This window comes from Sphingomonas sp. CFBP 13733 (assembly GCF_014841795.1).
GTDB classification, from domain to species: domain Bacteria; phylum Pseudomonadota; class Alphaproteobacteria; order Sphingomonadales; family Sphingomonadaceae; genus Sphingomonas; species Sphingomonas aerolata.
Map to the genome: position 1 here is coordinate 449,889 of NZ_JACYUP010000003.1, position 110,453 is coordinate 560,341.

116 protein-coding genes, 1 tRNA gene, 1 pseudogene and 1 riboswitch (2 of these 119 cut by a window edge) are annotated in these 110,453 nt (G+C 67.5%); of the genes and pseudogenes, 58 read left to right on the plus strand and 60 right to left on the minus strand.

Annotation, left to right across the window (positions count from 1 at the left end; all coding sequences use genetic code 11):
* Positions 1-1,497, plus strand: partial view of an AsmA family protein gene (locus tag IFT71_RS10690; RefSeq protein ID WP_192140722.1) — the 3' portion only. 627 nt of this gene lie to the left of the window's left edge; 1,497 of the gene's 2,124 nt are visible here — the last part of the coding sequence; the start codon falls outside the window, past its left edge; it ends in the stop codon at positions 1,495-1,497.
* Between the two features lie 189 nt (positions 1,498-1,686).
* Here the strand turns inward: IFT71_RS10690 and IFT71_RS10695 are convergent, their stop codons facing one another.
* Positions 1,687-2,535, minus strand: coding sequence for an inositol monophosphatase family protein (locus IFT71_RS10695; RefSeq protein ID WP_192140724.1), 849 nt, complete (start codon positions 2,533-2,535; stop codon positions 1,687-1,689).
* A gap of 91 nt (positions 2,536-2,626) precedes the next feature.
* On the opposite strand from IFT71_RS10695, the gene IFT71_RS10700 reads away from it, so the two are divergent.
* The 3 genes from IFT71_RS10700 (at position 2,627) to IFT71_RS21710 (ending at position 4,727) form a co-directional block, all read left to right on the plus strand.
* Positions 2,627-3,157, plus strand: coding sequence for a peroxiredoxin (locus IFT71_RS10700; RefSeq protein ID WP_056673387.1), 531 nt, complete (start codon positions 2,627-2,629; stop codon positions 3,155-3,157).
* Positions 3,158-3,252: 95 nt separating this feature from the next.
* Positions 3,253-4,263 (plus strand): GGDEF domain-containing protein, encoded by a 1,011-nt coding sequence (locus IFT71_RS10705; protein ID WP_342212635.1) that lies wholly within the window; start codon positions 3,253-3,255, stop codon positions 4,261-4,263.
* 335 nt (positions 4,264-4,598) lie between these two features.
* Positions 4,599-4,727 (plus strand): hypothetical protein, encoded by a 129-nt coding sequence (locus IFT71_RS21710; RefSeq protein WP_268745752.1) that lies wholly within the window; start codon positions 4,599-4,601, stop codon positions 4,725-4,727.
* A 43-nt stretch (positions 4,728-4,770) separates the two neighbouring features.
* On the opposite strand, the gene IFT71_RS10710 is transcribed toward IFT71_RS21710, so the two are convergent.
* Positions 4,771-5,409, minus strand: coding sequence for a YbhB/YbcL family Raf kinase inhibitor-like protein (locus IFT71_RS10710; RefSeq protein WP_192140728.1), 639 nt, complete (start codon positions 5,407-5,409; stop codon positions 4,771-4,773).
* Positions 5,402-5,953: a hypothetical protein gene (locus tag IFT71_RS10715; RefSeq protein WP_192140730.1), complete on the minus strand. Its 552-nt coding sequence runs from the start codon at positions 5,951-5,953 to the stop codon at positions 5,402-5,404. The genes IFT71_RS10710 and IFT71_RS10715 overlap by 8 nt, the downstream gene beginning before the upstream one ends.
* Positions 5,954-6,121: 168 nt before the next feature.
* On the opposite strand from IFT71_RS10715, the gene IFT71_RS21715 reads away from it, so the two are divergent.
* On the plus strand, positions 6,122-6,247 hold the full coding sequence (locus IFT71_RS21715; protein WP_260171387.1) for a hypothetical protein: 126 nt from the start codon (positions 6,122-6,124) through the stop codon (positions 6,245-6,247).
* 25 nt (positions 6,248-6,272) lie between these two features.
* Positions 6,273-6,578 carry an alkylphosphonate utilization protein gene (locus IFT71_RS10720; protein WP_031439303.1) on the plus strand — a complete coding sequence of 102 codons (306 nt, stop codon included), beginning with the start codon at positions 6,273-6,275 and terminating at the stop codon, positions 6,576-6,578.
* Between the two features lie 53 nt (positions 6,579-6,631).
* Here IFT71_RS10720 and thiC read toward each other — a convergent pair whose 3' ends face one another.
* The 4 genes and pseudogenes from thiC to IFT71_RS21435 form a co-directional block, all read right to left on the minus strand.
* Positions 6,632-8,554 carry a phosphomethylpyrimidine synthase ThiC gene (gene thiC / locus IFT71_RS10725; protein ID WP_192140731.1) on the minus strand — a complete coding sequence of 641 codons (1,923 nt, stop codon included), beginning with the start codon at positions 8,552-8,554 and terminating at the stop codon, positions 6,632-6,634.
* A 39-nt stretch (positions 8,555-8,593) separates the two neighbouring features.
* Positions 8,594-8,701: riboswitch (TPP riboswitch) on the minus strand.
* An 88-nt stretch (positions 8,702-8,789) separates the two neighbouring features.
* Entirely contained in the window at positions 8,790-9,653 is an 864-nt protein-coding gene (locus tag IFT71_RS10730; protein ID WP_234387246.1) for a MipA/OmpV family protein, read from the minus strand.
* A 69-nt stretch (positions 9,654-9,722) separates the two neighbouring features.
* Positions 9,723-10,172: a DUF2141 domain-containing protein gene (locus IFT71_RS21430; RefSeq protein WP_244654865.1), complete on the minus strand. Its 450-nt coding sequence runs from the start codon at positions 10,170-10,172 to the stop codon at positions 9,723-9,725.
* Positions 10,078-10,436: pseudogene (locus IFT71_RS21435) on the minus strand (sterol desaturase family protein); the annotation flags it as partial. The gene IFT71_RS21430 and the pseudogene IFT71_RS21435, both read right to left, overlap by 95 nt.
* Before the next feature lie 418 nt (positions 10,437-10,854).
* Here IFT71_RS21435 and IFT71_RS10740 point away from each other — a divergent pair.
* Positions 10,855-11,274, plus strand: a complete 420-nt coding sequence (locus IFT71_RS10740) for a hypothetical protein (protein WP_192140740.1) — start codon at positions 10,855-10,857, stop codon at positions 11,272-11,274.
* Between the two features lie 172 nt (positions 11,275-11,446).
* Here IFT71_RS10740 and IFT71_RS10745 read toward each other — a convergent pair whose 3' ends face one another.
* Positions 11,447-12,040 carry a GNAT family N-acetyltransferase gene (locus tag IFT71_RS10745; protein ID WP_192140742.1) on the minus strand — a complete coding sequence of 198 codons (594 nt, stop codon included), beginning with the start codon at positions 12,038-12,040 and terminating at the stop codon, positions 11,447-11,449.
* A gap of 233 nt (positions 12,041-12,273) precedes the next feature.
* Between IFT71_RS10745 and crtY the strand changes: the two genes are divergently transcribed.
* From crtY to IFT71_RS10765, 4 genes are all read left to right on the plus strand, one after another.
* The gene (gene crtY / locus IFT71_RS10750) at positions 12,274-13,440 is read left to right on the plus strand and encodes a lycopene beta-cyclase CrtY (protein ID WP_031394043.1); all 1,167 of its coding nucleotides are present in this window, start codon (positions 12,274-12,276) and stop codon (positions 13,438-13,440) included.
* Entirely contained in the window at positions 13,437-14,915 is a 1,479-nt protein-coding gene (locus IFT71_RS10755) for a phytoene desaturase (protein ID WP_031394044.1), read from the plus strand. The genes crtY and IFT71_RS10755 overlap by 4 nt, the downstream gene beginning before the upstream one ends.
* Before the next feature lie 192 nt (positions 14,916-15,107).
* Complete coding sequence (locus IFT71_RS10760; protein ID WP_031394045.1) at positions 15,108-15,689, plus strand: LOG family protein; 582 nt, start codon at positions 15,108-15,110, stop codon at positions 15,687-15,689.
* Positions 15,690-15,837: 148 nt separating this feature from the next.
* Positions 15,838-16,785, plus strand: coding sequence for a phytoene/squalene synthase family protein (locus tag IFT71_RS10765; protein ID WP_192140744.1), 948 nt, complete (start codon positions 15,838-15,840; stop codon positions 16,783-16,785).
* Positions 16,786-16,931: 146 nt separating this feature from the next.
* Here the strand turns inward: IFT71_RS10765 and IFT71_RS10770 are convergent, their stop codons facing one another.
* Entirely contained in the window at positions 16,932-17,162 is a 231-nt protein-coding gene (locus tag IFT71_RS10770; RefSeq protein ID WP_183936180.1) for a hypothetical protein, read from the minus strand.
* A 121-nt stretch (positions 17,163-17,283) separates the two neighbouring features.
* On the opposite strand from IFT71_RS10770, the gene IFT71_RS10775 reads away from it, so the two are divergent.
* Entirely contained in the window at positions 17,284-19,113 is a 1,830-nt protein-coding gene (locus IFT71_RS10775) for an ABCB family ABC transporter ATP-binding protein/permease (RefSeq protein ID WP_192140746.1), read from the plus strand.
* Between the two features lie 143 nt (positions 19,114-19,256).
* On the opposite strand, the gene IFT71_RS10780 is transcribed toward IFT71_RS10775, so the two are convergent.
* Positions 19,257-20,231, minus strand: coding sequence for a hypothetical protein (locus IFT71_RS10780; protein WP_192140748.1), 975 nt, complete (start codon positions 20,229-20,231; stop codon positions 19,257-19,259).
* A 284-nt stretch (positions 20,232-20,515) separates the two neighbouring features.
* On the opposite strand from IFT71_RS10780, the gene recQ reads away from it, so the two are divergent.
* Genes recQ through IFT71_RS10795 form a run of 3 tightly spaced genes read left to right on the plus strand, consistent with a single transcriptional unit; the run spans position 20,516 to position 23,120 of the window.
* A complete protein-coding gene (gene recQ, locus IFT71_RS10785; protein WP_192140750.1) occupies positions 20,516-22,285 on the plus strand; it encodes a DNA helicase RecQ in 1,770 nt (589 codons plus the stop codon).
* The gene (locus IFT71_RS10790; protein ID WP_031394698.1) at positions 22,282-22,710 is read left to right on the plus strand and encodes a TIGR01244 family sulfur transferase; all 429 of its coding nucleotides are present in this window, start codon (positions 22,282-22,284) and stop codon (positions 22,708-22,710) included. The genes recQ and IFT71_RS10790 overlap by 4 nt, the downstream gene beginning before the upstream one ends.
* Positions 22,707-23,120, plus strand: a complete 414-nt coding sequence (locus IFT71_RS10795; protein ID WP_192140752.1) for a hypothetical protein — start codon at positions 22,707-22,709, stop codon at positions 23,118-23,120. Before IFT71_RS10790 ends, IFT71_RS10795 begins: the two co-directional genes overlap by 4 nt.
* 126 nt (positions 23,121-23,246) lie before the next feature.
* Here IFT71_RS10795 and IFT71_RS10800 read toward each other — a convergent pair whose 3' ends face one another.
* From IFT71_RS10800 to IFT71_RS10815, 4 genes are all read right to left on the minus strand, one after another.
* Positions 23,247-24,599, minus strand: a complete 1,353-nt coding sequence (locus IFT71_RS10800; protein ID WP_244648458.1) for an ammonium transporter — start codon at positions 24,597-24,599, stop codon at positions 23,247-23,249.
* A gap of 27 nt (positions 24,600-24,626) precedes the next feature.
* Positions 24,627-24,965: a P-II family nitrogen regulator gene (locus IFT71_RS10805; RefSeq protein ID WP_031439291.1), complete on the minus strand. Its 339-nt coding sequence runs from the start codon at positions 24,963-24,965 to the stop codon at positions 24,627-24,629.
* Positions 24,966-25,147: 182 nt separating this feature from the next.
* Positions 25,148-25,348 (minus strand): putative signal transducing protein, encoded by a 201-nt coding sequence (locus tag IFT71_RS10810; RefSeq protein WP_056406720.1) that lies wholly within the window; start codon positions 25,346-25,348, stop codon positions 25,148-25,150.
* Complete coding sequence (locus tag IFT71_RS10815) at positions 25,345-25,902, minus strand: pyridoxamine 5'-phosphate oxidase family protein (RefSeq protein WP_192140754.1); 558 nt, start codon at positions 25,900-25,902, stop codon at positions 25,345-25,347. Before IFT71_RS10815 ends, IFT71_RS10810 begins: the two co-directional genes overlap by 4 nt.
* A gap of 141 nt (positions 25,903-26,043) precedes the next feature.
* Between IFT71_RS10815 and IFT71_RS10820 the strand changes: the two genes are divergently transcribed.
* The 3 genes from IFT71_RS10820 (at position 26,044) to IFT71_RS10830 (ending at position 29,766) form a co-directional block, all read left to right on the plus strand.
* Complete coding sequence (locus IFT71_RS10820; protein ID WP_192140756.1) at positions 26,044-28,278, plus strand: TonB-dependent siderophore receptor; 2,235 nt, start codon at positions 26,044-26,046, stop codon at positions 28,276-28,278.
* A 119-nt stretch (positions 28,279-28,397) separates the two neighbouring features.
* Positions 28,398-28,670: a CsbD family protein gene (locus IFT71_RS10825; protein WP_031396253.1), complete on the plus strand. Its 273-nt coding sequence runs from the start codon at positions 28,398-28,400 to the stop codon at positions 28,668-28,670.
* Between the two features lie 73 nt (positions 28,671-28,743).
* Positions 28,744-29,766: a beta-propeller fold lactonase family protein gene (locus IFT71_RS10830; RefSeq protein WP_192140758.1), complete on the plus strand. Its 1,023-nt coding sequence runs from the start codon at positions 28,744-28,746 to the stop codon at positions 29,764-29,766.
* A gap of 15 nt (positions 29,767-29,781) precedes the next feature.
* Here the strand turns inward: IFT71_RS10830 and IFT71_RS10835 are convergent, their stop codons facing one another.
* A complete protein-coding gene (locus IFT71_RS10835) occupies positions 29,782-31,179 on the minus strand; it encodes a hypothetical protein (RefSeq protein ID WP_192140760.1) in 1,398 nt (465 codons plus the stop codon).
* Positions 31,180-31,389: 210 nt separating this feature from the next.
* Here IFT71_RS10835 and IFT71_RS10840 point away from each other — a divergent pair, with 210 nt between their 5' ends.
* Positions 31,390-32,316 carry a crotonase/enoyl-CoA hydratase family protein gene (locus tag IFT71_RS10840; protein WP_342212636.1) on the plus strand — a complete coding sequence of 309 codons (927 nt, stop codon included), beginning with the start codon at positions 31,390-31,392 and terminating at the stop codon, positions 32,314-32,316.
* 20 nt (positions 32,317-32,336) lie between these two features.
* On the opposite strand, the gene IFT71_RS10845 is transcribed toward IFT71_RS10840, so the two are convergent.
* Positions 32,337-34,346, minus strand: coding sequence for a putative bifunctional diguanylate cyclase/phosphodiesterase (locus tag IFT71_RS10845; RefSeq protein ID WP_192140762.1), 2,010 nt, complete (start codon positions 34,344-34,346; stop codon positions 32,337-32,339).
* A gap of 120 nt (positions 34,347-34,466) precedes the next feature.
* Between IFT71_RS10845 and IFT71_RS10850 the strand changes: the two genes are divergently transcribed.
* A complete protein-coding gene (locus IFT71_RS10850; protein ID WP_192140765.1) occupies positions 34,467-35,054 on the plus strand; it encodes a septal ring lytic transglycosylase RlpA family protein in 588 nt (195 codons plus the stop codon).
* Here IFT71_RS10850 and IFT71_RS10855 read toward each other — a convergent pair.
* Complete coding sequence (locus IFT71_RS10855) at positions 35,033-35,647, minus strand: class I SAM-dependent methyltransferase (protein WP_192140767.1); 615 nt, start codon at positions 35,645-35,647, stop codon at positions 35,033-35,035. The genes IFT71_RS10850 and IFT71_RS10855 overlap by 22 nt on opposite strands.
* Positions 35,648-35,828: 181 nt before the next feature.
* Here IFT71_RS10855 and IFT71_RS10860 point away from each other — a divergent pair, with 181 nt between their 5' ends.
* Both IFT71_RS10860 and IFT71_RS10865 read left to right on the plus strand, forming a co-directional pair.
* Positions 35,829-36,152 carry an antibiotic biosynthesis monooxygenase gene (locus tag IFT71_RS10860; RefSeq protein WP_031441002.1) on the plus strand — a complete coding sequence of 108 codons (324 nt, stop codon included), beginning with the start codon at positions 35,829-35,831 and terminating at the stop codon, positions 36,150-36,152.
* Complete coding sequence (locus IFT71_RS10865) at positions 36,149-37,471, plus strand: MFS transporter (protein WP_192140769.1); 1,323 nt, start codon at positions 36,149-36,151, stop codon at positions 37,469-37,471. The genes IFT71_RS10860 and IFT71_RS10865 overlap by 4 nt, the downstream gene beginning before the upstream one ends.
* A 27-nt stretch (positions 37,472-37,498) precedes the next feature.
* Here the strand turns inward: IFT71_RS10865 and IFT71_RS10870 are convergent, their stop codons facing one another.
* Positions 37,499-37,783: a hypothetical protein gene (locus IFT71_RS10870; RefSeq protein ID WP_166746529.1), complete on the minus strand. Its 285-nt coding sequence runs from the start codon at positions 37,781-37,783 to the stop codon at positions 37,499-37,501.
* Positions 37,784-38,088: 305 nt separating this feature from the next.
* Positions 38,089-40,362 (minus strand): CDC48 family AAA ATPase, encoded by a 2,274-nt coding sequence (locus IFT71_RS10875; protein WP_031396435.1) that lies wholly within the window; start codon positions 40,360-40,362, stop codon positions 38,089-38,091.
* Between the two features lie 277 nt (positions 40,363-40,639).
* Here IFT71_RS10875 and IFT71_RS10880 point away from each other — a divergent pair, with 277 nt between their 5' ends.
* Positions 40,640-41,524, plus strand: a complete 885-nt coding sequence (locus tag IFT71_RS10880) for a LysR substrate-binding domain-containing protein (RefSeq protein ID WP_192140771.1) — start codon at positions 40,640-40,642, stop codon at positions 41,522-41,524.
* A 181-nt stretch (positions 41,525-41,705) separates the two neighbouring features.
* Here the strand turns inward: IFT71_RS10880 and IFT71_RS10885 are convergent, their stop codons facing one another.
* Positions 41,706-42,161: a peptidylprolyl isomerase gene (locus IFT71_RS10885; RefSeq protein ID WP_031440995.1), complete on the minus strand. Its 456-nt coding sequence runs from the start codon at positions 42,159-42,161 to the stop codon at positions 41,706-41,708.
* A gap of 109 nt (positions 42,162-42,270) precedes the next feature.
* Between IFT71_RS10885 and mgtE the strand changes: the two genes are divergently transcribed.
* Both mgtE and IFT71_RS10895 read left to right on the plus strand, forming a co-directional pair.
* A complete protein-coding gene (mgtE, locus tag IFT71_RS10890) occupies positions 42,271-43,680 on the plus strand; it encodes a magnesium transporter (RefSeq protein ID WP_031440994.1) in 1,410 nt (469 codons plus the stop codon).
* Between the two features lie 43 nt (positions 43,681-43,723).
* Positions 43,724-44,140 (plus strand): DUF1489 family protein, encoded by a 417-nt coding sequence (locus IFT71_RS10895; RefSeq protein WP_031396430.1) that lies wholly within the window; start codon positions 43,724-43,726, stop codon positions 44,138-44,140.
* Between the two features lie 9 nt (positions 44,141-44,149).
* Here IFT71_RS10895 and IFT71_RS10900 read toward each other — a convergent pair whose 3' ends face one another.
* The 6 genes from IFT71_RS10900 to IFT71_RS10925 all read right to left on the minus strand — a co-directional run bounded on the left by IFT71_RS10900 (position 44,150) and on the right by IFT71_RS10925 (position 49,890).
* On the minus strand, positions 44,150-44,842 hold the full coding sequence (locus IFT71_RS10900; protein ID WP_192140773.1) for a GIN domain-containing protein: 693 nt from the start codon (positions 44,840-44,842) through the stop codon (positions 44,150-44,152).
* Between the two features lie 52 nt (positions 44,843-44,894).
* On the minus strand, positions 44,895-45,626 hold the full coding sequence (locus IFT71_RS10905; protein WP_192140775.1) for a head GIN domain-containing protein: 732 nt from the start codon (positions 45,624-45,626) through the stop codon (positions 44,895-44,897).
* Between the two features lie 147 nt (positions 45,627-45,773).
* Positions 45,774-46,307, minus strand: coding sequence for a CarD family transcriptional regulator (locus IFT71_RS10910; protein WP_031393647.1), 534 nt, complete (start codon positions 46,305-46,307; stop codon positions 45,774-45,776).
* A 218-nt stretch (positions 46,308-46,525) separates the two neighbouring features.
* On the minus strand, positions 46,526-46,867 hold the full coding sequence (fdxA, locus tag IFT71_RS10915) for a ferredoxin FdxA (protein ID WP_031393648.1): 342 nt from the start codon (positions 46,865-46,867) through the stop codon (positions 46,526-46,528).
* A gap of 214 nt (positions 46,868-47,081) precedes the next feature.
* A complete protein-coding gene (locus tag IFT71_RS10920; RefSeq protein ID WP_042466606.1) occupies positions 47,082-47,405 on the minus strand; it encodes an RNA-binding S4 domain-containing protein in 324 nt (107 codons plus the stop codon).
* Positions 47,398-49,890, minus strand: coding sequence for a helicase-related protein (locus IFT71_RS10925; RefSeq protein ID WP_192140777.1), 2,493 nt, complete (start codon positions 49,888-49,890; stop codon positions 47,398-47,400). The genes IFT71_RS10920 and IFT71_RS10925 overlap by 8 nt, the downstream gene beginning before the upstream one ends.
* Positions 49,891-50,132: 242 nt before the next feature.
* Between IFT71_RS10925 and IFT71_RS10930 the strand changes: the two genes are divergently transcribed.
* Positions 50,133-51,662: a peptidoglycan DD-metalloendopeptidase family protein gene (locus IFT71_RS10930; protein ID WP_192140779.1), complete on the plus strand. Its 1,530-nt coding sequence runs from the start codon at positions 50,133-50,135 to the stop codon at positions 51,660-51,662.
* A 207-nt stretch (positions 51,663-51,869) separates the two neighbouring features.
* Positions 51,870-52,514: a BLUF domain-containing protein gene (locus IFT71_RS10935; RefSeq protein WP_159511982.1), complete on the plus strand. Its 645-nt coding sequence runs from the start codon at positions 51,870-51,872 to the stop codon at positions 52,512-52,514.
* 43 nt (positions 52,515-52,557) lie between these two features.
* On the opposite strand, the gene IFT71_RS10940 is transcribed toward IFT71_RS10935, so the two are convergent.
* From IFT71_RS10940 to IFT71_RS10960, 5 genes are all read right to left on the minus strand, one after another.
* Positions 52,558-54,249 (minus strand): ATP-binding protein, encoded by a 1,692-nt coding sequence (locus tag IFT71_RS10940; protein WP_192140783.1) that lies wholly within the window; start codon positions 54,247-54,249, stop codon positions 52,558-52,560.
* A gap of 88 nt (positions 54,250-54,337) precedes the next feature.
* On the minus strand, positions 54,338-55,057 hold the full coding sequence (locus IFT71_RS10945; protein WP_052149151.1) for a TIGR02186 family protein: 720 nt from the start codon (positions 55,055-55,057) through the stop codon (positions 54,338-54,340).
* A 38-nt stretch (positions 55,058-55,095) separates the two neighbouring features.
* Entirely contained in the window at positions 55,096-56,010 is a 915-nt protein-coding gene (locus tag IFT71_RS10950) for a sulfite exporter TauE/SafE family protein (protein WP_037529957.1), read from the minus strand.
* Positions 56,011-56,053: 43 nt separating this feature from the next.
* Positions 56,054-57,271 (minus strand): hypothetical protein, encoded by a 1,218-nt coding sequence (locus IFT71_RS21440; protein ID WP_244654867.1) that lies wholly within the window; start codon positions 57,269-57,271, stop codon positions 56,054-56,056.
* Positions 57,237-58,616, minus strand: a complete 1,380-nt coding sequence (locus tag IFT71_RS10960; RefSeq protein WP_192140785.1) for a glycosyl transferase family protein — start codon at positions 58,614-58,616, stop codon at positions 57,237-57,239. Before IFT71_RS10960 ends, IFT71_RS21440 begins: the two co-directional genes overlap by 35 nt.
* Before the next feature lie 304 nt (positions 58,617-58,920).
* Between IFT71_RS10960 and IFT71_RS10965 the strand changes: the two genes are divergently transcribed.
* Together IFT71_RS10965 and IFT71_RS10970 are read left to right on the plus strand one after the other, a co-directional pair.
* On the plus strand, positions 58,921-61,650 hold the full coding sequence (locus IFT71_RS10965) for an ATP-dependent DNA helicase (RefSeq protein ID WP_342212649.1): 2,730 nt from the start codon (positions 58,921-58,923) through the stop codon (positions 61,648-61,650).
* A gap of 10 nt (positions 61,651-61,660) precedes the next feature.
* Positions 61,661-62,200 (plus strand): SixA phosphatase family protein, encoded by a 540-nt coding sequence (locus IFT71_RS10970; protein WP_031396398.1) that lies wholly within the window; start codon positions 61,661-61,663, stop codon positions 62,198-62,200.
* A gap of 18 nt (positions 62,201-62,218) precedes the next feature.
* Here the strand turns inward: IFT71_RS10970 and IFT71_RS10975 are convergent, their stop codons facing one another.
* Together IFT71_RS10975 and IFT71_RS10980 are read right to left on the minus strand one after the other, a co-directional pair.
* Positions 62,219-62,743 (minus strand): YceD family protein, encoded by a 525-nt coding sequence (locus IFT71_RS10975; RefSeq protein ID WP_192140788.1) that lies wholly within the window; start codon positions 62,741-62,743, stop codon positions 62,219-62,221.
* Positions 62,740-63,246: a ubiquinol-cytochrome C chaperone family protein gene (locus tag IFT71_RS10980; RefSeq protein ID WP_031396396.1), complete on the minus strand. Its 507-nt coding sequence runs from the start codon at positions 63,244-63,246 to the stop codon at positions 62,740-62,742. Before IFT71_RS10980 ends, IFT71_RS10975 begins: the two co-directional genes overlap by 4 nt.
* Before the next feature lie 129 nt (positions 63,247-63,375).
* Here IFT71_RS10980 and IFT71_RS10985 point away from each other — a divergent pair, with 129 nt between their 5' ends.
* From IFT71_RS10985 to IFT71_RS11000, 4 genes are all read left to right on the plus strand, one after another.
* Entirely contained in the window at positions 63,376-63,885 is a 510-nt protein-coding gene (locus tag IFT71_RS10985; protein ID WP_031396395.1) for an outer membrane protein assembly factor BamE, read from the plus strand.
* Between the two features lie 83 nt (positions 63,886-63,968).
* Positions 63,969-65,543 (plus strand): lysine--tRNA ligase, encoded by a 1,575-nt coding sequence (locus tag IFT71_RS10990; protein WP_192140790.1) that lies wholly within the window; start codon positions 63,969-63,971, stop codon positions 65,541-65,543.
* Between the two features lie 23 nt (positions 65,544-65,566).
* Positions 65,567-66,571: a histone deacetylase family protein gene (locus IFT71_RS10995; RefSeq protein WP_192140792.1), complete on the plus strand. Its 1,005-nt coding sequence runs from the start codon at positions 65,567-65,569 to the stop codon at positions 66,569-66,571.
* Positions 66,543-67,817 carry an MFS transporter gene (locus IFT71_RS11000; protein ID WP_192140794.1) on the plus strand — a complete coding sequence of 425 codons (1,275 nt, stop codon included), beginning with the start codon at positions 66,543-66,545 and terminating at the stop codon, positions 67,815-67,817. Before IFT71_RS10995 ends, IFT71_RS11000 begins: the two co-directional genes overlap by 29 nt.
* Positions 67,818-67,820: 3 nt before the next feature.
* On the opposite strand, the gene IFT71_RS11005 is transcribed toward IFT71_RS11000, so the two are convergent.
* The 5 genes from IFT71_RS11005 to sucC form a co-directional block, all read right to left on the minus strand.
* Positions 67,821-69,059 (minus strand): dipeptidase, encoded by a 1,239-nt coding sequence (locus IFT71_RS11005; RefSeq protein ID WP_192140796.1) that lies wholly within the window; start codon positions 69,057-69,059, stop codon positions 67,821-67,823.
* A 42-nt stretch (positions 69,060-69,101) separates the two neighbouring features.
* On the minus strand, positions 69,102-69,857 hold the full coding sequence (locus IFT71_RS11010) for an energy transducer TonB (protein WP_192140798.1): 756 nt from the start codon (positions 69,855-69,857) through the stop codon (positions 69,102-69,104).
* A gap of 164 nt (positions 69,858-70,021) precedes the next feature.
* On the minus strand, positions 70,022-70,951 hold the full coding sequence (locus IFT71_RS11015) for an electron transfer flavoprotein subunit alpha/FixB family protein (protein ID WP_031440307.1): 930 nt from the start codon (positions 70,949-70,951) through the stop codon (positions 70,022-70,024).
* Positions 70,948-71,694, minus strand: coding sequence for an electron transfer flavoprotein subunit beta/FixA family protein (locus IFT71_RS11020; protein ID WP_192098083.1), 747 nt, complete (start codon positions 71,692-71,694; stop codon positions 70,948-70,950). Before IFT71_RS11020 ends, IFT71_RS11015 begins: the two co-directional genes overlap by 4 nt.
* 231 nt (positions 71,695-71,925) lie before the next feature.
* Positions 71,926-73,128 carry an ADP-forming succinate--CoA ligase subunit beta gene (gene sucC / locus IFT71_RS11025; RefSeq protein ID WP_031440309.1) on the minus strand — a complete coding sequence of 401 codons (1,203 nt, stop codon included), beginning with the start codon at positions 73,126-73,128 and terminating at the stop codon, positions 71,926-71,928.
* 230 nt (positions 73,129-73,358) lie between these two features.
* On the opposite strand from sucC, the gene IFT71_RS11030 reads away from it, so the two are divergent.
* Positions 73,359-73,700, plus strand: coding sequence for a PilZ domain-containing protein (locus IFT71_RS11030; protein WP_042466950.1), 342 nt, complete (start codon positions 73,359-73,361; stop codon positions 73,698-73,700).
* Between the two features lie 36 nt (positions 73,701-73,736).
* Here the strand turns inward: IFT71_RS11030 and IFT71_RS11035 are convergent, their stop codons facing one another.
* Positions 73,737-74,675 (minus strand): ribose-phosphate pyrophosphokinase, encoded by a 939-nt coding sequence (locus IFT71_RS11035; RefSeq protein ID WP_056673279.1) that lies wholly within the window; start codon positions 74,673-74,675, stop codon positions 73,737-73,739.
* Positions 74,676-74,781: 106 nt separating this feature from the next.
* Between IFT71_RS11035 and gltX the strand changes: the two genes are divergently transcribed.
* The 7 genes from gltX (at position 74,782) to ribH (ending at position 80,601) form a co-directional block, all read left to right on the plus strand.
* Positions 74,782-76,125 (plus strand): glutamate--tRNA ligase, encoded by a 1,344-nt coding sequence (gene gltX / locus IFT71_RS11040; protein ID WP_192140800.1) that lies wholly within the window; start codon positions 74,782-74,784, stop codon positions 76,123-76,125.
* Positions 76,126-76,285: 160 nt separating this feature from the next.
* Positions 76,286-76,951: an energy transducer TonB gene (locus tag IFT71_RS11045; RefSeq protein WP_192098085.1), complete on the plus strand. Its 666-nt coding sequence runs from the start codon at positions 76,286-76,288 to the stop codon at positions 76,949-76,951.
* A gap of 103 nt (positions 76,952-77,054) precedes the next feature.
* Positions 77,055-77,402 (plus strand): hypothetical protein, encoded by a 348-nt coding sequence (locus IFT71_RS11050; protein ID WP_031396092.1) that lies wholly within the window; start codon positions 77,055-77,057, stop codon positions 77,400-77,402.
* 23 nt (positions 77,403-77,425) lie between these two features.
* Positions 77,426-78,385: a bifunctional diaminohydroxyphosphoribosylaminopyrimidine deaminase/5-amino-6-(5-phosphoribosylamino)uracil reductase RibD gene (gene ribD / locus IFT71_RS11055; protein WP_192141254.1), complete on the plus strand. Its 960-nt coding sequence runs from the start codon at positions 77,426-77,428 to the stop codon at positions 78,383-78,385.
* Positions 78,385-79,026, plus strand: coding sequence for a riboflavin synthase (locus IFT71_RS11060; protein WP_192140802.1), 642 nt, complete (start codon positions 78,385-78,387; stop codon positions 79,024-79,026). Before ribD ends, IFT71_RS11060 begins: the two co-directional genes overlap by 1 nt.
* Positions 79,016-80,179, plus strand: coding sequence for a 3,4-dihydroxy-2-butanone-4-phosphate synthase (ribB, locus tag IFT71_RS11065; protein ID WP_031440487.1), 1,164 nt, complete (start codon positions 79,016-79,018; stop codon positions 80,177-80,179). Before IFT71_RS11060 ends, ribB begins: the two co-directional genes overlap by 11 nt.
* Positions 80,179-80,601 carry a 6,7-dimethyl-8-ribityllumazine synthase gene (gene ribH / locus IFT71_RS11070; protein ID WP_031440486.1) on the plus strand — a complete coding sequence of 141 codons (423 nt, stop codon included), beginning with the start codon at positions 80,179-80,181 and terminating at the stop codon, positions 80,599-80,601. The genes ribB and ribH overlap by 1 nt, the downstream gene beginning before the upstream one ends.
* Before the next feature lie 50 nt (positions 80,602-80,651).
* On the opposite strand, the gene IFT71_RS11075 is transcribed toward ribH, so the two are convergent.
* Together IFT71_RS11075 and IFT71_RS11080 are read right to left on the minus strand one after the other, a co-directional pair.
* The gene (locus tag IFT71_RS11075; RefSeq protein WP_244654869.1) at positions 80,652-81,188 is read right to left on the minus strand and encodes a hypothetical protein; all 537 of its coding nucleotides are present in this window, start codon (positions 81,186-81,188) and stop codon (positions 80,652-80,654) included.
* 90 nt (positions 81,189-81,278) lie between these two features.
* A complete protein-coding gene (locus IFT71_RS11080) occupies positions 81,279-82,367 on the minus strand; it encodes an alkene reductase (protein WP_192140804.1) in 1,089 nt (362 codons plus the stop codon).
* A 50-nt stretch (positions 82,368-82,417) separates the two neighbouring features.
* Between IFT71_RS11080 and IFT71_RS11085 the strand changes: the two genes are divergently transcribed.
* From IFT71_RS11085 to IFT71_RS11110, 6 genes are all read left to right on the plus strand, one after another.
* A complete protein-coding gene (locus IFT71_RS11085; protein ID WP_192140806.1) occupies positions 82,418-83,395 on the plus strand; it encodes a DMT family transporter in 978 nt (325 codons plus the stop codon).
* A complete protein-coding gene (locus tag IFT71_RS11090) occupies positions 83,392-84,045 on the plus strand; it encodes a COQ9 family protein (protein ID WP_192140812.1) in 654 nt (217 codons plus the stop codon). Before IFT71_RS11085 ends, IFT71_RS11090 begins: the two co-directional genes overlap by 4 nt.
* A gap of 106 nt (positions 84,046-84,151) precedes the next feature.
* The gene (locus tag IFT71_RS11095) at positions 84,152-84,427 is read left to right on the plus strand and encodes a FeoA family protein (protein WP_031394931.1); all 276 of its coding nucleotides are present in this window, start codon (positions 84,152-84,154) and stop codon (positions 84,425-84,427) included.
* A 13-nt stretch (positions 84,428-84,440) separates the two neighbouring features.
* Entirely contained in the window at positions 84,441-86,303 is a 1,863-nt protein-coding gene (gene feoB, locus IFT71_RS11100) for a ferrous iron transporter B (RefSeq protein ID WP_192140814.1), read from the plus strand.
* Positions 86,304-86,311: 8 nt separating this feature from the next.
* The gene (gene ssb, locus IFT71_RS11105) at positions 86,312-86,902 is read left to right on the plus strand and encodes a single-stranded DNA-binding protein (RefSeq protein WP_056673254.1); all 591 of its coding nucleotides are present in this window, start codon (positions 86,312-86,314) and stop codon (positions 86,900-86,902) included.
* Positions 86,903-87,003: 101 nt separating this feature from the next.
* The gene (locus tag IFT71_RS11110; protein WP_192141257.1) at positions 87,004-88,455 is read left to right on the plus strand and encodes a sensor histidine kinase; all 1,452 of its coding nucleotides are present in this window, start codon (positions 87,004-87,006) and stop codon (positions 88,453-88,455) included.
* 16 nt (positions 88,456-88,471) lie between these two features.
* Here the strand turns inward: IFT71_RS11110 and IFT71_RS11115 are convergent, their stop codons facing one another.
* From IFT71_RS11115 to metX, 3 genes are all read right to left on the minus strand, one after another.
* The gene (locus IFT71_RS11115; protein WP_192098090.1) at positions 88,472-88,867 is read right to left on the minus strand and encodes a response regulator; all 396 of its coding nucleotides are present in this window, start codon (positions 88,865-88,867) and stop codon (positions 88,472-88,474) included.
* 110 nt (positions 88,868-88,977) lie between these two features.
* The gene (metW, locus tag IFT71_RS11120) at positions 88,978-89,598 is read right to left on the minus strand and encodes a methionine biosynthesis protein MetW (RefSeq protein ID WP_192140816.1); all 621 of its coding nucleotides are present in this window, start codon (positions 89,596-89,598) and stop codon (positions 88,978-88,980) included.
* Complete coding sequence (gene metX / locus IFT71_RS11125; protein WP_056673248.1) at positions 89,595-90,734, minus strand: homoserine O-acetyltransferase MetX; 1,140 nt, start codon at positions 90,732-90,734, stop codon at positions 89,595-89,597. The genes metW and metX overlap by 4 nt, the downstream gene beginning before the upstream one ends.
* Before the next feature lie 73 nt (positions 90,735-90,807).
* Here metX and hisC point away from each other — a divergent pair, with 73 nt between their 5' ends.
* Positions 90,808-91,905, plus strand: a complete 1,098-nt coding sequence (gene hisC, locus IFT71_RS11130; protein ID WP_192140818.1) for a histidinol-phosphate transaminase — start codon at positions 90,808-90,810, stop codon at positions 91,903-91,905.
* Positions 91,905-92,813: a prephenate/arogenate dehydrogenase family protein gene (locus IFT71_RS11135; protein ID WP_192140820.1), complete on the plus strand. Its 909-nt coding sequence runs from the start codon at positions 91,905-91,907 to the stop codon at positions 92,811-92,813. The genes hisC and IFT71_RS11135 overlap by 1 nt, the downstream gene beginning before the upstream one ends.
* Before the next feature lie 26 nt (positions 92,814-92,839).
* Here the strand turns inward: IFT71_RS11135 and IFT71_RS11140 are convergent, their stop codons facing one another.
* From IFT71_RS11140 to ftsE, 4 genes are read right to left on the minus strand one after another with little or no spacing between them, the layout of a single operon-like run.
* On the minus strand, positions 92,840-93,526 hold the full coding sequence (locus IFT71_RS11140) for a lysophospholipid acyltransferase family protein (RefSeq protein WP_031393672.1): 687 nt from the start codon (positions 93,524-93,526) through the stop codon (positions 92,840-92,842).
* Positions 93,523-94,059 carry a YdcF family protein gene (locus IFT71_RS11145; protein WP_192140822.1) on the minus strand — a complete coding sequence of 179 codons (537 nt, stop codon included), beginning with the start codon at positions 94,057-94,059 and terminating at the stop codon, positions 93,523-93,525. Before IFT71_RS11145 ends, IFT71_RS11140 begins: the two co-directional genes overlap by 4 nt.
* Positions 94,056-94,934, minus strand: coding sequence for a cell division protein FtsX (locus IFT71_RS11150; protein WP_192140824.1), 879 nt, complete (start codon positions 94,932-94,934; stop codon positions 94,056-94,058). Before IFT71_RS11150 ends, IFT71_RS11145 begins: the two co-directional genes overlap by 4 nt.
* Positions 94,931-95,641, minus strand: a complete 711-nt coding sequence (gene ftsE / locus IFT71_RS11155; RefSeq protein WP_183935982.1) for a cell division ATP-binding protein FtsE — start codon at positions 95,639-95,641, stop codon at positions 94,931-94,933. Before ftsE ends, IFT71_RS11150 begins: the two co-directional genes overlap by 4 nt.
* 198 nt (positions 95,642-95,839) lie before the next feature.
* Between ftsE and IFT71_RS21720 the strand changes: the two genes are divergently transcribed.
* The 3 genes from IFT71_RS21720 to IFT71_RS11170 all read left to right on the plus strand — a co-directional run bounded on the left by IFT71_RS21720 (position 95,840) and on the right by IFT71_RS11170 (position 97,324).
* A complete protein-coding gene (locus IFT71_RS21720) occupies positions 95,840-96,826 on the plus strand; it encodes an MJ0042-type zinc finger domain-containing protein (RefSeq protein WP_192140826.1) in 987 nt (328 codons plus the stop codon).
* A 162-nt stretch (positions 96,827-96,988) separates the two neighbouring features.
* Positions 96,989-97,075, plus strand: a tRNA-Leu gene (locus IFT71_RS11165).
* Positions 97,076-97,168: 93 nt separating this feature from the next.
* Positions 97,169-97,324, plus strand: a complete 156-nt coding sequence (locus IFT71_RS11170) for a hypothetical protein (RefSeq protein ID WP_166746558.1) — start codon at positions 97,169-97,171, stop codon at positions 97,322-97,324.
* On the opposite strand, the gene IFT71_RS11175 is transcribed toward IFT71_RS11170, so the two are convergent.
* Both IFT71_RS11175 and IFT71_RS11180 read right to left on the minus strand, forming a co-directional pair.
* Positions 97,321-98,028, minus strand: coding sequence for a PilZ domain-containing protein (locus IFT71_RS11175; protein ID WP_192140830.1), 708 nt, complete (start codon positions 98,026-98,028; stop codon positions 97,321-97,323). The genes IFT71_RS11170 and IFT71_RS11175 overlap by 4 nt on opposite strands.
* Positions 98,029-98,240: 212 nt before the next feature.
* Complete coding sequence (locus IFT71_RS11180) at positions 98,241-98,708, minus strand: hypothetical protein (protein ID WP_031395526.1); 468 nt, start codon at positions 98,706-98,708, stop codon at positions 98,241-98,243.
* Between the two features lie 325 nt (positions 98,709-99,033).
* On the opposite strand from IFT71_RS11180, the gene IFT71_RS11185 reads away from it, so the two are divergent.
* The 5 genes from IFT71_RS11185 to IFT71_RS11205 all read left to right on the plus strand — a co-directional run bounded on the left by IFT71_RS11185 (position 99,034) and on the right by IFT71_RS11205 (position 104,479).
* Positions 99,034-99,195 (plus strand): hypothetical protein, encoded by a 162-nt coding sequence (locus tag IFT71_RS11185; RefSeq protein ID WP_156360361.1) that lies wholly within the window; start codon positions 99,034-99,036, stop codon positions 99,193-99,195.
* 100 nt (positions 99,196-99,295) lie between these two features.
* Positions 99,296-100,426: a type III polyketide synthase gene (locus IFT71_RS11190; protein ID WP_320481795.1), complete on the plus strand. Its 1,131-nt coding sequence runs from the start codon at positions 99,296-99,298 to the stop codon at positions 100,424-100,426.
* The gene (locus tag IFT71_RS11195; protein WP_192140834.1) at positions 100,420-101,118 is read left to right on the plus strand and encodes a methyltransferase domain-containing protein; all 699 of its coding nucleotides are present in this window, start codon (positions 100,420-100,422) and stop codon (positions 101,116-101,118) included. Before IFT71_RS11190 ends, IFT71_RS11195 begins: the two co-directional genes overlap by 7 nt.
* A complete protein-coding gene (locus tag IFT71_RS11200; RefSeq protein WP_342212637.1) occupies positions 101,115-102,200 on the plus strand; it encodes an NAD(P)/FAD-dependent oxidoreductase in 1,086 nt (361 codons plus the stop codon). The genes IFT71_RS11195 and IFT71_RS11200 overlap by 4 nt, the downstream gene beginning before the upstream one ends.
* A 119-nt stretch (positions 102,201-102,319) precedes the next feature.
* Positions 102,320-104,479, plus strand: coding sequence for a transglycosylase domain-containing protein (locus IFT71_RS11205; protein ID WP_192140836.1), 2,160 nt, complete (start codon positions 102,320-102,322; stop codon positions 104,477-104,479).
* Here IFT71_RS11205 and IFT71_RS11210 read toward each other — a convergent pair.
* From IFT71_RS11210 to IFT71_RS11220, 3 genes are read right to left on the minus strand one after another with little or no spacing between them, the layout of a single operon-like run.
* Positions 104,455-105,129, minus strand: a complete 675-nt coding sequence (locus tag IFT71_RS11210; RefSeq protein ID WP_192140837.1) for a YgjP-like metallopeptidase domain-containing protein — start codon at positions 105,127-105,129, stop codon at positions 104,455-104,457. The genes IFT71_RS11205 and IFT71_RS11210 overlap by 25 nt on opposite strands.
* A 4-nt stretch (positions 105,130-105,133) precedes the next feature.
* Positions 105,134-105,568, minus strand: a complete 435-nt coding sequence (locus IFT71_RS11215; RefSeq protein WP_031395091.1) for a YcgN family cysteine cluster protein — start codon at positions 105,566-105,568, stop codon at positions 105,134-105,136.
* Positions 105,565-106,164, minus strand: coding sequence for an SCO family protein (locus IFT71_RS11220; protein ID WP_192140838.1), 600 nt, complete (start codon positions 106,162-106,164; stop codon positions 105,565-105,567). The genes IFT71_RS11215 and IFT71_RS11220 overlap by 4 nt, the downstream gene beginning before the upstream one ends.
* Positions 106,165-106,238: 74 nt before the next feature.
* On the opposite strand from IFT71_RS11220, the gene IFT71_RS11225 reads away from it, so the two are divergent.
* On the plus strand, positions 106,239-106,895 hold the full coding sequence (locus IFT71_RS11225) for an ankyrin repeat domain-containing protein (RefSeq protein ID WP_244180452.1): 657 nt from the start codon (positions 106,239-106,241) through the stop codon (positions 106,893-106,895).
* Between the two features lie 60 nt (positions 106,896-106,955).
* Here the strand turns inward: IFT71_RS11225 and IFT71_RS11230 are convergent, their stop codons facing one another.
* The 7 genes from IFT71_RS11230 to dnaQ form a co-directional block, all read right to left on the minus strand.
* Positions 106,956-107,453, minus strand: a complete 498-nt coding sequence (locus IFT71_RS11230; protein WP_192140840.1) for an MmcB family DNA repair protein — start codon at positions 107,451-107,453, stop codon at positions 106,956-106,958.
* Positions 107,454-107,570: 117 nt separating this feature from the next.
* Entirely contained in the window at positions 107,571-108,194 is a 624-nt protein-coding gene (locus IFT71_RS11235; RefSeq protein ID WP_244654870.1) for a cell wall hydrolase, read from the minus strand.
* Between the two features lie 189 nt (positions 108,195-108,383).
* Positions 108,384-108,710, minus strand: coding sequence for a DUF1491 family protein (locus IFT71_RS11240; protein ID WP_192140844.1), 327 nt, complete (start codon positions 108,708-108,710; stop codon positions 108,384-108,386).
* Positions 108,711-108,720: 10 nt separating this feature from the next.
* Complete coding sequence (locus IFT71_RS11245) at positions 108,721-109,200, minus strand: PaaI family thioesterase (RefSeq protein ID WP_031395097.1); 480 nt, start codon at positions 109,198-109,200, stop codon at positions 108,721-108,723.
* A complete protein-coding gene (locus IFT71_RS11250) occupies positions 109,190-109,657 on the minus strand; it encodes a PTS sugar transporter subunit IIA (protein ID WP_107931477.1) in 468 nt (155 codons plus the stop codon). The genes IFT71_RS11245 and IFT71_RS11250 overlap by 11 nt, the downstream gene beginning before the upstream one ends.
* 101 nt (positions 109,658-109,758) lie before the next feature.
* The gene (hpf, locus tag IFT71_RS11255; protein ID WP_159512081.1) at positions 109,759-110,355 is read right to left on the minus strand and encodes a ribosome hibernation-promoting factor, HPF/YfiA family; all 597 of its coding nucleotides are present in this window, start codon (positions 110,353-110,355) and stop codon (positions 109,759-109,761) included.
* 49 nt (positions 110,356-110,404) lie between these two features.
* On the minus strand, positions 110,405-110,453 hold the final stretch of the coding sequence (dnaQ, locus tag IFT71_RS11260) for a DNA polymerase III subunit epsilon (RefSeq protein WP_192069677.1). 644 nt of this gene lie beyond the right edge of the window; only the last 49 of its 693 coding nucleotides appear in the window; the start codon falls outside the window, past its right edge — the gene reads right to left on this strand; the stop codon is at positions 110,405-110,407.

Sequence of the window (110,453 nt, forward strand, 5' to 3'; positions counted from 1 at the left end):
CAGCTGCGCGAGACGCCGTTCACGGTGACCGCGCAGCTGCTGTCGCCCGACGCGACCGCCAATCGGGGACAGAACAAGCTGGTCGCGCGGATGCGCGCGGCGGGCAACGTGATCGACGTCGCCGGCACGCTGCCGAGCATAGCGGACGTCGAGAACGTGCCGCTCGCGGTGACCGCGCGCGGCGCCAACCTGTCGACCCTGCTCGGCGTGATCGACGTCGCGATCCCGAACACACGCACCTATCGGCTGCGCGGGCAGCTCGTGAAACAGGGCGAGGGATATCATTTCACGCGGATCACCGGCGTGGCGGGGAAGACCGATCTGGCGGGCAAGCTGACGATCACCAATGGCGAACGCATCCATCTCGATTCGGTGCTGGCGACCAAGAGCCTCGACATCGTCGATGCCGCGCCGTTCATCGGCTACAATCCCGACATCGTCGAAAGCCGCGGCGCGGTGGCGGCCGCCGCTGCGACCGGCGCGGGCGCGCAACGCCTGTTGCCCGATGGGAATTTCCCGGTCGAGACGATGCAGATCTTCGATGCCGACCTGAAATGGACGATCGGCGTGGTCCGGTCGAAGAACATCCCGATCTCGAACGTCGACCTGACGCTCGACCTCGAGCGCGGGCGGCTGGCGCTGTCGCCGCTGACGTTTGCGATGGCGCGCGGCAATGTCGCCTCCGACGCAGTCTTCGACACGCGATCGCGGCCGAGCGCGGTGTCCTACGACATTCGCCTCGCACCGACGCCTATGGGGCGGTTGCTCAAGGGCTATGGGCTTGCCGAGGCGGGGACGACCGGGACGATCAAGGGGCGGATCAAGCTCGACGGGCGCGGCGATTCGATCCATGATTCGCTAGCCTCGTCACGCGGCCGGATCGCGTTCGTGATGCCGTCGGGCGCACTGTCGGTGCGCAACGTCCAGCTCGCCGAGCTCGACATCGGCACGTTCGCGCAGCGGATGTTCCAAGGCAAGCTCGACGAGCCGGTCCAGGTCAATTGCGGCCTGATCGGCTTCACCGTGCGCGGCGGTGTGGCGGCAGCGGACCCGATCCTGATCGACACGAGAAAGAACGTGATCGTCGGGCGCGGCGGGTTCAGCTTCCGCAACGAGGCGGTCGACCTCGCCTTCCGTGCCGATTCGAAGAAGTTCAGCCTGTTTGCGGGCCAGTCGCCGGTCGGGTTTGGCGGGGTGTTCGCGGCACCGAAAATGAGCGTTGTGTCGAAGGACCTGCTCGCCCGCGTCGGCACCGGGCTGGGCCTCGCGCTGGTGGCGACGCCGGTCGCGGGTGTGCTCGCGTTCGTCGATGTCGGCGATGCGAAGGCCACCGCGTGCGGCCCGGTGCTGGCCGGCGCGACCGCCAAGGCGCAGCGGACGACCAAGGGCGAGACGCGCGACGATGTCGGCCGCGGGACGACCGCCAAGGGCGAGGACGGCAAGGCGTCCGAGGCGGAGAAGAAGGGGCAGAAGAAGAAGTTTCTGGGGATCTTCTAAGGCGGCGGCGGCGCTGCAGTTTTTTTTTGCGCCTACAAGCCCATCCCGTCACCCCGGCGAAAGCCGGGGCCCATGGTTTCGGCCAGCGCGGTTAGCGACCGTTCCGTGTCCATGGGTCCCGGCTTTCGCCGGGATGACGGATATCAGATTGGGTGCGAGGCATGACGCCCGTCGGCCACCAAGACGGTATCAATGGTCGTGATCGCCGTGGTTATGCGAACCGCCATCGTCATGCGCATCACCCGCGATCCGGTGCATCGCCTCGAGCACGTCGTCCAGCCGCGCCGGATCGCCGATCGCGAGCACATGACCTTCGCTGTCCGCGGTCAGCGGGTCGCCGTTCCAGTCGCACATCATCCCTCCGGCGCCTTCGACGACCGGGACCAGCGCGGCGAAGTCGTAGAGCTGGAGACCCGATTCGCAGACGACGTCGAGATGCCCGCTCGCGAGCAGCCCGTAATTATAGCAGTCGCCGCCATAGACCGGCCCCTGGCGCGGATTGCCGCCCGAGATAGCCGCGACGAGCGCTAGGTAATGCGGGACGTCAGCCTCGCCGAACAGATGCGGGCTGGTCGTCGCGATCGTCGATCCCGCCAGCTCGCGACAGACCCGGGTGCGCACCGGCACGCCGTTCAGCGTCGTCGGACGCCCCGCGACGCCGACCCAGCGTTCGCGCTGGACCGGCTGGTCGATGATCCCGAGCACCGGCCAGCCATCCTCGACCAGCGCGATCAGCGTGCCGAAGATCGCGCGGCCGACGGTGAAGCTGCGCGTGCCGTCGATCGGGTCGAGCACCCATTTGCGGTTGGTGACGCCGGTCTTCTCGCCAAACTCCTCGCCGACGATACCGTCGCCCGAGCGTTCGGCGTCGAGCAGCCGGCGCATCGCCGATTCGGCCTCGCGGTCGGCGCGGGTGACGGGGGACTGGTCGTCCTTGATCTCGACGCCGTGCTCGTGGCGGAAATAGGGTCGGATGACGTGGCCCGCGGCATCCGCGAGGCGGTGCGCGAGATCGATATCGGCTTGGGTCACTGGCATCTGCCCTGCCTATCGATACGGTACGGCGCGAGCAATGGACGGATGCCGCGAGCGGGCGTACGTCACTGCGATCATACCGGAGTATAGCCCCATGCGCCTTGTCCCGACTCTCGCCGCCCTCCTCCTCGCCACCCCCGCAGTCGCGGCGCTCGCGCCCGGTGCGAAGGCGCCCGACTTCACCACGCGCGGCGCGATCGCCGGCAAGGTGTTCACGGTCCACCTCGCCGAACAGCTGAAGAAGGGCCCCGTCGTGCTCTACTTCTTCCCCGCGGCCTATACCGGCGGCTGCAATGCCGAGGCGCATGCCTTTGCCGAGGCAGTCCCCGCGTTCAAGAAGGCCGGCGCGACGGTGATCGGCATGTCGGCGGACAACGTCGAGACGCTGAGCAAATTCTCGGCGGAGAAATGCGCGGGCAAGTTCGCGGTCGCAAGTGCAGGGCCGAAGGTCGTCGCGGGCTATGACGTCGCGCTCGGCAAGCAAGTGATGGGACGCAATGTCACGAAGCGCACCAGTTACGTGATCGGCCGCGACGGCCGGGTCGCCTTTGTTCACGACGACATGAACCCGGCCGAGCATGTCAGTTCGACGCTGGCCGCAGTTGAGACGCTTAACCGCCGATAGATCCGCAAATCGTCACGCGTTGCTAACCTTTATCGTTCTATTCCGGGGGCGAAACGGGGGCAAATGACATGCGGGACGCGCAGGGCGCACAACAGGTGAGCACGGAGGACCTGTTCGACCAGATCGGCCGATTCCTCCGTAAGCACCGGTTGCGTCCGGATCCGTCGCATTATGCGTTCGCGCATGCCGTGCTGTCGGCGCCGGACGGCCCGCTCGCGGCGCAGGTTGCGCGATTGACCGAGGGCGGCGTCCGGCTGCTGCGCAGGGATATCGAGGCGCTTGGCGGACAGGTTACCGATACGCCCGCGACCGTCGACCCCGACGACCAATGCGATCCCGCGCTGCGCGAGGGTGAGGCGGACCGGCTGGTCGCCGAGACGCAGGAGCATGTCGACGGATTCGCGACGATCATGCACAGCATCCACGCCGAGACCCGCGGCTTCGGCCATGACCTGGCGGAAAGCGCGGCGGCGATCACGACCTCGCCGGGACTGGCCGAGATCGACGAGATCACGCGGATCACGACCGCGATGATCAGCAGGATCCGCGAGTCGGAGGTGCGGCTGGCCAAGGCGAAGCACGAGACCGACGTCCTGCGTGCCAAGCTGATCGAGGCGCGCGACAGCGCACGGCGCGACACGCTGACCGGCCTGCCCAACCGGCGCGCGTTCGACGAGGCGTTCGGCGCACGCGACGCGGACAAGGGCCCCTATTGCCTGGCCGTATGCGACGTCGACCGGTTCAAGCGCGTCAATGACGCGTTCGGCCACGGCGTCGGCGACCGGGTGCTGACCGCGATCGGCCAGATGATCGCGGTCGGGTGCGAGGGGCATCTCGTCGTGCGGCACGGCGGCGAGGAGTTTGCGGTGCTGTTGTGCGGCGTCAGCCTGAGCGACGCCGCGCGCCTGCTCGATTCGGTCCGCGCGATCGTCGCCGCCAAACGCTTCCGCAATCGCGAGACCGATTCGCCGCTGGGCCAGATCACCTTTTCCGCAGGCGTCACCGCGATCCATGCGGACGAAGCCGCCGAGAGCGCGTTCGCCCGTGCCGACCGGCTCCTTTACACCGCCAAGGGCGACGGGCGCGACCGGATCTGCGCCGCCTGATCCGCGCGGCGGTCCGCGGCACCGATCCTTGGCGCCGTTCACCGGATTCGTGTGGCGCAAAATCCCAACCGCTGCGGGGGTGCCACGAAAAACCGCGCTGTTTCAACCGGATACGGAACTGGCACGGGGTGTGCAAAGCAGGGGATATCGGCAGCCGGATGGTCCGGACGCCGCCATCACCGAAGGGAAGCCACCATGTCCTCGATCCATTTCGAATCCGCCAAGCGCATCCTCCTCTCGTTCGCCGGGGCGCTGGTCTTCGCCGGCATCGCGATCAGCGCAGCGACGCCGATCATCCCGATCGCGTGATCCGGCCTGACTGCGGAGACTGCATCATGCTTCATCACCTCCATCGCGGCCAATACCGGCCCGACCGCCTGCGGGACAGCGGCCTGCTCGTCGGCATCGTCGCCTTCTCGACCACGGTCCTGCTGATCGCGACCCACGCCGCAGCATTCGCCTGACCGGCAGCGTGGCGGATCCCTGCCCGCCACGTGCGGGTCGCGGTCAGGCCGGCATGGCCGATGAAGCGGGGCCGACGGGCGCGGCCTCCTCGCGCGAATAGGTCCCGATCAGCAACCCCGCCGCGAGCACATGCCCCGACATCGCCTCGACCAGCGCGGTACGGCCTGGCGACACGCCCGGATCGCCCAGCGCCGCATCGAGCGCGAAAAGCTGGAAGGCGTAACGATGTTCGCCATGCCCGGTCGGCGGATCGGGCGGCAGCCAGCCTTCGCGCAGATAGGAATTGCGCCCGACATCGCCGTCGGGCGTCCCTGCGCCGTCGGCCGTGATCGCACCTTCGGCCAGTCGCAGCCGATCGGCAGCGATATGCCAGACGATCGCGTGAACCAGCGGCTGCGGAGTCGGCGCATCCGCATCCTCGACGATCAGCGCGAGCGCGGCGGTGCCCGCCGGCGGCGCACTCCAGAGCAGCGGCGGCGACACCCCGTCACCATCGGCAGTGAACCGCGGCGGCAACCGCCCCTCATGCGCAAAGGCGGGGCTGGTCAGGTCGAGCGTCGCGAACCCGGTGCCGGCCTGCGCGCCCGACCCGAGAGCGGAGCGGGCGATCACCAGCGCTTCTGCACCAGCGCGCAATCCTTTAAGTGCGTGGCCGAGCCAGGCAGGCATGTGTTCAAGCATCGTTTCCACCCTCCGAAGGACAGGCGCCGGGGCGCAGGACCGGTGCGCCATCGGCATACCAGCGGCTCTGGTCCTGCATCGTGCCGGCATCATGATAACAGGCCTGCGCCGTGCCACCCGCCGGATCGATTGCGACCATCCAGTTGTGATCACCACAATTATGCGCCTCGCACCCCCAGGAGGCGATGCGCCGGCCCCGTTGGAAGATCGGCGTCTGCGGTCCCGAGCGTCCGCGGATCAGCGACCGCAGCCGCGCATCGTCGACCACCGCGAGCAACCCGCCGGCCACCTCGGTGCGATCGAAGAAATCGACGCCATCGACCGCGTCATGCGGATATTTGCCGACATAAGCGGTGAGCGGCGTGGTCTGCGCCTGCCCCGCCACGGGGGTCGGCGTCCGCGTGGCAGGCGGCGTGAAATTGGTGACCGCAGCAGTCTGCTGAGGATCGTCGCCCGCACTGCAGCCTGAAACGGCCATGGCAAGCATTGCCATCCCCGCACGCAGCGACAGGGTAATCGGCGCAGCCCCGGATCCGATATGCATCGCAGCCCCCTCATGCTCTTTTCATCCCAACGCGCCGACCGGGCCGAGGTTGCCCGCGATGCCCGCACTGCCGGGGCGACTCGATGATCCGAATCTACGGGTATGCGCGAGTGCAAGCGTGTATCGTCGCCGTCCCGGGGCGCTCCGTCCCGCCGGAAGGGCAGCATCATGGCCAAGAGCCAGAAGAAATCGAACAAGGAAGTCCGCAAGCCCAAGGCCGAGAAGGAGCCCAAGGCGAACGCGTCGAACCCGACGACCAAGGGCAAGCCCGTCGAGATGACGACGCTCAAGTGATCCGGCACGAAACAGGACGATGACGATGGCGGACGACGATTACGTCTATGACGAGGCCAGCGGCGAATGGGTCGCCGCCGACGCCGCATCCACGACCCGCGCGGCGGACGACGACACGGTCGTGGTCCGCGACTCGGTCGGCAACGTGCTGGCGGACGGCGACCAGGTGACGCTGATCAAGGACCTGACCGTCAAGGGCGCGGGCCAGACGCTCAAGCGCGGCACGCTGATCAAGGCGATCCGCCTGACCGGTGACGCGCAGGAGATCGATTGCCGCTACGAGGGGATCAAGGGTCTGGTGCTGCGCGCGGAATTCGTGCGCAAGCGGTAACGGACGTACCCCTTATCCTCCCCCTGGCGGGGGAGGATAAGGGGTGTGGCGGATCAGACGTCCGCGGGGAGGTAGATCTCGCTGCCCTTCTCGCGGAACCTCTCGCTCATTTTCGCCATGCCCTTTTCCGCGTCGGCATGCGCACCCTTGGCGAAGATCGCGCGGTTGGCGTCGGTCTGATCGACATCGGCCGCTAGGAACGTGTCGGCCGGGCCATTCTGTTTCGCGGCGAAGTCCCTCACCTCCTGCGTGATCTTCATCGAGCAGAATTTGGGACCGCACATCGAACAGAAATGCGCGGTCTTGGCGCCTTCTGCGGGGAGCGTCTGGTCGTGATATTGCTCGGCCGTATCGGGGTCGAGGCTCAGGTTGAACTGGTCGCGCCAGCGGAATTCGAAGCGCGCGCGGCTCAACGCATCGTCGCGCATCTGCGCGGCAGGGTGACCCTTGGCGAGGTCGGCGGCGTGTGCGGCGAGCTTGTAGGTGACGACGCCGACCTTCACGTCGTCGCGGTCGGGCAAGCCCAGATGCTCCTTGGGCGTGACGTAGCAAAGCATCGCGGTGCCGTACCAGCCGATCTGCGCCGCGCCGATGCCGCTGGTGATATGGTCATAACCCGGCGCGATGTCGGTGGTGAGCGGCCCCAAGGTATAGAAGGGCGCCTCGCCGCAGACCTCGAGCTGCTTTTCCATGTTTTCCTTGATCTTGTGCATCGGCACATGGCCGGGGCCCTCGATCATCACCTGAACGTCGCTCTTCCAGGCGCGGTGGGTCAGTTCGCCGAGCGTGTAGAGCTCGCTGAACTGCGCCTCGTCGTTCGCGTCGGCGATGCTGCCGGGGCGCAGCCCGTCGCCGAGCGAATAGGCGATGTCATACGCCTTCATGATCTCGGTGATCTCGTCGAAGCGCTCGTAGAGGAAGCTCTCCTTGTGGTGGCTGAGGCACCATTTCGCCATGATCGAGCCGCCGCGCGAGACGATGCCGGTGACCCGCTTGGCGGTCATCGGGATATAGGCGAGGCGCACGCCGGCGTGGATCGTAAAGTAATCCACGCCCTGCTCCGCCTGTTCGATCAGCGTGTCGCGGAAGATTTCCCAGGTCAGATCCTCGGCGACGCCGCCGACCTTTTCGAGCGCCTGGTAGATCGGCACGGTGCCGATCGGCACGGGGCTGTTGCGCAGGATCCATTCGCGCGTGTCGTGGATGTTGCGGCCGGTGCTGAGGTCCATCACCGTGTCCGCGCCCCAGCGGATCGACCAGACGAGCTTGTCGACCTCGGCGGCGACGTTCGACGCGACTGCGGAGTTGCCGATATTGGCGTTGATCTTGACCAGGAAGTTGCGGCCGATCGCCATCGGCTCGGATTCGGGGTGGTTGACGTTGTTGGGGATGATCGCGCGGCCGCGTGCGACCTCGTCGCGGACGAATTCGGGGGTGACGAAGTCGGGGATCGACGCACCGAAGCTCTCGCCGTCGCGCTTATACTCTTTCAGCATCGCGCGGCCGAGATTCTCCCGCGTCGCGACATATTCCATCTCGGGCGTGATGATGCCACGGCGTGCGTAATGCATTTGGCTGACATTGGCGCCAGCCCTGGCGCGCAACGGGCGCTTGATGCTGCCGGGAAATTGCGGGACGCCGTCCGAGCGGTCGGGGCCGAGCTGGCCATTATCCTCGGGCCGGATCTCGCGCGCGTCGTAGCTCTCGACGTCGCCGCGCGCCTCGATCCACTGGCGGCGGAGTTGCGGCAGGCCGGCGTTGATGTCGATCGTCGCCCTGGGGTCGGTGTACGGACCGCTGGTGTCGTAGACCCGCAAGGGCGGCTCGGAACAGCTCGGGTCGAGCACGATCTCGCGCATCGCGACGCGGACGTCGGGGCTGGAGGGCACCGCGACATGAACCTTCCGCGAGCCGCGTATCGGGCCGGTGGTGACGCCGATATCGGCGGTCGGGATGCGGGGATCGTAATCGGCCATGCGCTTGCTCCTAAAGGTCTCGGAGCAAGGCATGCGGTTCTGTGGCGACCGCTCCCTCCCTCCGCCGGTATCAACCGGATCAGGTTCAGCGGGTCGAAGGCTCCTGCCTTCCTCTCAAGCGCGGATCGGCGCTCCCCCGGGGTAGGGCGAGCATAGGCGCAACAGACGGGGGCGCAAACGAAAAACCCCGCGCGGTCGGGCCGCACGGGGTTTCGGGTCGATCGGCGGGTTGCGATCAGAAGGTGTAGGTCAGGCCCACCGCGCCGAGCCACTGGTCGGCATCGCCGACGTCCGCGACGATCGGGCTGTCCTTGTACTTGCCGAGCATGCGGCCATAGAGCACGCCCGCGCCGACGCCGAACCCACGGCGCAGATCGCCCGACAGGCTCTGCAACGCGAAGGCGGAGACGTTGACCCGGCGGAAACCGCTGTCGTTGATGTCATAGGTGCGCAGACCGCTGTTGATCGTGCCGATCGGCGTGACCGCGGCATAGGTCCGGCCAAAGCCCTTGCCTGCATAATCCGCCGACAGGCCGAAGGCGACCAGGGTGCGGACCGACAGCGGCGTCGTGTAGTTGACCTGTGGGGTGATGACATAGCTGTCGTGCGTGCCCGACACGTCGTGGATATAGGCGACGCGCGCGGTCAGCGTGTCGTAATCGCTGGTGATGACGCCGGTCTTGCCGATGCCGACGAAGCCGCCGACTTCATAGGCCGTGTCGATCTTGCCGAGCGCGCGGACCTGCCGGTTGTCGACCCGGCCCGTGCGATCGGTGCGGACGGCGGCGATAACGCCGACTTCGTAGTTGATCCCGACGGACCCGGTATTGGGGATCAGGTTCACATAGAGCTGCGTACCGCGTGTGAAGAAGTCATGGCCACGGACCGTACCGATCGCGACCGCGCCGGGGGTGAAGCTGTTGCTGTCCGCACCCTCGTAATCGGGAAGCGACGCGACGCCGAGACCGAGCGTGATGCGGTTGTTGTCGGCGGGATCGGTGATTGGCGGGGTCGGATTGGGATCCGTCTGCGCAAGTGCCGGCGTGGCGAGGGCGACTGCCGCGGTTGCGGCAGTCAGAACGAGTGAGAATGCGCGCAAGGACGGGCTCCGGACAAAAAGGTTCCACCGCGCAACGCGGGGCAACCCCATTCGGTCCGTTGCAATCCGTCAGAAGATGTAACGCATCCTGACCTGTTGCATTTCGGCATCACCGGCGAGCATGAACCGTGCCGCGGAAAAGCGCGGCGGTCCGAAGCGTACCGCGGCGTTGTTCGAGAAACCATAGCCCTCGCGCGGGATACCCGCGATCGTGTCGAGCTTGGAGTTGCTGTTCTCGTCATGGATGATCGCCAGCGCATAGCCACGCTGCGGCAGGCCCGGAAAGCTCGTCGTCCGGACCGCGGCGGGCAGGGTCCGGGTCAGTGCCTTGGCATCGTCGACACAGGCGGGGAAATTGTCGGGGTCGGCGGTCAGGCAGATACGGATCAAGCCCTTGGCCGAGCGAAGATTGTCGACCTCGACGTCGAGCCGCGTGACCGGGCTCGCTGCCGCCAGAACGGCCCAGACGGCGGCCGCCGCCAGCACGCGCGGCAGCCTTGGCATGCGAGCTGCCCGCATCGCCGTGCTCCCGGTCGGTGCCGCAGAGCCGATCCCAGAACCGGAAAATGAGCTCATAATTGCACCTGTATCGTTCATGATGTGGCTGATGGTGGCTGGCCGTGATCAGCCATGTCCCCAATGCTCCCCTCCACATGAACCGGGGAAAAACCTCCCGGCCCATCGGATTGGCCCCCTCCATAACGGTCATGACCGTCAGAGCCAAACCGAGCGCACCGCCAGGGTCGGAATCGCAATGACCCGTAGCGGAATTATCACAGCGCCGGGACCGGATCGAACGCCGTTGCCATTCAGACCCTCGGTCGACCACGCCCGGCCGGTGCTCCACCTGTTTGCACTGACTCTAGTCTATCGCCCCCGCAAAATGATCGAAACCGGCGGCATCCGGGTACGCGGCTGCAAAGCACGACGGCCTGTGCGCCTGCAAACCTAACGCCGCCCCATTCTATGTCGGAACACCGGACCCTTATCATATCTTTATCGATTTTACAGAATTCAGCGCCACGAATTCATCTATCGAACTTTATTTGACGCCTCCCAATGTGATATTTTTTTTCAGGTCAACAGATTTGAGACCCTGATAGCAGAACATTGCTCCATTACGACGATATCGCCTGTTTGAAAGTCCGACGCCATGTCAGAGACAGGCCATCTCGATACTATAAATTTAGGAGATGAGTATATGGCAACCATCAACATCATGATTGCTGTGGATGTGGAAACAGCTCAGTCGACGGCCAGTGGCCAGACCATCACCCAAGGTCTGTATATGATCGACACAACGGGCTATGAAGGCACGTCCGAGGGTGGCAACGAGTTGACGACGCCGTGCAACGCCGGTGACGTCTTGGTGTGGACCGTCTATCCCATCAATCCCGCCCATAATATCGCAATCACCGGGTTTACCGGTCAATGCACGCAGAACCCGCCGAATAGTGTATTCCAGAAGCTTGAAAAACAGACGACGCCCGCGGGCGTTATCTATTGGACCTGTGTGATCAACAACGGCACAGCAACGGGGTCCTACCAGTACAGCGTCGTCTTCTCGATGTCGGGCAAGACTTACAGCTATGACCCGTTCATCAAGGTCCCGGCGAACTGATCGCCAGCGCGTAAACATGGGCATGTGCGCTCCCGGCTGATCCGGAAATGAGCGCGCGCCGCACATGGTGCCGGGCAGCAGCGACGACTTGCGGCTGCCCGGTACCGTAAAAACCCGCGCAGTTCCTCGGCCAGCATCGCTCGACCTGTCCGCCGAGCGTCCGGAACCGAGGTCAGGCGCGCCGGTCGAGGATCAGGATCGGCGCGTCACGATAACGACCCTCGATGCGCAGGCGGTAGCCGAGGCGCTCGGCGAGGCGGAGCGAGGGCGCGTTGCGGCGGTCGATGATGCAGGTCGTCGCGGCGATGCGCGGGTCGGCCCAGGCCAGGACCGCCGCCATCGCCTCCGACGCATAACCCTGTCCCTGCGCGTCGCCGGTCAGCGTCCAGCCCATTTCGGGGCCGATCGCACCGGGACCGTCGATCGGCGGCAGGATCGCGCGCCGCGCTTCGATCAGACCCATCTCGCCGATCAGCCGGCCGGTCACAGTCTCGCGCACGATCCAGCTGCCATAGCCGAACACGGTCCACTGCCCGATCGAGCGGAGCAACCGGATCCACACCTCCTCGCGACTACGCGGCGTGCCGCCGATCATCGCATAGACGCGGGCGTCGGCCCACATCGCGGCGCAGTCGTCGAGATCGGCAGGGACATGGCCGCTCAGCGTCAGGCGCGCCGTTGCCAGCGTCGGCGCCTGGGGGTGGCGGGGGTCGGGATCGCCGGCGTGCGGTGCTGGCGAAGCGTCGGTCGGATGTGTGGGGGGCATGGCGGCTCCGGATCTGGCATGGACATAGTGGCGGAGATGGCGGCGGCGCGCCATGCCCGACCTGACGTCCCCCGTCCCTCCGTGTCGGGTGCGCGATGGCAGCGGACGACTGGCGCGCGGCGGATCGCGGCGGTGGCGGAAGAGGCGGCCGGGCCGGCAATGCAGGTTGTCTTCGCGCGCGATTGGGCGGGAAAGGCTGTTTTCGCAGGCGCCGGTTTGCGCTAGTCGGAGCCATGGCATCGACGATCTCCTGCGACGTCGCGATCGTTGGCGCGGGCCTGGCCGGCGGGATGATCGCGCTGGCGCTCAAAGCGAAGCATCCGGCGCTCGACGTGCGGCTGGTCGATGCCGCCCCGACGGTCGGCGGCAATCACCTCTGGTCGTTCTTCGACAGCGACGTCGCGGCGGCGGACCGCTGGATCGTCGCGCCGCTCGTGGTGCATGGCTGGCAGGGCTATGACGTGCGCTTTCCAGGGCATGCGCGGACCATCGACGCGCGTTACAATTCGATCGAGAGCGTCCAGCTCGACCGCGAAGTACGCCGCGTCCTGCCGCCGCACGCGCTGATGCTCGACCGCAAAGTCAGCGGCGCGAGCGCGACCGCGGTGGTGCTGAGCGACGGCGACCGGATCGAAGCGACCGGGGTGATCGACGCGCGCGGGCCGGGCGACCTTACGCTGCTCGATCTGGCGTGGCAGAAATTCCTCGGACGCGAACTGCTGCTCGACGCGATGCACAAGGCGCCGCGGCCGATGGTGATGGATGCGGGCGTCGAACAGCTCGACGGCTATCGTTTCGTCTATTGCCTGCCGTTCAAGGCGCGGCGGATGTTCGTCGAAGACACCTATTACAGCGACACGCCCGATCTCGATCTGCCCGTGCTGCGCGACCGGATCGACGCCTATGTCGCCGAGCGCGGCTGGTCGGTGAAGCGGATCGAACGCGAGGAATCGGGCGTCCTGCCGGTCGCGATGGGCGGCGATTTCGAGGCCTATTGGCGCTCGACCGGGGCGCGTGTCGCCAAGGCGGGGATGCGCGCGGGGATGTTCCACCCGACCACCGGCTATTCGCTGCCCGATGCGGTGCGGACCGCGTCGATGATCGCGGCGCTGGGGGATTTCTCGGGCGCGCGGCTGCACGACGCGACCTATGCGATGGCGCAGGCGACGTGGAAGAGCCGCGGTTTCTACCGGATGCTCGACACGATGCTATTCCGCGCGGCGGAGCCCGAGGAACGCTACCGGATCCTCGAGCGCTTCTATCGCCTCTCCCCTTCGCTGATAGGCCGTTTCTATGCCGGACGTTCGACCATGACCGACAAGGCGCGGATCCTGACCGGCAAGCCCCCCGTCCCCATCGTGCGCGCCGTCCGCGCCATCGCAGGCAGTATGAGATCATGAAGACAGCTATCGTCATCGGCGCAGGGTTTGGCGGGCTGGCGCTCGCGATCCGGCTGCAATCCGCAGGCGTCCAGACGACCATCGTCGAGAGCCGCGACAAGCCGGGCGGGCGTGGCTATTACTGGGAGCGCGACGGCTTCACCTTCGATGCCGGCCCGACCGTCATCACCGATCCCGATTGCCTGCGCGAACTATGGGCGCTGAGCGGGCACGACATGAGCGCGGACGTGACGCTCGACCCGGTGCTGCCCTTCTACCGGCTGAACTGGGCAGACGGGACGAATTTCGATTATACCAACGACGATACGCAGATGCGGGCGGAGATCGAGAAGCTGCACCCGGGCGACTGGGCGGGCTATGAGAAGTTCCTCGCCTATTCCGCCGGCGTGTTTCACGAAGGCTATGAGAAGCTCGGCCATGTCGCGTTTCTCGACTTCGGGTCGATGATCAAGGCGGCGCCGGCACTGGCGAAATACCAGGCCTGGCGCTCGGTCTATTCAATCGTGTCGAGCTTCGTGAAGTCCGAGAAGCTGCGCGAGGCGCTCTCGTTCCACACGCTGCTGGTCGGCGGCAATCCGATGACGACCAGCGCGATCTATGCCCTGATCCACAAGCTGGAGCGCGACGGCGGCGTGTGGTTCGCGCGCGGCGGCACCAACCGGCTGGTCGCGGCGCTGGTGACCCAGTTCGAGCGACTGGGCGGCGTGCTGCGGCTCGACGACCCGGTCACCTCGATCGAGACGCTGGGCGACCGCGCGACCGGGGTCACGACGGCGAGCGGCTGGTCGGGCCAGGCGGATGCGGTGGCGGCGAACAGCGACATCATGCACACCTATCGCGACCTGCTGGCGACGTCGCGCAGCGGACAGCGGACCAAGGCGTCGCTCGAGCGCAAGAAGTACAGCCCGTCGCTGTTCGTCGTGCATTTCGGGATCAAGGGCACGTGGCCCGGCATTCCGCACCACATGATCCTGTTCGGGCCGCGCTATAAGGGGCTGCTGTCGGACATTTACGATCACGGCGTGCTGGCGGAAGATTTCTCGCTTTATCTCCACCACCCGACTGTCACCGACCCCAGCCTGGCGCCGGAGGGGCATTCGACCTTCTACGCGCTCGCGCCGGTGCCGCATCTCGGCAAGTTCCCGGTCGACTGGGACGAGATCGGCCCGATCCTGGAGAAGCGGATCCTTGACGAGATCGGCCGGCGGTTGATCCCGGACATCCACGACCGGATCGTGACCAAGTTCAGCTATGCGCCGAAGGATTTCGCGCAGGATCTGAACGCCCATCTGGGCTCGGCCTTCTCGCTCGAGCCGGTGCTGACGCAGAGCGCCTATTTCCGCGTGCACAACCGCGACGATCATATCCCGAACCTGTACTTCGTCGGCGCAGGGACTCACCCGGGGGCGGGGATTCCCGGCGTCGTCGGGAGTGCGAAGGCGACGGCGCGGTTGATGCTTGAGGGCGAGCAGTAAGGGTTTGTTCACGCGGAGACGCGGAGGCGCGGAGATGGTGCGTCCAGCCTATCGGTCGGAAGACCTCTCGGCTGTACGTCATCATGGTATAAGGTCGCTCCGCGACCCGTGCTGCAACTCCGCGCCTCCGCGTCTCCGCGCGAACCCATTCTTTTCTTGCGGCACCACGCGAGCTTCCCCTAGCGAGGCCACATGAAAAGACTTGCTGTGTATTGCGGGTCGGCGACGCCGGCTGATCCCCTGTATATCGAAGGCGCACGCGCGCTGGGACGGACCTTTGCCGAGCGCGGAATCGGCCTCGTCTATGGCGGTGGCCGCACCGGCCTGATGGGCGCGATCGCCGACGGTGCGCTCGAGGGTGGCGGCGAGGTGATCGGCGTGATTCCGCAGGCGCTGGTCGATGCGGAGGTTGCGCACCGGGGGCTGACCGAGCTCCACGTCGTGCAGGGCATGCACCAGCGCAAGCAGATGTTCACCGACCTGTCGGACGGATTCGTGACGATTCCCGGTGGTACGGGCACGATGGACGAGCTGTGGGAAGCGCTGAGCTGGGCGCAGCTCGGCTATCATGCGGATCCCGTCGGGCTGCTCAACACCGCGGGCTATTACGACCATCTGATCGCGTTCTGGGACAAGATGGGCGAGGTCGGCTTCCTGCGACCGCAGCACCGCGACCTGCTGATCGTCGCGGATACGCTCGACCTGCTGCTCGACCGGATGGCGGAGCATGTGCCGACACAGCCGATCGTCCGGATGAACGCGTCGGATCTGTGACCGTCTTCGCGCCGCATACTATCCTGCTCCACCCCGGCGAAGGCCGGGGCCCAGTTGGGGGACGGGGATTGGCTCGCGCTACGCGTCATTACACTCGCTTTCCCACCTGGGCCCCGGCCTTCGCCGGGGTGGTAGTAAAGGTGGCGGCATGACATTCCCCTCCCCCACCCGCGAAGCGATCGTCGCGACGGCGAAGGAGTCGATCGCGCGCGGATCGAAGAGTTTCGCGGCCGCCAGCCTGTTGTTCGACAAGCCGACGCGCGAACGGGCGTGGCTCCTCTACGCCTGGTGCCGGCGGTGCGACGATATCGCCGACGGACAGGATCACGGGCACGGCATGACCGTCGTCGACGATGCCCCGGCGCGCCTCGTCACGCTGTCGGCGATGACCGAGCAGGCGCTGGCGGGCGAGGTCGTCGGCGAGCCCGCATTCGACGCGCTGCGGATCGTCGCCGCCGAGACGCGGATGCCCAAGCGGTTCGCGCGCGACCTGGTCGAGGGGTTCGCGCTCGATGCACGCGAGTGGCGACCGCGCTCCGAAAACGACCTGTACAAATATTGCTACCATGTCGCGGGCGTCGTCGGCTGCATGATGGCGATCGCGATGGGGGTCGATCCCGATGACGAGGACACACTCGACCGCGCCTGTGACTTGGGAATGGCATTCCAGCTCGCCAACATCATGCGCGATGTCGAGGAGGATGACCGGGTCGGGCGCTGCTACCTGCCCGAGGACTGGCTGGTCGAGATGGACTTTCCGCCCGGCCAGCACATGAAGCCGCCATTCCGCGCGCGCCTCGCGGTGCTCACGAAGCGGATGGCGGACCGCGCGGCGGCGTTCGAGGCGAGCGCACGGGAAGGCACGCCCGCGCTGTCGTTCCGGTCGGCCTGGGCCGTGCTGTCCGCGGCCGGTATCTATGGCGCAATCGGGCGGGCCGTCGCGGCGCGCGGCGAGCATGCCTGGGATCACCGCGTTACGACGTCCGGGGCGCAGAAGCTGGGGTTTATCGCCAGAGCCGCGCGAGAGGCAGCGGCGCCGGAGCGGCTGTATCCACGCACGCCGCGCGATCCGCGGCTGTGGACACGACCGCGGTAGCTTAGTCTTTCACGCCTCACCCCTTATCCGTTCGCCCTGAGCGAAGTCGAAGGGCCTCCGTTCGGGACCTGTGCTTCGACTTCGCTCAGCACGAACGGGGAAGAGAGAGCGAAGGAGACGAACTCAAACCCGCTCGAACCAACATATCAGCCCCGGGGCTTGGCCTTGCCTGCCACGGCGATCTGCGCGCCTGCGGTGCGGCAATTGGCGCCGATCATCGGATAGGGAACGTCGGTGTTCTGCGCGAGCTGATCGGGAAGCGCCGCGCGGCACTGCGCCATGGTTTCGTAGCGCGCCGGCACGACCCGTGCCTCGGTGCAGTTCATATTGCCGTCACTGCAACCCATGATGGCCATGACGTAGAACAGCGGTTCCATTTCATTCTCCAGTGGATCGCCGTGCCCGGCGTTGGACACGGTATGAAAAGCGACGAACTGGCAGGATTGTTCCGCCAACCGCTTTCACCGGGGCTTGACCACGCCTACATCACCACCAGCAATGCCCCCTGATACCTACACCTCCACCCGCGCGGACCAGCCGTTGCTGCCGACGCTCCGTCGCTTTCTGCCATTCCTGTGGCCGGCGGGGCAGCCGAAGCTGAAAGTGCGGATCGTCGTCGCGATGATGCTCGTGATCGCGTCGAAGCTGGTGCAGGTGTTCGGCGCGGCGTTCACGCTGAAATATGCGGTCGACCGGATGGCGGGGAACGACCGCGGCGCGCTGACGCTCGTCGCGCTGCTGGTGGTCGGCTATGCGGCGTCGCGGTTCGGAACGACGCTGTTCGACAATCTGCGCAACGCGGTGTTCGAGCGGGTCGGACAGGACGCGTCGCGGCGGTTGGCCGCGCAGGTGTTTCGCCACCTCCATGCGCTGAGCCTCGATTTCCATCTGTCGCGCCGAACGGGCGCAGTGACCAAGGTCGTCGAACGCGGGACCAAGAGTATCGATACGATGCTCTATTTCCTGCTCTTCAACATTGCGCCCACGCTGTTCGAACTCGTGCTGGTGCTGGGCCTGTTCTGGACCAAGTTCGGCTGGCCGCTGGTCGTCGCGACGGTCGTGATGGTGGTCGGCTATATCGCGTTCACGCGGATGGTCACCGACTGGCGCAACGCGCTGCGCGCACGCATGAATGACCTTGATACCGGTGCGGTCGCGCATGCGGTCGATTCGCTGCTGAACTTCGAGACGGTCAAGTACTTCGGCGCGGAGGAGCGCGAGGCAAAGCGCTATGACAGCGCGATCACTGCCTATTCCGAAGCCGCGGTGAAGAGCGAGAATTCGCTCGCATGGCTGAACCTCGGTCAGGCTCTGATCACCAACCTGATGCTCGCGGGCGGCATGGGCTTCGTCGTGTGGCGGTGGAGCCGGGGCGAGGCGTCGGCGGGCGACGTGGTCTTTGTCTCGACGCTGCTGGCGCAGCTGTTCCGGCCGCTCGACCTGCTCGGCATGGTGTATCGCACGATCCGCCAGGGCGCGCTCGACATGGCGGCGATGTTCGACCTGATCGACACGCCCGCTTCCGTCGTCGACGTGGCCGACGCCCCCGTACTCGCGGTCAGCGCGGGTCATGTCCGGTTCGAGAATGTCTCGTTCGGCTATGACGCGGGCCGGCCGATCCTGCGCGATCTCGAGCTCGACGTGCCCGCGGGATCGACGCTCGCGGTGGTCGGACCGTCAGGCGCGGGCAAGTCGACGCTCGCGCGGCTTCTCTACCGCTTCTACGACCTGACGGGCGGGCGGATCACCGTCGACGGGCAGGACATTGCGCAGGTCCGCCAGGCATCGCTGCGCGCGGCGATCGGGATCGTTCCGCAGGACACGGTGCTGTTCAACGATACGATCGGCTACAATATCGCCTATGGCCGCGAGGGCGCGGAGATGCCCGAGGTCGAGACGGCGGCGAAGGGCGCGGCGATCGCAGGGTTCATCGAACGCCAGCCGCTCGGCTATGCGACGCGCGTCGGCGAGCGTGGTCTGAAGCTGTCGGGCGGCGAGAAGCAGCGCGTGGCGATCGCACGCACGCTGCTGAAGAACCCGCCGATCCTGATCCTCGACGAGGCAACGTCGGCGCTCGACAGCCGCACCGAGGCGGAAATCCTCGACACGCTCGAGGCGATCGAGCGCGGCCGCACCACGATCGTGATCGCGCATCGGCTGTCGACCGTGGTGCATGCCGACCAGATCGTCGTGCTGGAGGCGGGGCGGATCGTCGAGAAGGGTACGCATGCCGAGTTGCTGCGCCGCGAGGGCGTGTATGCGGAGATGTGGAACCGCCAAGCGCAGGAGCGCGCCGGCGATGACGCGGGGGCGCTCGCGGCGGAGTAGGGTCGTCCCACCATCTTCCACCCCGGCGAAGGCCGGGGCCCAGTTGGAGAGGTCGGAGTAACGGGGCGCGGTCTTTCGTTACCGACGCCCCCTAACTGGACCCCGGCCTTCGCCGGGGTGGTGTATTGTGCGCGCCTAGCCAGTTACCCGCACGTGAGCCTTACCTGCTTCTGTGGCCGGTCGAACACGATTTCGGAGCAGCGATCGAGCACGTCCGCGCCGAGCGTCAGGCGGTCGTGTTTGGGGTCGCGCTTGCCCTTGGCGGTGACGACGATCTCGTCGGGGTCGGGTGGTGCGGCGTCGGCTTCCGGAATCGACACGGCATCGCCGACGTCGCTGGCGCGGACGCCGAGCGTCGATAGCATCAGCGGGCCGACCGGGAGCGGGGTCGCGAGTATCATCGTGCGCACCGGCCGCACGATGCCGAAAGCGATTTCGACGGGCTCCAATGTACCGACGAGCGTGCCGCGCTGCGCCTCGGCGATCAGCGACGCGGCGTTGGCGGTGACCGTGGTGCGCGGGTGATAGGGATCGAAGCGGACGCGCACTGGCTGGCCGCCGATCATGATCTGCGCGAATTCGCCCGACAGCCGTCCGAACAGGCCGCCGCCATCGACCATCGGCAGTGCGACCGTCCGTTCGCTCGCGCGCGGCGCGTGGAGGGCGATACGCACGACGGGTTCGGGGAGCGACCCCGGCCCGATGCTGCCATCGCCGACGGTCGCATAGACACGCCCGATCCAGCGACCGTCGGCAGACCCTTTTTTGGGACTGGGAAAGCCGACCCGGCGTTTCACGCGGGTGGCGTCGAACGTCATCGGCCGCACGGTCGTGGCCTGCATCGCGCCCTTTCCGCCCACCGAATAGCCGATTTCCATCATGCCGCCTTTCAACCTAAGCCGGTCGGCGGCGGCGGTGGTCATGAGGACCAGCCCGGGCGCGCCAGGATCGACGCGGAGCGTGACCGGCCTGCCGTCGATCGTCGCGGCGATCATGCCACCGACCGGCACGTCTCGCACCGCCACAGGCTTGTCCGCAGCGAAGCCCGCGCTGCCGATCGGGACGAGCCCGACCAAGACGAGCGCCGTGGCACCGCTCCGCAAACCAAAGCCTTTCATGCCACCTCCACCAATCGATCGCGAGGGGTGTTGCACATCGCTCGACGACCGCAACCGCATTCGCCACGAGTATGAATGTATGCCTCCCCGGCGGAGGCCGGGGTCCAGTTGGGAGACGTTGCTGACAAAGGACGTCCCGTCGTTACGACCACCTTTCCAACTGGGCCCCGGCCTCCGCCGGGGAGGTGCATGCTATCTGGTCGGGATGACAGACCCTGGTGCACCGGCGCGATAAGGCCCGCGCTATCCTCGACATCGCAGCGGGGATCGCTACCTAGACGGCGATGGCACTCGACCCCCTTCCCGATCTCCAGCGCATCTTCGGCTTTCCTGATTTTCGCGGCGTGCAGCGCGATGTCGTCGACCGTGTGCTTGCGGGGCAGCGGACGCTGGCGGTGATGCCGACCGGAGCTGGCAAGTCGCTATGTTACCAGTTGCCGGCGACGATGCTCGAGGGGACGTGCGTGGTCGTGTCGCCGCTGATCGCGCTGATGCACGACCAGCTGCGTGCCGCGACCGCGGTCGGGATCAAGGCGGCGACGCTGACGAGCGTGGATACCAATCGCGAGGAGACGATCGCGCGGTTCCGTGCGGGCGATCTCGATCTGCTGTATGTCGCGCCCGAGCGGGCCTCGAACGAGAGTTTTCGCAATCTGCTGTCGCAGGCGCGGATCAGCCTGTTCGCGATCGACGAGGCGCACTGCGTCAGTGAGTGGGGGCATGACTTCCGCCCCGACTACCGCCTGCTGCGGCCGCTGCTCGACAGCTTTCCCGACGTGCCACGGCTGGCGCTGACCGCGACCGCGGACGCGCATACGCGCGCGGATATCCTCGAACAGCTGGGGATCTCGCGCGAGGGGCTGATCGTGTCGGGGTTCGACCGGCCGAACATCCGCTATGCGATCTCGGCACGCGACAACGTCAACCGGCAGATCGCGGATATTCTCGAGAAGATCCCGGGGCCGGGGATCGTCTATGCGCAGACGCGCGCCGCGACCGAGAAGCTGGCCGAGGCGCTGGGGCGCAGCGGGCGGCCGACGCGCGCCTATCATGCCGGGCTCGATCCGCAGGTGCGCGCGAAGAACCAGGCGGATTTCGTCGCAAGCGAGGACATGGTGATCTGCGCGACGGTCGCGTTCGGGATGGGGATCGACAAGCCCGACGTGCGGTTCGTCGCGCATGCCGGGCTGCCGAAATCGATCGAGGCCTATTATCAGGAAACGGGGCGCGCGGGGCGCGACGGCGATCCGGCGATCGCGCATCTGTTCTGGGGTGCGGAGGATTTCGCGCGCGCCCGCCAGCGGATCGGCGAGGTCGAGCCCGAGCGGCAGGCGGGCGAGCGCCAGCGGCTGACCGCGATGGGCGGGCTGGTCGAGACCGCAGGGTGCCGGCGCCGCATCCTGCTCAAGCATTTCGGCGAGGAGCGACTCGAGGATTGCGGCAATTGCGACAATTGCCTCGGCAATGTCGATGCGGTCGACGCGACCGAGACCGCGCGGAAATTCTTGTCGGCGGTGTTCCGGACGGGGCAGATGTTCGGCGTCGGCTATATCGAGGGTATCCTGACCGGGGTGTCGAGCGAGCGGAGCCTGATGAACGGGCATGAGGCGCTGTCGGTCTACGGGATCGTCGAGGGCGACGAGGTGGCGTTGCTGAAACCGGTCTCGCGCGCGCTGATGTTGAAGGACGCGCTGCGGACGAATCCGCATGGCGGGCTGGAGTTCGGGCCCGCGGCCAAGGCGATCCTGAAAGGCGAGGCGGCGCTGTCGGTGATCGTGCCGCCCAAGCGCGAGCGGCGGCGCAAGGCGGCACCGGGCGCGGTGCCGAACCCGGTCGACGATCCGCTGTTCGAGGCGCTGCGCGTATGCCGCCGCGATCTGGCGAAGGACGCGGGCGTTCCGCCCTATGTGATCTTCCACGATTCGGTGCTGCGTGACATGGCGGCGCAGCGACCCGCATCGCGGGCGGCGCTCGCCGTGCTATCGGGCATTGGCGCGCGCAAGCTCGACGCCTATGGGGATGCCTTTCTGGCAGTTATCCGCGAGTCCGCATGATCCGGCACATCAACGAAAGCATTTCGGTCGCGCCGCAGATCGCGGTCGAGCACGTCGCGGACATCGCCGCGGCGGGGTTCAAGACGATCGTCAACAACCGCCCCGACGACGAGGATGCGGGCCAGCCTTCGGGCGACGCGATCCGTGCGGCGGCCGAGGCGGCAGGCCTGAACTATGTCGCGATCCCGGTGACACATGCGGGCTTTTCGCATCCGCAGATCGACGCGATGACCCAGGCGCTGACCGAGGCGAAAGGCCCCGTCCTCGCCTATTGCCGGTCGGGCACGCGGAGCTGCAATCTGTGGGCGCTCGCCGCGGCAAAGGCGGGGCGCAATCCCAACCTGCTGCTCGCGCAGGCCGAGGACGCAGGCTATGACCTGCGCGGTATCCGCCCGATGCTGGATGCGCTCGCAGGGCCGCGATGATTCCGATCGCGCTCGGCCCCGCGGTGATCGGGGCTGCGGTCGCGGCATTGGTGGCGTCGGTCGGTGGTATCGGCTGGGCAGCGGCCCGGAAACGGCGCGTGATACGGATCGAGACCGCCGAGGAGGCCGCCGAGGCGGCGCAGGCGCAACTGCCGGGCTTTGCCGTCTCGGGCGCGGTGGTCGGCGCCGATGGGCGTGGCGCGCTCGCGGTCGCGGACGATGGCCGTGTCGCCGCGGTCAAGCGTGTCGGCAAGCGGATCGCGGTGTGCGAGGTCACCTGGCGGACGGTGCGCGCGACGCAGGAGGGGATCCTCGTCGAGACCGGCGACCGGACGCTCGGCGCGGTGATGCTCTCGCGGGTCGACGTGCTCGATATCCGGCGGCTGGCTCCCAGGAACATCGGCGTCTAGCGGCCACCCTGCCGGCACCGCGATCGACACGCAAAAAAAGACCCGGTGCGTTGTGCGCACCGGGCCAGGTTGTCCGCAGGAGGAACATCGTGGGTGCGGGCTCGGTCGGCCCGCTACCGAACTGGATCAGTTATAGGCACGCTCGCCATGCTCGCCGATGTCGAGACCCTCGACCTCGACTTCGGGCGAGACGCGCAGGCCGGTGACCGCCTTGGCGATCAGGATCGCGATCACGGTGCCGACCGAGGCCCAGATGATCGTGACGAGAACCGCCTGGATCTGCACCAGCAGCTTGGCACCGATCGCATAGTCGGCGGCACCCGGGCCACCGAGCGACGGCGCATAAACCACCGCAGTGCCGATAGCACCTACCATGCCGCCGATGCCGTGGATGCCGAACGCGTCGAGCGAGTCGTCATATCCGAGCAGCGGCTTGATCTTCGACACCGCCATGAAGCAGATCAACGAGGCGATCGCACCCAGCACGATCGCTCCGAACGGGCCCGAATTGCCCGCCGCCGGCGTCACCGCGACCAGCCCTGCGACGATGCCCGAGCAGAAGCCGAGTGCCGACCCCTTGTGACCCGACAGCCGCTCGGCGAGCATCCAGAACAACGCGGCCGACGCGGTCGCGACGAAGGTGTTGATCATTGCCAGTGCCGCCGACCCGTTCGCCTCGAGCGCGGAGCCGGCATTGAAGCCGAACCAGCCCACCCAGAGCAGCCCGGTGCCGATCCCGGTCATCACCAGCGAATGCGGCGCCATCGGCTCCTTGGGATAGCCGATCCGCTTGCCGAGCATCAGTGCGGCAACCAGCGCGGAAACGCCCGCGTTGATGTGGACGACGGTCCCGCCGGCGAAATCGAGCGCGCCGGCCTTGAAGAAATAGCCCGACGCGGCCCAGACCATGTGCGCGATCGGGAAATAGACGATCGTCAGCCAGACCAGGCCGAACACCATCACCGCGGAGAATTTCATCCGCTCGACGACCGAGCCGAGCACCAGCGCGATCGTGATCGCGGCGAAGGTCATCTGGAAACAGACGAAGACATATTCGGGAATTTCAACGCCCGCGGTGAAGGTCGCCGCCTGCGAGGCCGGGGTGATCCCCTTGAGGAACGCCTTGTCGAGACTGCCGATGAAATTGCTGAGCAGCGGATTCGTCACGTCGGGACCGAAGGCGAGCGTATAGCCCCACATCACCCAGATGAGCATCGCGAGTGCTGCGACCGCGCCGATCTGCGTCATGGTCGAGAGCATGTTCTTCGACCGGGTGAGACCACCGTAGAACAGCGCGAGACCCGGCAGGATCATCATCAGGACGAGGATCGTCGAGGTCATCATCCAGGCGGTATCGCCCTTGTTGACGGTGGCGACGACGGGCGCGGCCGCGGGTGCGGCGACCGTCTGCGCAAAAGCGGGCGCGGCGGCAACCAGCGCGGCACCGAACCCCAGAACCGCCGCGGCGGCTGTCTTCATGTCATGCTTCATCGTGTCCCCCTCCCCTCAGAGCGCCGAGTCGTCGGTTTCGCCGGTGCGGATGCGCACCGCCTGGCTGACGTCGACCACAAAGATCTTGCCATCGCCGATCGCGCCGGTGTTGGCGGATGCCTGGATCGCCTCGACCACGCGGTCCACCAGGCTCGTCGCGCACACGACCTCGACCTTGATCTTGGGCACCATGTTGGTCGTGTATTCGGCACCGCGATAAATCTCGGTCTGACCCTTTTGCCGGCCGAACCCCTTGACCTCGGTGACCGTCATGCCCGCCACGCCGAGCGTGGTGAGCGCTTCGCGCACCTCGTCGAGCTTGAACGGCTTGATGATGGCAATGACGAGTTTCATCGCGCCCCTTCCCCTTGTTACGGCGAACACAACGCAACGACCGTGCCAGTTTACCGGCAGGGTGCGGGACGGGGCGGGGACAGGGTGGAGGACGGGGTGTCGGGCGCGCCGGGCCGCTAGAAACTGTGCAGCGCGCGACGATTGCCTCAAAAACGGGCAGCGCGTCGCCGGACGATTTCCGGTCAGCGGTCGGGAATGATCGCGCGTGCCTCATCGAAATCGTCGGCGTCGACCATCACGCGGACCGGGATCAGCAGATCGCTGCCGTCGCCGATCGCCATGTCGCCGTCGAACACGATCGCGGCAATGCCCTCGCTTTCGAGCCGGCCGGCGATGATCAGCGCCTCGTTGCGGCTGTAGCGGCCAAGCTCGGCGAGACTCATCGGGCTGCACCGGGCGCGATGGTCGGCACCCGCGTCGGCAGACCGTCGATGCTGCGCGGATGCTCGGCCCATTCGGCGAGCCGTTCGGCATCGCTCTGCCCGGCATGATATTTGGACAGTGTCTGGCGTTCGCGATCGAGCGTCATCACGGGCACGCCCCATCCGCAGCTCGTCTGCACCTGATCGACCGCGATCTCGAAGATCTGCCGGGTCCCCGGCAACGGCGTGAACTGCGCATAGAGCGCGTTCCAGCGATCGTCCTGCGGCAGCACCGCGGTGCCGTGCCCATAAATCCGGAAGATGAGCGCGGGGCGGTCGAACGCGCAGAACATGATCGTGATACGTCCGTCGGCGGCGAGATGCGCATTGGTCTCGTTCCCCGAGCCGCCGACGTCGAGATAGGCGACGGTGCCAGCGTCGAGCACGCGGAAGCTGTCCATTCCCTTGGGGCTGAGGTTGATCCGCGCACCCTCGGCCGCGGTCGCGACGAAGAACACGGGCTGGCGTTCGACGAACGCGCGGTGCGCGTCGGTAAGGGCGGGGAAGAAATCCATGTCGCTACCCTAACAGGACCGCCGCTCCGACGCGAACGGTGAACCGCTTTTCCAAGCCACGGAAAGCGCGGTTTGCGAATCGGTCGCAACGCTATTGCAAATCAGTCGCGACAACAGTAGCGAGCCGGAAAGGGGTTTTTCATGTCCGATCGTCGCTTCGCCCGCCTGCTGCTCGCCGGCACCATTCTCACGGCCGCGCTGTCCGCATCACCGGCCTGGGCCGGGTCCGCCCCGGAGGACACGACCCCCAACGCGTCCGTGGCAGCGGCAACAAGCCTCGACGAATCCGACGCGTCCGAGCCGCAGGATCACGGCGTGATCGTCGTGACCGGCGAGAAGGCGACGACGATCGCGTCGTCGGGGACGAAGAGCGCGACGCCGATCGTCGAGACGCCGCAGTCGATCAGCGTGATCAGCGCCGCCGACATTGCCGGGCTGGGGCTGCAGAACCTCAACCAAGCGCTGCGCTTCGTCGCGGGTGTGACCCCCGAGACGCGCGGCGCATCGGCCGAAGTGTACGACCAGTTTAAGCTGCGCGGGTTCGACGCGCCGGTCTATCTCGACGGGCTGCGCCAGTTCGGCAGCGCGACCGGCTATGCGGTGCCGCAGGTCGACGTGTCGCGGCTCGATCGGGTCGAGATTATCAAGGGCCCGGCGTCGGTGCTCTATGGCCAGTCGAGCCCGGGCGGTCTGGTCGCGGAGGTCAGCAAGCTGCCGCTTGATCGCGCAACCTATGGTGCGGTCAGCGGCACCTATGGCACCTACGACCTGTACCGCGTCGACGCTGATATCGGCGGGCGCGCAGGGGACGGCGTGCTGTGGCGCATCTATGGCAGCGCGAATGGCGCCGACGATCAGCAAACGCAGGGTCAGGGCAAGCGCGAACGCCAGACGATCTCCGCCGCGGTGACCGCCGGCGCGGGCAGCAGCACCAGCTTCACGCTGCTCGGCGCCTATTCGCATGATCCCTATAACGGCAATTACGGCGTCTTCCCCGCGCTCGGCACCCTGATCGACAACCCGGCGGGCAAGATCTCGACGAAATTCTACGGCGGCGAGCCGGGGGATTTCTTCAGCCGCGAACAGGCGGCGCTGACCTATATCTTCAACCATGATTTCGGCAGCGGCTGGGCGTTGCGGTCGTCGGGTCGCTATCAATATGTGAAGAGCAATTTGGGGATCGTCTATACCGGCGGGCCGGCGCTCGATCCGTTCGCGACGGCGCCGACCGTCTATGGCCGCTACTCCTATTCGACGCGCGAACAGCTGAACAACTGGACGTTCGACAATCAGCTGACCGGCAAGGTCGTCACGGGACCGCTGACGCACAGCCTGTTGTTCGGCGCCGATCGGCAGGTCGCACATTCGGCCGGGCTCTCGGCCTTTGGCGGCGCGACACCGATCGACGTGTTCAACCCGGTCTACGGGACGATGCCGACACCGCAGTCGCCGTTCGAGGTCGCGGGCTACGCCTTTGACGGCAGCCTGGCCGACGTCGCATCGGCCAATGTCCGCCAGCGCCAGCAGGGGGTCTATGCGCAGGACCAGATCGCGGTCGGCGGGCTGCGCGTGACGCTGAGCGGCCGCCAGGACTGGGCCCGCCAGGAACGCAACGGCAAGGCGCAGAAAGACGAGAAGTTCACCTGGCGCGCGGGTGCGCTGTACCTGCTGCCGTTCGGGCTGGCGCCCTATGCAAGCTACTCGACCTCGTTCCAGCCGGAGAATGCGGAACTGCGCGATGGCAGCCCCCCGAAGCCGTCTCTCGGCAAGCAGATCGAGGCGGGGGTGAAATATCAGCCGACCGGCACGTCGATCCTCGTCACCGCAGCCTGGTTCCGGATCGAGCAGACCAATGTCGTCGTGTCCTATCCCGATTTCACGGCGGAGCAGATCGGCAAGGTCCGGTCGCAGGGTGTCGAGGTCGAGGCGAGCGCGCCGCTGCCCTACGGCTTCAACGCCAAGCTCGCCTATAGCCGCCAGCGCGTGAAGAAGGTCGAGGACGTCGTTGCCGCCAATATCGGCCTGCCGCTCGCGACGGTCGGGCGCGGCGGAATCTCGGCGAACCTCGAATGGGCGCCGACCGAGGGGCCGGCATCGGGCTTTGCGATCGGCGGCGCGGTGCGGCACGTCGACAAGACCTATGCCGATTTCTATTCGGACCGCGTCGCGCGCTATTCACCCGCCTATACGGTGTTCGACGCGCTGCTGCGTTACGATCTGGGCAAGCTCAGCCCACGGCTCGCCAATGTCGATCTCGGCGTCAACGCGACCAACCTGTTCGACAAGAAGTATCTGACGAGCTGCTTCGCCAACTATGCCTGGTGCTGGTACGGCAACCGCCGCACCGTGCAGGCGACGATCGGATATCGCTGGTAACGGGCCGCTCGACCCTGCGCAGGCGGTTTATACGCAGGTCGATGGCACATCTTGGCGTGTCGGCCGTTCAGCGGTCCGAGCGCATTCGTTCCGGATGCCGTCCAGCATAGGAGTTTAGCATGAACACGACGACCTTGAAGGGTGAAGGCCAGGATCTGCTCGGTTCGGTGAAGCAGGCAGCAGGCAATGCGACGGGCGACAGCTCGCTCCAGGCCGGCGGCGTCGCCGACCAGATCGCAGGCACCGCGAACAAGGCGATCGGCACCGCGACCGACACCGTCGCCCCGCTCGCCGACAAGGCGCGTGCGTTTGCCAAGGATCGTCCGTTCGCGACCGCAGCGCTGGTCGGCGTCGTCGGCATCGCGCTGCTCAACACGCTGCGCGGTAAGTGATCGCCTGGGGCCGCGTCCGCGCGGCCCCGCTGGTCGGAGGATCCCGGCGGTGTCGGCACGGGGCGAATGCCCTGTGACCCGACCCGCCGGCCTCTGGATCGGCACCAATCGTGGTGGGCTCCATCCGCTGCGACAGGGCGATGGCTGGTCGACCGGCACGCCCTATCCCGATGCGATCAACGTGTCCTTCGGCGTCCATTCGCCGCGCTATGATCTTCATTATCTCGTCGACGAACGCGATGACGGAGCGATCGGCGTGTATCGCGCCACCGCCGACGGCTGGCGACAGATCGCCCGCGTGGCGGTTGACGGTGACGCGCCGTGTCATCTCGCGCTAAGTCACGACCACAACCTGCTCGCCGTCGCCAATTATGCGAGCGGGAGCGTGTCGGTCCTAGATCTCGACGCCGACGGCCTGCCGAACGCGCCAGCCCATGTCTTTGCGCATAGCGGATCTGGTCCGAACCGCGAGCGTCAGACTAGCCCTCACGCGCATTGGGTCGGGTTCGATGCCGAGGATCGCTGGCTCTATGCAACCGATCTGGGGACCGACGAAATCCGCGCCTTCGCGGTGGCGCCGGCGCCGGGCGGCAACCGTGTCCGGGCGGCCGGAACAGCCTTTCACGCACCAGCGGGATCGGGGCCACGCCATCTGCTGCTGCATCCGCATGTCCAGCGCATGGCATATCTTGCCAACGAACTTGCGAACACGCTGACCGTGCTGGTCGGCGGCGAGGGTCGGTTCTCGGCAGCAAGGACCGTGTCGACGCTACCAGAAGAATATGAGGGTCCGAGCATCGTCGCGCATCTGGCGATCAACGCGGCGGGGGACCGGCTCTATGTCTCCAACCGCGGGCATGACAGCATCGCGGTCTTCGCGCTCGACCCGGATGGTGACCCGCGGCTGATCCAGCATGCACCGGCGGGGGCGGCCTATCCGCGACACTTCGTGCTGTTGGAGGACGAGGGCCTGATGGTCGTCGCGAACGAGAAGGACGAATGCGTGACGCTGCTGCCGATCACCGCGGACGGGCTGCTCGGGCCGCATGTCGCCCGGGTCGCGGTTCCGGGGGCGGCGTTCGTTCTGTCACGCTAGGCTGCACGCCTGCACTCAGCGATAGGCGAGCGTCCAGCCGGGCGGCAGATAGTCGGTCGACATGTAATAATAGAAGAGGCAGCTGCCATCGGCGCGGTAGGTGCCGCCCTTGACGAGGCCGAGTGCGACCTGCCCTTCGAAAACCGGCGCGCCGCTGTCACCCGACTTGCATGTCGGCCCTTCGACCGCGACCCAGGTCGGCAGGCACGCGCCGCCGCACAGATCGCCCGCGGGGGCGAAATCGACCATCGCGACCGGCGCGCAGCTATAGCCGGTGCGCTCGCCGCGGTGACAGACGAAGTCGCCCGCGCGCGTGCTGGTCCGGTTGCGCCATGTCGCGACGGTCCTGAGCCGGGTCTTGGCGGTATCAGCAAAGAAGGCGGGCAGCCGTGGCGCAGTCGCCGGCAGCGCGGGCGCGCGGTTGATCTGGACGTCCTGATACCCCCAGCCCCATTGGCCGATATAGGGCAGCGCGATCGCCCGCCGCTCCGTGCCCGCCGGCGGCCGCCCGACATAATCAAGCGTGTCGGGACAATGCGCGGCGGTGGCGATCGCATCCGCGACGCCATCGGTGACGACGAATCCCGTCGTGCAGATATAGCGCCGGCCGTCGACCGTCCCGACCACCCGCCCCCCGCCCGCGACGTCCGGCATCACGGTCACTGCGTCGGCACGCGGGATCATCGCCACGGGGATCCCGGGCACTGTGGCGCCCGGCGTAGCCGTTACGCTCGTCTGAAGCGCCATCGGCAGCATCGGGCGGTCACTGGCTTCGATCCGCACGGGAACGCCGGTCATATCGGCGAACTTGGCGGTAAGTGCGCCATCCCGGTCGAGTGCAAGGTCCGCGGTCGCGACCATCACGACGAGCGTACCCGTCCGCTGATCCGCACCGATGCCGGGGGGATGCGGAAGCGCAGCGCGGATCGCCGCCTGGAAGGTGCGGATCTGGCCGAGGATCCGGTCGAGCGTCGCCGCCGCGCCGGTCCGGAACACCAGCGGGACGCTCATCCCCCCCGCCTCGACGACGCGGTCCGCGACCGGGTCGGTGCCGGTCAGCAGCACCACGATCCGGTAGGCCGGGTCATGCTCGACCGCGATGCCCGCGAGCCGATCCGCGAATTCGCGGCGCAGCGCGTCGGTGACGGGAATCGTCGCCGCCTGCGCCCGCATGCGGTGGAGCGCGACATCGAGCGGCACGCCGAACCGCCGCGCATATTCCGCCGCGTCCTGCATCGCCGCATCGACGGGGAGCTGGAGCTGGGGGGCGTCGACCGGCGCGATCGGTGACGGGGCGATCGGCAATGGGACGGGCGGCGCGACACCGGTCTGCGCCGCGCCGGATGGTGCCGGGAGCCACAATCCCGCAACCAGCGCTCCGGCCAGCCCAGCCTCTATCCATTTCGCTGTCATGATCGGCAAACGTCCAGTTTCGGGGCCAGCACCGGGTCGCGGGCCGTGCGCCACGACCGCCCCTGACCCCGACCCCGCCTAGCGCACCGGCGCGGTGTCGCGCGAGACGGATTTTAACGCGCGTCGCGCGCACACCCCCGCGGGATCGCCGCCATTGTGCCCTAGGTTCGGCGGTGCAGCACTGCGCTGCGATTACAAAGGAATGCCACAGTGACTCTTGCTTTACCCGCCCGACATTTCTCGCCGGCCCCGCGGCCCGCAACCGCGACCACAGCCGGGATCGCGTCCCCCGCCCCAACCCCACCGCTGTTCGCGCTCGACCAGCTCGAGGTGACGTTTGACCCGCAGGCCGACACGCTGTGGACCTATATGCGGCCAAGGACGCGGCCGAGTTTCAACCCTGCGCTGCTCGCGGACTTTGGTCAGTGGCAGGCCGATATCCACAGCGCCCACACCTCCGGGGCGATGCCGATTCGCTATCTCGTGCTCGGCTCGCGATTCCCCGGCGTCTTCTCGCTCGGCGGTGATCTCGACCTGTTCGCACAGCATATCCGTGCCGGTCACCGCGAGGCGCTGGTCCAATATGGCCGCGCCTGCGTGCAGATCCTGCACCGCAACCTGCGCGGCCTCGACCTGCCGATCGTGACGATCGGTCTGGTCGAGGGCGATGCGCTGGGCGGCGGGTTCGAGGCGCTGCTGTCGTTCAACGTCGTCGTCGCCGAACGCGGCGCGAGCTTCGGGCTTCCCGAGACCGTGTTCGGGCTGTTCCCGGGCATGGGGGCGCACTGCTTCCTGTCGCGGCGGCTGGGGGCAGCGCGCGCCGAACAGATGATCCTCAGCGGGCGCAACTACAGCGCGGAGGAGCTCTATGATCTGGGTATCGTCCACGCGCTCGCCGACCCCGGCCAGGGCCGCCGGGTGGTCGAGGATTATATTCGGCAAAACCGGCGTCGCCACAGCGGGCATTGCGCAATCTACGAGGCGTCGCGCGCGGTCAATCCGCTGACGCTCGACGAGCTCGAGGCGGTGGTCGACCTGTGGGCGGACGCCGCGCTGCGCCTCAGCGAGGGGGATCTCAAGCTGATGCGGCGGCTCGTCGCGGCGCAGACCCGTCTGCTCGACAAGCCGCAAGGCTGACGGACATCGCCCCCAGGCCCTCAGGACAGCGCACGCATCCTGGGGGTTTCGTCGGCAAGCAGGTTCGCCACCTGGCTTGCCGACATCGGGCGCGCGAGCAGGAAACCCTGAACCGCGGTGCAGCGGGTGCGACGCAGCTGCGCGAGCTGGGTCGGCGTCTCGATACCCTCGGCGACGGTCTGCATGCCGAGCGTCGCGGCCAGATCGACCACCGTCTGGATGATCGCCATCGACGCGGGATTGTCGTCGAGCGCGGTGATGAACGACCGGTCGATCTTGAGCGTCTGGAACGGGAATTTCGTAAGATAGCCGAGCGACGAATAGCCGGTGCCGAAATCGTCGAGCGTAGTGCCGACCGCCATCCGGTTAATCGCCGACAGCGCCGCCAGCGATGCGTCGATATCGTCGAGCAACACCGATTCGGTCACCTCGAGATCGAGCCGTCCCGGCGCGAGCCCGCTGGCGTCGAGCGCGTCCTTCAGCACCTTGGCGAGCCCGGGCGACAGGAGCTGGATCGGCGACAGGTTGACCGCGACACGCACCGTGTCCGGCCAGTCCAGCGCGTGACGGCAGGCCTCGCGCAGCACCCAGGCACCGATCTCGACGATCAGGCCGCTCTGCTCGGCGATCGGGATAAATTCGGCAGGCGACACGCTGCCGTGGCAGGGGCTGTCCCAGCGCAGCAGCGTCTCGCACGACAGGATGCGATGCGTCGCCAGATCGAAGATCGGCTGGAAGGCGAGCCACAGCTCGCCGCGCGCGATCGCGCCGTGCAGGTCGCTGGTCAGCGCGCGCGTCCGTTCGATCTTCTCGTCCATCACCGGTTCGTAGAAGCAGAAGGCCCCCCGGCCGCTTTCCTTGGCGCGGTAGAGCGCGAGGTCGGCATGTTTGAGCAGCGTGTCCGCGTCGCCCCCGTCGATCGGTGCGATCGCCACGCCGAGCGAGGCGCCGACCGTCAGCCGGCGTCCGGCATAGGCCACAGGCTGTGCGACGAGGTCGAGGATATGATCGGCGATCGTGCGGGCATCGTCGCGCGCGCCGATCGCGCAGACGACCGCGAACTCATCGCCGCCCAGCCGCGCGACGATCGCGTCACCGGCCACCCCGATGGTGCCGCCATCGGTAACGAACGCGGTCTGGAGCCGCTGCGCAACCTCGGTCAGCAGCACGTTGCCCGCCAGGTGACCGAGCGAATCGTTGATCTCCTTGAACCGGTCGAGATCGATCCAGTGGATCGACAGGAGCTCGCCGGTCGATTCCAGCCGGTGCAGCCGCCGCTCGAACCATTCGCGAAACGCGGTGCGGTTGGCGACCCCGGTGAGGTCGTCGCGTCGCGCGAATGCGGCGTGATGTTCGGCGAGCGCGGTCTTTTCGCTCGCCGCGATGGTTGCGCCGAGGATGGCCTCATAGGTCTGCAGCGTGATGTCGATCATCGCCAGCACGAACAGGATGATGACGATCGCAAGCACGGCGTTGAGCGGCTCACCCGACAGCAAGAGCCCCGCCGCGAGCGGCAGCGACGCGAGGCAGAGCTGTGCGAGCGCGATCGTCGGCCGGCCCGCATTGCGTCCGGCAATCCCCGCCGCATAGCCGATCGCCGTCGTCACCGAGAGGAGATGAAGCACGCCGTCCGCGGTCCGGGTCAGCGTCAGCAGCCCGAACATGCCGAGCAGCGCGGAAAAGGCAAAGGCGCCGATGCGGTAGTAAAACTCCCATTGTCCTGCCCGCGGGCGCTCGGCGGCACCCCGATCGACAGCAAATACGTCAGTACCCTGCTGATCGGGCACGCGCTGGACGATGCCGATGATCCGCAGTGCGGCAACCAGCCCGATCAGCACCGCGAAGCCGGCAAGCCAGCGATCGCCACTGGTGACGGCCACAACCGTGGCGATACCCGTGCTCGTCAGCGCACCGATCACCAGCGACTTGGGTGAGGCATAGAGCGAGGTGACCAGAGTCGCCCGGACGTCCGCGGCGACCGCGTGATCCGAGTGCCGAAGCTGCCTCAACCGGGTAATGAAATGCGTCATGGCACCTTCGAACAGACTGTAACCGTAGGGTAAAGCGGTTAAGCAAACGCTACGATCCCGCGCGCGGGCGGTTCGCCGCAATGGGGTTCAGCTTCGACCGGGTGTCCGCTAGCAGGGATAATGATCCCAATCGCACCGCGTTCCGATACGCCCGGCCTGCTGGCCGCCCTCGCGCTGTGCGCTGCGCTCGCCGGCTGCGGCACGACGCGCTACCGCCCGGTCAGCGACTATCCGGTCAAGATCGGCCGCCCTTACAGCGTGCGCGGCACGACCTACCGGCCCGCCGATCTGCCGGGTTATGACGCGGTCGGCATGGCGAGCTGGTATGGCCGGGAATCGGGCAACCAGACCGCGAACGGCGAACGGTTTCGCGTGAAGGGCATTTCTGCCGCGCATACCGTCCTCCCGCTGCCGAGTTATGTCGAGGTCACTGCGCTCGACACCGGCCGGACGATCCTGCTGCGGATCAACGACCGCGGGCCGTTCACGCCCTCGCGGCTGATCGACCTGTCACGCGGCGCCGCCCGGCTGCTCGGGATCGAGCGCCGCGGCCGGGCCGCGGTCCGCGTCCGCCGCGTCGAGCCCGATGCAAAAGACCGGGCGCGGTTACGGGCCGGCAAGCCCGCATCGGCGAGACCCGATGCCTCGCCCGACGAACTCGCCGCGCTGCGCGCGCGGCTGACGGATCAGTCCTTCCAGGCCCAGTAGAGCTGCGCCGGAGGCACGTTCCACCATTCCATGTCGTGATCGATCGATTCGAAATGCGGGGTGAGGAAGTCCTTCACCTTCGGGCTGAACTGATAGACCAGGAACGCGCCGCCGCTGCGCAGCACCGAATGCGTGCCGGCGGCGATTGCCGGACCGACGCCGGAGGGCAGCGTCGAAAAGGGCAGGCCCGACAGGACATAGTCGGCCGATTCGAAGCCGTGATCGGCGACGATCTTTTCGACATCGGCCGCCGATCCGAGCACCGCCGAAAACCGCGGATCGGTAATCGTGTGGCGCAGATAGCGGATGAAATCGGGGTTGGTGTCGATCACGATCAGCGTCGCGTCGGGCGCCATGCGGTCGAGAATCGGGCGGCAGAAAGTGCCGACGCCGGGTCCATATTCGACGAACACCTTGGTGTTGTCCCAGTCGACCCGGCCGAGCATCTTGCGGATCAGCTTGTCCGAGGACGGCACGATCGAGCCGACCATGACAGGGTGTTTCAGGAATTCGGTGAAGAACATCTGCCACGGGGAGGGCACGCCGGCGGGGCGGGTGCGCGCGCGCCGGGCGGCTGTGGTCGGACTGGGCATCGTGTTCCTTACGATCAGGGATCCCGCGCGCACGCGAGGCTTTAAGCCCCCCGTCGCACGGATTCCAAACGTGTTTCAAGGCCTGCGGGTTGCATCACGCGACGAACCGCACCGAACGCGACCAGTGCACGGTGCCGCAACCCGCGCTTGCCAACCCCCGGGCTTGGCTTAAGCATTGGGCATGCACGACGATCGGACGGGCCAGACGGCGGTCATTTTCATGTCGAACCGTAACGGCACCGACCCCGCCGGCTATGCCGCGGCAGCCGCCGCGATGGAGGCGCTCGCCGCGACGCAGCCCGGCTATCGCGGGATCGACAGCGTGCGCGACGAAGCCGGGCTGGGGATCACGATCAGCTATTGGGCGGACGACGCCGCGGCGATCGCGTGGCGCGACGATCCCGACCATAGCGCGATTCGCGAGCGCGGGCGGGCGCTCTGGTATGACCGCTACCGCGTCACCGTCGCACGGGTCGAGCGCGACTATGACTGGGCGCGGCCATGACCGGTACTGGTCGCGAGGATGCGCGGATCGATCGTCGCTTCGCGCTGATGTTCCTTGTCATGCTGACGATCGCCGCGGGCAATACCGCGCTGCAATCGGTGCTGCCCGCGCTCGGCCGGTCGCTGGGCGTCGCGGACAGCGCGGTGGCCGGCGCGTTTTCGGTGTCCGCGCTGCTGTGGGTGATCGCCGCGCCGTTCTGGGCGAACCGGTCCGACCGGCATGGGCGCCGCGCGATGATTCTGCTCGGCATCGGCGGGTTCAGCGTGTCGCTGACATTGTGCGGACTGTTCCTGATGGCTGGCATCAACCACTGGATCGGCGGGACCGCGGCGTTCGGCTGCTTCATCGCCGGGCGGCTGATCTATGGCGCGTTCGGGGCCGCCGCCCCGCCCGCGGTGCAGGCGCTGGTCGCGGGCGAGACGACGCGCGCGGAACGGACCCGCGCGCTGACCCTGCTCGCTTCCGCCTTCGGGCTCGGCACGATCCTGGGGCCGGCGATCGCGCCCTATCTGATTCTCGGGTCGGTCGGCGGACTCGAGGTAGGGCTGGCGGGCCCCGCCTTCCTGTTCGCGCTGTTCGGCGTGGCGGTGTGGATCACGGTGCGGCGGATGCTGCCCGACGACCGGATCGTCGCGCCACATGAAGATACGCACGGCGCAAGCGCGTCCTATCCGTCGATCGGCGGCGCGCCGAGCGGGGCTTCGGTCACCGCCGCGACCCAGTCGCATGTCGAACAGGTCGGCTATACCGATCCGCGCATCCGCGCCTGGATGATCGCCGGGCTGGTCATGGGGCATGCGCAGGCGATGACCGGGCAGGCGATCGGGTTCCTGGTGATCGACCGGCTCAACCTTGCGCCCGCACTCGCGCTCGAGCCCACGGGGATCGTGCTGATGATGGGCGCGGGTGCAGCGCTGCTCGCGCAATGGGGAATCATTCCGCGGCTCAACCTGACCCCGCGCCAGCTCGTCCTGACCGGGCTGGTGCTGGCGGCGGCGGGCACCGCGCTGACGGGGATCGCGACATCGCTCTACACGATCGCGACCGCCTATGCGCTGGCGAGTCTCGGTTTCGGCTTCACGCGGCCGGGCTTTACCGCGGGCGCCTCGCTCGCGGTCGGCGCGAATGCGCAAGGGTCGGTCGCGGGCAAGGTGACCAGCATCAACGGCGCGAGCTTCGTGCTCGGGCCGTCGATCGGGGTCGGACTGTACGAGGCGCAGCATTCGCTGCCTTATCTGGTCGCGGGCGCAGCGTGCGTGGTGTTGATCGGCTATGCCTGGGTGACGCTGAATGAGGCGAAGGACGCTTCGGGCGGCTGAACCGGGATTCATCAGGCCGCGGCTCCGCTATTTCGCCGACATTCCGATGCAGTACAGAAGCAGCGGAACCCCGATCAAGAGGATCATCAGTAACAAGTTCATCTGAATCAGTCGGTTGAGCCATTTCGGCTGCCCGGCGGAGTCCCGATCGGCCTCCTCCTTTGAATAGTCTTCGACGATTTCCATATCGAATTGCTTCGAAAAGAAATGCCTGGGGCGCATCCGCAACGAGGTTTTCGGGGATAGGGCGTCTTCATCGACGTCGCGGCGCGCTGGCGAGTGATCGCCAGATTCAGAGGCTGGGCCTGACATTGCGTGGTTTCCGTATATTCGAGATCATGGGCGTGCAGCGCACGTCCCAAAGGTCAGATCGAATAAAGCCCGAACTCCAGCGGCCTATAGCCGCGAGCTCGGGCTAACCCCGTGCGGCGAGTTGGCCGGCGTGATCGAGGAAACGCTTATGTGTCGCGGATGCGTACATGAAAGTTACATTGGACCCGTGCCCGGTAATGTCAACACATGGCACAAGATCAGGGCCATTCGGCCAGTCGACTATAGACCGCCGAATGGAACCATGCTGGCGGTAGCCCCTCTCCCGCCAAGGAGAGGGGCGATGATCACGCCGCGCCTTTACTGGGGAAGGCGAAGCCGATCGGCTGGATGGCGGTCGCGTCCTGTTTCAGGCGGGCGGCCATCTGCTCATACTCACGCTCGGTCTCGGGCGTGACGCTGGCGCGCGATTCCTTCAGCGCGTTGTCGAAATCGGCCATCGTCACGTCGGTCGAATCGATCGAGCGACGCAACGCGACAAGGCCTGCGCGGCGGACGACGTCCTCCAGATCCGCACCCGAGAACCGGTCGGTGCGGTCCGCGAGACGATCAAGATCGACGTCGGACGCGAGCGGCATCTTCTGCGTCTGGATGCCGAGGATCCGCCGGCGCCCCGCTTTGTCGGGCACGCCGACATAGACGAGCTCGTCGAACCGCCCCGGGCGAAGCAGCGCCGGGTCGATCAGGTTCGGCCGGTTGGTCGCGCCGATCACGACGACCGACTGGAGCTCCTCCAGACCGTCCATCTCGGCGAGGATCGTGTTCACCACACGCTCGGTCACCTGCGGTTCACCCGCGCCGCTGCCGCGGGCGGGCACCAGCGAATCAAGCTCGTCGATGAAGATCACGCAGGGTGCGACCTGGCGCGCGCGCTGGAACAGCCGGGTGATCTGCTGCTCGCTCTCACCATACCATTTGCTGAGCAGGTCGGACGATTTGGTGGCGATGAAATTCGCCTCCGCCTCGCGCGCGACCGCCTTGGCGAGCAGCGTCTTGCCGGTACCGGGCGGGCCGTAGAGCAGGAAGCCCTTGGCCGGGCGGATGCCGAGCCGGCGGAACGCGTCGGGGTTCTTGAGCGGAAGCTCGACGCCTTCCTTCAGCCGCATCTGCGCATCGTCGAGCCCGCCGACATCGGCCCAGCGCACGGTCGGCGCCTGGACCATGACCTCGCGCATCGCCGAGGGCTGGACGCGCTTGAGCGCGCCGAGGAAATCCTCGCGCGTGACCGACAGGTCGTCGAGCACCTCGGGCGGGATCGTGCGCTCCTCAAGGTTGAGCTTGGGCATGATCCGCCGCACCGCCTCGATCGCCGCCTCACGCGCCAGCGCTGCGAGATCGGCACCGACAAAGCCGTAGGTCGTGCGCGCCAACTCGTCGAGATCGACCCGGTCGCCCAAAGGCATGCCGCGCGCATGGATGCCGAGAATCTCGCGGCGGCCGCGCTCGTCGGGAACGCCGACGACGATCTCGCGGTCGAACCGGCCGGGACGCCGCAGCGCCTCGTCAATCGCCTCAGGACGATTGGTCGCGGCGATCACGACGAGATTGGCGCGTGCCTCCAGCCCGTCCATCAGCGTCAGCAGCTGCGCGACGAGACGCTTTTCCGCCTCGCCCGACACCTGCCCGCGCTTGGGTGCGATCGAATCGATCTCGTCGATGAAGACGATCGACGGTGCGGCCTTGGCGGCTTCCTCGAACACCTGGCGCAGCTTGCCTTCCGACTCGCCATAGGCCGACCCCATGATCTCGGGGCCGTTGATCAGGAAGAACTGCGCATCGGATTCATTGGCGACCGCACGCGCGAGCCGCGTCTTGCCCGTCCCGGGCGGTCCGTGTAGCAAAACGCCCTTGGGCGGATCGACGCCCAGGCGCTGGAACAATTCGGGGTAGCGCAGCGGCAGCTCGACCATCTCGCGCAATTGGTCGATCGTCTGCGCCATGCCGCCAATATCGTCATAGGTGACGTCGGCGCGGCGTGCGTCCTGCGGCTCCTCATATTCGGGGCGCAGCTCGATCTCGGTATTCTCGTCGATATGGACGACGCCCTTGGGGCTGGCGGCGATCACCGCGAGGCGGATCTCCTGCAGTGCATAAGCGGGCGCGTTCATGAACTGCTGGACGCCCGCGGGCATGTTGCCGACGCGCTGATGCCCCGCTGTCGCGACGATGTCGCCCTGGCAGATCGGCCGGCCGAGGAATGTGCGCTTCAACGCGTTGGTCGAGCCCTGAAGCCGCAGATTCTGCTGTGCGGGTGCGAAGACGACGCGCGTCGCGGGCTTCGATTCGGCTTTGCGCACCTCGACGAAATCGCCCGAGCCGACGCCCGCATTGGCGCGCTGGAGCCCGTCGATGCGCAGGATGTCGAGCCCCTCGTCCTCTGGATACGGCCCGACGGCGCGCGCGGGGGTGTTCTGCTTGCCGAGGATCTCGATCACGTCACCCTCGCCGATGCCGAGCGTCGCCATCAGCGCGCGCGGCAGATGCGCCAGGCCGCGGCCGCTGTCCTCGGGACGCGCGTTCGCCACCTGGATTTTCCGCGTTGGGGTTTCGCTATCGGGCATCTCGACTCCTTCAAACTCGAAGCGTGTCAGATGGGGGGCCGCCGCCGGGCTTGCGAGGACTTGAAAAGACAAAAAAAAGGGCCGGCCAATGAAGGCCAACCCATGAAAGTTTTTAGGAGAGGATGCCTGAAAGGCGACGTCTTTTTGCGTCGAAGCGGTTCATGTTGCAAGTGCGAATGGATCCGCTACGATTGCGCTAACTGCAATCGTAGGCTTCAATGCGGCCAATGATGCGGATCACATGCATCGAGTCGGGTAAGGGAGTCGGGGAGGAATCATGCGGAGGCTGCCGCCACTCGGGGCTATCGAGGCGTTCGTCCAGGTCGCGCGGCTGGGCTCGATCAAGGCCGCCGCGGAGGATCTGGCGCTGTCCGCACCCGCGCTCAGCCGGCGCGTGCAGAGCCTCGAGCGGTTCATCGCCAAGCCGCTGTTCGCACGCCGGCACCAGGCGATGGTGCTGAACGCCGACGGCGAACGCCTGCTCGCGCAGATCGCGCCGGTGCTCGATTCGCTGTCGGATGCGGTCGAATCGATGACCAGTACGACCGAGGTGCTGCGGCTGCGGCTGGGAATCCTGCCGCTCTATGCGTCGCAGAAGCTGTTCCCACGGCTCGGCGAACTGCGCGCGTCGCATCCCGAACTGCATCTCGACATCGATACCGCGGCGCATCTGGTATCGCGGCTGGGCGACGGGCTGGACGCGGTGATCGCCCTGTCGCGCGAGATCGATCCGGCCTTCTATGCGCGGCGGCTCGATCGCAATTCGGTCTATGTGATCGGTGCGCGCACCCTGCTCGACCGCGTCGATCCGATCACCCGCCCCGAACAGCTTTCGACGCTGACCGCGCTGGTCCACCGCGACATGACGGATACGTTCACCGCGTGGCGGACGGCGGCTGGGCTCGACGATATCGAGCCGCTGGCGATCGACCATTTCGATTCGGGGGCGCTGATGCTCGAAGCGGCGGCGCAGGGGCTGGGCGTCGCGTTCATGCATGCCAGCCATTTCGAGGATGCGAACGATCCGCGGCTCGTGCGGCTGTTCGAAATCGAGGTGGAGAGCCCGTACAGCTATTGGTTCGTCTGCCGACCGCGCGCGTTGCAGGCCAAGCCGGTCAAGCTGTTCCACGACTGGCTGATCAAGACGCTAGCGGAAGTTTAGCGAGGCACAGCCTTCGCTCGGATACCGGATGTACGGTTGAGAGAGGGTCAGGGTAGCGACCGCGACGCGCTTCTGACTTGAAGCGCGTCGCGGCTAAGCCGCGCCGTCGGACGGAGCTTTGCTCCGCCGGCCGGCTTCGACTGCACCGACGCAGCTTCGCTGCGCCGGTGCAGTCTTCAGCTCAGGCTGCGCGTGCCTTCACGATCTTGCCGGGCTGGCGCGGCGGCTCGCCCTTGGGGAGCGCGTCGATCAGCTCCATGCCGTTGGTGACTTCACCCCAGACGGTGTACTGCTTGTCGAGGAAGCGCGCGTCGTCGAACACGATGAAGAACTGCGAGTTCGCCGTGTCGGGCTGGTTGGTGCGCGCCATCGAGCACACGCCGCGGACATGCGGCTCGGCCGAGAATTCCGCCTTGAGGTTCGGCTTGTCCGACCCCGACATGCCGGTGCCGGTGGGATCGCCGCCCTGCGCCATGAAGCCCGGGATCACGCGGTGGAATACGACGCCGTCATAGAAGCCGTCATTGGCCAGCTCGACGATGCGCTCGACATGCTTCGGGGCCAGATCGGGGCGCAGCTTGATCGTCACGTCACCGCCATCGAGGGTCAGCGTCAGCGTTTCGGGGGTATCGGCCATTGGGTCTTCTCCTGAATTGATGCGCGGCAGATAGGGATCCACCCCGCGACTGGCAAATGCATGCGCGGCGCGTTAGGGCCCAAGGCGCACGCTTTTAAGGGAGGCAGCCATGAGCGAACTCGAGCTTCCCGAGGTCGAAACCGAGACCCAGCCCGAAACCCAACTCGATCGCGACGACCGGTTGCGGCCCGAATTCGTCCGCGCCGTGCTTGACGCGGTCGAGGACGGTGACAATGCGGCGGCACGCGCGCTGGTCGAGCCGCTGCACCCCGCGGACATTGCCGATCTGTTCGAGCTGACGCCGCAGGAGGATCGTGCGGCGCTGGCGCGCGCGGTCACCGATCTGCTCGACGGCGACGTGTTCGCCGAGATGAACGATTATGTCCGCGAGGATCTGATCGACGCACTCGAGCCGCACCAAGTCGCCGACCTTGCCTCCGAACTCGATACCGATGACGCGGTCGCGATCATCGAGGACATGGACGAGGACGAGCAGCGCGCGGTGCTGCGCGCGCTCGATCCCGATGATCGCGCCGCGATCGAGGAGGCGCTGAGCTACCCCGAGGAATCCGCGGGCCGCCTGATGCAGCGCGAGCTGATCGCGGTGCCCGAGCATTGGACCGTCGGCGACGCGATCGATTATCTGCGCGGTCACGAGGAGCTGACGACCGATTTCTGGGAAATCTTCGTCGTCGACCCCGCGCACAAGCCGATCGGCACGTGCCAGCTGTCATGGATGCTGCGCACGCCGCGCGGGATTGCGATGGCCGATGTGATGAAGCGCGAACAGACGCTGATCCCGGTCGACATGGACCAGGAAGAGGTGGCGCTCCGCTTCCAGAAATATGCGCTGATCTCTGCCGCGGTGGTCGATCATGGCGGCCGGCTGGTCGGGATGATCACGGTCGACGACATCGTCCACATCATTTCCGAAGAGGCGGGCGAGGATACGCTGCGCCTGGCGGGTGCGGGCGACGGCGACATCAACGAACCGATCCGGCTGACGGTGCGGACGCGCTTCACCTGGCTGGTCGTCAATCTGGGCACCGCGATGGTCGCGTCGTCGGTCGTCGGGCTGTTCCAGGGGACGATCGCCAGCTTCGCTCTGCTCGCGGTGCTGATGCCGATCGTCTCGGGGATGGGCGGCAATGCCGGGACGCAGACGCTCGCGGTCGTGGTCCGCGCGCTCGCGACCAACCAGCTGACGAGTTCGAACACCAAGCGGATGATCGTCCGCGAATTCCGGATCGCCACGGCCAATGGCGTCATGCTGGGCACACTGATCGGCCTGGGCACCTATGTGATCTTCCGCAACACCGACCTGTCGATCGTGATCGCCGCGGCGATGCTGACCAACAACATCACCGCAGGGCTTTCCGGCGTGCTGGTCCCGATCACGCTCGACAAGTTCCGGATCGATCCCGCGGTCTCGTCGGCGGTGTTCGTGACGACGATGACCGATACGATGGGGTTCTTCTCGTTCCTCGGCCTTGCCAGCCTGTGGGGGCTGCACGGTTGACGCTCCGGTTGACTGGCGCGGATTAGCGCCCATTTCCAGACGGATGCCGCTTCACCTCACCAAAGTCGCGTTCGGCGCGGACAGCGTCGACCATCTGGCGGAGCGCCTGCGGCTGCGCGGTGAGGAGGGCCCCGTGTTCCTCACCACCCGCTACCTGCCCAAGCGACACGAGGAAGTTGCAGGGCCGGTCGGCGAAGGCGGCTCGATGTACTGGATCCTGAAGCACCAGCTGATCGCGCGGTCGCCGATCCTGGGCTTTGGCGAGGCGGAGGGAGGACGCGTCGCGATCCATATCGACCCCCGATTGGTGCTGGTCCAGGCGCGACCCAAGCGCGCGCATCAGGGGTGGCGGTATCTGGAGGGCGCCGATGCGCCGCTCGATCTCGGCGGCGACGCGACCGGACTCGACATCATGCCGCCCGCGCTGATGACCAAGCTCGCCGAACTCGCGCTGATCTAGCCTGCGCGCTTAGCGGCCACAGATCACCGGGCCAGTGGCGGCGGCGCGGACCGTGCAGGCGGCGGTGCCCGCGACCGTGACCGAGCCGGCCCCGCTGTTCGTCACGTGCGCGGTGCGGCGCGCCGAGGCACGGGTTTCGCCGACGCCGTCCTGCATGACGACGAGATCATCGACGGCCAGTGCGGTCGCGTCGATCAGCCCCGGACCACTGACAGTCAGACGCGCGCGCGCACTGCGCCCTGCCAGCGTCATCCGCCCCGTGCCGATGACGGTAGCATTCAGCTGGTCCGCCTGCGCATCGTTCACCGCAAGGCTGCCCGCACCGCTGACCGCGAGGTCCAGCCGCATCCCCTTCATGCGATCGATCGTCAGCCGCCCCCCCGCCACGACGCTGGCAAAGGCGAGACGCGGGGTGGAGAGCGTCACGATGACCGGGCGCTGTGCCCCCGTCTCGGGGCGCTCGCCCCAGCGGCTCGTGCTCCGCCGGACCGACAGCGTCGCACCGTCGACGCGGATCTCAACCGCCTCGGTCGCGTGCGGATCCCCCGAGATCTTCGCGCCGGGCGATCCCGTGACGAGGCGCACGTCGAACGGCCCATCGATCCGGACCCGCTCGAAGCTGCCCACCGATACGCTACGATCGGCCGCGGCTGCGGCGACGGGACAGGCGAACAGGAGCGGCAGGACAAGAAAACGGATCATCACCAGATCGTTGCCGCTTCGGCGCACCGACGCAAGCCGCGCGCGCAGCGGGTCACGGTGCGCAGCGGACCGAGCCGGAGCCCATCTTGGACACGGTGCACCGCGCGGCGCTGCCCAGGTCGACATCGCCCGACCCCATCATGTCGACGGTGGCAGGGCCATCGACGACCGCGCGGACGCTGCCCGAGCCGGCGATCTCGACCCGCGCGGAGCGGGCCTTGAGCCCGGCTGCGTCGACATCCCCCGAGCCCGCGATCGAGACTGCGAGCGCCCGCGCGGATCCTGCCGCCGAGACGCTGCCCGAGCCCGCGATCGAGACGGCGAGATCGTCGACCTTCACCGCCGCGACGCCCAGGTTGCCGGAGCCCGCGACATCGGCTGCGAATCGCGTTCCCTCGACCCGGTCGACGGTCATGTCCCCCGATCCCGATATCGCCGCCGCCGCCAGCCGCGGCAGCGTGACGAAGACCTTGACCTTGCCCGATCGGCCCCAGCCAAGATCCACATTCTTGCGCCGCCCGATCTCGAGCGTGTCGCCTTCCCGCTCGATCTTTAGCCGGTCGAGCAGCTCGACCGGTCCCTGGGCGCGCACCGAAAAGCCCATGCCCACGCGGACATCGACGTCACTCGCACCGCGCAGGTCGATCGTGCTGAAATCGCTGACCATATAGGTGCGGGTCGTGCCGGTGCCGCTCGGCGATGCCCCCGCCCCGTCATCGTCTCCCGACCAGCTGAACGAGCAGGCAGCAAGCGGCATCATCAGACCGAGCGCGAGATACTTCATGGCATCCTCCCGTGTATTGCCCAGACAATACACCCTATCAGCGACAGGCGGAAGCGGAATCCGTGGTGGTCATCGGCTGACGGACTATAAACGCAAAAGGGCGGCCCCGCGGGACCGCCCTTGCGTCATCGAACGGAGCGCCAGCGGTCAGGCGGGCAGCTTGTCCTTGTTGTAGATCGCGGCCGCGGCACGGAGGATGTCGAGGATCTTCTCCTGCGCCTTGGGCTCGTCAATCTCTTCCATCGCCGCGAGTTCGCGAGCGAGACGGCTGGTCGCACCTTCGAAGATCTGACGCTCGGAATAGCTCTGCTCGGGCTGGTCGTCGGCGCGGAACAGGTCGCGGACCACTTCGGCAATCGACACGAGGTCGCCCGAATTGATCTTCGCCTCATATTCCTGCGCGCGGCGCGACCACATGGTGCGCTTGACCTTGGGCTTGCCCTTGAGCGTGTCCATCGCCTCGCGCATGGTCTTGTCCGAGGACAATTTGCGCATGCCGACGCTTTCGGCCTTGTTGGTCGGAACGCGGAGCGTCATGCGCTCCTTCTCGAAACGGAGGACGTAAAGTTCGAGCGTCATGCCGGCGATTTCCGAGCGTTGCAGCTCGATCACACGGCCGACTCCGTGCTTTGGGTAAACGACGAAATCACCGACGTCGAAGGACAGTGCCTTGGCAGCCATTGGGGGCCTTTCCGGATCAATGCCTCCACGCGGTGCCACAGCGACGCGTTCGCCGGATTGCACCGTGGAGGAATAGGGTTCGAACATACTCCAGGCGGACGACTTGACATATCGCGCCCGTCACGGACCCAATTACCATCTTTGCAACAAAATTACCAGCCGATCGTGACAGCCCTCGTGCCCCAATCCGCCATAAAGACACGAATTTCGCGCGATTTTCAGTCGCCGGCGCCGGGCTCGGGCGAGAAATACTTGTCGAACTTGCCCTCAACGCCCTTCATCGCGTCCGCGTCGGGCGGCGTCTGGTTGTCGTTGCGAGTGACGTTGGGCCACTGCGCGGAGAAGGTCGTGTTGAGTTCGAGCCACTGCTCCAGCCCGCTTTCGGTGTCGGGCAGGATCGCCTCGGCGGGGCATTCGGGTTCGCACACGCCGCAGTCGATGCACTCGCTGGGATTGATCACCAGCATGTTCTCGCCCTCGTAGAAGCAATCGACCGGGCACACTTCCACGCAATCCATGTACTTGCAGCGGATGCAGGCATCGGTGACGACGTAGGTCATTGCAGAACTCCTGGGCCGGATTCCTTCCCGGCGACGAACGGCCTGCGACTATGCGCGCAGGCCCGTCGCGTCAATCATAGCAAGCCTTCTGCGAGACGTTATCAGGCTTTGCCGCCTCCGACCGCTTCCGTCCAAACCACGCCGTCATCCTGACGAAAGTCAGGATCCAAGGCCATGAGACGCTGTCCTTCGGTATCCTGGATCCTGACTTTCGTCAGGATGACGGGCGGGGTGGTGCGACGTCGTCCGCTTCGGTGCCGGCGGGGGTCTGGCCGGCGATCAGGTCTTGATAGCACGCCTGCGCTTCGGGGGCGGGACCGCGGCGTGTCGGCAGTGCCTCGATGCGAATCACGCGGACGCGGTCGTTGGCGGCGAAGGTGAGGACGTTGCCGATCCGGACGGGACAGTGTGCGCGGTCGATCGCGCGGCCGTCGATTCGCAGATGCCCCTTCTCGGCGATCGCCTGGGCCGCACTGCGCGTCTTGGCGAGCCGGACGAACCACAGGAACCGATCGATCCGCATCGCGCCTTCACCCATGGCGGACCAGTGCGGCAAGCCCGGCAAACGCGTTCTGCCGCGACGGGTCGATCGGCGTCGCAGGGACCGCGCGCGCGGGCGGGCGGCCGCGCCAGACCCAACGCGGCGTGTCGCCCGCCAGCGCCTTGAAGCCGAGCTCGGCCATCAGCCGCTCGATCGACGCAGGCTCGAGCCCGATCGAGCTCGCGAGCGCCGGGTCGGGCGCGAACGGTGCGCGGCCGGTACGCGAATCATGCGCGGCGCGGGCGATACGCTCGATCAGGTCGACGCGCACCGCCTGAAGCCCCAGCGGACGAAACCCGGCCTCGAGCGTCGCGCCATCACTGCCGCGCGCGAGCACGGTCGCCCCGTCGCGCGGCGCGGTGATCACCGTCCCGCGGATGCTAGCGAGGATACGGCGCCAGCGCGCCGGCTCGGGCTTGAGCAGGCGGACGTCGAACAGGTCGAGCGCACCGATCATGATGCCGATTTTGCGCAACCGCTTGCGCTCGTCAGGATCAACCGCCTCGAGCGCGAGCCGCATTGGCAGGCGGGGCAGGATCCCGCCCGCTTCCTCGATCGCGCTGGCGACCGCGCGCAGCGCCGGGGTCGCGTCCGCGTCGCGGCTGAGCGCGGCAAGATCGACGAGCACCGCGAGCCGCCGCTTCAGCATCGCCGCGAGCCAGCGCGACAGGCGCGTCTCGATCCGCTCGCGCGCCGCCTTGTCGAGACAGTCGAGCGCGCGATCGAGGATCAGTTTCGGGCGGGCGAAGGACGGCCCTGCGCCGAGCCGGGCGACGGGATGCCCCGCCCATACGATCTGCGCCGACTCGCCGAGCGCGATGTCCGCATCCGGCGCATCGACGAGCGACTGGCCGCGCCGCGTGCGTTCGCCCGTCAGCCGCTTTTCGGCGGCGGCGAGCAGCAGGCGCTTGTCGCTGGCGCGCGCGTCGGCGGCGACGGTGAAGCGGAAGCCGTCGAGGCGGCCGATCGGGTGATCCTCGACCATCACCTCGCCCTCCGGACCGATCACGACCGGGAGCGACGCGGCGTCCGCACCGATCTGACGCATCAGCGCGGTCGTACGCTTGTCGACGAAGCGCTGCGTCAGACTGGCATGAAGCGCGTCGGACAGACGCTCCTCGAGCGCGGCGGTGCGCGCGGCCCAGTGCGCGGGCTCGGCGAGCCAGTCGGCCCGCTGCGCGATATAGGCCCAGATCCGCGTCGCCGCGATCCGGCCCGCGATCACCGGCACGTCGCCCGCGACGGTGTCGAGCCGCACGATCTCGTCGGCGAACCATTGGTGCGGGATATGCCCCCGCCCCTCGCTGAGATGTCCGAACACCCGCGAGACGAAGCGCGCATGCGGGTCGAGCCCGACCTTGCGGAAATCAGGGATGCCGCACGCCGCCCAGAGCCGCGCGACCATCTTCGGGTGCCGCGTCCGTTCGCGCACCCAGCCCTCCTCGGCGAGCCGCTTGAGCACGCCGAGGTCGAGCGCCTGGGGTGCGGCGCGCAGGACGCCCGCGGGCGGGCGCGCCTCGAGGCTGGCGACCAGCGCGTCGATGCTGGCAAAATCGGGTTCACCCTGCCGCCAGTAGAGGTTTTCGAGGCGCGGGAAGCGGTGTTCCTCGATCGCGAGCACCTCTTCGGGCAGGAACGCGCCGGGCCCGTCATCGGACAGCGCGCCGAACGTGCCGTCGCGCTGGTGTCGCCCGGCGCGGCCCGCGATCTGCGCCATCTCGGCCACGGTCAGGCGACGCTGGCGCTTGCCGTCGAACTTGTTGAGGCTGGCGAACGCGACATGCGCGACGTCCATGTTGAGCCCCATGCCGATCGCGTCGGTGGCGACGAGATAATCGACCTCGCCCGCCTGGAACATCGCGACCTGCGCGTTGCGGGTACGCGGTGACAGCGCGCCCATCACCACCGCCGCACCACCGCGCAGCCGCCGCAGCATCTCGGCGACGGCATAGACCTCCTCGGCCGAGAAGGCGACGATCGCGGACCGCTTGGGCAGGCGGCTGATCTTCTTGGCGCCCGCATAGGTAAGCGTCGAGAAACGCGGGCGGTTGACGATTTCCGCCCCGGGCACGAGCGCCTTGATCATCGGCCGCAGCGCCTCGGAGCCGAGAATCATCGTCTCCTCGCGTCCGCGGGCACGGAGCAGCCGGTCGGTGAATACATGGCCGCGCTCGGGATCGGCGCCCAGCTGCGCCTCGTCCAGCCCGACGAACGCGACGTCGCGGTCGGGCATCGATTCGGCGGTGCAGAGCAGCCAGCGCGCATCGGGCGGCATGATCTTTTCCTCGCCGGTGACCAGCGCGACGCGGTTCGCGCCCTTGATCGCGACGACGCGGTCATAGACCTCGCGCGCCAGCAGTCGCAGCGGGAAGCCGATCATGCCGCTCGAATGCGCGCACATCCGCTCGATCGCGAGGTGCGTCTTGCCTGTGTTGGTCGGCCCCAGGACCGCGGTCACGCCGCCGGACACATCGTCACTCATAGCCTTGAACATCGGGCGTTAGGTCGCGCGGCGCAATGACCGGCAGGACAAGTTCGCCGTATTCCGCGCACAGGCTTCCGTCCGCCCCCGCCGCACCACGCCTCGTCGTCGTGCGTGGCTGGCGTGCGGCGGGTTAATTTGACTTTAGGACCCTTGCTGCACAGGACTCCGACCCGCGCCGGGGGGAACGGCGAGCCTGGCCGGAAATGTGCGCCAGGAATTTGGGCCACGAGGTGCGCGACGTGTATCTAGGGACGGAGCAGGAACTGGGGCTGGCGGGCGGCATCGACGCCCGAGGTTTCGGGCGCGCCGCCACCACCGGTTCCGACGCAATTCCCCGGGGCATCACGCGGTTGCACGACGCCGCAGCACGGATCGACTGGGTGCCCGATCTGGGCAGCGCGATCGGTAGTGCGACGTGGTGGCGCGGCCTCGCGACCTGCACCGCGCTGTGCGCTGCGACCGTCATGCTCGCCCCCGGCTTTCGTCCGCTGACCGGCGGCGTCCCCGCACCGCTGGCCGGTTCGGCACGCGAGCAGGCGCGGGCACTGGCGATCGCGCCGCTCGGCCAGGGCGCGGATACGGGGCGGCGGATGGCGGCGAACGACCTTGTCGTACCGCTCGCGCAGGCCCCCGAACGGCCAAGCGTCGACCTTGCCGCGACACTGGGTCAGGGCGATGCCTTCGACCGGGTCCTGATCCGCGCGGGCGTCAGCCGGCGTGACGCCAGCGCCGCATCGGCGCTGATCGCGCAGACGGTCGATCCCGACGCGATCCCGGCGGGCACGCGGATCGCGCTGACGCTGGGCCGGCGCGCGGATCGCACGGTCGCGCGTCCGCTCGACTCGCTCGCGGTGCGCGCGCGGTTCGACCTGGACGTGTCGCTGCACCGCACCGCAGCGGGTCTGGCGATGACGCGCACGGCGATCGCGGTCGACCGCACCCCGCTGCGGATCCAGGGGCTCGCCGGATCGAGCCTCTACCGGTCGATGCGCGCCGCCGGCGTGCCCGCCAAGGCGGTCGAGACCTATATCAAGGCGATCGCGACGCGGCTGTCGATCGGGCGCGACGTCAGCGCGACGGACCGTTTCGACCTGATCGTTGCCCGCGAACGCGCCGCGACCGGCGAAACGCGGATCGGCGCGCTGCTGTTCGCCGGGATCAACCAGGGACGGCGCACGCTGCAGCTCGTCCGCTTCGCACCGGCCGCTGCGACCGACAACCAGTCGGATCTCGACACTGCAGAGGGCGAAGACGCCGGCCGCGGCGGCTGGTTCGATGCCAATGGCCAGACCGAACGCCGCGCCGCATCCGCGATGCCGGTGATCGGCCGCATCACGTCCGGTTTCGGCCTGCGCGTGCATCCGCTGCTCGGCTTCACGCGGATGCACAAGGGACTCGACATCGGGGCGCCGCGGGGCGCGCCGATCCATGCGATGACCGACGGGGTGGTCAGCTTCGCGGGCCGGACCGGCGGCTATGGCAATTTCGTCAAGCTCGTCCACGGCGGCGGTCTGGCGAGCGGCTATGGCCATATGAGCCGGATCGCGGTCGCATCGGGCACGCGCGTACGCCAGGGCCAGGTCATCGGCTATGTCGGCTCGACCGGTATGTCGACGGGGCCGCATCTCCACTGGGAAGTGTGGAGGAACGGCGGCGCGATCAATCCGCGATCGGTATCGCTGGCGAGCGCGGCACAGCTGTCCGGCCCGGCACTGCGCGCGTTCAAGGCGCGGGTCGCCCGCCTGCTCGCGGTCCGCACCGGCACCTAGCGACGCGCGTCGCGCCGTACGAATCTGCATCCGCCACCGAGTCCCCGCAGATGCCCGTGTCGACCGCGTGCACTATTGATCGATCATCTTTCCGAATTCGAACAGACTAACGCGCTGTGGGTCCCGATCACGGACGCAGATCCCATACTAAAGTCCGGTTCGTAGTTCTACGATATTACAGTGCTGACATGCGCCATGCTAGGCGGGATGCACCATCGCTTTACCGGATATGTGACGATCATGCAGACAGGGCTCTCCTCGACCGCGACCGGACGGCTCATTTCGATCCAGGGCTATGTTCCGGGACGCGCGATGCGCCGCGAGCAGGACTGGGCCCTGCGGATCGCCAGCCGGCCGCAACCCCGGCCGACACCCGTCACCGCGATCCGGCCCGCCCGCGCGACGCCCGTGCCAGCCTTGCGGACAGTGCTGTATCTGAGCAAGATCAAGCCCGATATCGCGATGGATCAGCGCGCGCTGATGGAGATCGTCAACGAGTCCAGTGCGCGGAACGCACAGGCCGGCATCACCGGCGCGCTGATCATCACCGATCTGCACTTCGTCCAGTTGGTCGAGGGACCGGATCCGGCGATCTCCAATCTGCTCGCGCGGCTGAGCGCCGACCGGCGCCATAGCGACGTGACGATCATCACGGACATGATCGGCCTCGACCGGGGGTTCCGGCGCTTTTCGCTGGCCTATTCGGGTCCCGACACGTTCGTCGACCAGCAGCTCATCCCGATGCTCGCCACCCCGAACGGGCCCGGCAAGCCGGAGATCGCATGCCGCCTGATCAACCGGCTGCGGCTGATGGCGGACAACGAGATCACCGAAACCGACTACGCCGCCTAGGCGCCGCCGCGAGTAGCACCCGCCACGACGACCGACAGCCGGCTCACTTGCCCTGCGCGCGCCATTTCAGGATCGTCCGGTCGATAATCTGCTCCTCGCCGCCGACATCGCGCCATAGCGCCGAGAAGAGCGGATCGCTCGAGGCAGGGCGGCGCGTGTCCTCGAGATCGTCGAACGCGACGCGGATCGGGATCGTAACGCCCTCCCCGCAGATAATGGCCTCGCGATTGCGCAGCGCAGGGATGGATTCGAGAAAGCCGCGTGCGCCCTCGGGCATCGCCGCGCGGACAAAGGCCTGATCGCGTTCGTTGTTGAGCCGCATCGCGACGATCGTCCCGCACTGCGACAGGACGCCTTCCGCCAGATCAGACGGGCGCTGCGTGATCAACCCGAGCGAAACGCCGTATTTGCGGCCCTCCTTGGCGATCCGTCCGAGGATCCGCCCGACCGAGCTCTCCGCCTGACGGTCGTTCGGGATGTAGCGATGCGCCTCCTCGCAGACGAGCAGGATCGGTCGTTGCGGCTCGTTGCGCGACCAGATCGCGAAGTCGAACGTCATCCGTGCGAGCATCGCGACGACGACGGCGGTGATGTCCGACGGCACGCCCGACACATCGATGATCGAGATCGGCCGGCCGTCGCCGGGCAGGCGGAAGATGCGCTGGAGAAACGCCGCCATCGTGTCCGCGACGAGCATCCCCGAGAACATGAAGCCATAGCGCGGATCGGCCTTGATCTCGTCGATCTTGCCCTTGAGCCGCAGATAGGGGCTGGTGTCGCCGGCGCGGTCCATCTTACCCATTTCGAGGCTGATGATGCCGGTAAGGTCGCTGAGCAGATAGGGGATCGGCGCGTCGACCGTCAGCTTGGCGATCGCCTGGCCGAGCCGGCTCTTCGCGCGGGCGGCGAGCAGGCATTTGGCGAGGATGTCCGCATCGAACTGGCGCTGTTCCCCGGTGCTGGTCAGGAAGACCTCGCAATGCTCTTCGAAATTCATCAGCCAATAGGGCATTTGCAGGTTCGACACGTCGTGGATCGCGCCGTTCGTGCCAAAGGCCGCGGCATATTCGCCGTGCGGGTCGATCATCACGATATGCCCCTGCGGCGCAAGATCGCAGATCCGGTGCAGGATCAGCGCGGCGGCGGTCGACTTGCCCGTGCCGGTCGAGCCGACGAGCGCGAAATGCTTGCCGAGCATCGCATCGACATACAGCGCGGCGGGAACGTCGGTGGTCGGATAGACGGTGCCGATCGCGATATTCGCGCGGTCCTCGGCGGCATAGACCTCGCGCAGGTCGCGCGTCGTGACCGCGAACACCTCGCAGCCCGGCATGGGATAGCGCGTCACGCCGCGGCGGAATCCGTACAACTCGCCGGTCGCCCGGTCCTCGTCCCCCTCGCCAAGGAAATCGATCTCGCCCGCAATGACGCTGCCCATCGCCGCCTCGAGCGCGAGCGAGCGGACATTGGCGATGATCCATGACGTGCCGACCCGGATCTTGACCTGGCTGCCGACCTGGCCGGCGGCGGCGAGCACCGCGTCGGGGTGCGCGAGCAGCGGCGCGATCGCGCTCCGGTCGAGCAGGACCCGGCTGCTGGCACCGGCAATCGCGGATATGACGCCGATCGGAGCATCGGCCTGTCCCCCCGGTGGTGCGTCCGGCCCCGCGCCATCCGCGATCGCCGCGGCGGCAATCGCCCGCTGGAACAGATGGGCGGCGGGCATGTCGGTCATAGGCGGTCGGTCCTCGATCCTCCGGCTTTTGCCAGATGTCCGCATCCATGCCGCGGACGGGTAAAGAATGCGTGAGCGTCCGCGGGCCTTAGACCCGGCGCGCGATCCAGCCGGCGGCCCAGCCGAGAAAGATCGATAGAAAGACCGCGACCAGGCCATAGGCGATCGCCGACCGGTCGGCCGCGCGCGCGACGAAGCGTTCGAACCCCGATTTGCGGATGTCGATGTCGCGCACCGCCGCGGCCAGCACGCGGCCGTCGCGGATCAGGAAGGTTTCCGCGGTGAAGCGCCCGACCGGTACGCGCGCGGGCACCGAAACCCGCGCGCGGTACAGCACGTCATCTGTGATCTCGACCGCGCCCGGCGCCTCGTAATACAGCCCGGCACGCCGTTTCAGGTCGACCAGGCCACGCTGGAACCGGTCCTGCGTCGGAATCGGTGCGCTCGAGGCGGGCGACAATTGCAGGCTGTCGAGGCCGAGTTCGTAGATCGCCCGGGTGCGGTCGTCGACCAGCCGCCCGATCGGCTTGGATGAGGCGATCGCATAGAAACTGGGCGCGGACCGATAGCGCAGCCGCGACGTGTTGACCCAGATGCCGGCGACCTTCTCCTTCTCGCGCATCACGATCGACTGGGTCGGCCCCTTGACGACGACGACGATGTCGGTGGGACTCTCGCCGCTCGGCAGGCGCCCGCCGGGATAGAGGATCGCGCCGAACAGCAGCAGTTCGGCGCCGGTGAAGCTGTAGGCGATCTCGATATTGCGCTGCGACACGTCGGGGACGAGCACCGGCTTGGCCTGTGCCATCAGCAGCGGCGCGAGCAGGAGGAGCGGCGCGCCCGGCTTCACGACAGCGTGACCGAGAAGATCTCCTCGGGCCGCCACACCAGCCCGAGCACGATCCGTGCACCGACGAGCAGGACCATCACGGCGAGCCCGAGACGGAGATATTCGGGACGGAATTTGGTCGCGAACCGCGCACCGATCTGCGCGCCGACAACCGATCCGATCAGCAGCAGCCCGGCCAGCACGATGTCGACCGCCTTGGTCGTCGTCGCATGCACCATCGTCGCCACCGCGGTGACGAACAGCGTCTGGAACAGCGAGGTCCCGACCACCACCGACGTCGCCATGCCGAGCAGGTAGATCATCGCCGGTACCAGGATGAACCCGCCGCCGATCCCCAGCAACATGGTCAGGATCCCGGTCGAAAAGCCGAGCAGCAACGGCGCGAGCGGCGAGATATACAGGCCCGAGGCGTAGAATCGCGTGCGCAGCGGCAGCGCGGCGACCAGCGGATGATGGCGTCGCTTGCGGGGCTTGGCGGGGCGGCCGGTCCGCGCGCGGCGGATCGTCCCGATCGATTCGCTCGCCATCATGCCGCCGATCGAGCCAAGCATCACGACATAGACGATCGCGATCACGGTATCGATCTGGCCGCTCTGCTGGAGCAGCCGGAACAGCCAGGCGCCGAAGAACGCGCCTAATATGCCGCCTGCGACGAGGACGCCGCCCATCTTCACGTCGACGCCGTTGCGGCGGAAATGCGCGAACACGCCCGACACGCTCGCCCCCGTGACCTGGCTCGCGGACGAGGCGGCGGCGACGGTCGGCGGGATGCCGTAGACGATCAGCAGCGGCGTCGTCAGAAAGCCGCCGCCGACCCCGAACATCCCCGACAGGAGCCCGACACCGCCGCCGAGCAGGATGATGACGAGCGCATTGACCGACAGGTTTGCGATGGGAAGATACAGGTCCACGCGCGTCGTTATACGCAAACCGGCCGCGGGGGCTAGCGGCCGCCTAGAAGTCGCTGCCGACCGAGAGTGCGGGACCCGAGCCGGGGCGGGCGGTGCCGGCGATACGCTGGCGCCAGTCGAGCGCGAGACGGACCGATCGTCGGCCGAGCGGCAGCGCGAGCCCGAGCGACGGACCGAGATCGCCCCGTGTCGCCCCCCGCTGAGCGCTCACCCATGCGCCGACCCCCGCGTCGAGGCGGAGCCTGCCGCGTTCCGCGACACCGTGCGTCAGGCGCGCAGCGGCATCGACGAACCCTTCGACCCCGTCGCGCACGATCGCCCCTGCCTGACCATAGGTCTCGATCCGCGCGCCCGGTGCGATCTCGGCGGGGCCGTAGCCCGCGATCACGCCGACCGTCGGGCCGCCGCGGCCCCCGTCGAGGACGAAGCGCTGTTCGGCGATCAGGCGGACGGGCCAGCGGGTCGGCCGCCATTCGATGCCGAGGGCCGCCTCGCGTCCGCGTCCCTCGAGCGGCGCTGCGAGCCGCGCGGTCAGCCCGAGCCGCCGCGATGGGTCGATTCCGTAGACGGCCCGCACCCCCGCCTGCGATGCGCCCAATTGCCCCCCGGACACGGTACCCGACGCGCCACCGCGGGCGAGCAGCCAGCTGCTGACGCTCAGCCGCGCGTGCGCAGTTGCGCGGGTCGCACCGATCGCGGCCGGACCGAGCGGCGGGAGCATCGCGATCCGGCCCTGCCGGTCGAGCGCAAGGTCGGGCTGGACGTCCATAGTGAATTCGACGTCACGATCTGCGGCGTGCCTCGCGCGAACGTCAGCGGGGCGAGCACGCGCGTTCAGGATGACCGCGGCGAGCACCGGCGCGGCGCGGGCATGACCGGGCGACGCGCGGGGACCGTGCCCGATGGTATCGTCGGGCGGTTGCGGCGAGACACGCCGGTCGGGGCGGCGGGCGGCGGCAAGAGCGGCATTGGCATTGGCGGCGGCGCGATGATGGTCGATGGCAGCGATACCGACGGCGCGGGCGGTGAGCGAAGATTGTCGATCGTGCCGCGTCCCCGCCGCGACAGTGGGACGCTGCTGGCTGCCAGATCCGCCGGGCGTCAGCACCCCCGCGGCATAGGGTGACAGCACCAGGATCCGCATCACGACCCATGCGCCGAGCGCGGCGGCGAGAAAACGGAGCGGCCGCCCGCCCTTCACCCGTGGCGCAGCGTGCGCGTCCCGCTCACCCTCCCGATGATCGGAGATCGGGAAATTCATGCCGGGTCTTGTCCCAGACCAGCGCCGCGCCGCGGAGCATCGCAATATAGCGGACCACGGCGCGCGGCGCGGCGATCAGGCTGATGACATTGCCGACGACGAAGCGGGGCAGCGACCAGAATGCCTCGGCCAAGCCGTAGATGCGCGCGGTGAAGGCCATCCGCATGCCGAGCCGCCACACGAGAAGCCCGATATTCGCCCCCGCCAGCCAGACGACCGGCATCGCCGGCCAGCCCTGCGCGGCCGGGACCATCGCATGAACCAGGAACGTCAGGACCCAGGCGGTCAGCCCGACATAGGCCGCGGCCAGCACGACCATGCTGAGCGGCGCCCGCCGGTCGCGCATCCGCATCCAGTGATCGGCCAGTGCCTGCGGACGGGCCCAGCCCGTCCGGTCCCAGCCTGCCAGCGCGATCCCGGTCATCCAGCGCGCCTTTTGCCGGACGGCGGCGTCGAAGGTCGCCGGGAAGAACGCCCGCACCGCGATCAGCGCGCCCGCATCGTCGACGATGCGGGCAAACCGTCCGGCCCCGCCGAGCTGGGCGATCCGCAGCCCGAGCTCATAATCCTCGGTCAGGCTGGACGCGTCGAACGGATCGCCGTCGCGGGTCGCCGCCACGGTATCGAGGATCGCGGTGGACATCGCACACCCCGTCCCCGCGAGCGGCATCCCCGCACCGAGCGCGGTACGGATGACCAGCTGCTTCATATGCGCTTCGGCGAACTCATCGGCATAATGACCCGACACGAGCCGCGAGCCACGCTTGACGAGCGGCAGGACGGGCAATTGCACGACGGCATAATGGTCGATCAGCGAATCGAACACGCGCAGTTCGAGCGGGTGCACAACGTCTTCCGCATCGTGCAGCACGACCGCCTTGGTCCGCCGCCCGTCGCGATCGTCGGCGCGGCGCAGCGCATGCCAGAGCGTGTTGAGGCAGTCCGCCTTTGTCGTCGGCCCATCGCGCTGGCCGATGACCAGGCGGATCCGCGGATCGCGTGCCGCCACGCGCGCCGCGGCGTCGATCGTCGCGCGGTCGTTCGGATAGAGTCCGACGAAAATGCGGTAATCGTCATGGTCGAACCGCGCCACCGCCGCCGACAGCATCGCGCCGATCACCGCCACCTCGTCCCAGGCCGGCACGAAGACCGCGAGCCGGCCGGACTCCGACGGCGTGGGCAGCGCGTCCATGCCCGGCAAGGTCGACGGTCCGCGCCAGATTTTCCAGAAAAAGAATGCGATGTCGACCAGGAGGTCATCGATTCCGCCGATCAGCAAGCCGACCGCAGCAAATGCCACCGCCTCGCGCACGATGATATCGATGATCCCCAGCGACTCGCTCATCGGCCCTCTCCCCGGCCAAGACTATCCGCTGTCCCCGCCGTAACGGACCAAACATGATCCGTTTCGGACAGGTGTCGGCCGACCGATCGTCAGAATATTGGAATGACTTGGCTCGTCCGCCGGCCGACGCTGAAAATTGCACCGAATGAACATCGCCCGGCACGCTGCCCGGTGCGCGACGCAGCGTCTGTTCGCCAGGACGGGGCGCTCCCCATCGTCGCCGAGACCCTCGAACAAGCCGGTATTGCGGCTTTTCGGCACGGCGAGGTTGCCATTTCGTTCCGCATCGCGCACGGTCGGCAACGTGCTTGCCTACCCCGCCCTTCACGCCAGCCATGGCGGCATCTGGGTTGCACAGGGTGGCGAGACGCGCGGGATCGGGCGTGGCGAAGCGATCCGGATCGCTGCCGACACGCCCGTCATCCTGCTCAACGCCGCGCTGATCGGCCAGCGTCTGGGCTATGCCGATCTGTCGGGGCTCGACCTGCTCGAACTCTACGCGTTCCTGCGCCCGGCGCAGTTCGCCGTGCCGACGCCGAAGGGCATCGCGCGCGTCACCGGTCTCGACCTGCCGACCGAGGATGCCGGGGTCGCGCCGTTCCTGTTGCGCGCCGCCGAGGCGATGCTGGCGCTGACCGACGCGGCCGACTGGCCCGAGCGGGAGGGGGCCTGGACCGCGGCGCAGTCGCTTTACCGGTTACGCTGGCCCTGGGCGCCGGTGGTCGCCGAAAGGTTGGCCAAGCCGGCGGTCAACGAACGCTGGCTGTTTTCGAAACTGCCCGAATGGGAGGAGCAGGCCCCGCGCCCCGCGCCGCGGACGATCGCGATCGAGCCCGGCGATGCCGAGGCGCGACTCGACGACCTGACCGGGCATGGCGCGGAGGAACGGCCGGGGCAGCGCGCCTATGCCGCCGCGGCGACGGCTGCGTTCGCGCCGCGGGCGGTGCGCGATTCGCCCAATCTGGTGCTGGCGGAGGCGGGGACCGGGATCGGCAAGACGCTCGGCTATCTCGCCCCCGCCTCGATCTGGGCGGAAAAGGCGGGCGGCGCGGTCTGGATCTCGACCTATACCAAGGCGCTGCAGCGCCAGCTGGGGCGCGAAACCGAACGGCTCTTTCCCGATCCCGCGGTCCGCCGGACCAAGGTCGTCACGCGCAAGGGGCGTGAGAATTATCTCTGCCTGCTGAACCTCGAGGACGCGTTGCAGGGCGGCTTTGCGGGGCGGGCGGCGGTGCTCGCGCAGCTCGTCGCGCGCTGGGCCGCGTATAGCGCGGACGGCGACATGGTCGGCGGCGACCTGCCCGGCTGGCTGCCGACGCTGTTCCGGCGCAACGGATCGACCGCATTGACCGACCGGCGTGGCGAGTGCGTCTATGCCGGCTGCCCGCATTACCGAAAATGCTTCATCGAACGCGCGGCGCGCGCCTCGACCGATGCCGACATCGTCATCGCCAACCATGCGCTGGTGATGGTCAACGCGGCGCGCGGACGCGAACTCGCGACGCGACCGACGCGTTATGTGTTCGACGAGGGGCATCACATTTTCGACGCCGCCGATTCGATGTTCGCGACCGCGCTGACCGGTGGCGAGACGATCGAGCTGCGCCGCTGGATCATCGGTCCCGAGGGCAGCAGCCGGGGACGGCGGCGCGGACTGGCCGCACGCCTGTCCGATCTCGCCAGCTATGACGAGGCAGGCAATCGGGCGATCGGCGAGGCGGTGGCCGCGGCCGGCGCGCTGGCGAGCGAGGGCTGGCTGCAACGGATCGGCGAGGGCGCGCCGTTCGGGCCGATCGAGGAGCTGCTCGCTGCGGTTCGCGGGCTGACCTATGCGCGCGCCGAACAGCCGGGCGATGCCGGCTATGGGCTCGAGACCGAACTGGCGGAACCCGATCCGACGCTGATCGAAGCCGCCGCGCCCGCCGCCGCCGCACTCGACGCGCTGGTGCGTCCGCTGGTCACGCTCGGCCGACGGCTCGAGGCGGTGCTGAGCGAGGCGCCCGACTGGCTCGACGGGCCGGCGCGCGCACGCGTGGAGGGCGCGATCGCGTCGATCGGGTGGCGCGCCGAGACGGTCGCGGCCTGGCTTTCGCTGCTGGCGCGCGTCGGCGGGCCCGCGGATGCCGATTTCGTCGACTGGCTCGCGGTCGACCGGGTCGAAGGACGCGAATTCGATATTGGGCTGCATCGCCGCTGGCTCGACCCGACCCGCCCGTTTGCGGAGGTCGTGCTGAAACCCGCGCATGGCGCATTAGTGACGTCGGCGACGCTGACCGGGGGCGGCAGCGCGGAGGAAGGCTGGCAGATCGCCGAGGCGCGCAGCGGCGCACCGCATCTGGCCCGCCCGGCCGCGCGATTCGCCGCGCTCAGCCCGTTCGACTATGCGACGCAGGCCGAGGTGCTGATCGTCACCGACGTCAAGCGCGGCGATGTGGGCGCGCTGGCCAACGCCTATGCCCGGCTGATCGTCGCCTCGCGCGGCGGGACGCTCGGGCTGTTCACCGCGATCCGCCGGTTGCGCGGCGTGCACGGCCGGATCGCCGACCGGCTGGCGCGCGAAGGGCTGCCGCTGCTCGCGCAGCATGTCGATCCGATCGATACCGGCACATTGGTCGATATCTTCCGCGATGACCCGGGCGCGTCGCTGCTCGGCACCGATGCACTGCGCGACGGGGTCGACGTGCCGGGCGAATCGCTGCGGCTCGTGGTGATGGAGGGCGTGCCCTGGCCCAAGCCGACCGTGCTGCATGCCGCACGACGGCTTGCGGGTGGTGGCGCCGTGTATGACGACCGGCTGATCCGCGCGCGGCTGGCACAGGCGTTCGGCCGCCTGATCCGGCGTGCGGACGATTCGGGCGCGTTCGTCATGCTGTCCGCGGCGATGCCGTCGCGCCTGCTGAGCGCCTTCCCGCCGGGGGTTCCGGTGACGCGCGTCACACTCGACGAAGCGGTGACCCGAGTCGCGGCACGGCTTTCCTCGCGCGCCGCCTTGAGGCATGAGGCGGGCGAACCGGCCCGAGGACCCTTATCATGACGCCCGAGCCATGAAGACGCTGACGCTGCTGCGCCATGCCAAGTCGGGCTGGGACGACACGGTCTCGCGCGATTTCGACCGGCCGCTGAACGCCAAGGGCCGCCGCGCCGCGACGATCATCGGGCGGCAGATGCGCACGCTGTCGCTCGCGTTCGACCATGTCGTCGCCTCGCCCGCGGTCCGTGTCGTCGAGACTCTCGACGAGATCGTCGCGGGCTATGGACGCACGCTGGCACCCGACTGGGACCGGCGACTGTATCTGGCGTCGGCGGGGACGATTCTCGACCTCGTCCGCGATCTGCCGCGCGGCGTCGATCGCGCGCTGGTGATCGGGCATAATCCGGGGCTTGAGGATCTCGTCCTGTTGCTGACCCCAGACGTGACCCACCCGTTCCGCGACGCGGTCGAGGACAAATATCCGACCGCAAGTCTTGCCGAGCTGCAGTTCGACATCGACGACTGGGACGATCTGACGAGCGGATCGGCGCGGTTCACCCGCTTCGTCCGGCCGCGCGATCTCGATCCGACGCTGGGGCCCGACGCGGACTGACGCGTCGGGCCGGACTCGTCAGCCCTTGCCCTCGAGCTTCGCCTTCAGCCCCGAAAACGCGTTGACCGGCTGATATTCGTCCTCGCTGATCACCCCGGCGGCGCGCAGTGCGGCCGCGGCGTTGGGGCCGCGGGGAAAGGGATCGAGCGCAAGCGCGAGCGTCTCGGCCGCCGCTTCCCCCAGATCGACCGCACCGCCATCGATCGGCACGGTGTCGAGCGCATCGTCCGACAATTCGATCTCGCCGTCGACCGCGCCGAAATTGTCGACGAAGCGCAGCGCGACGGGCTCGTCGATCGTCGCGGTGAGCGGTTCGTCGGTCACCGAACAGGCCTGCACCACCTTTGCCGTCACACGCCCGTTGGCGACGATCCCGCTCGTATCGCGTCGGATCGTGAAGTGCGCCTCGAGCAGGTCAACGGACAGGATCGCAAACCGCGCGGCAAGCTTGCGGCGTTCCTCGGGCGTTGCGGCGAAGGTCACACTGCGATCGCGCTCGCCGATCGTGTCGAGTCGCTCGGGGCGGCTGAATTCGGGGGTCATGGCAGCTCTCCGGCGAGTAGGGTTGATAGCGGGACGCCCGCGAGCGCGGCGTGGAAGTCGGTGAGGGCCGTGCGGACATGCGCGAGCGCTGCGGGCGCGGGCGGATCGCCGCGATAGAGGTTGCGGACCAGCGGTGCGTCGAGATCACCGGTCGCGAGCCCGTCGCGATAGGCACCGAGCCGGCCGCCGAGCATGCTCATCATCCGGCCGATATGCTTGCCGACGATGATGTCGCCGATTCCGAGCTCGCGCAGCTGCCCGTCCATGTCGTCGACGAAGCGTTCCGCGAGTCGCGCGGCGGGCTCACCACCCGATGGCTCCGATTCCATCCGCAGCATGACGAGCGCAAGGACCGCGGCGATCATGTCGAAGCGGCCGTCGACCGTGTCCGGCACCTGCCCGTCGCGATACCAATGCTCCGCGCGCGCGCGCTGCACGACCGCGGTATAAAGTGGCAGCGCCTCGTCGTGCTTCTCGCCCAATAGCCTGCCGAACCAGCCCAAATCCTGTCGCCTTCCCGTCGCCAATGCGCGGCGGCTTGTTTGCCTGCGCAACCTCGCATATCGAGGCGATCCGCGGCCGATGCAATCGTGCTGCCGCCAGTATCGCGTGACCCCGCCCCGGGAGAGTATATGAGCGTCCTTTCATTCCGCCTGACACGCCGTACGGCCAGCGTCGCGGCGCTCGCGCTCGTCGGCCTGACGAGCGCAGGCTGCACGCAGCTTCGCTCGCATCAGGGCTATGTGGTCGATGTCGACCTCGTCAACTCGGTCCAGCCCGGCGTCGACAACCGTCAGTCGGTGCTCCAGACGCTCGGCAAGCCGACCCTCGCGGGGCAGTTCGACCAGGGCGACTGGTATTATCTGGCGCGCGACAGCCGCAACCTGGCGTTCCGCAACCCGCGTCCGAACGCGCAGATCACGCTGCAGATCAGCTTCGACCAGCAGGGCACCGTCACCGCGATCCGTCGCGGCGGGCTCGACCAGGTCGCGTCGATCAGCCCCGATGGCAAGACGACGCCGACGCTGGGTCGCCAGCGCGGCTTCTTCCAGGATCTGTTCGGCAATATCGGCTCGGTCGGTGCACCCGGCACGGGCGGCGGCGGTGGCGCCAATACGGGTACGGGCCGCACGCGGCCGTAAACGCCTGGCGTAGAGTCGCGTCGTAGGATCACTGGGTCGGCGCGGACTTTGCAGACTCGTGCCTTCGCGCTAGGGCGCGGGGCATGACCGACGAGCTCCGCACCGCCGCCCTGGAATCCAAAGCCTGGCCGTATGAGGAGGCGCGCAAACTCCTCAAGCGCTATCCGCAGGGCAAGCAGGGCGCGCCGATCCTGTTCGAGACCGGCTATGGCCCGTCGGGCCTGCCGCATATCGGCACGTTCAACGAAGTGCTGCGCACGACGATGGTGCGCAACGCGTTCCACGCGCTGAGCGACACGCCGACCCGGCTGATCGCGTTTTCGGACGACATGGACGGCTTGCGCAAGGTGCCCGACAACGTCCCCAATGGCGACATGCTGCGCGAGCATCTCGGCAAGCCGCTGACCCAGATCCCCGATCCGTTCGGCACGCATTCGAGCTTTGCCGCGCACAACAACGCGATCTTGCGCGAATTCCTCGACCGCTATGGCTTCGATTACGAGTTCGCGTCGTCGACCGACTATTACACGAGCGGTCGCTTCGACGAGGCGCTGAAGGGCGTGCTGCGGCATTTCCAGGGCATACAGGACGTGATGCTGCCGACGCTGCGCGCCGAGCGCCGCGCGACCTATTCGCCGGTGCTGCCGATCTCGCCGACCAGCGGCATCGTGTTGCAGGTGCCGATCGAGGTGATCGATGCCGAGGCCGGGCTGATCGCGTTCGAGGATGAGGGGCAGCGGATCGAGCAGAGCGTGCTCGGCGGCAAGGCCAAGCTGCAGTGGAAGGTCGACTGGGCGATGCGCTGGGTCGCGCTCGGCGTCGATTACGAGATGGCGGGCAAGGACCTGATCGATTCGGTGACCCAGTCGTCGAAGATCGCGCGCGTGCTCGGCGGCCGCCCGCCCGAGGGCTTCAACTACGAGATGTTCCTCGACGAGAATGGCGAGAAGATCTCCAAGTCCAAGGGCAATGGCCTCAGCCTCGACCAGTGGCTGACCTATGGCCCGCAGGAATCGCTGGCGTTCTACGCGTATCGCGAGCCGAAGAAGGCGAAGTCGTTGCACATGGGCGTGATCCCGCGCGCGGTGGACGAATATTGGCAGTTCCGCGGCAATTATGCAGGCCAGGACCTGAAGCAGAAGCTCGGCAACCCCGTGCATCACATCCATGACGGCAAGCTGCCCGAGGGCGAGTTGCCGGTGACGTTCGGGCTGCTGCTCAACCTCGTCGGCGTGATGGGCGATGCGAGCAAGGCGCAGGTCTGGGGCTATCTGGCGAACTACGTCCCCGACGCGTCGGCAGAAAGCTATCCAGAGCTCGACAAGCTGATCGACCATGCGCTGGCGTACGGCCGCGATTTCGTCGCGCCGACGCTCAAGCGGCGTGCACCCGAAGGCGTCGAGATCGCGGCGCTCGAGCGGCTCGATGCCGAACTCGCCGCGCTGCCCGCCGATGCGAGCGCGGAGGATGTGCAGAACATCGTCTACGAGATCGGCAAGACCGGCGGGTTCGAGACCCTGCGCGACTGGTTCAAGGCGCTGTACGAGACGCTGCTCGGGTCCGAACAGGGGCCGCGGATGGGCAGTTTCATCGCGCTGTACGGGATCGACAATTCGCGCAAGCTGATCGCGGAGGCGCTCGCCCGCCCCGCTGCCTGACACTCCTTACGAGGGTATACCCGATGCGCATGTTCTTCGACGACCGGCAGCGGGCGCATGCGCCGACGCAGGAGCTGCATAATGGCGGCTTCACGACCTATGCGGAGATGCCCGCGCGGGTCGATGCGATCCTGGCTGCGCTGGGGCCGGTCGAGACGCCGGCGGACCGCGGCGAGGCGGCGATCCTCGCGGTGCATTCGCCGGCCTATGTCGCGTTCCTCAAGGACGCGGCGCGGCTGTGGCGCGAGGCGGGGCGGACGGGGGATGCGATTCCCTATGCGTTTCCGATCCGCGGGCGGCGGCCGCTCGACCTGACGCGGATCGATGCGCTGATCGGCGCGCACAGCTTTGATGCGACGACGCCGATCACCCCCGACAGCTGGGCCGCCTCCTATGGCAGCGCGCAGTCCGCGCTGGGGGCGACGCACGCGGTGCTGGAGGGCGACCGCGCGGCGTTCGCACTATGCCGGCCGCCCGGCCATCATGCGGGCGCGGATTATTGCGGCGGCTATTGCCATCTGAACACCGCGGCGATCGCGGCACAGGCGGCACGCGACGCGGGTGTCGCGCGCGTCGCGATCCTCGACATCGACTATCATCACGGCAACGGCACGCAGGACATCTTCTACGAGCGCGGCGATGTGTTCTACGCCTCGGTGCATGCCGATCCCCGGACCGACTATCCCTTCTTCTGGGGGCATGCGGACGAGACGGGGGACGGCGACGGTCGCGGTGCGACGCTCAACCTGCCTTTGCCCCACGGCACGACGATCGACGCGTTTCGCACGGCGCAGACGACCGCGCTCGACGCGATCGCGACGTTCGATCCCGGGCTGCTCGTCGTCAGCTTCGGCGCGGATACGTGGGAGGGGGATCCGATCTCGCACTTCGCGCTGACGACGCCCGATTATGCGGTGCTTGCGCGCGATATCGCCGCGCGCGGCTGGCCGACTGCGATCGTGATGGAGGGCGGCTATGCGGTCGATGCGCTCGGCCACAATGTCGACAGCTTCCTGCGGGGATTCTGACATTTCAGGGACGGGTATCGCGGCGGGGACGCCGGCCTATCGCGGGCTGACGCTCGCGATGCTGTTCGCAGGCTTCTCGACCTTCTCGCTGCTCTATTCGGTGCAGCCGTTGCTGCCGTCGTTCGCCGCGCAGTTCCAACTGAGCGCGGAGGCGGCGTCGCTTGCGGTCTCGCTCGCGACGGGGCCGCTCGCGATCGGAATCCTGTTCGCAGGCCTTGTGTCCGACCGGCTCGGGCGGCGGCCGCTGATGATCGCGGCGATGTTCGCGGCGGGTGCGCTGACGCTCGCGACCGCGCTGGTGCCGGGGTGGAGCGGATTGCTCGTGTTGCGCTTCCTGACCGGGCTCGCGCTCGCGGGGGTGCCGGCGGTGGCGATGGCCTATGTCGCCGAGGAGGTCGATTCGGCGTCGGTGGGCGGTGCGATGGGGCTGTATATCGCGGGCAGCGCGATCGGCGGGATGGGCGGACGGCTGGTCGCGAGCCTGGTCGCGGATTTCGGCGGGTGGCGATTCGCGATCGCCGCGGTCGGCATCGCCGGCCTTGCGATGGCCGAGGGGTTTCGCCGGCTCGCCCCGCCGTCACGCAACTTCCATCCCAGCGCGGGCGAACCGGCGGCCTTGGTCCGCGATGCGCGCGCGCTGTTCGCGGACCGGGCGATGCCATTGCTGTATCTCGAGGCGTTCCTGCTGATGGGGGTGTTCGTCACCGTCTATAATTATGCGGGATTCCGGCTGATGGGGCCGCCTTACGGGCTCAGCCAGTCGGCGGTCGGCGCGGTGTTCCTGCTTTATGTGCTGGGGTCGATCAGTTCGGCGCGGTTCGGGACGCTCGCCGGGCGACTGGGGCGGCGGACGATCTTCTGGGTGCCGGTGGTCGTGCTGATCGCGGGCGTCGCGCTGACCGCGATGCAGCCGCTGGCGCTGGTGATCGCCGGCATCGCGGTGGTAACGATCGGCTTCTTCGGCGCGCATTCGATCGCGAGCGCGTGGGTCGGGCGGCGGGCACAGAGCGTCGCGGGCGGTGGCGCGCGCGGGCAGGCGGCGGCGTTCTACCTGTTCTTCTATTATATGGGGTCGAGCGTGCTGGGCTCGGCGGGCGGCTTTGCCTGGACGCATGCCGGCTGGCCCGGCGTGACGGGCTTTTGCCTGGTCGTCGGCGGTGCTGCGCTGGCAATCGGGCTGAGGCTGCGCGCGGTGCCACCATTGCGGGTGGAGCCGGTGGCAGCACCGCGGATGCCGGTGCCCTGAGTCTCAGCGCGACGCGATATCGATCGCGTCGCCCGGCGGCAGTGCGGACAGCGACCGCGCAACCGCGTCGGTGGCATCCATGACGCGCAGCATGTTGCCGCCGGCGAGCTTGACCATGTCGGCATCGCTCCAGCCACGCCGTGCGAGTTCGGCGAACAGCAGCGGATAGCCGTCGACTCCTGTCATCCCCTGCGGCCCGGTGCCGTTGATGCCGTCATAATCGCCACCGAGGCCAACATGATCGCGGCCAGCCACCCGCGCGATATGCTCGACATGATCCGCAACGGTCGCGGCAGTGACACGCGGTTCGGGATGGTCCCGGTCCCAGGCGACGAGCGGCGCAGGCGAACGCGCGCCATAGACGTTGGCGGGCACGCCTGCAGTCTTGGCGAAGGCGGTCCGGTCGGCATCCCAAGCCCGCCACGCGGTCGAGACGAAGGCGGGATAGAAATTGACCATGACGATCCCGCCGTTCGCGCCGATTGCGGCGAGCAGGTCGTCGGGAATGTCGCGTGGTGCGTCGGTCAGCGCGCGGGCGCTGGAATGCGAGGCCATCACCGGTGCCCTGGCGACGGCGAGGACCGCGCGCATCGTCGCGTCGGAGACGTGGCTGACATCGACGATCATCCCGATCCGGTTCATCTCGGCGACCACCGCGCGGCCGAAATCGGTGAGCCCGTTCGCGCGCGGCGCATCGGTCGAACTGTCCGCCCAGTTCAGGCTCTTGCCGTGCGTCAGCGTCATGTAACCGACGCCGAGCGCGCGGTATTGGCGCAGCACGGAGAGGCGCCCGTCGATCTGGTGCCCGCCCTCGACGCCGATAAGCGACGCGATCCGCCCCGCCTTCTCGATCCGACGGATATCGGCAGCGCTGGTCGCGCGTTCGAGCGCGGCAGGGTTGGCGGCGACGAATCGGCGGACGATATCGATCTGTTCGAGTGTCATCTCGACCGCGCGCGGGCCGGTCATATCTGCGGGGATCCACACCGACCAGAATTGCGCACCGACGCGGCCCTTGCGCAGGCGGGGAATGTCCGTCTGGAGCGGGCGTGTGTCCGCGGCGAGATCGAGCGATTCGACCTTCGCGCCGTGCATGTCGCGAATTTCCCAGGCAAGGTCGTTATGGCCGTCGATCACCGGGGTCTTTCCGAGCACCCGGTCGACACGCGCGGCTATGCGGGGGTCGGGGGCGACGGGCGCCGCGCTTGCCTGTGCGGCGATCAGGAGCAGGGCGGTGATCATGCCGCACCATCGTGCCCGCCGCATCGCACAGCGGCAAGAGGATCAGTCGTCGTCCTCGGGGGGGCCGAGTTCGTTGACCCATTCCTGGTTGTGGACGACGGTCGAGCGGACCGGGCGCCCCGCGGCGTCAAGCCAGGGGCGATAGCGAAAGCGCAGCTCGATCAGCCGGCAGGTGGTCGCGTCGAGCACCGCATTGCCGCTCGAACGCGTGATGCTGCACCCGGTGACGCGGCCGGTTGTCTCGACGGTGTAGCGGACACCGACCACGCCGCCCGCGCCGATGATCGCCTCCGCATTGGGGAAGTCCCTATTCCTGAACCGCCCCTTCAACAGCCGCGGCGGGCTCTCGTCACCGCCATCGCCGTCGCCGTCGCCATAGCGGCCGCTGCCGGTACCGTCGCCCTCACCGCCCGCGCCAGTGCCGGGCCCCGGGACCGGCGCGGCGCCGGTCGTCGCCGCACTGCCGACGCCGGGCTTGAGCGCAGCGACGATCGGCGGCGGGATGACGGGCGGGACGATCGGGATCGGGGCGACGAGCTCGGTCGCCTTCGACCGGAGATTGGCGGGTGATGCGGCACCTTCGGGCCGGTGGCTCTTCGCCGGGCGGGGCACGACTTTTTCCAGCCGCGGCGGCGGGGGCGGCGGCCCGACCGCGAAGGTCTTGAGCGCGTCGGGGATCGCCGACGGGAGGCTGACGCCGAGGCCAAGGATCAGCGCATAGCCCAGTGCTGCACACAGGGCAGCGGCGCCGGCGGCGGACAGGAGCCGGTCGCGCGGATGGGGTTGGACGCCGTACATGACTGATATCTGGGGAGGATGGCGCGGGGCGGCAAGCGTTCGGGCCGCGGCGCTGTCCGGGGGGTTGGTGGGTGGGGAGGAGGACGGGCAATATGGGTCCGTCTATCCTCCCCCTCCGTCAGGCTATGCCTGCCACCTCCCCCTGCCGGGGGAGGCTTTGCGGGTTAGAGCTTTTCGGTCAGTTCGGGGACGATCTTGAACAGGTCGCCGACCAGGCCGATGTCCGCGACCTGGAAGATCGGCGCGTCCTCGTCCTTGTTGATCGCGATGATCGTCTTCGAATCCTTCATGCCCGCGAGGTGCTGGATCGCGCCCGAGATGCCGACTGCGACATAGACTTCGGGGGCGACGATCTTGCCCGTCTGGCCGACCTGATAGTCGTTCGGGGCATAGCCCGCATCGACCGCGGCGCGGCTTGCACCGACGCCCGCGCCCAGCTTGTCCGCGAGCGGATCGATCAGCGCGTGGAACTGGTCGCTCGAGGCCAGCGCACGGCCGCCCGAAACGATGACCTTCGCGCTGGTCAGTTCGGGACGCTCGTTCTTGGCGATCTCCGCGCCGGCAAAGGTCGACAGACCCTTGTCGCCGGTCGAGGCGACCGCCTCGATCTCGCCCGAGCCGCCTTCGGTGGCGGCCTTTTCGAACGCGGTGCCACGGACGGTGATGACCTTCTTCGCGTCCGACGACTGGACGGTGGCGATCGCGTTGCCCGCATAGATCGGGCGCGTGAACGTGTCGTCGCTCTCGACCGAGAGGATGTCGCTGATCTGCATGACATCGAGCAGCGCGGCGACGCGCGGCGCGATATTCTTGCCGTGCGTGGTCGACGGCGCGACGAACGCGTCGTGATGCCCCATTAGCTCGACGATCAGTGGCGCGACGTTTTCGGCGAGCGCGTGCGCGAACGCCGCGTCATCGGCGACGTGCACCTTGCCGACGCCGGCGATCTTCGCAGCGGCGGCGGCGACGGCGTCGACCCCCTGCCCTGCGACCAGCAGATGGACTTCTCCGAGCTTGCTCGCGGCAGTGACCGCGGAAAGCGTGGCGTCCTTGACGACCTGACCGTCATGTTCGACCCAAACGAGCGTCTTCACTTTGCGACTCCCATTGTCTTGAGTTTGCCGACGAGCTCGTCGACGTCAGCGACCTTGATCCCGGCCGAGCGCTTGGTGGGCTCGACGACCTTCAGCGTGGTCAGCCGCGGCGTCACGTCGACACCGAAGTCGGCCGGCGCCTTGGTCGCCATCGGCTTCGACTTGGCCTTCATGATGTTCGGCAGCGACGCATAGCGCGGCTCGTTGAGGCGAAGATCGGTGGTGATGATCGCGGGCAGCTTGAGCGTGTCGGTCTCCGCGCCGCCATCGACTTCGCGCGTCACATGGACCGAGCCGTCAGCGATCTCGACCTTCGACGCGAACGTGCCCTGGCCCCAGTTAAGGAGGCCGGCGAGCATCTGCCCGGTCTGGTTGTTGTCGTCGTCGATCGCCTGCTTGCCGAGGATGACGAGGTCGGGCTGTTCTTCCTCGACGATCTTGGCAAGGATCTTGGCGACGCCCAATGGCTCGACCTTGGTCTCGCTGAGGACGAGGATCGCGCGGTCGGCACCCATGGCGAGCGCGGTGCGCAGCGTTTCCTGCGATTTCTGCTCGCCGATCGAGACGACGACGATCTCGGTCACGCCCTTGTCCTTCAGGCGGATCGCTTCCTCGACCGCGATCTCGTCGAACGGGTTCATGCTCATCTTGACGTTCGCCAGATCGACGCCCGTTCCGTCCGCCTTCACGCGAGGCTTCACGTTGTAGTCAAGCACACGCTTGACCGGCACCAGCACCTTCATCAGGATTCCTTCCAAGGTGAATATGTTCGTTTCGCCCGCCGGTTACCGGCCGCGTTGGTGCGACAGATGGCGGTTTCGCGTCGTTTTCGCAAGTGCGGTACGGAAACATCGGATACCGTAGCGTCACGACGACCGCCCCGTCGGACCGGCTGCGATACCAACGAAAAAGGGCCCGGACGTTTCCGTCCGAGCCCCGTTTTTCGCGAAGTCAGTATGCGAGGCCGACAGCGGTTACGCCGCGACCTTCTGCACCTCTGCGACGATCTTCTTGGCGGCGTCGCCAAGGTCATTCGCGGGGACGATCGCCAGGCCGGAGTTCGCGAGGATCTCCTTGCCCTTCTCGACATTCGTGCCCTCGAGGCGGACGACGAGCGGGACCGACAGATTCACTTCCTTCGCCGCCGCGACGATGCCGTCGGCGATGATGTCGCACTTCATGATGCCGCCGAAGATGTTGACGAGAATGCCCTTCACGTTCGGATCCGCGAGGATGATCTTGAACGCGGCCGTCACCTTCTCCTTGTTGGCGCCGCCGCCGACGTCGAGGAAGTTGGCCGGGAACATGCCGTTGAGCTTGATGATGTCCATCGTCGCCATGGCGAGGCCTGCGCCGTTGACCATGCAGCCGATGTCGCCGTCGAGCTTGATATAAGCGAGGTCGTACTTCGACGCCTCGAGCTCGGCGGGATCTTCCTCGGTCTCGTCGCGCAGCTGGAGCAGGTCCTTGTGGCGGAACAGCGCGTTGCCGTCGAACGCGACCTTCGCGTCAAGCACCATCAGCTTGCCGTCGTTGGTGACCGCGAGCGGGTTGATCTCGATCTGCTCGGCATCGGTGCCCATGAACGCGTCATACAGCTTCGACGCGGTGTTCGCGGCCTGCTTGGCGAGATCGCCGGTCAGCTCGAGCGCGGCGGCAACGGCGCGGCCGTGATGCGGCATGAAGCCGGTTGCCTGGTCGATGTCGATCGACTGGATCTTCTCGGGCGTGTCGTGCGCGACCGCTTCGATGTCCATGCCGCCTTCGGTCGAGGCCACCATCATCACCCGGCCGGTGGTGCGGTTGAGCGTCAGCGCGAGGTAGAATTCCTTGTCGATGTCGACGCCGTCGGTGACGTACAGGCGGTTGACCTGCTTGCCCGCGTCACCCGTCTGGATGGTGACGAGCGTGTTGCCGAGCATGTCGGTCGCGGCCGCGCGAACCTCGTCCTCGGTCTTGGCGAGGCGGACGCCGCCCTTGGCGTCGGGGCCGAGCTCGACGAACTTGCCCTTGCCGCGGCCGCCGGCATGGATCTGCGCCTTGACGACGTAGAGCGGTCCGGGGAGCTTCTTCGAGGCCTCGACGGCCTCCTCGACGGTCAGCGCCGCGAAACCGGCGGGGACGGGGACGCCAAACTTGGCCAGCAGTTCCTTGGCCTGGTATTCATGGATGTTCATCGGGAAGGCTCCACGCAATTTTTGGGAAACTCGGGAATTGCCAGCGCGTAAAGCACAGGGCGCGCCGCAAATCCACCCTTAAGGCATTTGCACTTGCGTCTCGTTCGCAATAGAGCGACGGGATCGCTGATTTTTGGCCATTTTGTGGATGCGCGCAGCAGCGGATCGAAACGCGTGCCGGATCACAAACATTTGCGGAAAAGTAACCCTTTTCGTGCCAGAGTTGAACCATGACAGACCCCGCCTACGACTCGCCTGAGACTCGGACCGGTGAAGAGCCCGGTGGAGAGTTGCGCCGGGCGTTGCGCAAATCCGTCAGGATGCGTGCGCACCTGCGCGACCGCGGCCAGACGCGGTTCGAGATCGAAGTGACCGACCTCTCACTGTCGGGGTTCCGGGCCGAGACCAGCTTCACGCTCTGGCCGGGGACGGTCGTGTGGCTGACATTGCCCGGCCTCGCCGCGCTCGAGGCGGTGGTCGCGTGGCGCGACAAGTTCAAATATGGCTGCGCCTTCGCCAAGCCGCTGCACCCCGCGGTGTTCGATCACATCGTGGCGCTGTCGCAGCGGTAACCCGGCGACCGCACCACGATCCGACAGCGGCGCGCCTCAGTCGAACAGACTCGAGACGCTGGTTTCATCCGCGATCCGCTTGATCGCCTCGCCGAGCAGCGGAGCGATCTGCAGGTGGCGGATCTTGCCATGCGCGCCCTTGATCACGTCATGATTGCCGATTGAATCGGTGATGACGAGCTCGCGCAGCTCTGAGCCCTCGACCCGCGCGACCGCGCCGCCCGACAGCACGCCGTGCGTGACATAGGCGACGACGCCCTCGGCGCCTGCCTCCATCAGCGCGGCCGCCGCATTGCACAGCGTGCCCGCCGAATCGACGATGTCGTCGACCAGGATGCAGAAGCGGCCCTCGACCTCGCCGATGATGTTCATCACCTCCGATTCGCCGGCGCGCTCGCGACGCTTGTCGACGATCGCGAGCGGCGCGTTGTTGAGTCGCTTGGCGAGCACGCGCGCGCGCACGACGCCGCCGACGTCGGGGGAGACGACCATCAGGTTCTTGCCCTTGAACCGCGCAAGGATATCCGCGGACATGACCGGCGCCGCATAGAGATTGTCGGTCGGGATATCGAAGAAGCCCTGGATCTGCCCGGCATGGAGATCGACCGAGAGGACGCGGTTGGCGCCCGCGACGGTGATGAGGTTGGCGACGAGCTTGGCCGAGATCGGCGTGCGCGGGCCGGGTTTCCGGTCCTGGCGGGCATAACCCATATAGGGGATGACCGCGGTGATGCGACGTGCCGACGCGCGCTTCAGCGCGTCGATCATGATGAGCAATTCCATGAGGTTGTCGTTCGCCGGAAAGCCAGTCGACTGGATCACGAACACGTCCTCGCCGCGGACATTCTCGTTGATCTCGACGAACACTTCCTCGTCGGCGAAGCGGCGGACGCTGACATCCGTCAGCGGGATTTCGAGATAGGCGGCGATCTCCTGCGCCAGAGGCAGGTTGGAATTGCCGGTCATCAGTTTCATCAAAATCGCTCCACGCCCAGTCGCACGCCCCTTAGTCCCGGTGTTCCAATGGGGAAAGGGCCGAAGGGGTTTGCCGGGGGGCGCGCCGCTTCGTACAGCGCAGGGCATGACCGTCATAACCCGTTTCGCCCCCTCGCCCACCGGCCGGCTGCACGTCGGCAACATCCGCACGGCGCTCCACAACTGGATGTTCGCGCGTGCGCAGGGCGGACGCTTCCTGCTGCGGATCGACGACACCGATGCGGCGCGCAGCGAGGAACGGTTCGTCGAGGCGATCCGCGGCGATCTCGACTGGCTGGGCATGACGCCCGATGGCGAGGAACGCCAGTCGGCGCGGTTCGCGCTGTACGAAACGCGGTTCGCGGCGCTGGTCGAGAGCGGACATATCTATCCGGCGTATGAGAGTGCGCAGGAGCTCGACCTGAAGCGCAAGATCCAGGCGGGACGCGGGTTGCCGCCGATCTATGATCGCGCGGCACTGGCGCTCACCGAGGCGCAGCGTGCGGCGTTCGAGCGCGACGGGGTGGCGCCGCACTGGCGATTCAAGCTCGATCACGACACGCCGATCGCCTGGACCGACCTGATCCGCGGCGAACAGCATTTCGAGGCGCGGACGATGAGCGACCCGGTGATCCGGCGCGCGGACGGATCGTGGCTGTACATGCTGCCGTCGGCGATCGACGATGCCGATATGGGCGTGACTCATGTCGTGCGCGGCGAGGATCATGTGTCGAACACCGCGCTTCAGCTGCAGATGTTCGCAGCACTCGGCGCGCCCGCACCGCAGTTTGCGCACGAGGCGCTGCTGACCGGCGCGGAAGGGAAATTGTCCAAGCGGCTGGGCTCGCTCGGCGCGAATCATTTCCGGGACGTCGGGATCGAGCCGCAGGCGGTGCGCGCGCTGCTCGCGCGGATCGGGACGAGCGATCCGGTCGAGCCGATCGCCGACGCCGCGCCGCTGATCGCGACGTTCGATTTCGCCCGGTTCGGCCGCGCGCCGGCGCGGTTCGACGAGGGGGAGCTGGCGCAGGTAAATGCGCGGATCCTGCATGCGCTGCCCTTTGCCGACGTCGCCGACCGCCTGCCCGAGGGCATGGGCGAGGCCGCATGGGAGGCGGTGCGTCCGAACCTGGTGACGCTCGCCGATGCCGCCGACTGGTGGCAGGTGATCGAGGGGCCGGTCGCGGTCGAACCCCTCGGCGGGGACGAGGATGCGGCATATCTCGACCAGGCGCTGGCGGCCGCTACGGCAATCGACTGGGCGGGCGACCCCTGGCACGCGCTGACGAGCCGGTTGAAGGCGGAGACGGGGCGCAAGGGCAAGGCACTGTTCCTGCCGCTGCGCCGTGCGCTGACCGGGCGCGATCACGGCCCCGACATGGCCGCGCTGCTGCCGCTGATCGGGCGCGAGCGGGCACTGGCGCGCCTCGCGGCGGCACGCGCCGGCTGAGGCTTGAACGAGCGGGCTGAAACCCCGCTGACCGCCCCTCATCCGACGGCGTGCAAAAAGGTTCCGATCGCGCTTGCGCGATGCATGTAATGATGTACCATTTCATTTGGCGGTATCGATCGCGCCGCCATCCTCGAGGAGATGCGAAGGAGACGGACGGATGTACGCGGACAGAATGAGCCGGACGGGCGGATTGAACCCCGGAAGCCTGGGCGTCGCGCTGGCGATCAACGGCGTGGTGATCGGGGCGTTGTTTTTTGCGGCGCCGGAACTGGTGCCGTTCGCGCCGCCCGACCCGCCGCTCACAATATATATCCCGCACACCCCGCCGCCGCCCACGCCGGTGCCGCCCGCCGATCCGCTGGTCCGCCAACAGCCGCGCCCAGCGCCGCGACCCGATGCACCGGTCCGGCAGGTGCCGACGCCGGCCACCGAAGGGTTCGAGGTCGTGCCCGACCCCCTGCCCTTCACCCCGCCAATCGACGTCGTCGGCACGGGCACAGGCAGCGTGGCGGTCGATCCGCCCAAGCCGTCGCCCCTGTTCGTCCAGCCGGGCATCGACCCGCGCTATGCCGCGGATTTCCAGCCGGGTTATCCGTCCGAGGAACGCCGGGCCGGGCGCGAGGGGCGAGTCGTCCTGCGCGTGCTGATCGGCGCGGACGGGCGCGTGAAACAGGTCGAGCGGGTCACCGCCACCAGCGACGCCTTTTACCGCGCGACGCTGGACCGTGCGCTGACGAAGTGGCGGTTCAGGCCGGCGACGCGCGACGGGGTCGCGGTCGAGGCGTGGAAGACGATGAACCTGTCGTTCGTGCTGGAAAACTGAACCGCGGGCGGCGACCCGTCGCAAGGATGGGCCTGCAGGTCGGCCCCCCGGGTCGTCGCCCAAGGTACTGGCCTTGGGGGGCCTGCATGCCTATCTTTGCGCGATGGGCTCTTTCAGTCGTTTCTCGCCGGTCCGCGCCTATCGCGACCTCCGCCTGTTCCTCCGGGGCCGGCAGCCGTATGAGCTTGGCTTTCTCGCGTTGGCGATGCTCGTCACGGGCTTCCTGATCTACGCCTTCTCGAAGGACAGCTATGCCGAGCGCGAATATCGGCCGAACATCGTCTATGTCGAGCAATGGCCCGCGGATCGCACCGATGCGCAGATCGTCGCGCAGCAGAAGATCGACGCGCCGATCAAGGCCGCGCGCCTGGCTGAGCAGAAGAAGCGCGAGGAGGAAACCCGCGCGTCGTTCAAGCGGATGGACGACAAGCTGAAGGCGCTGGGGATCTGAGCATCGACCAGCCCGGCCGCGGTATTGGCGCGGCACTGGCGCTGGCGGCACGGGGACGCGGGCGTACGGCACCCAACCCTTGTGTCGGCTGCGTGATCGTCTCGGACGGGCGCGTCGTCGGGCGCGGCTGGACGCAAGCAGGCGGTCGGCCGCATGCCGAGGCGATGGCACTGGCGCAGGCGGGCGTGAAGGCGCGGGGAGCCACGGCCTATGTGACGCTCGAACCCTGCGCGCATGAATCACCGCGCGGGCCGGCGTGCGGCGACCTGCTGATCGCGGCGGGCGTGGCGCGGGTCGTCGCGGCGCTGGAGGATCCGGATCCCCGGACGGCGGGGCGCGGGTTCGCGCGGTTGCGCGACGCCGGGATCCGCGTCGAGACGGGCGTGCGCGCCGCCGAGGCGCGACGGTCGATGGCGGGGTTCCTCACGCGACTCGCCCGCGGCCGGCCGCATGTCACGCTGAAGCTCGCGACCTCGCTCGACGGCTGTATCGCGATGGCGGACGGGTCGAGCCGCTGGATCACCGGGCCACAGGCGCGCGCGCATGCGCATCTCGAACGCAGCCGGCACGAGGCGATCCTGGTCGGGCGCGGGACGTTCGAGGCGGATGCGCCGCGACTCGACGTGCGGCTTGCGGGACTGGAGTCGCGGGCGCCGCGCCGCGTGCTGCTGTCGCGGACAGCGCCCGATGCGGACGCGGGATGGCACGTCATCGCCGATCCGCAGGATATTGCGGCCCTGCCCGGCGACCATCTGCTGGTCGAGGGCGGCGCGGCCGTAGCGTCGGCGTTCCTTGCCGCGGATCTGGTTGACCGGCTGCTGCTGTACCGCGCGCCGATCCTGATCGGGAACGGCCGGCATTCCATTGGCGATATTGGTCTCGGCGATCTTTCCAGCGCGCATGGGCGCTGGTCGATCGTCGATTCACGGCAACTTGGCATCGACCGAGTCGAGGTCTACGAGCGCGAGCGAAACGAGGGATAATGTTTACCGGAATCGTCACCGACATCGGCACAATCACCAGCGTGGCGCAACAGGGCGACACGCGCGTGGTCATCGCGACCGCTTATGATCCCGCCACGATCGACCTGGGCGCGTCCATCGCGTGTTCGGGCGTCTGCCTGACCGTGGTCGACAAGTCCGCGGGCGGCGACGGACCGCACTGGTTCGCGGTCGATGTCTCGGGCGAGACGATCAGCCGCACCGCGCGCGACCAGTGGACGCAAGGCCGCCCGCTCAATCTCGAACGCGCGATGAAGCTCGGCGAGGAGCTGGGCGGGCATATCGTCACCGGCCATGTCGACGGGCTCGGCACGATCGTGTCGGTGGTCGAGGAAGGCGGATCGCACCGCGTCACCGTCCGCGCCGGCACCGACATCGCGCCGTTCATCGCTGCCAAGGGATCGGTCACGGTCGACGGCGTGTCGCTGACCGTCAACACCGTCCGCGACGTCGACGGCCCTGATGGGCAAAAGGCGGTCGAGTTCGGGCTGAACATCATTCCGCATACCTGGGGCGTGACCACGCTCGGGACGATCGAAACGGACCGGACGGTCAATATCGAGATCGACGTCCTTGCCCGCTATCTCCAACGGATGGAGCATTACCGTGTCAATGCCGGCTGAACGCAGCGCCGAACTCGGGCGCCTGAAGCATGGATATCTGTCGAGCCCCGAAGAGATCATCGACGAGGCACGCAACGGCCGGATGTTCATCCTGGTCGATGACGAGGACCGCGAGAATGAGGGCGACCTGGTCATCCCCGCGCAGATGGCGACGCCCGAGAAGATCAACTTCATGGCGAAGTTCGGTCGCGGGCTGATCTGTCTCGCGCTGACCAAGACGCGGACCGAAGAGCTCGGACTCGAGCTGATGAGCCGCAACAACGGCACAAGGCACGAGACCGCGTTCACCGTGTCGATCGAGGCGCTCGAAGGCGTGACGACGGGCATCTCGGCGGCGGATCGCGCGCGGACGATCGCGGTGGCCATCGATGCGACCAAGCAGAAGGCGGACATCGTCACCCCCGGCCATGTCTTCCCGCTGGTCGCGCGCGACGGCGGCGTGCTGATCCGCGCCGGGCATACCGAGGCGGCGGTCGACGTCGCGCGGCTGGCCGGGCTCAACCCCTCGGGCGTGATCTGCGAGATCATGAACGAGGACGGGACGATGGCGCGGATGGACGACCTCGTCACCTTCGCGCAGTTCCACAATATCAAGATCGGCACGATCCGCGACCTGATCGCGTATCGCCGCCGCTACGACCATCTGGTCGAGAAGCGCGCCGAGGCCAGGTTCACGTCCGAATGGGGCGGCGACTGGACCGCGCTGACCTTCTGGAACAAGGCGACGGGCACCGAGCAGGTCGCGCTGGTCAAGGGCCGGATCGACCCCGCAAAGCCGACCCTCGTCCGCATGCATGCGCTGTCGCCCTTCGCTGACATCTTCGGCGAATCGGGCGATCGCGGCCGGATCCTCGCGCGGTCGATGCAGATGATCGCCGACGAGGGCGCGGGCGTGATCGTCGTCATCAACCGGCCGCGCGGCAACGCGTTCACCTCCGCCGTTTTGAAGAAGGCGGGCGCGGAGATCACCCCGGACATGGAAGAGCTGCGCGACTACGGCGTCGGCGCGATGATCCTGACCGAGCTCGGCGTCCATGACATGGTGCTGATCACCAACACGCACCACACGCTGGTCGGGCTCGACGGCTATGGCCTGTCGATCGTCGGCGAACGCCCGATCGCTCCCCTCGACACCGAAAAGGCTCCCAACTGATGGCGCATATCCTGATCGTCGAAGCGCGGTTCTACGACCATCTGAACGACCTGCTGATCGAGGGCGCGCGCGCGGCGATCGAGGCCGCGGGCCACAGCCACGAGACGATCACCGTCCCCGGCGCGCTCGAGGTGCCCGGCGCGATCGCGCTGGCGGCCGAGAGCGAGACCTATGACGGCTATGTCGCGCTGGGCGTCGTGATCCGCGGCGAAACCTATCATTTTGAGATCGTCGCTGGCGAGAGCGCGCGCGGGATCATGGCGCTGACGATGGACGGCCTGCCGATCGGCAACGGCATCCTGACCACCGAGAACGAGGCGCAGGCGCTCACCCGCGCCCGCCCGACCGAGGGCGACAAGGGCGGCGGCGCGGCGAAAGCAGCGCTGGCGATGCTGGCGCTGAAGGACCGATTCGTCGCGTAGGATGCGTGGGCGTTCGGACGTCCGCCCTCATCGACTCACGATCGCCCTGGTCAGTCCCCGGGAGTGTCGCGCAGGGCGGCCTCGACCTCTTCGGCAGTAATTCCGAACGCGGCGGCCAGCGCGGCGATCGACGCGCCGCGTGCGGCGAGCGTGCGGATGCGGGCGGGGTCGACGATCGTCGTAAAGCCGCGGGTGTCGCGTTCGGTCTTTGTCTCCTCGCCGCTGCGCGCGCGCGCGCCCGAGCGGCGGCGCTTGGCGATCTTGAGCGCTTCCTCGTCATTGGCGGGCGGCGCGTCGAGGCGCGCGCGGATCCGCTGCGCTTCCTCGACCCGACGGGCTTCGCGCGCACGTTCACGGTCCTGCGAGAGCGCATCGCGTTGCGCGGCGCGCGCTTCGGCGCGCTGGTCGGTCGCGGCGAGGCGGTCCTGGGCGCGCTGTTCCCGCTCGCGGGCGCGCTCTTCGGCACGGCGGGCGGCGCGATCCGCGGTGCCGGGCAGCAACGGGCCGGGGCCGCGGTCGTTCAGCGGCCAGGCCGATGCGGGGCTGGATTTCGGGGGCGATTTTGGCGGGCCCCAGCCGTCGGTCATGTCGTGTCCTGTCGTCACCGGTGCGCCGCGCGCGACGCGGCAGCCGCGCTGCTATGCGATGGCGTCACCGGTGACAATCAGGCGGTCGGCTTAGGCGGGCACGGTTTCCAGCGCCGGATAGTCGATATAGCCCTCTGGGCCCTGGCTGTACCAGGTCTTCGGGTTATCCTGCGCCAGCGGTGCGCCGGTGCGCAGGCGCTCGGGCAGGTCGGGGTTCGCGATGAACGTCCGCCCGAAGCTGATCGCATCGGCATCGCCCTTGTCGAGCTCGGCCTGCGCCTTTTCGAGCGTGTCGTAATCCGAGTTCACGACCAGCACGCCCTTGAAGACCTTGCGGATCGCCGGGCTGAGCTTCGGCACGTCGGTCTTGCCGAAGGTGCCATCGGGACCCGGCTCGCGCAGCTCGAGGAAGGCGATGCCGAGATCGGACAGCGCCTTAGCGGCGGCGGTAAACAGCGGCTCGGGATTGCTGTCGTCGACGCCCTGCGAATCGCCATTGGGCGAGAGGCGGACACTGGTGCGATCGGCGCCGGCGACCGAGATCACCCGCTCGGTGACTTCACGAAGCAGGCGAATGCGGTTCTCGATGCTGCCACCATAGTCATCGGTGCGGCTGTTCGCGTTGTCGCGCAGGAACTGGTCGATCAGATAGCCGTTCGCGGCGTGGATCTGGACGCCGTCGAACCCGGCCTCGAGCGCGTTCTTCGTCGCGAGCTCATAGTCGTTCAGCAGGCGCGGAATCTCGTTCAGCTCGAGCGGACGCGCGACCTCGAAATCCTTCTTGCCCTCGAACGTGTGCGCCTGGCCTTCGGTCGCGGTCGCGGACGACGAGACGGGCTGGCCGCCGATCACCGACGAATGAACCTGGCGGCCCATATGCCAGAGCTGTGCGATGATGCGGCCACCGGCGGCGTGCACCGCTGCGGTGACGGGCTTCCACGCGGCAACCTGGGCATCGGTCCACAGACCCGGCGCGAATGGCCAGCCCAGGCCTTCGCGGCTGATGCCGGTGGCTTCCGAGATGATCAGGCCGGCGCTGGCGCGCTGCGTGTAATAGTCGATCATGAGGTCGGACGGGACGGCGTCCTTGTCCGAACGCCCGCGGGTGAGCGGCGCCATGAGGATGCGGTTGGGCGCTTCGACGGCGCCGAGCGTGATGGGATCGAAAAGGCTTGGCATGGGGGCTCCTTAATGCCTGACGGGGGCAAGATAGGACGCTACAGCGCGGCATGCATCGCCCCGCCCCGCAAAGAATATCTAGCGTGCCCGAAACGCCGACGGCGACGACGACCGGCGCCCCCGGTACGCTCGCGTTCGGCGCGCTGCTGATCGCCAATGTCGCGCTCGCATTCGGGCCGTGGTTCGTCCGCGCGACCGAGGTCGGACCGGTCGCGGCGGGTTTCTGGCGGCTGACGCTGGCGGTGCCGTTTCTCGTCCTGCTGGCCGCGCAACAGGGCGCGCGACCGACGCGGCTCGGGCGCGGCGTCTGGATCGGGCTGATCGCGGGCGGCGTGTGCTTTGCCGCCGATCTCGGCAGCTGGCATCTCGGCATCCTGCGCACCACGCTCGCCAATGCGACGCTGTTCGGCAATGCGGCGACGCTGATGTTCCCGATCTACGGGTTCCTCGTCGCGCGGACCTGGCCGACGCGCACGCAGGGCTGGGCGCTGATGCTCGCCGCGGCAGGCGCGGCGCTGCTGCTCGGACGCTCCTATCAACTCGATGCGAAGAACCTGGCGGGCGATCTGCTCTGCATCCTCGCGGGGCTGCTCTACACGGTGTATTTCATCCTGATGGCGCGCGCGCGGACGACGCTTGCCCCCGTGTCCGCGCTGGTGCTGTCGACATTGGCGGGCATCGTGCCGTTGCTGGTGTTCGCCCTTGCGATGGGCGAGCGGATCGTGCCGGCGCACTGGGGGCCGCTGATCGGCCTCGCGCTGTGCAGCCAGGTGCTGGGCCAGGGATTGATGATCTATGCGCTCGGGCGGTTTTCGCCGCTGGTGATCGGCATCGCGCTGCTGATCCAGCCGGTCGTCGCAGGGACGGTCGGCTGGCTGGTCTATGGCGAGCGGCTCGGCCTGCCCGATCTGGTCGGCGTCGTCATGGTCGCGATCGCGCTGGTCCTGGTCCGCCGGACGCCGGCCGATCGCCCCCCTATTGAAGAGGCGCTCGACACGCCTGATCTTGGACGGCAGGAGACGGTATGACCCAAGACCTCACGCTCGACGAAATCCGTTCGCTGCTCGCCCCCGGCATCGCCGCCAATGCGGCGTTTGACGGGTGGAGCGACGCGGCGCGCGACATGGCGGCGGACGCGGCGGAGATCGACCGCGACGTCGCCGCGCTCGCCTTCGAAGAGGGGCCGGTCGACATGATCGACGCGTGGTTCGCCGATATCGACGTCGCGATGCTCGAAAGCGTGCCGCCCGAACGGTTGTCGGCGATGAAGATCCGCGCCCGAATCGCCGCGCTGGTCGAGGCCCGGCTGCAGGCGACCGCCGCCGACCGCGAATCGCTGCGCCGCGCGCTGGCGATCCTCGCCTTGCCGCAGAATCTGACCAAGGCGGGGCGGCTCGGCTGGCGGACGGTCGACACGATCTGGCGCGCCGCGGGCGACGTCGCGACCGATTACAATCATTATACCAAGCGGACGATCCTGCTCGGCGTCTATGCCGCGACCGTCACCGTCTTCCTCGACGACGACAGCGAGGGGTTTGCCGAGACGCGGACGTTTCTCAGCCGGCGGATCGACGGCATCATGCGGTTCGAAACCGCAAAGTCGGGCTTTCTCAAGCGGACAGAGCATGGCTTCAGCCTGTCGCGGTTCGTCGGGCGGTTGCGCTATCCGGTGGCGTGAGCCGGTCGCGGCGCGCCGTCACGCGGCGACGGAATGCGCGCAATCTGCGTCAAGCGCGCGTGCCGGGGCTTCCCTTGGCGATCCGTTACTGATAATCAGTCGCATCATGGACACTCGCCCCGATCGTTCCGTCAGTCTCGAAACGCTGCCCCGCAAGCAGCATGGCATCGTCGCTGCGATCGACTGGGCCAGACTGGCAGGCCCGGAGGCACGCCGGTTGCGCGAACTCGGCTTTGACGAGGGTGTCGATGTCGAGGTTCTTCACCGCGCGACGCTGGGCCAGGGTCCGATCGCCTGCCGGATCGGCCGGATGACCGTCGCATTGCGGCGTGCGGTCGCAGGTGCGATTCGCGTATCACCCACGCCAGCCGCCGCAGAATAATCAGCCTGACATTATGAACGCAGCACCGCTGGTCGCGCTGGTCGGCAATCCCAATGCCGGCAAGAGCGCGCTGTTCAATGCGCTGACGGGTGCGCGGCAGAAGGTCGGCAATTATCCAGGCGTGACGGTCGAGCGCAAGGCCGGACGGCTGACGCTCGACGACGGACGCCCGGTCGAACTGGTGGACCTGCCCGGCGCGTACAGCCTCGAACCCTCCTCCCCCGACGAGCGCGTCACGCGCGACGTCGTCACCGGCACGCAGGACGGCGAACGCCTGCCCGACGCGTTGGTCGTGGTCGTCGATGCCGCCAATCTCGACAATCACCTGCGCTTCACGCTCCAGCTGATCGCGCTTGGCCTGCCCGTCGTGGTGGCGCTCAACATGGTCGACCTTGCCGAACGCGACGGGTTGAAACTCGACGCGGCGGTGCTTTCGCGCGAACTCGGCGTACCGGTGATCCCGACCGTCGCGGTCCGCAAACGCGGGCTCGACGCGCTGCGTGCGATCCTGACGCAGACCGTCGTCAACGGTCCGATCCGGCTGCGCAAGTCGGATGGCAGCGTGCAGGACGACATCGTCACGCTGCAACGGCGCGCGCGCGACATCGCGACGGCCGCAACGCTGTCCGAGACGCCGGTACGGCGCTGGACGCACATGCTCGACGGGGTCGCGCTGCATCCCATCGCCGGGCCGGTGCTGCTGCTGGCGATCATGTTCCTGATGTTCCAGGCGGTGTTCAGCTGGGCGCAGCCGTTCATGGACCTGATCGACGGCGGCTTCACGGCGCTGCAGGCGTTCATCACGTCGGAGCTTCCCGATTCGCTGCTCCGGTCGCTGCTGGTCGACGGGGTGATCAAGGGCGTCGGCGCTGTGATCGTGTTCCTGCCGCAGATCTTGATCCTGTTCCTCTTCATCCTCGTACTCGAGGCGAGCGGCTACATGGTCCGCGCGGCGTTCCTGATGGACCGCGTGATGGCGAGCGTCGGGCTGTCGGGGCGCGCGTTCATCCCGCTGCTGTCGAGTTTCGCCTGCGCGATCCCCGGGATCATGGCGACGCGGACGATCGACGACGAGAAGGACCGGCTGACGACGATCCTGATCGCACCGCTGATGACCTGCTCCGCGCGGCTGCCGGTCTACACGCTGATCATCGGCGCGTTCATTCCCAACACGCAGGTGCTGCCGTTCGTCGGCCTTCAGGGGCTCGTGATGCTCGGGCTCTACGTGATGGGCATCGTCGGGGCGTTCGTCGCCGCGCTGGTGCTGCGCCGGACGGTCACCAAGGGCGTGTCGTCGGGCTTCATGATGGAGATGCCGAAATATCAGTGGCCGCAGTGGCGCGACGTCGGCATCGGCCTGTGGAGCCGCGCGCAGATCTTCCTGAAGCGTGCGGGCGGCATCATCCTCGTCTCGACCGTCATCCTCTGGGTGATGCTGAGCTTCCCCAAGCCGCCTGAAGGCAGCCGTGTGTCGCCGGTCGATTATTCGGCGGCGGGACGGATCGCCAACGGCATTGCCCCGGTGTTCGCGCCGATCGGCTTCAACCGCGACATCGTGCTCGCGCTGATTCCGGCGATGGCCGCGCGCGAGGTCGCCGTCGCGGCGATCGGCACCGTCTATGCGATCGACGATCCCGACAGCAACCAGGGCGGCAAGGCGATGGTCGAGAATCTGCGCGGCCGCTGGACCCTGCCGACCGCGCTCGCCTTCCTGATGTGGTTCGTATTCGCGCCGCAGTGCATCTCGACGATCGCCGTCACGCGTCGCGAGACGAACGGGTGGAAATGGCCGGCGTTCATGGTTGGCTATTTGTTCGCCGCCGCCTACATCATGGCCGGAATCACATATTGGCTGGCGGTGTTCGCCGGCCTCTGAGGGGCATCATGGCAGGCAGCGTCAACAAGGTCATCATCGTCGGCAATCTCGGCCGCGATCCCGAAAGCAAGCAGTTCCAGAACGGCGGCAAGGTCGTCAATCTGCGCATCGCGACGTCCGAGTCCTGGAAGGACAAGATGTCGGGCGAGCGCAAGGAAAAGACCGAATGGCATTCGGTCGCCATCTTCAACGAAGGCCTCGCCAACGTCGCGGAGAAATATCTGCGCAAGGGCTCGAAGGTCTATATCGAGGGCGCGCTCCAGACGCGCAAATGGCAGGACGCGCAGGGCCAGGACAAGTATTCGACCGAGATCGTGCTGCAGGGCTTCAACAGCGTGCTGACGATGCTCGACGGCCCGAATGGCGGCCAGGGCGGCGGCGCAGGCGGTGGCGGTGGTAGCCGCGGCGGCGGCGACGACTGGGCCGGCGGCGGCAATGACTTTGGCGGCGGCTCGTCGGGCGGCGGCGGCGGTTACGGCGGCGGCGGTGGTGGCCGCTCGGCGCCGTCGGGTGGCGGCAGCGGTGGCGGCGCGCGCGGCGGCAGCTTTGGCCAGACCGGCGGGTTCTCGGACGATCTCGACGACGACGTGCCGTTCTAAGCATCGTGACGCCACCCGTTTCGACTCCAGTAGCGCCGAGCGTGTACGACGAGGCGGCGCGATCGCGCGTCATCTCGTCCTACGATGTCGCGGGCGCGCGCATGCAGGGTGAGCTGGACGACATCGTGTCGTTCGCAGCCCGGTTGTGCGATGCGCCGATCGCGCTGCTGAGCCTGGTCGAGGAGGAATATCAGCGGTTCCTCTCACGCAGCGGCACCGATCTCGACCAGACGCCGCGGAGCCAGTCCTTCTGTGCGCATGCGATGCACCATCACGACGTGATGGAAGTGCCCGACGCGCAGGCCGATCCGCGGTTCGTGGACAATGCGCTCGTCACCGGTGCCCCGCATGTCCGATTCTATGCGGGGGCGCCTTTGGTCTCGAGCGAAGGCGTGCCGCTCGGCGCGCTGTGCGTGCTGGCGACGACGTCGCGGGCGGGGCTTACGCCGTTCCAGCGCGACGGGCTGACGCTGCTGGCCAAGGCGGCGATGGGGCGGCTCGACGATCGCCGGACCGCGCGCGAACAGGCCTTTGCCGAGGCGCGGGCGCGGCGCACGCTCGAGGCGAGCGATCTGCGGTTCCGGACGCTGGCCGACACGATGCCGCAGATGGTCTGGTCGACGCTGCCCGACGGCTTCCATGATTATTACAATGCGCGATGGTATGAGTTTACCGGCACGACGCCCGGCACGACCGATGGCGAGGGCTGGAACGACGTGTTCCATCCCGAGGACCAGGACCGCGCCTGGACGATCTGGCGCCATTCGCTCGCCAGCGGCGAGCCCTACACGATCGAATATCGGCTGCGGCACCGGGACGGCACCTATCGCTGGGTGCTCGGCCGCGCTTTGCCGGTACGCGACGACCAGGGCGCGATCACGCGCTGGTTCGGGACCTGCACCGACATCCACGAGCAGAAGCTCGCCTATGAAGAGCGCGAGGTGATCAGCCAGGAGCTGAGCCACCGGATCAAGAACATCTTCGCCGTCATCGCCGGACTCATCGCCTTTTCCGCGCGCGGCAAACCCGAATTCGCCGGGATCGCGACCGACCTGCGCCACCGCATCACCGCGCTGGGCCGTGCACACGACTTCGTCCGCCCGCACAGCACACAGTCGCGTCCGGAAGCCCCGCAGGACAGTCTGAAGGGCCTGCTGGGCGATCTGTTCGAACCCTATCGGCAAGACGGGACGGATCGTCTGGTCGTGATCGGCGACGATGTGCGGATCGACGATCGTTCCGCGACCCCGCTCGCCCTGCTGTTCCACGAGCTCGCGACGAACGCGACGAAATACGGCGCGCTGTCGACCGTCGATGGCCATGTCGCGCTGACGATCGGTCATGACGGGGACGGCGCCACGGGGACGGTCCGCCTGATCTGGCGCGAGCAGGGTGGTCCGCCGATCGCACACCCGACGAGCCATAAGGGTTTTGGCAGTCAGCTGATCGAAATGAGTGCGGTTCGCCAGTTGGGCGGCACGGTGCGGCGCGACTGGCGTCCCGAGGGGCTGTGCGTCGAGATCGGGGTCCCCCTCCCCTCCTTCTGCCGCTGACCGCGCGGCCTCCCCGTCAGTTCCCGCGCCGCCGGATCTGGATCAGGTCGCTGCCGCCGCGTAGCGCCTGACCCGTGGTCGCCAGTTCGGCGGCGGCAAGGATCGCGGCATCGTTGAACGGCTTGCGGATATAGCCGAGGCAATCGGCGTCGCCGATCTGGCTGGGATTGGCGGTGACGAAGACGACCTTCACGCCGTGATCGCGTGCAATTGTCTCGGCAATCGACGGGCCGGTCGGACCGTCGCGCAGATTGACATCGACAAAGGCAAAATCGCATCCGGCCGCGGCGATGAGCGCGGTCTCCCGGTCCGCCGCGATCGCCACGACGTGATATCCGGCGTCGATCAGGATCCTTTCGAGATCCAGCGCGACGAAGATTTCATCTTCAACGATCATGGCGGTCTTGGTCATTGTCGTGGCAACCGTTGGCCGGGCTATCCGTTCCTTCGGTTTATTGATTTGAATCAAGAACGTGTAGCGAATTGAAACAAATAACCTGTGTTACCGGGGGAGCGCCCGGGTCATGCCCCCGGTTCGCCCCGCAACAGGAATACGGCGTGCTCGGCGAGCAGGTTGGCAGCCGCCGACGTCGTCTGCTTGTCGCCCGACAGGAACCAGGCGCCCTCGACGATCACACCGCGCTGCCGGAGGAACGCCCGGAAGTCGTCGATCGTGACGTGATGGATGTTGGGGGTGTCGTACCAGCTTTCGGGCAATTGCCGTGTGACCGGCATCCGCCCGCCCCACAGCAGTGACAGCCGCACGCGCCAATGCGCGAAATTGGGAAAGCTGACAAAGGCGCGCCGACCGATCCGCAGCAGATGGTCGAGCACCAGGTCGGGCGCGCGCGCGGTCTGCAATGTCTGGCTGAGGATCGCATAATCGAAGCTGGCATCGGGATAGCCCTGCAGGTCGACATCGGCGTCGCCCTGGATCACCGACAGGCCGCGGCCTACCGCGGCCGCAACGTTGCCCGGATCGATCTCTAGCCCGCGCGCATCGACCTCGCGCTCGTCGCGAAGCGCCGCCATGAGCGCTCCGTCGCCGCATCCGACGTCGAGCACGCGCGACCCACGGGCCACGTGATGCGCGATGATCCCCAGGTCCGCGCGCAGCGTCTCCTGCGGCGTCGGGGTGCTCATGCCCCTGCCCTTAGAAATCCGTCGACGACGCGGTTGAGCTCGGGCGCCTCCAGCAAGAAGGCGTCATGGCCGTACGGGCTGCTGAGCTCGACGAAGCTGACCGGTGCGCCTGCGGCATTGAGCGCCTGGACGATGCTGCGCGATTCCGCGGTCGGATAGAGCCAGTCGGTGTCGAAGCTGACGAGGCAGAAGCGCGCCCTGGTGGCGCGGAAGGCGTTGGCGAGCAGCCCGCCATGCTCCTCCGCAAGATCGAAATAGTCCATCGCGCGGGTGATATAGAGATAGGAGTTGGCGTCGAACCTGTCGGTAAAGGCGAGGCCCTGATGCCGCAGATAGCTCTCGACCTGGAAATCGGCGTCGAAGCCGAACGACTTGGCATCGCGCGCCTGCAGCCGTCGCCCGAATTTCTCGGTCAGCCCGGCTTCCGACAAATAGGTGATGTGCGCAGCCATCCGCGCGACCGCGAGCCCCGCGGTCGGCGCGGACTCGTCGTGATAATCGCCGCCGCGCCAGTTCGGATCGGCCATCACCGCCTGGCGACCGACCTCGTGAAAGGCGATGTTCTGCGCGGTGTGGCGCGCGGTCGAGGCGATCACGACACAGGCGCGGACCCGGTCGGGGAAGGTCGCGGGCCAGCTCAGCGCCTGCATCCCGCCCATCGATCCGCCGACCACCGCCTGCAGCACGTCGATGCCGAGATGGTCGAGCAGCATTGCCTGTGCGCGGACCATGTCGCGGATCGTGATGACCGGAAACCCCATCGCCCAGGCGCGCCCGGTAGCGGGGTTGATCGTCGCAGGCCCCGACGAGCCCATGCAGCTGCCGAGCACATTGGCGCAGACGATGAAATGCCGCGCGGGATCGATCGGTCGCCCCTCGCCGACCATCCGCGTCCACCAGCCGGGCTTGCCGGTCCGCGGATGCGTCGAGGCGACATGCTGATCACCGGTCAGCGCATGACAGATCAGGACCGCGTTCGAGGCGTCGGCATTCAGCGTGCCATAGGTTTCATAGGCAATGTCGACCGGCGACAGCAGCACGCCGCCATCGAGCCGCAACGGTCCCGGCAAGGTCACGCGACGCGCCAGGCCGAAGCGCGCGTCGGTCGTCCGGTCGGGATCAATCGTGTCGAGCATGACGCGTCCGCTACCACAACCATTTGCCACTGCGCCACACCGACCGCTATGCCCCGCGGCCATGACAAACATCATGCCCGCACCCACGCCGAAGCCCTGGATCCTGGGGATCGCGCCGTACACGCCCGGTCGCTCGACGACCGATGATGGCCGCACGGTGATCAAGCTGTCGTCGAACGAGAACCCGCTCGGGACGAGCCCCGCGGCCAAGGCCGCGTTCGACGGCGCGGATCACACGCTCGAACGCTATCCCGACGCCAGCGCGGCCGCGCTGCGCGAGGCACTGGCGGCGCATTACGACCTGGATCCGGCGCGCGTGATCTATGGCACCGGATCGGACGAGATCCTGCATCTGGTGGCGGGCGCCTATGCGGGCCCCGGCGACGAGATCATCCATGTCCGCTACGGCTTTGCGGTCTATGAGATCGCGACGCGGCGCGTCGGCGCGGAGCCGGTCGTCGTCGACGACCGCGACTATGCGACCGATGTCGATGCGATCCTCGCCGCGGTCACCGAACGCACCCGCGTCGTGTTCGTCGCCAACCCGAACAACCCGACCGGCACGTTCACGCCGCGCGCCGAGATCGCCCGGTTGCACGCCGGCCTGCCGCGCTCGGTGCTGCTCGTCCTCGACCAGGCCTATGCCGAATATCTCAGCCCCGAGGAGGATGATGCCGGCCTCGCGCTGGCGATGACCGAGGCGAACGTGCTCGTCACGCGGACCTTCTCGAAGATCCACGGCCTTGCCGCGGAGCGGATCGGCTGGGGCTATGCCTGCGCGCCGATCATCGATGCGATGCACCGCATCCGCGCGCCCTTCAACGTCACGACGGCGGGCCAGGCGGCGGCGGTTGCGGCGCTGGCGGATACCGGCTTCGTCGATGCGACTCGCGCGCACAACGACCGCTGGCGCGGCTGGTTCGTCGAGCAGGTCGCGCAGATGGGCAATGCAGGGCTTCGCTGCGTGCCGTCCAAGGCCAATTTCGTGCTCGTCCTGTTCGAGGGGCAGTTGACCGCCGACGCGGCCTATCACGGGCTGATGGAGGCGGGGTATATCGTCCGCTGGCTGCCCGGACAGGGCCTTCCCAATGCGCTGCGCATCACGATCGGCACCGAGGATGAGACGCGCGGCGTGATCGCGGCGTTGCGCGCGCTGGTCGAGCGGGGCTGATGCTGCCGTTCGCACGCGTCACGATCCTAGGACTGGGGCTGATCGGGTCGTCGATCGCGCGCGGCGTGCTGCAGGCGATGCCGACGGTGCGGCTCACCGGCTATGACGTCGATCCCGCGGTGCGTGCGACCGCGGACCGGCTGGAGTTGTGCCACGACATCGCCGACACCGCGGGCAGTGCGGTGATCGACGCCGATCTGGTGATCCTGTGCGTCCCCGTCGGCGCGATGGCGGCGGTCGCGGCGGAATTTGCCGCGGACCTGCCCGCCGAGGCGATCGTCAGCGATGTCGGCAGCAGCAAGACCGAGGTTGCGCGCGTGCTGGCGGAGGCGCTGCCGGGTGCGACCGTGATCCCCGCGCATCCGGTCGCAGGGACCGAGCGCAGCGGGCCAGAAGCTGGGTTCGCGACTCTGTTCAACCATCGCTGGTGCATCGTCACCCCCCCCGAGGCCGCAGAGCCAGCGGCGGTCGAGCGGGTCGCCGAATTCTGGCGGCGGCTGGGCGCGCAGATCGAGTTCATGGCCCCCGATCATCATGACCGGGTGCTGGCGATCACCAGCCATCTGCCCCATCTGATCGCCTACACGATCGTCGGTACCGCGAGCGACCTTGAAGAGGTCACCCAGTCCGAGGTGATCAAATATTCGGCGGGCGGCTTTCGCGATTTCACGCGTATCGCCGCGTCGGATCCAACGATGTGGCGCGACGTGTTCCTGACCAACCGCGAGGCGGTGCTCGACATGCTGCAGCGATTTTCGGAGGATCTGAGCGCGCTGCAACGCGCCATCCGCTGGGGCAAGGGCGACGAGCTGTTCGACCTGTTCACGCGCACGCGCGCGGTGCGCCGGTCGATCGTCGAACAGGGTCAGGACGACGACGCCGCCGATTTCGGCCGCACGCACGACTGACCCCGCTCGGAGCGCCGCCAGCGGCGTCAGCCGTCGAGCGCGTTCATCGCCGCATGGACGCGCGCCTCGGCCTCCTCGCGCTTGAGACCGGCGGGGACGACCTCGCCGAAGCGGAAGGTGATGACGCCCGCCCGCTTGGGCCCCTTGCGCGGCCAGACGGTGCCGCTGTCGCAGGCGATCGGGACCGTCGGCATGCCGAGCGCGCGGTAGAGGCCCGCAAAACCCGGCTTGAGCGGCGGATGCTCGCCCGGCGCGACCCGGGTGCCTTCGGGGAAGATCAGGACCGACCGCCCGGTCGCCTTGGCCGCGATCGCCTCGCGCATCATGTTGCGCAGCGCCTTGGCCGACGCGTCGCGGTCGACGACGATCGCACCGTAACGCCGCGCCGCCCAGCCCCAGGCGGGGATGTCCGCCAGTTCGCGCTTCAGCACGATCGCCGGCCCGTCGAGCAGCGCCTGAAGCTCGAGCGTCTCGAACATCGCCTGGTGCTTGCACGCGTAGAAGGCCGCGCCGGCGGGTCGCGTCCCCTCGATCCGGATCTGGATGCCGAGGATCCAACGCGTCGCCCAGCGGTGGAACCGCGTCCACACCGTCGAATGGACGATCACCGCGCGCGACCCGAACAGCGCGCTGATCGGCACGGTCAGCACGATCGGCGCCGAGATACTGTAAAAGACGATCATGAAGACGATCGTTCGTAACCAGGCGATCATGCGCCAAATCCTATCCACAATGCGATCCGTCGCAGGATCAACTTGTTGTATTCGTTGACCAGCGTCCCGAGCCGCGGCGTGCCGGGGACGCCATCGCCGAGCACCAGCACCCGCGGCCCGAGCACTGCGGCAAGCTCCATCTTGGCGCGCGGGACATGCCAGTCCGAGGTGACGAGGCGCACGGTACGATAGTCGTGCATCTTGACCCAGCGCGCGGTTTCCTCGGCATTCGACCGCGTATCCACCGCATCCGCGCCGAGATCGACGCAGCAGGCGAAGACGCTGGGCGAGGTGCGATATTCGAGCGCGAGGTCGATCGGGCGGACGCCGGGCGCGACTCCGGTCACGAGCATCCGCTTGGCCTGGCGGTCGCGCAGCAGCGCCAGACCGCGATCGATCCGCCCTGCCCCGCCGGTCGGCACGACGATCGCATCGGTGGTCGAGCCATTGAGCGGCGGCGGCAGGAGCAGCATGAACGCGGCGAACCCCAGCGCCCAGACGAGCACACCGACACCCAGAAGGCGCACGATCACAGGGTCGTCCTCATCGCGCGCACGATCGTCGCGCGCGCAGCGACCATCGCCAGCACGATGAAGCCGATCGGCATCGCGCCCAGCGCGGCCCAGTCGGTCGAGGACAACCGCCCCCCGTCGAGCAGTTCGGAGCCCAGCCCCTGCAACCGGGTCATGATCAGCAAAATGACGGCAATCGCGACGCCGGCACCGGCCACGCCGCCGATCGCGGCGTCGATCGCCACCCGACGCTGGAAGAGACGCGCGACCTGCAGATCGGTCGATCCCAACATGTGCATGACCTCGATCGTCGCGCGGTGCGTTTCAAGTCCCGCGCGTGCCGCCAGCACGACCACCGCCGCGGTCGCGCCCGCCATCAGCAGGACGATACCGAGCGCGAGCAGCGTCAGCGAGCGCATCACCCCGCTGACGGGTGACATCCAGGTTTCGTGCCGGTCGACGCGCGCGGTCGGCGCAACGCCGCGAACCGCGCGCGCGACCGCTGCGACCGCGGCATCGTCCTGGCCGCCCAGATCGACGTCGATCATCGCCGGCACGGGCAGCCCCGGATCGGCGCCGTCGCTGCCGAGCCAGGGTCGCAACAGCCGCGTCAGCTCGGCGCGATCGACCGCGGCGACGCGGGTCACCTCCGGCAGCGTCCGCAGCGTCGCGAGGACGCGGGCGGCACTGGCATCACGCCGAACCGGGTCGCCGTCGATGATCTGGACCGTCAGCCGTCCCGCCAGCTGACGATCGAGCGCGCGCGCGGCACCCGCGGTCCCCAGCCCCAGCGCGGCGGCAAGCATGGTGAGGAACAGCATGATCGCCATGACCCAGGTCATGGCACGGACGCCGCCAGCCTCGTCGAGCACGCGACGTTCGGATGCGCGGCTCATGGCTCGGCCCGGTGCGATGGGGGGTACTGCAACGACCCGGTCGGATCGAGCAACCGGCCGTGATCGAGCCGCATCATCTGCGCGGTCGGAATCCGGTTGAGAAGGTGCAGATCATGCGTCGCGACCACCACCGTCGTACCGAGCTTGTTGAGCGATTCGAACAGATGCAGCAGCCGCTCGGCCATGTCGGGATCGACATTGCCGGTCGGCTCGTCCGCCACGAGCATCTCGGGCCGGGCGATCACCGCGCGGGCGATCGCGACGCGTTGCTGCTCACCACCCGACAGCGTCGCCGGTCGCGCCTCTGCGCGTTCGGTCAGGCCGACCCAGGCGAGCATCTCCTCGACCGGTTGGCGCAGATCCGCCTCGGGCATCCCCGCGACGCGTAGCGGCAGAGCGATATTGTCCCAGGTCGACAGATGCGGGACGAGCCGGAAATCCTGGAACACCACGCCGATGCGGCGGCGGAACCCCGGCATCCGGTCACGCGGGAGCAGCACGGCATCCTCGCCGAACAGCCGGATCACGCCGCGGCTCGGGCGCTGGGCGAGATAGAGCAGCCGGAGCAGCGACGTCTTGCCCGCACCGCTCGCGCCGGTCAAAAAGTAGAAGGCGCCGCTGCGCAGCGTGAACGAGATGTCGGACAGCGTTTCCGCGCCGGTGTCGTAGCGCAAGCCAACATTTTCGAACTGCACGATATTCGCCATGAAATTGGTCGCGCCCGCCCGAGTTCGCCTGTGCCGTGAGCCTCGCTTTCGCATGAAAGCGCGCGCGGCTTCAAGCTGGCGGCCATCTGCAGCGCGGCAGACAGCATCCGGGCGCATGATGCTTGCCACGAGCGGGGGCCACGTGCTTAGTTTGACCGCGAACGGCCCCGTCCCGCGGCCCGCAGTGAATCGTGCCCGATGATCCTCCAATGCCCCGAGTGCAGCACACGCTATCTGGTCCCCGACAGCGCGATCGGCACCGAAGGTCGGACCGTGCGCTGTGCCAATTGCCGCCACAGCTGGTTCCAGGCCGCGACGGACGTCACGGCGCCAGACGCGCCAGCCGCCGCGGAGGCAATGCCTGTGGCCCCGCTGGGCTTCGCGCCCGCGCCCCCGTTCGGCGCGGCGTTCGACGCCGAGCCTGCCGCGCCCCCGGTCTGGCCCAATCCGGCGTGGCCCAGTCCATCCTCGCCCACCCCGTCCGGGGTTCCGATGTCTTCGCCGCCTTCGGCTGCACAGACCGCCGACGATCTGCCGCCGCCGATCATCCGACCCTTTGCGCCATTGGTCGCCGCGCCGGCTCCCCCTTCCGCTGCCGCGCCGGATGTCGAAGATGCGCAGGCCGTACTGCCGGCGGCTGCGACGACCGTGCCGGCCGCGAACACCGACAACGCCGCCCCGCCCTCCTATGCGGGAAGCCGGAGCGACGCCGATTCCTATGATGCATTCGCACATGCCCCGCCGTTCCGCGCACGGCGCAACACCGCCCGGTTGTGGACGATCGGTGCGGTGGCGGCCGGGCTTCTGATGCTGCTGGGCGTCGCTGCGATCCTCTATGTCGGCGCACCTGGCCTTGCGACGCAGCTTGGACTCGTGACGGGCGCGGACGAGACACCGCTGCGACTGCGCGACAATCCGATCGAGCGCCGCGAACTGGACAACGGATCCGAGCTGTTCGCGGTCAGCGGGCAGGTCACCAATCCCTCCGATTCGACGCAGCGCGTGCCGGACATCCGCGCCGAGCTGCGCGATGCACAGGGCCGGATCGTGTATAGCTGGACGATCACCCCGCAAAAGCGGACGCTGACACCCGGCGCGGCGATCGATTTCAACTCTGCCAAGCTCGACGTGCCGTCGAATTCGAAACGGCTCGAACTGAGCTTTGCCGGCGAAAACGCCTCCTGATCCGGTTCCGCCGCCCCGACGCGGGGGCGGCATAGGGCCCTGCGACATGATTTTCTCGCAGCGGCGCGCATTCGATGGCGAAAGGGCGTTGCGGGATCGCAAAAGCCTTGCTAGTGGCACCGGCCTACCAGCTAGCCGGCTTGTCCGGTCAGTGTTTCACGTGCGGCCGTGGCGGAACTGGTAGACGCGCAACGTTGAGGTCGTTGTGGGCGAAAGCCCGTGGAAGTTCGAGTCTTCTCGGCCGCACCACTTTCCTCGTTTCTACCGACCCGGATTCAGAACCACCCCCATGGGGGACATGACGGTCCGTCCTGCGGGATCCTGTCAAAGCGGAGCACGGCGATGGCCGATTCGATCGACGACCAGATCATCGAAACGCCCGATGGCCCGATGACGTTCGCGCAGTGGAAGAAGAAGCACCCCGTGCAGCTCCCGTCGCGACGCACCAAGGGCAAGAAGCTTCCCAACAAGGTGAAGTTGACGACCGACGAGGTTTAGTCGCCGGTCGTCGTTGCCAGGCCCCTGGGAGGGGGGATGGGGACCTGACAATCGGGGTTTGACTCCAGCACCCGGGACAAAGTCACGAGCGATAGCGGCGCAACGAAGCGAAGCCCGAATCGGTTGCCACGTCGCCAGCAGATTGCCGCAAAAATCGCGAGTCCGCCGGGATCGACGACGAGCTGGGCCGCCTGCCCCTGTGAAAAATGCTCGCAGAGCGACGCCGCGACCTCGAGTTTCGCGCCACCGGTCGAGATATCGACCAGCCGTGCAGCATACCAGCACCCCTCGACATTCAGCCTGACCGGTGCCGAGACGACGAATCGCGGCGATCGAGCGATCATCCCGGCGGCGTCGCGCGTCGCGAAGACGGGGTCGATCACATGCGGCTCGTCGAAATCGACCCCTGCGTGAAACCCGTCGACCCAGCGGACGGTGGCGCGGAGCAACGGCATGCCCCGCACCTTGATCTCGAGCGTCTCACCAAGCGCGGGCAGCGTGGTGAAGCGCGCCTTCAGACCGACGGTCGAAATGTCATGGACGAGACAGATCGAGCCGCGGTCGGCATGCATGACCCGGCCGATCAGCAGGACGGTCGCATGGCGCCGACCGGCACGCCGGTCGCGGTCCGCGGGCCGGCGCAGATCTGCTCCGCTCCCGCTGTCGCCGCCGGTTTCGTCCTCCTCGTCAGACCCCGAGAGCACGCGCCGTCTCCCCGCCGCCATCCGATCGGGAGGCGCGACGCGCGATCAGCACGCACCGCCCTGTCGGTGCGCGATAGCGCCATCTGGTGCCTGAGCCTGGTCTGCCTTGCCGCACATTTGATATCCCCGAACGGTGTCGGCGAACCGTGCTAGGCGCGGCTTAACTAATTACTACAAAACCGAAATTACTGTAATACCGTGCTGAATGCCGGTCAGCGTCGGGCGATCGCGGTGAGGTAGCCGGCGACCGCGTCATAGCCGGCCGCGCTCAGCGAGATTTCGATGCGACGCCGATCGGTCGGGTCGTTGACGCGGTCGATCAACTTCAGCTTGTGAAGATGCTCGATCCAGCGTTGCGACGTGGTGACCGGTGCATCCGCCATCGCGACCAGCGCCTTGACGTTGGTCGGCCGGTGATCGCGATGCGAAACGAACAATGCAACGAGCATGTCCCAGGCCGGCTCGTGAAACAATTCGCCCGGCAGGAAGCGACGGCGCAGTTTACGATGCGCCAGAATCTCCTTGGCCCGGGCGACGAGCATTTCCTCGCTGATCGGGCTCGTCGCATCCTCGGCCCGCTGGTCGACGACCCGCGATGCCCGCGCCGTGAACTCCTCGCTGACGGCGGCCAGCCTCGATCCCAGATCCTTGATCAAGTCGGCAACGGATTCGTCTTTCACCACATGCTCCCGGTCGCCCACAGGGTCTTAAGCCCATAATGACCCAAATATGGCGGCACGCCGGCATAATGGTCAACATCATTCAGCTATCTGTTTTACCGCTCTATTCTTTTCGGCACACGCTATAGTCTCGGAACTTTCTTAAGATGTGCAAAACGGGTCGAAATCTGTTCAGTTTGGTTGTGATTGATGGCTTGCCCCGTGTGGGTTTTTGGGCTGCAACAGGTAGAATTTTGTACCAATGTGAAACCAATATAAGGTTTGATCGATTTTGCCCGCGTCCGGCATGATCCTCCGGCTTGGACGCCCTCCTCGGAGATACGCGATGAATGCTGCACGCACCTATGAGCTTCTGCAGGAAGCCTGTCGCGCGCTCGAACAGGCGGGCGATCATGCGATTGCGGCTTATGTCGGTGTCAGCATGGCGATGGTCGAGGAGAAGTACCTGGTAGGGCACGACCATCTCGACCCGATCGATCAGGACTGAGGCCGGCGCGGTTCCGCACGGCAAGGGCTTGTTATAGCGGCATGCCGGGCCGATGTCCGGACGTCACGCGTTGGCCGTATCAACCGTGCGAAAGGATGTCGTGCCCGCTCCCCTGCCTGCCTATCTGAACGCGATCGGGACTGCGGTCCCCGGCCATGACATTCACGAGGCCTTTATCCGCTGGGCACGCGACCGGGTCGATGCCCGTTCGGCCAGGCTGTTCGATCGGATGGCGGGTCGATCGGGTATCGCGCATCGCTGGTCGGTGCTGCCGCCGACAAAGGCCATCGCGGTCGCGGACGGCGTCGACAGCGGCGACAAGCAGCGGCTGCATGCCGGGTCTCCGGTCGACCCGGGCGGCTTTTACGCGATCGATCCGCATCCCGGCACCGCGGAGCGGATGGCCATCTATGCCGACGCCGCACCCGGTCTTGCCATCGAGGCGATCGCCGCGCTTCAGGAAACGATCGCGCTCGGCACGATAACGCATCTGGTGGTGGCGAGCTGCACCGGGTTCGTCGCGCCCGGTATCGACCAGATCATCGCCCGCAGGCTCGCGCTGCCCGCGACGGTCGAGCGGCTGCTGATCGGGTTCATGGGATGCTATGCCGCGGTCGTCGCGCTCCGCAGCGCGCGGCATATCGTCCGGTCAGAGCCCGGTGCACGCGTGCTGGTCGTCACCGTCGAATTGTCGACGCTGCACCTGCAGGCGGTGTCCGAGATCGAGCCGCTGTTGGCGATGCTCCAGTTCGGCGACGGTGCCGCCGCGGCGCTGGTGACCAGCGATCCGAGCGGATTCGAGCTAGAAGCGCCGTTCGCCACCGCATTGCCCGACAGCGAGGCGCTGATCCGCTGGGACATCACCGACCAGGGCTTTGCGATGCATCTGTCCGGAGAAGTACCGGGGCGGATCGCGCAGGCGCTCGCCGATCCCGCCTTCCGCGCCGCCGCGAGCGGCGGGCGCCCCGCGGATACGGTCGACGGATGGGCGGTCCATGCCGGCGGGCGATCGATCCTCGATGCGGTCGAGCATGCCCTGACGCTCCCGGCGGATGCACTCGACGCGTCGCGCGCGGTGCTGTCGGCGAACGGCAACATGTCGTCGGCGACGCTGATGTTCGTGCTGCAGCGGTTGCTCGCCGGGCCGGACATCGCCCGCGGCGTTGCGCTGGCGTTCGGCCCGGGTCTCGCAGCCGAGGGTATCGGCTTCCGAAGCGCACCGCGATGCTGACGACGCGGGCGCAAGCCGAGGAACTGATGGACGCCGACGACCTGGCGCCGGAAACCTATGCCGCGGTGGTCGCCGATCTCGCGAAGGTCAATGTCGTGACGATGGCGGCGCGCCCCACGCTTGCCTTTCTGAAGCAGGTCATCGCGGGGCGGACACGGCTGAGGCTGCTCGATGTCGGGTTCGGCGATGGCGACATGCTGAGGACGATCGAGCGCTGGGCCCGCAGGCGAGGTGTGGAGACCGAACTGGTCGGGGTCGATCTCAACCCGCGCAGCGAACAGGCCGCGCGCATGCATACGGACGCGGAATCGACGATCCGCTATGTCACGGGGGATTACGCCGATCTTGCCGGTAAGACGGGGGCCGAACCCCGCTGGGACGCGATCGTCAGCAGCCTGGTCGCGCACCATATGAGCCATGCCCAACTGATCGCCTTCCTGCGGTTCATGGACACGCATGCACGGTGCTGGCTGATCAACGATCTGCATCGCCACGGGTTTGCGCACCGGGGCTTTCCAATTCTCGCACGGCTCGCGCGCTGGCATCCGATCGTGCGTCACGACGGGACGCTGTCGATCGCGCGGTCGTACCGGCCCGACGAATGGCCGGCGATTCTCGACGAGGCGGGAATCCGCGGTGCGCGCGTGTTCCGGGCGTTCCCGTTCCGGCTGTGCGTCGAACGGCTGCGGTGACCGCGACACGCGCGCTGATCGTCGGCGGCGGGCCGGCAGGGGCGGCGGTCGCGATCGAGCTTGCACGCGCGGGCCTGCCGCATCTGTTGATCGAGCGTAGCCGCGAGACGGGTGACGCCTTGTGCGGCGGGTTCCTGAGCTGGCGGACGCTCGACACGCTGGCGCGGCTGGGGATCGATCCGGATCAGCTCAACCCGGCGCGAACGACGACCGTCCGGATCTTCGCCGGTCGCCGCGTCGCGCATGCCGCGTTGCCAAGGCCTGCGCTATCGGTATCGCGACGGCGACTCGACACCGTTCTGCTCGCCGCCGCGGTGGCGCAGGGCGCAGCGGTCGAACGCGGGGTGACCGTCCGGGCGATCGAAGACGGCCAGGTGCGGACCGCCGATGGCGCGGTGATCGCCGCGCCCGCGCTGTTCCTCGCCAATGGCAAGTCGGATGTCCGTGGAACCGCGCGGCCGGCAAGCGCCCGCGGCGCCGATCCGACGCTGGGGATACGCGTCCGCATCGTGCCCCCGCCGGCGATGGCACGGGCGCTGGCGGGGCAGATCGACCTGTATCTCTTCGACCGGGGCTATGCCGGCCTTGCGATGCAGGAGGATGGCAGCGCGAACCTTTGCATGGCGGTACATCGCTCGCGGTTGCAGGAAGCGGGAACGCCGGCGGATCTGCTCGCCGAGCTCGGCCGCGCAATGCCTGTGCTTGGCGAATGGGTCGCCGCGATCGCGCCGGATGCGACGATCGATGCGATCGCCAACGTCCCCTATGGCTGGCGCCAGACGACGGGGCAGGCGGGGCAGTACAGGCTGGGCGATCAGGCGGGGGTGATCCCCTCGCTGGCGGGCGAGGGCATGGGCATCGCGCTGGCCAGCGGACTTGCCGCCGCGCGCGCCTATCGCACCGACGGGGCAGGGGGGGCAACGGCATGGCAGCAGCAGTTGGCGCGGACGCTCGCGCGGCCGATCGGGGTGGCGGGCGCGGTGCGCCGGGTGGCCGAAAGCCGCGGTGCCGCCCAGCTGATTCCCTTCGCGCATCCCGTACTGATCCGGATGCTCGCGCAGGCGACCCGGATCGGCGCGTGACGTGCCGTCGCGCGGCGATGAATACTGTCGACGAAACGCCGGGCGGAGTGCGCGTGCCGCGGGCGCACACGCGAACCGCTTGTCGGCGCCGCGGTTAAGGCGTATTTCGTCGACCCTTCATGGCTCGCGCGCGTCCCGCTTCCCGCCCCTCTCGGCCTCGCTCCTCATGGCGCCGCCGGTTTGTCCTCCTCCTGAAGGTTCTCGCCGGTATTGCCATCCTCGCGCTCGGCGCGCTGGTGATCGCGATCTATATCGCCCGCGCGCAGCTGCCGAGCTTCGAAAGCCTCAAATCCTCGCCCAACGGCCAGATGATCCGGGTGCATGCCGCTGATGGCAGCGTGATCGTGTCGATGGGGCCGAGTTTCGGCGAATGGCTTTCCTATGGCCAGATCCCCGCGGTGATGCGCGACGCGACCGTCGCGGTCGAGGATCGGCGCTTTCGCTCGCATCTCGGCGTCGATCCGGTCGGGATCGCACGCTCGGTCAAGGTACGGTTCGATCGCGGGCGCTGGACTCAGGGCGGGTCGACGATCACGCAGCAGCTCGCGCGCAACGTCTTCCTCAACAACCAGAAGAAGTTCGGGCGCAAGTTCCGCGAGTGGATCCTGGCGTTCGCGCTCGAGCGCAAGTTCAGCAAGGACCAGATCCTCGAACTCTACCTCAACAAGGTCTATTATGGCGGCGGCGCCTACGGAATCGACGCCGCGTCGCGCAAGTTCTTCGGCCACGGGGCGGACCGCCTGTCGCTGGCCGAAGCGGCGGTGATCGCAGGGCTCGTCAAGGCACCGTCCAATTATTCGCCGACTGCCGATGCCGAGGCCGCGATGGGCCGCGCGGGCGTCGTGCTGAAGACGATGGCGGAAACCGGCGTCATCAGCGCGAGCGAGGCCGCCGATGCGGATGTGCAGGGGCTCAAACTGGCACCCGAGCCGAAGCAGAACAGCGTCCGCTACTTCACCGACTGGGCCTTGCCGCAGCTCGACACGCTGATCGACGAGACCGAGGCGCCGCTTGAGGTGTGGACGACGCTCGACCTATCGATGCAGCGCGATGCCGATGCCGCGATCCGGGCGAATGCCCCCCCGGGTGCACAAGGCGCGCTGGTGTCGCTCGACCGCGATGGCGCGGTCAAGGCGATGGTCGGCGGCAAGGACTATGTCTCGTCGATCTATAACCGCGCGACGCAGGCGGTCCGCCAGCCGGGTTCGGCGTTCAAGCTTTTCGTGTATCTTGCCGCGCTCGAAGCCGGGCACAAGCCCGAGGATTCGATCGTCGACGAACCCGTGACGATCGACGGATGGAGCCCGCGCAACGATTCGCGGCGCAATTCCGGTGCGGTCAGCCTGCGCACGGCCTTTGCCTATTCGCTGAACACCGTCGCGGCCAAGCTGGGGCAGGAGGTCGGCTTCACGACCGTCGCGGACATGGCGCGGCGGTTCGGGATCACGACGACGGTCAACACGCATCCCTCGATGGTGCTGGGCACGTCGGAGGTCCGCGTGATCGACATGACGCGCGCCTTTGCCAGCGTCGCGAGCAAGGGCGTCGCGGTGACCCCCTATGGCATCACCCGCGTGACCGCGAACGGCCAGACGATCTACACGCATGAGGTCGATCGCAGCCACGTCCTCGTCGCCCCCTATGTCGCCGCCGAGATGACCGACCTGTTGCAGACCGCGGTCAACACTGGCACCGGGCGCGCCGCGCAGATCGGCCGCCCGGTGGCGGGGAAGACGGGCACGACGAGTTCGTCGAAGGATGGCTGGTTCCTCGGCTTCTCGAGCGGCATCACCACCGGCGTGTGGATGGGCCGCGACGATGCCAAGCCGATCTCCGGACTGCACGGCGGTACGGCACCGGCGCGCGCCTGGGCGGCGTTCATGAAGCCCGCCACGGCCAGTCGCCCGATCGAGCAGTTCGAGACGCAGGTGACCCTGCCCGAATGGCAGCTCGAACCCGATGAGGAGAGCTATTTCGGCCAGCCCGACAACGGCCAGATGATGGTCGACGAGAACGGCAATCCGATCGAGCCTGGCGGCGTTCCGGATATGCCGAGCGATGCTCCGGCGGGCGAGCCGATACCGCGCCCCGATGCGGACGCGTCCGACCAGACACCGCCGGTGCCGCAGCAGCAGTTGAACCAGGACTGGATCGACAGGGTGACGGGCCGGGATGCACCACGCCGCGACCCCGCCGCGCCGCAGCCGCGCGCGCCCCAGCGGGACTGGTCACGCGAGAGTTCGCGCGATCGCTTTCAGGACGATCGACCGACCCAGTGAAGCGCCGCGCCATGCGTGCGTAGCCAGACGCGCGCAGGGGTGGGGTCCTCACCATAGAGATCGGCGACGAGCGCGTGGAAGGCAGGCGCGTGGTTCATGTGGACGCGGTGGGCGACCTCGTGCGCCACCGTTGCCCGCCGTACGAAGCCGGGGGCGAGGATCAGCCGCCAGCTGTAGCGGATCACCCCGCTCGACGCGCAGCTGCCCCAGCGGCCCCTGGCGTCGCCGATCGCGACCTGCGTGACGCTCACTCCCGCCTTGGCGGCATATTCGGCGGTTTCCTGCTCCAGCAGGCCCAGCGCGGTACGCTTGAGCCATGCCTCGACGCGGCGGGGAATCGTTTCGACGGGACCGGACAGCGACAGGACCGCACCGTCGCGGACCACCGTGCGGCGGCTGCCGGGGGTCCACGCGATCGTCACCGGCTCATCGGCGACCATCACGACCGCACCGGGGACGAAGGGCTGCGGCTGCGGCAGACGCGCGCGCTGTTCGGCGATCCAGTCCGCCTTCTCCTCCGCCCAGGCCAGTGCCTGCTTCAGCGCCGCCCGCTTGGGCAGGACGAGCCGGGCGCGGCCGCTGGCGGGATCGATCGACAACCGGGCCCGGCGCGCGCGCGGATGCCGGATGATCTCGAGGCCGTCGATCACCGCGTCAGAGTTCGCGGTCGATCACGTGATATTCGAGCTCGCCGGCCTCGTCCTCGCTGATCGTCCAGCCGCGGACCGACTGTTTGGCGCGGTGGACCGCCTCGCGATCGCCGCAGACGAGATAATGCCACTCGGGAAGCTGCTCGCCCGCCGCGCGCAGGCGATAGGCGCAGGTCGACGGCAGCCAGTCGATGTCGCGGACATTCGACGTCGTCAGCCGCACGCATTCGGCAACATAGGCATGGCGGTGGCGATAATCCGAACACTGCCCGCTGCGCCGGTCGAGCAGCCGGCACGACACATTGGTCGCGACGAGCTCGCCGGTATCCTCGTCCTCGAGCTTGTGGATGCAGCATTTGCCGCAACCGTCGCACAGGGCTTCCCACTGGCCGCGGTCGAGCTTCTCGATCGGCGTGTCTTCCCAGAATCTGGCGCTCATCGGGCCCAGCGCTTGATGTCGTCGGCCAAGGCCTGTGGTCCCTTATCCTGTGGCAGCAGCGCGAGAGGCTTGCCGTCCGGATCCATCAGATAGGCCTGACGCGAGTGATTTACGAGGTAACCGCCACCGGGCGCGGCATCCCCCTTGGCTGAGAAGATCGCGAATTCCTTCTTTACCGTCTCGATCGACGCGGGACTGCCGGTGAGCCCGACGATGCGCGAATGAAAGGCGGTGACGAACTGTTTGACGACCGCAGGGGTGTCACGCGTCGGATCGACGGTCACGAAGATCGGCACGATCCGCGCCGCAAGCGCCGGATCGCTGGCCTCGAGCAGTTTCATCGCGCCGCCGATCGTCTGCATGTCGGTCGGACAGACATCGGGGCAGAAGGTGTAGCCGAAATACATGATCCGGTATTTGCCTGCGAACCGGCGGTCGCTGACCTGTTGCCCGTCCTGATCGACGAGCGTGAACGGCCCGCCGATCCGCGCGCCGGCAAGCGGCGGCGTCGCGGGCGCCGCGCTCGTATCGGGCGCAGAGGGGCTGCACGCCGCGAGCGCGAGGGCGGCGAGAAGGGCGGGGCGTCGATTGGTCATGATACAGCCAGCCTTGATCTGTTAGCCCGTGCGGCGCAAGCGTCGCACATCACCCGCGTCCCGAGGATCTATCGATGTCGTATATCCGCCAGTGCCCCGCCCTGACGACGGGCGCCAAGACCATGGGCGCCCTGTTGATGGGAGCCGTGATCGCGCTTCCCGTTGCCACCCTGATCGCCCCGCATGTCGCACACGCGCAGAACCAGTCGGAAGGCTATAAATTCCTGAACGCGGTGCGCGAGTCGAAGAACAACGAGGTTCTCGAAATGCTCGGACGTCCGGGCAGCAGCATCGTCAATGCGCGCGACGTCTCGACCGGCGAGGGCGCGCTGCACATCGTCATCAAACGCGCCGACGAGACCTATCTGCGGTTCCTGCTGCAAAAGGGCGCCGACGCCAATCTGCGCGACGGCAAGGGCAACACGCCGCTGCTCCTCGCGGTGACGCTCGGCCAGACAGACATGATCCCGATCCTGACCGCAGCCGGCGCCAATCCGAATCTTGCCAATTCGGCAGGGGAAACGCCGTTGATCCGCGCCGTTCAGCGCCGCGACATCGCCATGATCCGCGTGCTGCTCAACGAAAACGCCGATCCCGATCAGGCGGATATCATCGCCGGCATGTCGGCCCGCGATTATGCCAAGCAGGACGGCCGCAACGTCGTGGTGACCAAGCTGCTGGCCGATGCGCCGAAGAAGACCCGCAAGGCAGTTTCGGGACCGAAATTCTGACGATCACGTCGCCGGGCGGCTGATCCTGCCGCGTATCGGGAGGATCAGCCGCCAGCCGGATCAGAAGGCGAGACCGGCGGCGTCGGGATCGACCTGTGCGATCAGGCGGCGTGCGGCGCGTCTCGCAAAGGCTAAAGTGCAGCGCTTGCGGACATGCGCGGGCAGGGGGGTCGTATGCGCCTCACGGACGATCGCGGCGTCATAGCGGTCAGCGACGATGATCCCGGTACGTTCGGGCAGGAACGCCGCCCCGTGCAGCGGCCGCATGTCGAACCCGGCCGGCACCGCCCAGAAATAGCGATCGCAATGCCCGAGATACTCAGGCCATTTGCCATCCCCGACCAGATCCGCGCGCGACACCTTGATCTCGACGACGACGATCTGCCCGCGGGCATCGATCGCCATCAGATCGGCGCGACGCCCCCCGTCGAGGGGAACCTCGGCCATCGCGGTCAGGTCGTGGCGCAACAACATCCGGATCACGCCGCGTGCCACATCGGCGGCACATAAGGGCGATCCGGGTTCGTCGATGCAGGAGTCCGGGGGGGTGTCGAGCATGCGCCAGAAATAGAACAATCCGCGAACGACGCAAGCGCGTTCACGGATTGTTTATAGCGTTGGCGATGCAGGTGTGATGCTGATCATGAACCAGATCCTGTCCGGATCGGCTGTCGATCAGCGATAGAAGACGTGGTTGCCGATCGAAGCGACCTTGATCACGCGGCCGGCAGGGCGGCGATCGGCGGTGTTGAAATACAGCGCCTTCTCGGCCGGGCTGTTCCACGCATCGGCCAGTGCAACCTTCGCGACGGCGATGGCGATGCGGTACGACGTGCCCTTGTTGATCGCGGGGATCTGGCCGCCGCGGACAAAGCTGAACTGGCCGCGCTGCTTGACGACGTCGCAGACGTCGGCGGGAAAACGACCCGACTTGGCGCGGTTGATGATGACTTCGGCGACGGCGAGCTGGCCGGTGAGGGGCTCGCCCTTGGATTCAAAATAGATGGCGCCGGCAAGGCACTGGAGCGCTTCGTCGGCGGCGGCGCTATCCTGCGCGGCAACGGCCTGAGCGAGCGTTTCGAATTCTTCGTCTTCGATTTCGGCCGACGTCGGGACGGCGGTCTGTGCAGCGGGCTCGACGGCGGTGACGGGCGTCACGGCGGGAACGGTCTGCGGAACATTCTGAGAGGAGAGGGCGTTTAGATTTGCGAGTGCGGTAAGGCTGGCGGTCGAGCGATCGACGCCGGTCGCCTGGCTGGGCGCGCTGTTGCCGAACAGGCCGGCGAGAGAGAAGGTCATGACCGCAATCGTTGCGGCCCGCTGCAAAATCGTCATTCAAACTTATTCAGATGCGGTTGGACCACGGAACCAATCGTACGAGCCGATCGTCCAGGCATCCCCCCGACTGCGTAACTGATCCGGATCGCACCCGTCCCAGCACAACGCCAATCAATGTTGAATATCCCCTCTATCGGGGGGACTTTGGAGTCAATCGGCCAGGATCGTTTCAGCGGCGAACCGTTCCGCCGCTGCGACATCCACCTCGATCACCCAGAGATCCGGATCGCTCGACCGCCGTCGACGCCAATAGCCGTCGAGATCTTCGGTCGGAGTCGAGTCGATCAACGCCGTTCGCCCATCGGCGCCGATCCCGCGCTCGAGCAGGCGGGGCAGGGCACCTCGGTCTATTGCGACCACGAGGATCGCGCCGCCCTGTGCGTCCCCCTTGGCGAGCACTGCGCCAAAACCGCCCGCGTCGTTGACCCGTCGGAGCAGCGCGCTGACGAGGACGCCGCTGGGAAGGCGGTCGCTCATCGCAGGACCATCACGGCAGCGGACGCGGCGAGACGCGGTATCCGGGAAGCCCGGCCAAGGCGATCCGCGAGCGCATGAACGTACCCGTCCCCCGCGCCGCCTCCTCCCCCTCGGCGTCGATCAGCCGGGCATCGGCGACGAACACGCGGCGCTTCCCGCTGATCCAGCGGCCTTCGGCGATGACCGGCCCCGCCTTTAACGGGCGGGTCAGCAACAGGTTGAACGCGGTCGTCAGGAGAAAGCGATCGGTGACGAGGCTGTTTGCGGCATAGAAGGCGGCATCGTCGAGCATCTTGAAATAGCTCGTCCCATGCGCGGCACCGCCGGCATGATAATGACGTTCGTCGATCGTGAACCGGATCCGCGCAACACCGGCCTCCGGTATCTCGAGCGTCGATTCGAAGAAGCGGTTGATCGGCGCACAGGCGTAGAGCGATTCGAGCGCACGAAAATGCGCCTCGGCGCCGGCGGAGGCCAGTTCAGGCGGCATCACGGACCGCATCGGCGGTGAACAGCGCATAGAGCGCATCGGTCGAGCCTGCACCGCGCAGCTTGTCGAGGAACAGCTTGTCGCGCAGCCGACGCGATATCCGGGCAAGCGCCTTCAGGTGAACCGCACCCGCGTCGGTCGGCGACAGCAACATGAAGACGAGATCGACGGGCAGATCGTCGACGGCCTGAAAATCGATCGGCTGCGCCAGTCGCGCGAACACCGCCGTGACCTGTGTCAGTCCGTCGAGCTTGGCATGCGGGATCGCGACACCACCGCCAAATCCCGTCGAGCCCAGCTTTTCGCGGGCAATCAGACGGTCCGCGATAGTTTTTGCGTCGCCTTCGACAATGTCGGCAGCAAGCGTGGCGACATGGTGAAGCACGGCCTTTTTGTTTGCCGCGACCATGCCGGTCAGGACCGCGTCCGGACGCAGCATATCACTGAAGTCATTCATGCTGTTCATGTCTCAAAGCGCCCCCGCACGCCCCGCCTTAACGGTTTGCACGGGGGCGTAAAGCGCAGCGTCACAACAGCTGTTGCGGCTCGCGCGCTCTATTAGGGTGCGGCGGATGCGGAGCGTTGCGGTTCGACCCAGCCGATCGTGCCGTCACCGCGGCGATAGACCATGTTATGCGCGCCAGTACCCGCATTCATGAACAATAATGCGGCTGTATTGCGAAGATCCAGCATCATCACCGCGTCGGATACGCTGGCCTCGGGGATGTCGACGCGCGTCTCGGCAATTATCAGGGGCGCATCGGGGGCATCGTCCTCGGTGACCTGCTCCTGAAACAGCGTATAGCTTGCATTGTCATAGCCGTTGCTCTCCGCGATCGCCACGGCTTCACCGGCATGGCGATCCTTCAGGCGACGCATATAGCGGCGAAGCTGGGTTTCGATCTTGGCCGCGGCGCCGTCGAACGCGGCACGGGCGTCATAGGCATCGGCATGGCCCTTGAGCACCAGCCCCTTCATGACATGCGCGACGATATCGCATTTGAAGCCGGCATCATGCGGCCCCTTGCCGAACGTAACCTCGGCAGAAATGGCGCGCGAGAAATACTTGTCGGCGATACCCTGGAGTCGGTCTTCCACATGGCTGTTGAGCGCATCGCCAGTGGCGACCTGATGACCAGAAATCCGGATATCCATTATCGTCTCCTTCTCATCGGACGGTCCTATTGGCTCCGTCCGCCCGGCGTCATCCGGACGCCACGGCCCCCCAAATCGGATCCTTGATCCCCTTCATA

Coding starts and splice junctions, on each gene's coding strand:
- IFT71_RS11185 (WP_156360361.1), top strand. CDS start 99,034: ATGAATGCTGCACGCACCTATGAGCTTCTGCAGGAAGCCTGTCGCGCG.
- sucC (WP_031440309.1), bottom strand. CDS start 73,128: ATGAACATCCATGAATACCAGGCCAAGGAACTGCTGGCCAAGTTTGGC.
- IFT71_RS10850 (WP_192140765.1), top strand. CDS start 34,467: ATGATCCCAATCGCACCGCGTTCCGATACGCCCGGCCTGCTGGCCGCC.
- IFT71_RS10795 (WP_192140752.1), top strand. CDS start 22,707: ATGATTCCGATCGCGCTCGGCCCCGCGGTGATCGGGGCTGCGGTCGCG.
- IFT71_RS10720 (WP_031439303.1), top strand. CDS start 6,273: ATGGCGGACGACGATTACGTCTATGACGAGGCCAGCGGCGAATGGGTC.
- IFT71_RS11075 (WP_244654869.1), bottom strand. CDS start 81,188: ATGACCGACGGCTGGGGCCCGCCAAAATCGCCCCCGAAATCCAGCCCC.
- IFT71_RS21715 (WP_260171387.1), top strand. CDS start 6,122: ATGGCCAAGAGCCAGAAGAAATCGAACAAGGAAGTCCGCAAGCCCAAG.
- IFT71_RS10775 (WP_192140746.1), top strand. CDS start 17,284: ATGCCCCCTGATACCTACACCTCCACCCGCGCGGACCAGCCGTTGCTG.
- IFT71_RS10780 (WP_192140748.1), bottom strand. CDS start 20,231: ATGAAAGGCTTTGGTTTGCGGAGCGGTGCCACGGCGCTCGTCTTGGTC.
- IFT71_RS11045 (WP_192098085.1), top strand. CDS start 76,286: ATGTACGCGGACAGAATGAGCCGGACGGGCGGATTGAACCCCGGAAGC.
- IFT71_RS10765 (WP_192140744.1), top strand. CDS start 15,838: ATGACATTCCCCTCCCCCACCCGCGAAGCGATCGTCGCGACGGCGAAG.
- IFT71_RS11010 (WP_192140798.1), bottom strand. CDS start 69,857: ATGTACGGCGTCCAACCCCATCCGCGCGACCGGCTCCTGTCCGCCGCC.
- IFT71_RS10695 (WP_192140724.1), bottom strand. CDS start 2,535: ATGCCAGTGACCCAAGCCGATATCGATCTCGCGCACCGCCTCGCGGAT.
- metX (WP_056673248.1), bottom strand. CDS start 90,734: ATGCTCGACACGATTGATCCCGACCGGACGACCGACGCGCGCTTCGGC.
- IFT71_RS10880 (WP_192140771.1), top strand. CDS start 40,640: ATGCGGAGGCTGCCGCCACTCGGGGCTATCGAGGCGTTCGTCCAGGTC.
- IFT71_RS11240 (WP_192140844.1), bottom strand. CDS start 108,710: ATGAGCGACCGCCTTCCCAGCGGCGTCCTCGTCAGCGCGCTGCTCCGA.
- IFT71_RS10715 (WP_192140730.1), bottom strand. CDS start 5,953: ATGCATATCGGATCCGGGGCTGCGCCGATTACCCTGTCGCTGCGTGCG.
- IFT71_RS11195 (WP_192140834.1), top strand. CDS start 100,420: ATGCTGACGACGCGGGCGCAAGCCGAGGAACTGATGGACGCCGACGAC.
- IFT71_RS10870 (WP_166746529.1), bottom strand. CDS start 37,783: ATGTCAGGCCCAGCCTCTGAATCTGGCGATCACTCGCCAGCGCGCCGC.
- IFT71_RS10865 (WP_192140769.1), top strand. CDS start 36,149: ATGACCGGTACTGGTCGCGAGGATGCGCGGATCGATCGTCGCTTCGCG.
- fdxA (WP_031393648.1), bottom strand. CDS start 46,867: ATGACCTACGTCGTCACCGATGCCTGCATCCGCTGCAAGTACATGGAT.
- thiC (WP_192140731.1), bottom strand. CDS start 8,554: ATGGCCGATTACGATCCCCGCATCCCGACCGCCGATATCGGCGTCACC.
- IFT71_RS21720 (WP_192140826.1), top strand. CDS start 95,840: ATGATCCTCCAATGCCCCGAGTGCAGCACACGCTATCTGGTCCCCGAC.
- IFT71_RS11225 (WP_244180452.1), top strand. CDS start 106,239: ATGTCGTATATCCGCCAGTGCCCCGCCCTGACGACGGGCGCCAAGACC.
- IFT71_RS11115 (WP_192098090.1), bottom strand. CDS start 88,867: ATGACCAAGACCGCCATGATCGTTGAAGATGAAATCTTCGTCGCGCTG.
- IFT71_RS11080 (WP_192140804.1), bottom strand. CDS start 82,367: ATGCCAAGCCTTTTCGATCCCATCACGCTCGGCGCCGTCGAAGCGCCC.
- IFT71_RS10800 (WP_244648458.1), bottom strand. CDS start 24,599: ATGAAGACAGCCGCCGCGGCGGTTCTGGGGTTCGGTGCCGCGCTGGTT.
- IFT71_RS11035 (WP_056673279.1), bottom strand. CDS start 74,675: ATGAAACTGATGACCGGCAATTCCAACCTGCCTCTGGCGCAGGAGATC.
- recQ (WP_192140750.1), top strand. CDS start 20,516: ATGGCACTCGACCCCCTTCCCGATCTCCAGCGCATCTTCGGCTTTCCT.
- metW (WP_192140816.1), bottom strand. CDS start 89,598: ATGAGCACCCCGACGCCGCAGGAGACGCTGCGCGCGGACCTGGGGATC.
- IFT71_RS11135 (WP_192140820.1), top strand. CDS start 91,905: ATGCTGCCGTTCGCACGCGTCACGATCCTAGGACTGGGGCTGATCGGG.
- IFT71_RS11230 (WP_192140840.1), bottom strand. CDS start 107,453: ATGCTCGACACCCCCCCGGACTCCTGCATCGACGAACCCGGATCGCCC.
- hpf (WP_159512081.1), bottom strand. CDS start 110,355: ATGGATATCCGGATTTCTGGTCATCAGGTCGCCACTGGCGATGCGCTC.
- crtY (WP_031394043.1), top strand. CDS start 12,274: ATGGCATCGACGATCTCCTGCGACGTCGCGATCGTTGGCGCGGGCCTG.
- IFT71_RS11245 (WP_031395097.1), bottom strand. CDS start 109,200: ATGCCGCCTGAACTGGCCTCCGCCGGCGCCGAGGCGCATTTTCGTGCG.
- IFT71_RS11000 (WP_192140794.1), top strand. CDS start 66,543: ATGTCGACAGCTTCCTGCGGGGATTCTGACATTTCAGGGACGGGTATC.
- IFT71_RS10970 (WP_031396398.1), top strand. CDS start 61,661: ATGAAGACGCTGACGCTGCTGCGCCATGCCAAGTCGGGCTGGGACGAC.
- IFT71_RS11215 (WP_031395091.1), bottom strand. CDS start 105,568: ATGAGCGCCAGATTCTGGGAAGACACGCCGATCGAGAAGCTCGACCGC.
- IFT71_RS10710 (WP_192140728.1), bottom strand. CDS start 5,409: ATGCTTGAACACATGCCTGCCTGGCTCGGCCACGCACTTAAAGGATTG.
- ribH (WP_031440486.1), top strand. CDS start 80,179: ATGGCGCATATCCTGATCGTCGAAGCGCGGTTCTACGACCATCTGAAC.
- IFT71_RS10790 (WP_031394698.1), top strand. CDS start 22,282: ATGATCCGGCACATCAACGAAAGCATTTCGGTCGCGCCGCAGATCGCG.
- IFT71_RS10985 (WP_031396395.1), top strand. CDS start 63,376: ATGAGCGTCCTTTCATTCCGCCTGACACGCCGTACGGCCAGCGTCGCG.
- IFT71_RS11085 (WP_192140806.1), top strand. CDS start 82,418: ATGCATCGCCCCGCCCCGCAAAGAATATCTAGCGTGCCCGAAACGCCG.
- IFT71_RS11250 (WP_107931477.1), bottom strand. CDS start 109,657: ATGAATGACTTCAGTGATATGCTGCGTCCGGACGCGGTCCTGACCGGC.
- IFT71_RS10745 (WP_192140742.1), bottom strand. CDS start 12,040: ATGCCCCCCACACATCCGACCGACGCTTCGCCAGCACCGCACGCCGGC.
- ftsE (WP_183935982.1), bottom strand. CDS start 95,641: ATGGCGAATATCGTGCAGTTCGAAAATGTTGGCTTGCGCTACGACACC.
- IFT71_RS10805 (WP_031439291.1), bottom strand. CDS start 24,965: ATGAAACTCGTCATTGCCATCATCAAGCCGTTCAAGCTCGACGAGGTG.
- IFT71_RS10910 (WP_031393647.1), bottom strand. CDS start 46,307: ATGGCTGCCAAGGCACTGTCCTTCGACGTCGGTGATTTCGTCGTTTAC.
- IFT71_RS10835 (WP_192140760.1), bottom strand. CDS start 31,179: ATGACAGCGAAATGGATAGAGGCTGGGCTGGCCGGAGCGCTGGTTGCG.
- IFT71_RS10860 (WP_031441002.1), top strand. CDS start 35,829: ATGCACGACGATCGGACGGGCCAGACGGCGGTCATTTTCATGTCGAAC.
- IFT71_RS11020 (WP_192098083.1), bottom strand. CDS start 71,694: ATGAAGGTGCTGGTGCCGGTCAAGCGTGTGCTTGACTACAACGTGAAG.
- hisC (WP_192140818.1), top strand. CDS start 90,808: ATGCCCGCACCCACGCCGAAGCCCTGGATCCTGGGGATCGCGCCGTAC.
- IFT71_RS10900 (WP_192140773.1), bottom strand. CDS start 44,842: ATGATCCGTTTTCTTGTCCTGCCGCTCCTGTTCGCCTGTCCCGTCGCC.
- IFT71_RS10920 (WP_042466606.1), bottom strand. CDS start 47,405: ATGGGTGAAGGCGCGATGCGGATCGATCGGTTCCTGTGGTTCGTCCGG.
- IFT71_RS10815 (WP_192140754.1), bottom strand. CDS start 25,902: ATGGATTTCTTCCCCGCCCTTACCGACGCGCACCGCGCGTTCGTCGAA.
- IFT71_RS10925 (WP_192140777.1), bottom strand. CDS start 49,890: ATGAGTGACGATGTGTCCGGCGGCGTGACCGCGGTCCTGGGGCCGACC.
- IFT71_RS10975 (WP_192140788.1), bottom strand. CDS start 62,743: ATGACCCCCGAATTCAGCCGCCCCGAGCGACTCGACACGATCGGCGAG.
- IFT71_RS10895 (WP_031396430.1), top strand. CDS start 43,724: ATGCCGCTTCACCTCACCAAAGTCGCGTTCGGCGCGGACAGCGTCGAC.
- IFT71_RS10990 (WP_192140790.1), top strand. CDS start 63,969: ATGACCGACGAGCTCCGCACCGCCGCCCTGGAATCCAAAGCCTGGCCG.
- IFT71_RS10755 (WP_031394044.1), top strand. CDS start 13,437: ATGAAGACAGCTATCGTCATCGGCGCAGGGTTTGGCGGGCTGGCGCTC.
- IFT71_RS11095 (WP_031394931.1), top strand. CDS start 84,152: ATGGACACTCGCCCCGATCGTTCCGTCAGTCTCGAAACGCTGCCCCGC.
- IFT71_RS10825 (WP_031396253.1), top strand. CDS start 28,398: ATGAACACGACGACCTTGAAGGGTGAAGGCCAGGATCTGCTCGGTTCG.
- IFT71_RS11150 (WP_192140824.1), bottom strand. CDS start 94,934: ATGAGCCGCGCATCCGAACGTCGCGTGCTCGACGAGGCTGGCGGCGTC.
- IFT71_RS11205 (WP_192140836.1), top strand. CDS start 102,320: ATGGCTCGCGCGCGTCCCGCTTCCCGCCCCTCTCGGCCTCGCTCCTCA.
- IFT71_RS11110 (WP_192141257.1), top strand. CDS start 87,004: ATGCAGGGTGAGCTGGACGACATCGTGTCGTTCGCAGCCCGGTTGTGC.
- IFT71_RS10995 (WP_192140792.1), top strand. CDS start 65,567: ATGCGCATGTTCTTCGACGACCGGCAGCGGGCGCATGCGCCGACGCAG.
- mgtE (WP_031440994.1), top strand. CDS start 42,271: ATGAGCGAACTCGAGCTTCCCGAGGTCGAAACCGAGACCCAGCCCGAA.
- ssb (WP_056673254.1), top strand. CDS start 86,312: ATGGCAGGCAGCGTCAACAAGGTCATCATCGTCGGCAATCTCGGCCGC.
- IFT71_RS10740 (WP_192140740.1), top strand. CDS start 10,855: ATGGCAACCATCAACATCATGATTGCTGTGGATGTGGAAACAGCTCAG.
- IFT71_RS11140 (WP_031393672.1), bottom strand. CDS start 93,526: ATGATCGCCTGGTTACGAACGATCGTCTTCATGATCGTCTTTTACAGT.
- IFT71_RS10875 (WP_031396435.1), bottom strand. CDS start 40,362: ATGCCCGATAGCGAAACCCCAACGCGGAAAATCCAGGTGGCGAACGCG.
- IFT71_RS10770 (WP_183936180.1), bottom strand. CDS start 17,162: ATGGAACCGCTGTTCTACGTCATGGCCATCATGGGTTGCAGTGACGGC.
- IFT71_RS10935 (WP_159511982.1), top strand. CDS start 51,870: ATGCACCATCGCTTTACCGGATATGTGACGATCATGCAGACAGGGCTC.
- IFT71_RS11235 (WP_244654870.1), bottom strand. CDS start 108,194: ATGACCTTCTCTCTCGCCGGCCTGTTCGGCAACAGCGCGCCCAGCCAG.
- IFT71_RS11005 (WP_192140796.1), bottom strand. CDS start 69,059: ATGATCACCGCCCTGCTCCTGATCGCCGCACAGGCAAGCGCGGCGCCC.
- IFT71_RS11050 (WP_031396092.1), top strand. CDS start 77,055: ATGGGCTCTTTCAGTCGTTTCTCGCCGGTCCGCGCCTATCGCGACCTC.
- gltX (WP_192140800.1), top strand. CDS start 74,782: ATGACCGTCATAACCCGTTTCGCCCCCTCGCCCACCGGCCGGCTGCAC.
- IFT71_RS10845 (WP_192140762.1), bottom strand. CDS start 34,346: ATGACGCATTTCATTACCCGGTTGAGGCAGCTTCGGCACTCGGATCAC.
- IFT71_RS10885 (WP_031440995.1), bottom strand. CDS start 42,161: ATGGCCGATACCCCCGAAACGCTGACGCTGACCCTCGATGGCGGTGAC.
- feoB (WP_192140814.1), top strand. CDS start 84,441: ATGAACGCAGCACCGCTGGTCGCGCTGGTCGGCAATCCCAATGCCGGC.
- IFT71_RS10700 (WP_056673387.1), top strand. CDS start 2,627: ATGCGCCTTGTCCCGACTCTCGCCGCCCTCCTCCTCGCCACCCCCGCA.
- IFT71_RS10810 (WP_056406720.1), bottom strand. CDS start 25,348: ATGAGTCTCGCCGAGCTTGGCCGCTACAGCCGCAACGAGGCGCTGATC.
- IFT71_RS11220 (WP_192140838.1), bottom strand. CDS start 106,164: ATGACCAATCGACGCCCCGCCCTTCTCGCCGCCCTCGCGCTCGCGGCG.
- IFT71_RS10820 (WP_192140756.1), top strand. CDS start 26,044: ATGTCCGATCGTCGCTTCGCCCGCCTGCTGCTCGCCGGCACCATTCTC.
- IFT71_RS21440 (WP_244654867.1), bottom strand. CDS start 57,271: ATGAATTTCCCGATCTCCGATCATCGGGAGGGTGAGCGGGACGCGCAC.
- IFT71_RS10960 (WP_192140785.1), bottom strand. CDS start 58,616: ATGAGCGAGTCGCTGGGGATCATCGATATCATCGTGCGCGAGGCGGTG.
- IFT71_RS11090 (WP_192140812.1), top strand. CDS start 83,392: ATGACCCAAGACCTCACGCTCGACGAAATCCGTTCGCTGCTCGCCCCC.
- IFT71_RS21430 (WP_244654865.1), bottom strand. CDS start 10,172: ATGCGGGCAGCTCGCATGCCAAGGCTGCCGCGCGTGCTGGCGGCGGCC.
- IFT71_RS10855 (WP_192140767.1), bottom strand. CDS start 35,647: ATGCCCAGTCCGACCACAGCCGCCCGGCGCGCGCGCACCCGCCCCGCC.
- IFT71_RS10945 (WP_052149151.1), bottom strand. CDS start 55,057: ATGGCACAGGCCAAGCCGGTGCTCGTCCCCGACGTGTCGCAGCGCAAT.
- IFT71_RS10940 (WP_192140783.1), bottom strand. CDS start 54,249: ATGACCGACATGCCCGCCGCCCATCTGTTCCAGCGGGCGATTGCCGCC.
- IFT71_RS11170 (WP_166746558.1), top strand. CDS start 97,169: ATGGCCGATTCGATCGACGACCAGATCATCGAAACGCCCGATGGCCCG.
- IFT71_RS21710 (WP_268745752.1), top strand. CDS start 4,599: ATGCTTCATCACCTCCATCGCGGCCAATACCGGCCCGACCGCCTGCGG.
- ribB (WP_031440487.1), top strand. CDS start 79,016: ATGCCGGCTGAACGCAGCGCCGAACTCGGGCGCCTGAAGCATGGATAT.
- IFT71_RS10905 (WP_192140775.1), bottom strand. CDS start 45,626: ATGAAGTATCTCGCGCTCGGTCTGATGATGCCGCTTGCTGCCTGCTCG.
- IFT71_RS11060 (WP_192140802.1), top strand. CDS start 78,385: ATGTTTACCGGAATCGTCACCGACATCGGCACAATCACCAGCGTGGCG.
- IFT71_RS11030 (WP_042466950.1), top strand. CDS start 73,359: ATGACAGACCCCGCCTACGACTCGCCTGAGACTCGGACCGGTGAAGAG.
- IFT71_RS10760 (WP_031394045.1), top strand. CDS start 15,108: ATGAAAAGACTTGCTGTGTATTGCGGGTCGGCGACGCCGGCTGATCCC.